This is a genomic window from Aeribacillus sp. FSL M8-0254 (assembly GCF_038008845.1).
In the GTDB taxonomy this organism is placed as follows: domain Bacteria; phylum Bacillota; class Bacilli; order Bacillales; family Aeribacillaceae; genus Aeribacillus; species Aeribacillus composti.
The window spans coordinates 2,547,304-2,662,646 of sequence record NZ_JBBOZY010000001.1 but is presented as its reverse complement, the minus strand read 5'-3'; the positions used below and the strand labels follow the sequence as shown (position 1 = coordinate 2,662,646).

General features: G+C 39.2%; 116 protein-coding genes, 1 tRNA gene, 1 pseudogene, 2 riboswitches and 1 other annotated feature (1 of these 121 running past the window's edge). Of the genes and pseudogenes, 99 read left to right on the top strand and 19 right to left on the bottom strand.

Annotated elements, in window-relative coordinates; genetic code table 11:
• Nucleotides 1–1,046, top strand: partial view of an MGDG synthase family glycosyltransferase gene (locus NSQ44_RS12935; RefSeq protein ID WP_340857226.1) — the 3' portion only. Its footprint begins 64 nt before the window's first position; 1,046 of the gene's 1,110 nt are visible here — the last part of the coding sequence; its start codon lies off the left edge, out of view; its stop codon occupies nt 1,044–1,046.
• Nucleotides 1,047–1,183: 137 nt separating this feature from the next.
• Here NSQ44_RS12935 and thiC read toward each other — a convergent pair whose 3' ends face one another.
• Nucleotides 1,184–2,926, bottom strand: a complete 1,743-nt coding sequence (gene thiC / locus NSQ44_RS12930; protein ID WP_063388035.1) for a phosphomethylpyrimidine synthase ThiC — start codon at nt 2,924–2,926, stop codon at nt 1,184–1,186.
• A gap of 135 nt (nt 2,927–3,061) precedes the next feature.
• Nucleotides 3,062–3,177, bottom strand: a riboswitch (TPP riboswitch).
• A 192-nt stretch (nt 3,178–3,369) separates the two neighbouring features.
• On the opposite strand from thiC, the gene NSQ44_RS12925 reads away from it, so the two are divergent.
• The 7 genes from NSQ44_RS12925 to NSQ44_RS12895 all read left to right on the top strand — a co-directional run bounded on the left by NSQ44_RS12925 (nt 3,370) and on the right by NSQ44_RS12895 (nt 10,775).
• On the top strand, nt 3,370–4,653 hold the full coding sequence (locus tag NSQ44_RS12925; protein ID WP_327863369.1) for an NfeD family protein: 1,284 nt from the start codon (nt 3,370–3,372) through the stop codon (nt 4,651–4,653).
• 16 nt (nt 4,654–4,669) lie between these two features.
• Nucleotides 4,670–5,662 carry a flotillin-like protein FloA gene (gene floA, locus NSQ44_RS12920; protein ID WP_340857225.1) on the top strand — a complete coding sequence of 331 codons (993 nt, stop codon included), beginning with the start codon at nt 4,670–4,672 and terminating at the stop codon, nt 5,660–5,662.
• Nucleotides 5,663–5,690: 28 nt separating this feature from the next.
• The gene (locus tag NSQ44_RS12915) at nt 5,691–6,068 is read left to right on the top strand and encodes a hypothetical protein (protein ID WP_340857224.1); all 378 of its coding nucleotides are present in this window, start codon (nt 5,691–5,693) and stop codon (nt 6,066–6,068) included.
• Nucleotides 6,069–6,131: 63 nt separating this feature from the next.
• Nucleotides 6,132–6,416: a sporulation protein YqfC gene (gene yqfC / locus NSQ44_RS12910; RefSeq protein ID WP_340857223.1), complete on the top strand. Its 285-nt coding sequence runs from the start codon at nt 6,132–6,134 to the stop codon at nt 6,414–6,416.
• A 10-nt stretch (nt 6,417–6,426) separates the two neighbouring features.
• Nucleotides 6,427–7,620, top strand: a complete 1,194-nt coding sequence (gene yqfD, locus NSQ44_RS12905; protein ID WP_340857222.1) for a sporulation protein YqfD — start codon at nt 6,427–6,429, stop codon at nt 7,618–7,620.
• Nucleotides 7,621–7,623: 3 nt separating this feature from the next.
• Nucleotides 7,624–8,586 (top strand): PhoH family protein, encoded by a 963-nt coding sequence (locus NSQ44_RS12900; RefSeq protein ID WP_063388041.1) that lies wholly within the window; start codon nt 7,624–7,626, stop codon nt 8,584–8,586.
• 59 nt (nt 8,587–8,645) lie between these two features.
• Nucleotides 8,646–10,775, top strand: a complete 2,130-nt coding sequence (locus NSQ44_RS12895) for an HD family phosphohydrolase (RefSeq protein ID WP_340857221.1) — start codon at nt 8,646–8,648, stop codon at nt 10,773–10,775.
• A gap of 93 nt (nt 10,776–10,868) precedes the next feature.
• Here NSQ44_RS12895 and NSQ44_RS12890 read toward each other — a convergent pair whose 3' ends face one another.
• On the bottom strand, nt 10,869–12,113 hold the full coding sequence (locus NSQ44_RS12890) for an IS110 family transposase (protein ID WP_044899849.1): 1,245 nt from the start codon (nt 12,111–12,113) through the stop codon (nt 10,869–10,871).
• Between the two features lie 304 nt (nt 12,114–12,417).
• On the opposite strand from NSQ44_RS12890, the gene ybeY reads away from it, so the two are divergent.
• The 17 genes from ybeY (at nt 12,418) to NSQ44_RS12805 (ending at nt 29,009) form a co-directional block, all read left to right on the top strand.
• Nucleotides 12,418–12,894: an rRNA maturation RNase YbeY gene (gene ybeY, locus NSQ44_RS12885; protein ID WP_063388043.1), complete on the top strand. Its 477-nt coding sequence runs from the start codon at nt 12,418–12,420 to the stop codon at nt 12,892–12,894.
• A gap of 2 nt (nt 12,895–12,896) precedes the next feature.
• Entirely contained in the window at nt 12,897–13,256 is a 360-nt protein-coding gene (locus tag NSQ44_RS12880) for a diacylglycerol kinase family protein (protein ID WP_063388044.1), read from the top strand.
• 98 nt (nt 13,257–13,354) lie between these two features.
• Nucleotides 13,355–13,753: a cytidine deaminase gene (locus tag NSQ44_RS12875; protein WP_445659506.1), complete on the top strand. Its 399-nt coding sequence runs from the start codon at nt 13,355–13,357 to the stop codon at nt 13,751–13,753.
• Nucleotides 13,746–14,651, top strand: coding sequence for a GTPase Era (gene era / locus NSQ44_RS12870; protein ID WP_063388046.1), 906 nt, complete (start codon nt 13,746–13,748; stop codon nt 14,649–14,651). The genes NSQ44_RS12875 and era overlap by 8 nt, the downstream gene beginning before the upstream one ends.
• A gap of 112 nt (nt 14,652–14,763) precedes the next feature.
• Nucleotides 14,764–14,904, top strand: a complete 141-nt coding sequence (locus NSQ44_RS12865) for a YqzL family protein (RefSeq protein WP_065095532.1) — start codon at nt 14,764–14,766, stop codon at nt 14,902–14,904.
• A gap of 30 nt (nt 14,905–14,934) precedes the next feature.
• Nucleotides 14,935–15,687, top strand: coding sequence for a DNA repair protein RecO (recO, locus tag NSQ44_RS12860; protein ID WP_094246234.1), 753 nt, complete (start codon nt 14,935–14,937; stop codon nt 15,685–15,687).
• Between the two features lie 116 nt (nt 15,688–15,803).
• Nucleotides 15,804–15,977, top strand: a binding site (T-box leader).
• Between the two features lie 69 nt (nt 15,978–16,046).
• On the top strand, nt 16,047–16,937 hold the full coding sequence (glyQ, locus tag NSQ44_RS12855) for a glycine--tRNA ligase subunit alpha (protein ID WP_063388048.1): 891 nt from the start codon (nt 16,047–16,049) through the stop codon (nt 16,935–16,937).
• Nucleotides 16,930–18,993 (top strand): glycine--tRNA ligase subunit beta, encoded by a 2,064-nt coding sequence (glyS, locus tag NSQ44_RS12850; RefSeq protein WP_340857219.1) that lies wholly within the window; start codon nt 16,930–16,932, stop codon nt 18,991–18,993. The genes glyQ and glyS overlap by 8 nt, the downstream gene beginning before the upstream one ends.
• A gap of 767 nt (nt 18,994–19,760) precedes the next feature.
• On the top strand, nt 19,761–20,399 hold the full coding sequence (locus NSQ44_RS12845) for a helix-turn-helix transcriptional regulator (RefSeq protein ID WP_094246231.1): 639 nt from the start codon (nt 19,761–19,763) through the stop codon (nt 20,397–20,399).
• 15 nt (nt 20,400–20,414) lie between these two features.
• Nucleotides 20,415–21,224, top strand: coding sequence for a pyruvate, water dikinase regulatory protein (locus NSQ44_RS12840; protein WP_063388051.1), 810 nt, complete (start codon nt 20,415–20,417; stop codon nt 21,222–21,224).
• A 260-nt stretch (nt 21,225–21,484) separates the two neighbouring features.
• Complete coding sequence (locus tag NSQ44_RS12835) at nt 21,485–21,973, top strand: YaiI/YqxD family protein (protein ID WP_063388052.1); 489 nt, start codon at nt 21,485–21,487, stop codon at nt 21,971–21,973.
• Between the two features lie 24 nt (nt 21,974–21,997).
• Nucleotides 21,998–23,794, top strand: a complete 1,797-nt coding sequence (dnaG, locus tag NSQ44_RS12830) for a DNA primase (protein ID WP_063388053.1) — start codon at nt 21,998–22,000, stop codon at nt 23,792–23,794.
• Nucleotides 23,795–23,826: 32 nt separating this feature from the next.
• Complete coding sequence (rpoD, locus tag NSQ44_RS12825) at nt 23,827–24,954, top strand: RNA polymerase sigma factor RpoD (protein WP_063388054.1); 1,128 nt, start codon at nt 23,827–23,829, stop codon at nt 24,952–24,954.
• Nucleotides 24,955–25,276: 322 nt separating this feature from the next.
• Nucleotides 25,277–25,642: a cytochrome c550 gene (gene cccA, locus NSQ44_RS12820; RefSeq protein ID WP_340857218.1), complete on the top strand. Its 366-nt coding sequence runs from the start codon at nt 25,277–25,279 to the stop codon at nt 25,640–25,642.
• Nucleotides 25,643–25,731: 89 nt separating this feature from the next.
• Nucleotides 25,732–26,442, top strand: a complete 711-nt coding sequence (locus tag NSQ44_RS12815) for a tRNA (adenine(22)-N(1))-methyltransferase (RefSeq protein WP_130156321.1) — start codon at nt 25,732–25,734, stop codon at nt 26,440–26,442.
• Nucleotides 26,443–27,564, top strand: a complete 1,122-nt coding sequence (locus NSQ44_RS12810; protein WP_340857217.1) for a Nif3-like dinuclear metal center hexameric protein — start codon at nt 26,443–26,445, stop codon at nt 27,562–27,564.
• 113 nt (nt 27,565–27,677) lie between these two features.
• Nucleotides 27,678–29,009 (top strand): IS4 family transposase, encoded by a 1,332-nt coding sequence (locus NSQ44_RS12805; protein ID WP_094245035.1) that lies wholly within the window; start codon nt 27,678–27,680, stop codon nt 29,007–29,009.
• 202 nt (nt 29,010–29,211) lie between these two features.
• On the opposite strand, the gene NSQ44_RS12800 is transcribed toward NSQ44_RS12805, so the two are convergent.
• Nucleotides 29,212–30,159 (bottom strand): 4-hydroxy-3-methylbut-2-enyl diphosphate reductase, encoded by a 948-nt coding sequence (locus NSQ44_RS12800; protein ID WP_130156326.1) that lies wholly within the window; start codon nt 30,157–30,159, stop codon nt 29,212–29,214.
• A gap of 104 nt (nt 30,160–30,263) precedes the next feature.
• Nucleotides 30,264–30,635: pseudogene (gene vrrA / locus NSQ44_RS12795) on the bottom strand (VrrA/YqfQ family protein); the annotation flags it as partial.
• Between the two features lie 267 nt (nt 30,636–30,902).
• On the opposite strand from vrrA, the gene NSQ44_RS12790 reads away from it, so the two are divergent.
• Entirely contained in the window at nt 30,903–32,204 is a 1,302-nt protein-coding gene (locus NSQ44_RS12790) for a DEAD/DEAH box helicase (protein WP_340857216.1), read from the top strand.
• A 23-nt stretch (nt 32,205–32,227) separates the two neighbouring features.
• On the top strand, nt 32,228–33,121 hold the full coding sequence (locus NSQ44_RS12785; protein ID WP_340857215.1) for a deoxyribonuclease IV: 894 nt from the start codon (nt 32,228–32,230) through the stop codon (nt 33,119–33,121).
• 39 nt (nt 33,122–33,160) lie between these two features.
• Here the strand turns inward: NSQ44_RS12785 and NSQ44_RS12780 are convergent, their stop codons facing one another.
• The gene (locus NSQ44_RS12780) at nt 33,161–33,427 is read right to left on the bottom strand and encodes a DUF2624 domain-containing protein (RefSeq protein ID WP_340857214.1); all 267 of its coding nucleotides are present in this window, start codon (nt 33,425–33,427) and stop codon (nt 33,161–33,163) included.
• A gap of 144 nt (nt 33,428–33,571) precedes the next feature.
• On the opposite strand from NSQ44_RS12780, the gene NSQ44_RS12775 reads away from it, so the two are divergent.
• The 5 genes from NSQ44_RS12775 (at nt 33,572) to NSQ44_RS12755 (ending at nt 37,228) form a co-directional block, all read left to right on the top strand.
• The gene (locus tag NSQ44_RS12775; RefSeq protein WP_094246224.1) at nt 33,572–34,453 is read left to right on the top strand and encodes a YitT family protein; all 882 of its coding nucleotides are present in this window, start codon (nt 33,572–33,574) and stop codon (nt 34,451–34,453) included.
• Between the two features lie 114 nt (nt 34,454–34,567).
• Nucleotides 34,568–35,326, top strand: coding sequence for a metal ABC transporter ATP-binding protein (locus NSQ44_RS12770; RefSeq protein ID WP_066247563.1), 759 nt, complete (start codon nt 34,568–34,570; stop codon nt 35,324–35,326).
• 15 nt (nt 35,327–35,341) lie between these two features.
• Nucleotides 35,342–36,181, top strand: a complete 840-nt coding sequence (locus tag NSQ44_RS12765) for a metal ABC transporter permease (RefSeq protein ID WP_063388065.1) — start codon at nt 35,342–35,344, stop codon at nt 36,179–36,181.
• Nucleotides 36,178–36,600 (top strand): Fur family transcriptional regulator, encoded by a 423-nt coding sequence (locus NSQ44_RS12760; RefSeq protein ID WP_063388066.1) that lies wholly within the window; start codon nt 36,178–36,180, stop codon nt 36,598–36,600. Before NSQ44_RS12765 ends, NSQ44_RS12760 begins: the two co-directional genes overlap by 4 nt.
• Before the next feature lie 241 nt (nt 36,601–36,841).
• A complete protein-coding gene (locus NSQ44_RS12755; protein ID WP_063388067.1) occupies nt 36,842–37,228 on the top strand; it encodes a hypothetical protein in 387 nt (128 codons plus the stop codon).
• Between the two features lie 35 nt (nt 37,229–37,263).
• On the opposite strand, the gene ispG is transcribed toward NSQ44_RS12755, so the two are convergent.
• Complete coding sequence (gene ispG, locus NSQ44_RS12750) at nt 37,264–38,370, bottom strand: flavodoxin-dependent (E)-4-hydroxy-3-methylbut-2-enyl-diphosphate synthase (protein WP_340858270.1); 1,107 nt, start codon at nt 38,368–38,370, stop codon at nt 37,264–37,266.
• 95 nt (nt 38,371–38,465) lie between these two features.
• A complete protein-coding gene (locus tag NSQ44_RS12745; RefSeq protein ID WP_327856465.1) occupies nt 38,466–38,768 on the bottom strand; it encodes a hypothetical protein in 303 nt (100 codons plus the stop codon).
• A 491-nt stretch (nt 38,769–39,259) separates the two neighbouring features.
• On the opposite strand from NSQ44_RS12745, the gene NSQ44_RS12740 reads away from it, so the two are divergent.
• The gene (locus tag NSQ44_RS12740) at nt 39,260–40,474 is read left to right on the top strand and encodes an MFS transporter (RefSeq protein ID WP_340857213.1); all 1,215 of its coding nucleotides are present in this window, start codon (nt 39,260–39,262) and stop codon (nt 40,472–40,474) included.
• A 77-nt stretch (nt 40,475–40,551) separates the two neighbouring features.
• Entirely contained in the window at nt 40,552–42,249 is a 1,698-nt protein-coding gene (locus tag NSQ44_RS12735; RefSeq protein WP_340857212.1) for a methyl-accepting chemotaxis protein, read from the top strand.
• Nucleotides 42,250–42,299: 50 nt separating this feature from the next.
• On the opposite strand, the gene NSQ44_RS12730 is transcribed toward NSQ44_RS12735, so the two are convergent.
• The gene (locus NSQ44_RS12730; RefSeq protein ID WP_340857211.1) at nt 42,300–43,082 is read right to left on the bottom strand and encodes a DUF1189 domain-containing protein; all 783 of its coding nucleotides are present in this window, start codon (nt 43,080–43,082) and stop codon (nt 42,300–42,302) included.
• Between the two features lie 362 nt (nt 43,083–43,444).
• Here NSQ44_RS12730 and NSQ44_RS12725 point away from each other — a divergent pair, with 362 nt between their 5' ends.
• The 11 genes from NSQ44_RS12725 (at nt 43,445) to NSQ44_RS12675 (ending at nt 53,891) form a co-directional block, all read left to right on the top strand.
• A complete protein-coding gene (locus NSQ44_RS12725) occupies nt 43,445–45,076 on the top strand; it encodes a Na/Pi cotransporter family protein (RefSeq protein ID WP_340857210.1) in 1,632 nt (543 codons plus the stop codon).
• Between the two features lie 56 nt (nt 45,077–45,132).
• Complete coding sequence (locus tag NSQ44_RS12720; RefSeq protein ID WP_094246217.1) at nt 45,133–45,615, top strand: DUF456 domain-containing protein; 483 nt, start codon at nt 45,133–45,135, stop codon at nt 45,613–45,615.
• A gap of 56 nt (nt 45,616–45,671) precedes the next feature.
• Nucleotides 45,672–45,745, top strand: a tRNA-Ile gene (locus NSQ44_RS12715).
• Nucleotides 45,746–45,883: 138 nt separating this feature from the next.
• Nucleotides 45,884–46,492 carry a superoxide dismutase SodA gene (sodA, locus tag NSQ44_RS12710; protein WP_063388074.1) on the top strand — a complete coding sequence of 203 codons (609 nt, stop codon included), beginning with the start codon at nt 45,884–45,886 and terminating at the stop codon, nt 46,490–46,492.
• A gap of 211 nt (nt 46,493–46,703) precedes the next feature.
• Nucleotides 46,704–47,984: an MFS transporter gene (locus NSQ44_RS12705; protein WP_340787900.1), complete on the top strand. Its 1,281-nt coding sequence runs from the start codon at nt 46,704–46,706 to the stop codon at nt 47,982–47,984.
• A 161-nt stretch (nt 47,985–48,145) separates the two neighbouring features.
• Nucleotides 48,146–49,132 (top strand): PstS family phosphate ABC transporter substrate-binding protein, encoded by a 987-nt coding sequence (locus NSQ44_RS12700; protein ID WP_094246215.1) that lies wholly within the window; start codon nt 48,146–48,148, stop codon nt 49,130–49,132.
• Nucleotides 49,133–49,205: 73 nt separating this feature from the next.
• On the top strand, nt 49,206–50,147 hold the full coding sequence (gene pstC / locus NSQ44_RS12695) for a phosphate ABC transporter permease subunit PstC (RefSeq protein WP_340857209.1): 942 nt from the start codon (nt 49,206–49,208) through the stop codon (nt 50,145–50,147).
• Between the two features lies 1 nt (nt 50,148).
• Complete coding sequence (gene pstA / locus NSQ44_RS12690; protein ID WP_340857208.1) at nt 50,149–51,027, top strand: phosphate ABC transporter permease PstA; 879 nt, start codon at nt 50,149–50,151, stop codon at nt 51,025–51,027.
• An 84-nt stretch (nt 51,028–51,111) separates the two neighbouring features.
• Complete coding sequence (gene pstB, locus NSQ44_RS12685) at nt 51,112–51,903, top strand: phosphate ABC transporter ATP-binding protein PstB (protein ID WP_445659534.1); 792 nt, start codon at nt 51,112–51,114, stop codon at nt 51,901–51,903.
• 41 nt (nt 51,904–51,944) lie between these two features.
• A complete protein-coding gene (gene phoU, locus NSQ44_RS12680) occupies nt 51,945–52,598 on the top strand; it encodes a phosphate signaling complex protein PhoU (protein ID WP_063388079.1) in 654 nt (217 codons plus the stop codon).
• A 247-nt stretch (nt 52,599–52,845) separates the two neighbouring features.
• Nucleotides 52,846–53,891, top strand: a protein-coding gene (locus NSQ44_RS12675; RefSeq protein ID WP_015374552.1) for an IS630-like element ISBs2 family transposase whose coding sequence is annotated in 2 segments (ribosomal slippage) — nt 52,846–53,349 and nt 53,352–53,891 — 1,044 coding nt in all. Because the reading frame shifts where the segments join, the coding sequence is not laid out codon by codon here.
• Between the two features lie 387 nt (nt 53,892–54,278).
• Here the strand turns inward: NSQ44_RS12675 and NSQ44_RS12670 are convergent.
• The gene (locus NSQ44_RS12670; protein WP_340857207.1) at nt 54,279–54,824 is read right to left on the bottom strand and encodes an endolytic transglycosylase MltG; all 546 of its coding nucleotides are present in this window, start codon (nt 54,822–54,824) and stop codon (nt 54,279–54,281) included.
• Nucleotides 54,821–55,186: a DUF6115 domain-containing protein gene (locus NSQ44_RS12665; protein WP_063388081.1), complete on the bottom strand. Its 366-nt coding sequence runs from the start codon at nt 55,184–55,186 to the stop codon at nt 54,821–54,823. Before NSQ44_RS12665 ends, NSQ44_RS12670 begins: the two co-directional genes overlap by 4 nt.
• A gap of 219 nt (nt 55,187–55,405) precedes the next feature.
• Between NSQ44_RS12665 and rpmG the strand changes: the two genes are divergently transcribed.
• The 9 genes from rpmG to NSQ44_RS12620 all read left to right on the top strand — a co-directional run bounded on the left by rpmG (nt 55,406) and on the right by NSQ44_RS12620 (nt 65,371).
• Nucleotides 55,406–55,555, top strand: coding sequence for a 50S ribosomal protein L33 (gene rpmG, locus NSQ44_RS12660; RefSeq protein ID WP_063388082.1), 150 nt, complete (start codon nt 55,406–55,408; stop codon nt 55,553–55,555).
• A gap of 67 nt (nt 55,556–55,622) precedes the next feature.
• A complete protein-coding gene (locus tag NSQ44_RS12655) occupies nt 55,623–56,192 on the top strand; it encodes a 5-formyltetrahydrofolate cyclo-ligase (protein ID WP_340857206.1) in 570 nt (189 codons plus the stop codon).
• Nucleotides 56,189–56,980 (top strand): DUF92 domain-containing protein, encoded by a 792-nt coding sequence (locus tag NSQ44_RS12650; protein ID WP_340857205.1) that lies wholly within the window; start codon nt 56,189–56,191, stop codon nt 56,978–56,980. The genes NSQ44_RS12655 and NSQ44_RS12650 overlap by 4 nt, the downstream gene beginning before the upstream one ends.
• Nucleotides 56,981–57,290: 310 nt before the next feature.
• Nucleotides 57,291–58,820: a rhomboid family intramembrane serine protease gene (locus NSQ44_RS12645; RefSeq protein WP_340857204.1), complete on the top strand. Its 1,530-nt coding sequence runs from the start codon at nt 57,291–57,293 to the stop codon at nt 58,818–58,820.
• Nucleotides 58,821–58,906: 86 nt separating this feature from the next.
• The gene (locus NSQ44_RS12640) at nt 58,907–59,137 is read left to right on the top strand and encodes a YqgQ family protein (RefSeq protein ID WP_340857203.1); all 231 of its coding nucleotides are present in this window, start codon (nt 58,907–58,909) and stop codon (nt 59,135–59,137) included.
• On the top strand, nt 59,127–60,095 hold the full coding sequence (locus NSQ44_RS12635; RefSeq protein ID WP_340857202.1) for an ROK family glucokinase: 969 nt from the start codon (nt 59,127–59,129) through the stop codon (nt 60,093–60,095). The genes NSQ44_RS12640 and NSQ44_RS12635 overlap by 11 nt, the downstream gene beginning before the upstream one ends.
• 946 nt (nt 60,096–61,041) lie before the next feature.
• On the top strand, nt 61,042–62,952 hold the full coding sequence (locus NSQ44_RS12630; RefSeq protein ID WP_340857201.1) for an LTA synthase family protein: 1,911 nt from the start codon (nt 61,042–61,044) through the stop codon (nt 62,950–62,952).
• 109 nt (nt 62,953–63,061) lie between these two features.
• A complete protein-coding gene (locus NSQ44_RS12625) occupies nt 63,062–64,183 on the top strand; it encodes a M14 family metallopeptidase (RefSeq protein ID WP_340857200.1) in 1,122 nt (373 codons plus the stop codon).
• 69 nt (nt 64,184–64,252) lie between these two features.
• Complete coding sequence (locus NSQ44_RS12620; protein WP_340857199.1) at nt 64,253–65,371, top strand: YqgU-like beta propeller domain-containing protein; 1,119 nt, start codon at nt 64,253–64,255, stop codon at nt 65,369–65,371.
• Nucleotides 65,372–65,487: 116 nt separating this feature from the next.
• Here NSQ44_RS12620 and NSQ44_RS12615 read toward each other — a convergent pair whose 3' ends face one another.
• Nucleotides 65,488–65,661, bottom strand: coding sequence for a DUF2759 domain-containing protein (locus NSQ44_RS12615; RefSeq protein WP_065095533.1), 174 nt, complete (start codon nt 65,659–65,661; stop codon nt 65,488–65,490).
• A gap of 246 nt (nt 65,662–65,907) precedes the next feature.
• On the opposite strand from NSQ44_RS12615, the gene NSQ44_RS12610 reads away from it, so the two are divergent.
• Nucleotides 65,908–66,552: an MBL fold metallo-hydrolase gene (locus tag NSQ44_RS12610; RefSeq protein ID WP_094246208.1), complete on the top strand. Its 645-nt coding sequence runs from the start codon at nt 65,908–65,910 to the stop codon at nt 66,550–66,552.
• Nucleotides 66,553–66,606: 54 nt separating this feature from the next.
• Here NSQ44_RS12610 and NSQ44_RS12605 read toward each other — a convergent pair whose 3' ends face one another.
• Nucleotides 66,607–66,852 (bottom strand): DUF2626 domain-containing protein, encoded by a 246-nt coding sequence (locus NSQ44_RS12605; RefSeq protein ID WP_063388092.1) that lies wholly within the window; start codon nt 66,850–66,852, stop codon nt 66,607–66,609.
• Nucleotides 66,853–67,168: 316 nt separating this feature from the next.
• On the opposite strand from NSQ44_RS12605, the gene comGA reads away from it, so the two are divergent.
• The 8 genes from comGA to NSQ44_RS12565 all read left to right on the top strand — a co-directional run bounded on the left by comGA (nt 67,169) and on the right by NSQ44_RS12565 (nt 71,404).
• Nucleotides 67,169–68,236, top strand: a complete 1,068-nt coding sequence (gene comGA, locus NSQ44_RS12600; RefSeq protein ID WP_340857198.1) for a competence type IV pilus ATPase ComGA — start codon at nt 67,169–67,171, stop codon at nt 68,234–68,236.
• Nucleotides 68,229–69,260, top strand: coding sequence for a competence type IV pilus assembly protein ComGB (gene comGB, locus NSQ44_RS12595; RefSeq protein ID WP_340857197.1), 1,032 nt, complete (start codon nt 68,229–68,231; stop codon nt 69,258–69,260). The genes comGA and comGB overlap by 8 nt, the downstream gene beginning before the upstream one ends.
• Nucleotides 69,261–69,264: 4 nt before the next feature.
• Nucleotides 69,265–69,576, top strand: a complete 312-nt coding sequence (gene comGC, locus NSQ44_RS12590; protein WP_063388095.1) for a competence type IV pilus major pilin ComGC — start codon at nt 69,265–69,267, stop codon at nt 69,574–69,576.
• Nucleotides 69,545–70,006, top strand: a complete 462-nt coding sequence (gene comGD / locus NSQ44_RS12585) for a competence type IV pilus minor pilin ComGD (RefSeq protein ID WP_158640149.1) — start codon at nt 69,545–69,547, stop codon at nt 70,004–70,006. The genes comGC and comGD overlap by 32 nt, the downstream gene beginning before the upstream one ends.
• Nucleotides 69,990–70,313, top strand: coding sequence for a type II secretion system protein (locus NSQ44_RS12580; RefSeq protein ID WP_340857196.1), 324 nt, complete (start codon nt 69,990–69,992; stop codon nt 70,311–70,313). Before comGD ends, NSQ44_RS12580 begins: the two co-directional genes overlap by 17 nt.
• The gene (comGF, locus tag NSQ44_RS12575; protein WP_340857195.1) at nt 70,246–70,737 is read left to right on the top strand and encodes a competence type IV pilus minor pilin ComGF; all 492 of its coding nucleotides are present in this window, start codon (nt 70,246–70,248) and stop codon (nt 70,735–70,737) included. The genes NSQ44_RS12580 and comGF overlap by 68 nt, the downstream gene beginning before the upstream one ends.
• Entirely contained in the window at nt 70,734–71,105 is a 372-nt protein-coding gene (gene comGG / locus NSQ44_RS12570) for a competence type IV pilus minor pilin ComGG (protein ID WP_340857194.1), read from the top strand. Before comGF ends, comGG begins: the two co-directional genes overlap by 4 nt.
• A 119-nt stretch (nt 71,106–71,224) precedes the next feature.
• Entirely contained in the window at nt 71,225–71,404 is a 180-nt protein-coding gene (locus NSQ44_RS12565; RefSeq protein ID WP_130156369.1) for a YqzE family protein, read from the top strand.
• A 90-nt stretch (nt 71,405–71,494) separates the two neighbouring features.
• Here NSQ44_RS12565 and NSQ44_RS12560 read toward each other — a convergent pair whose 3' ends face one another.
• Both NSQ44_RS12560 and NSQ44_RS12555 read right to left on the bottom strand, forming a co-directional pair.
• Nucleotides 71,495–72,292 carry a YqhG family protein gene (locus NSQ44_RS12560; protein WP_340857193.1) on the bottom strand — a complete coding sequence of 266 codons (798 nt, stop codon included), beginning with the start codon at nt 72,290–72,292 and terminating at the stop codon, nt 71,495–71,497.
• A gap of 51 nt (nt 72,293–72,343) precedes the next feature.
• Nucleotides 72,344–74,011 carry a DEAD/DEAH box helicase gene (locus NSQ44_RS12555; protein WP_340857192.1) on the bottom strand — a complete coding sequence of 556 codons (1,668 nt, stop codon included), beginning with the start codon at nt 74,009–74,011 and terminating at the stop codon, nt 72,344–72,346.
• A 283-nt stretch (nt 74,012–74,294) separates the two neighbouring features.
• Nucleotides 74,295–74,382, top strand: a riboswitch (glycine riboswitch).
• A 213-nt stretch (nt 74,383–74,595) separates the two neighbouring features.
• Between NSQ44_RS12555 and gcvT the strand changes: the two genes are divergently transcribed.
• The 3 genes from gcvT to gcvPB are packed head-to-tail and all read left to right on the top strand — an operon-like array spanning nt 74,596 to nt 78,524.
• Entirely contained in the window at nt 74,596–75,711 is a 1,116-nt protein-coding gene (gene gcvT, locus NSQ44_RS12550) for a glycine cleavage system aminomethyltransferase GcvT (RefSeq protein ID WP_340857191.1), read from the top strand.
• 18 nt (nt 75,712–75,729) lie between these two features.
• Entirely contained in the window at nt 75,730–77,073 is a 1,344-nt protein-coding gene (gcvPA, locus tag NSQ44_RS12545) for an aminomethyl-transferring glycine dehydrogenase subunit GcvPA (RefSeq protein ID WP_340857190.1), read from the top strand.
• Complete coding sequence (gcvPB, locus tag NSQ44_RS12540) at nt 77,064–78,524, top strand: aminomethyl-transferring glycine dehydrogenase subunit GcvPB (protein WP_340857189.1); 1,461 nt, start codon at nt 77,064–77,066, stop codon at nt 78,522–78,524. Before gcvPA ends, gcvPB begins: the two co-directional genes overlap by 10 nt.
• Before the next feature lie 40 nt (nt 78,525–78,564).
• Here gcvPB and NSQ44_RS12535 read toward each other — a convergent pair whose 3' ends face one another.
• The gene (locus NSQ44_RS12535) at nt 78,565–78,939 is read right to left on the bottom strand and encodes a rhodanese-like domain-containing protein (protein ID WP_063388106.1); all 375 of its coding nucleotides are present in this window, start codon (nt 78,937–78,939) and stop codon (nt 78,565–78,567) included.
• Between the two features lie 193 nt (nt 78,940–79,132).
• Here NSQ44_RS12535 and NSQ44_RS12530 point away from each other — a divergent pair, with 193 nt between their 5' ends.
• Together NSQ44_RS12530 and NSQ44_RS12525 are read left to right on the top strand one after the other, a co-directional pair.
• Complete coding sequence (locus NSQ44_RS12530; protein WP_340857188.1) at nt 79,133–79,969, top strand: lipoate--protein ligase family protein; 837 nt, start codon at nt 79,133–79,135, stop codon at nt 79,967–79,969.
• A 323-nt stretch (nt 79,970–80,292) separates the two neighbouring features.
• The gene (locus NSQ44_RS12525) at nt 80,293–82,854 is read left to right on the top strand and encodes a vitamin B12-dependent ribonucleotide reductase (RefSeq protein ID WP_063388108.1); all 2,562 of its coding nucleotides are present in this window, start codon (nt 80,293–80,295) and stop codon (nt 82,852–82,854) included.
• An 809-nt stretch (nt 82,855–83,663) separates the two neighbouring features.
• Here NSQ44_RS12525 and NSQ44_RS12520 read toward each other — a convergent pair.
• The gene (locus tag NSQ44_RS12520; RefSeq protein ID WP_044899035.1) at nt 83,664–84,995 is read right to left on the bottom strand and encodes an IS4 family transposase; all 1,332 of its coding nucleotides are present in this window, start codon (nt 84,993–84,995) and stop codon (nt 83,664–83,666) included.
• 190 nt (nt 84,996–85,185) lie between these two features.
• On the opposite strand from NSQ44_RS12520, the gene NSQ44_RS12515 reads away from it, so the two are divergent.
• On the top strand, nt 85,186–86,064 hold the full coding sequence (locus NSQ44_RS12515; RefSeq protein ID WP_094246197.1) for a patatin-like phospholipase family protein: 879 nt from the start codon (nt 85,186–85,188) through the stop codon (nt 86,062–86,064).
• Here the strand turns inward: NSQ44_RS12515 and NSQ44_RS12510 are convergent.
• On the bottom strand, nt 86,061–86,432 hold the full coding sequence (locus NSQ44_RS12510) for an SA1362 family protein (RefSeq protein ID WP_340857187.1): 372 nt from the start codon (nt 86,430–86,432) through the stop codon (nt 86,061–86,063). The genes NSQ44_RS12515 and NSQ44_RS12510 overlap by 4 nt on opposite strands.
• Nucleotides 86,433–86,489: 57 nt before the next feature.
• A complete protein-coding gene (locus tag NSQ44_RS12505; RefSeq protein ID WP_066247604.1) occupies nt 86,490–87,428 on the bottom strand; it encodes a DUF1385 domain-containing protein in 939 nt (312 codons plus the stop codon).
• Between the two features lie 243 nt (nt 87,429–87,671).
• On the opposite strand from NSQ44_RS12505, the gene NSQ44_RS12500 reads away from it, so the two are divergent.
• The 27 genes from NSQ44_RS12500 to spo0A all read left to right on the top strand — a co-directional run bounded on the left by NSQ44_RS12500 (nt 87,672) and on the right by spo0A (nt 111,427).
• A complete protein-coding gene (locus NSQ44_RS12500) occupies nt 87,672–88,166 on the top strand; it encodes a YqhR family membrane protein (RefSeq protein ID WP_094246195.1) in 495 nt (164 codons plus the stop codon).
• 140 nt (nt 88,167–88,306) lie between these two features.
• The gene (gene aroQ, locus NSQ44_RS12495) at nt 88,307–88,759 is read left to right on the top strand and encodes a type II 3-dehydroquinate dehydratase (RefSeq protein ID WP_063388113.1); all 453 of its coding nucleotides are present in this window, start codon (nt 88,307–88,309) and stop codon (nt 88,757–88,759) included.
• Nucleotides 88,749–89,810, top strand: a complete 1,062-nt coding sequence (locus NSQ44_RS12490) for a M24 family metallopeptidase (protein ID WP_340857186.1) — start codon at nt 88,749–88,751, stop codon at nt 89,808–89,810. The genes aroQ and NSQ44_RS12490 overlap by 11 nt, the downstream gene beginning before the upstream one ends.
• A 50-nt stretch (nt 89,811–89,860) precedes the next feature.
• Complete coding sequence (gene efp, locus NSQ44_RS12485) at nt 89,861–90,418, top strand: elongation factor P (RefSeq protein WP_063388115.1); 558 nt, start codon at nt 89,861–89,863, stop codon at nt 90,416–90,418.
• 481 nt (nt 90,419–90,899) lie between these two features.
• Nucleotides 90,900–91,817: a stage III sporulation protein AA gene (gene spoIIIAA, locus NSQ44_RS12480; RefSeq protein ID WP_063388116.1), complete on the top strand. Its 918-nt coding sequence runs from the start codon at nt 90,900–90,902 to the stop codon at nt 91,815–91,817.
• Between the two features lie 2 nt (nt 91,818–91,819).
• The gene (gene spoIIIAB, locus NSQ44_RS12475) at nt 91,820–92,332 is read left to right on the top strand and encodes a stage III sporulation protein SpoIIIAB (RefSeq protein ID WP_066247606.1); all 513 of its coding nucleotides are present in this window, start codon (nt 91,820–91,822) and stop codon (nt 92,330–92,332) included.
• 27 nt (nt 92,333–92,359) lie between these two features.
• On the top strand, nt 92,360–92,566 hold the full coding sequence (spoIIIAC, locus tag NSQ44_RS12470) for a stage III sporulation protein AC (RefSeq protein ID WP_063388118.1): 207 nt from the start codon (nt 92,360–92,362) through the stop codon (nt 92,564–92,566).
• A gap of 6 nt (nt 92,567–92,572) precedes the next feature.
• Nucleotides 92,573–92,971, top strand: a complete 399-nt coding sequence (spoIIIAD, locus tag NSQ44_RS12465; protein ID WP_094246193.1) for a stage III sporulation protein AD — start codon at nt 92,573–92,575, stop codon at nt 92,969–92,971.
• Nucleotides 92,972–92,984: 13 nt separating this feature from the next.
• The gene (gene spoIIIAE / locus NSQ44_RS12460) at nt 92,985–94,202 is read left to right on the top strand and encodes a stage III sporulation protein AE (protein WP_094246192.1); all 1,218 of its coding nucleotides are present in this window, start codon (nt 92,985–92,987) and stop codon (nt 94,200–94,202) included.
• Nucleotides 94,203–94,214: 12 nt separating this feature from the next.
• Nucleotides 94,215–94,832, top strand: a complete 618-nt coding sequence (gene spoIIIAF / locus NSQ44_RS12455; protein ID WP_063388120.1) for a stage III sporulation protein AF — start codon at nt 94,215–94,217, stop codon at nt 94,830–94,832.
• Nucleotides 94,825–95,460: a stage III sporulation protein AG gene (gene spoIIIAG / locus NSQ44_RS12450; protein WP_232515569.1), complete on the top strand. Its 636-nt coding sequence runs from the start codon at nt 94,825–94,827 to the stop codon at nt 95,458–95,460. Before spoIIIAF ends, spoIIIAG begins: the two co-directional genes overlap by 8 nt.
• 15 nt (nt 95,461–95,475) lie before the next feature.
• Nucleotides 95,476–96,096 (top strand): SpoIIIAH-like family protein, encoded by a 621-nt coding sequence (locus NSQ44_RS12445; RefSeq protein WP_340857185.1) that lies wholly within the window; start codon nt 95,476–95,478, stop codon nt 96,094–96,096.
• A gap of 185 nt (nt 96,097–96,281) precedes the next feature.
• Nucleotides 96,282–96,773 carry an acetyl-CoA carboxylase biotin carboxyl carrier protein gene (gene accB / locus NSQ44_RS12440; RefSeq protein WP_094246189.1) on the top strand — a complete coding sequence of 164 codons (492 nt, stop codon included), beginning with the start codon at nt 96,282–96,284 and terminating at the stop codon, nt 96,771–96,773.
• 10 nt (nt 96,774–96,783) lie between these two features.
• The gene (accC, locus tag NSQ44_RS12435; RefSeq protein WP_340857184.1) at nt 96,784–98,133 is read left to right on the top strand and encodes an acetyl-CoA carboxylase biotin carboxylase subunit; all 1,350 of its coding nucleotides are present in this window, start codon (nt 96,784–96,786) and stop codon (nt 98,131–98,133) included.
• A gap of 17 nt (nt 98,134–98,150) precedes the next feature.
• On the top strand, nt 98,151–98,552 hold the full coding sequence (locus NSQ44_RS12430) for an Asp23/Gls24 family envelope stress response protein (protein WP_063388124.1): 402 nt from the start codon (nt 98,151–98,153) through the stop codon (nt 98,550–98,552).
• Between the two features lie 158 nt (nt 98,553–98,710).
• Nucleotides 98,711–99,109 carry a transcription antitermination factor NusB gene (gene nusB / locus NSQ44_RS12425; RefSeq protein ID WP_063388125.1) on the top strand — a complete coding sequence of 133 codons (399 nt, stop codon included), beginning with the start codon at nt 98,711–98,713 and terminating at the stop codon, nt 99,107–99,109.
• A 10-nt stretch (nt 99,110–99,119) separates the two neighbouring features.
• Nucleotides 99,120–99,974 (top strand): bifunctional methylenetetrahydrofolate dehydrogenase/methenyltetrahydrofolate cyclohydrolase FolD, encoded by an 855-nt coding sequence (gene folD, locus NSQ44_RS12420; protein ID WP_063388126.1) that lies wholly within the window; start codon nt 99,120–99,122, stop codon nt 99,972–99,974.
• A gap of 22 nt (nt 99,975–99,996) precedes the next feature.
• Nucleotides 99,997–101,343, top strand: coding sequence for an exodeoxyribonuclease VII large subunit (xseA, locus tag NSQ44_RS12415; RefSeq protein ID WP_340857183.1), 1,347 nt, complete (start codon nt 99,997–99,999; stop codon nt 101,341–101,343).
• Nucleotides 101,340–101,579 carry an exodeoxyribonuclease VII small subunit gene (locus NSQ44_RS12410; protein ID WP_063388128.1) on the top strand — a complete coding sequence of 80 codons (240 nt, stop codon included), beginning with the start codon at nt 101,340–101,342 and terminating at the stop codon, nt 101,577–101,579. The genes xseA and NSQ44_RS12410 overlap by 4 nt, the downstream gene beginning before the upstream one ends.
• Nucleotides 101,579–102,457, top strand: a complete 879-nt coding sequence (locus NSQ44_RS12405; protein WP_340858264.1) for a polyprenyl synthetase family protein — start codon at nt 101,579–101,581, stop codon at nt 102,455–102,457. The genes NSQ44_RS12410 and NSQ44_RS12405 overlap by 1 nt, the downstream gene beginning before the upstream one ends.
• 761 nt (nt 102,458–103,218) lie before the next feature.
• Entirely contained in the window at nt 103,219–103,839 is a 621-nt protein-coding gene (locus NSQ44_RS12400) for a hypothetical protein (RefSeq protein WP_066247695.1), read from the top strand.
• Nucleotides 103,840–103,849: 10 nt separating this feature from the next.
• Nucleotides 103,850–105,751, top strand: a complete 1,902-nt coding sequence (gene dxs / locus NSQ44_RS12395; protein WP_340857182.1) for a 1-deoxy-D-xylulose-5-phosphate synthase — start codon at nt 103,850–103,852, stop codon at nt 105,749–105,751.
• Nucleotides 105,744–106,577, top strand: a complete 834-nt coding sequence (locus NSQ44_RS12390) for a TlyA family RNA methyltransferase (protein ID WP_066247615.1) — start codon at nt 105,744–105,746, stop codon at nt 106,575–106,577. The genes dxs and NSQ44_RS12390 overlap by 8 nt, the downstream gene beginning before the upstream one ends.
• A 67-nt stretch (nt 106,578–106,644) precedes the next feature.
• Nucleotides 106,645–107,094: a transcriptional regulator AhrC/ArgR gene (gene ahrC / locus NSQ44_RS12385; protein ID WP_063388132.1), complete on the top strand. Its 450-nt coding sequence runs from the start codon at nt 106,645–106,647 to the stop codon at nt 107,092–107,094.
• Nucleotides 107,095–107,115: 21 nt separating this feature from the next.
• Entirely contained in the window at nt 107,116–108,840 is a 1,725-nt protein-coding gene (recN, locus tag NSQ44_RS12380) for a DNA repair protein RecN (RefSeq protein WP_063388133.1), read from the top strand.
• A gap of 115 nt (nt 108,841–108,955) precedes the next feature.
• A complete protein-coding gene (gene spoIVB, locus NSQ44_RS12375) occupies nt 108,956–110,245 on the top strand; it encodes a SpoIVB peptidase (protein ID WP_340857181.1) in 1,290 nt (429 codons plus the stop codon).
• Between the two features lie 387 nt (nt 110,246–110,632).
• Nucleotides 110,633–111,427: a sporulation transcription factor Spo0A gene (gene spo0A, locus NSQ44_RS12370; protein ID WP_063388135.1), complete on the top strand. Its 795-nt coding sequence runs from the start codon at nt 110,633–110,635 to the stop codon at nt 111,425–111,427.
• A gap of 20 nt (nt 111,428–111,447) precedes the next feature.
• Here the strand turns inward: spo0A and NSQ44_RS12365 are convergent, their stop codons facing one another.
• Nucleotides 111,448–111,696: a DUF2627 domain-containing protein gene (locus tag NSQ44_RS12365; protein WP_340787823.1), complete on the bottom strand. Its 249-nt coding sequence runs from the start codon at nt 111,694–111,696 to the stop codon at nt 111,448–111,450.
• 212 nt (nt 111,697–111,908) lie between these two features.
• On the opposite strand from NSQ44_RS12365, the gene lpdA reads away from it, so the two are divergent.
• From lpdA to NSQ44_RS12350, 3 genes are read left to right on the top strand one after another with little or no spacing between them, the layout of a single operon-like run.
• On the top strand, nt 111,909–113,330 hold the full coding sequence (gene lpdA / locus NSQ44_RS12360) for a dihydrolipoyl dehydrogenase (RefSeq protein WP_340806002.1): 1,422 nt from the start codon (nt 111,909–111,911) through the stop codon (nt 113,328–113,330).
• Between the two features lie 17 nt (nt 113,331–113,347).
• A complete protein-coding gene (locus tag NSQ44_RS12355; protein ID WP_311066311.1) occupies nt 113,348–114,340 on the top strand; it encodes a thiamine pyrophosphate-dependent dehydrogenase E1 component subunit alpha in 993 nt (330 codons plus the stop codon).
• Nucleotides 114,341–114,353: 13 nt separating this feature from the next.
• Nucleotides 114,354–115,337, top strand: a complete 984-nt coding sequence (locus tag NSQ44_RS12350; protein ID WP_063388139.1) for an alpha-ketoacid dehydrogenase subunit beta — start codon at nt 114,354–114,356, stop codon at nt 115,335–115,337.
• The last annotated feature ends 6 nt before the right edge of the window (nt 115,338–115,343 follow it).

Here is a 115,343-nt window from a genome sequence, read left to right as displayed (position 1 = left end):
CCCTAATGGAAGGGTTGTTACGGCTTGATCCTGACATTCATTGCGAAAAAATGGACCTTTTGTCATCGAAATTTGGAAAAATAGAAAGGCTGATATCTTCTTTTTATTTGCAATGGATTGGCCGTTTTCCTAAATCATACAGCCATATGTACCACAGGTCAGTGCTTGCGGAACAAAAGAGCGGCAAAAGGTTTGTCCATTATGAAGCGCTTTTTCTCCGGCATTTAAAAAAGATCATTGATGAATTGAATCCGAAAATGATTGTTTGTACCCATGCTCTTCCTTCCTACTTGCTTGCCAGGCTGAAAGCCTCTTCTCAAATCAACATCCCTGTTATCAATGTATACACAGATTTTTTTATTCATCATCTTTGGGGAAAAAGAGAAATTGACTATCATTTTGTCGGTCACTCATATATGAAAGATTATTTGCTCCAAAAAGGTATAAAAAAAGAACAGATTTTTGTTACAGGGATTCCTATTCACCCAACTATTACAAAAAGGAAAGATGAACATGTACATAGCATGCGTTTTTATCGAGGATTAATTTCGGGAGGAAGTTCAGGCGTCGGTTCAATAGAGAAGATAACGGAAAAAATCAGCCGCGATGATGATATCCATTATATGGTGTTATGTGGAAAAAACAGAAAGCTTTATGATCGATTAATAAAACAAAACCATCCACGAATTACTCCTTTACCTTACATCTCTTCAAGAGAACAAATGAACGATCTGTACAATCGCGTCGATTTTATCATGACAAAGCCCGGTGGTGTGACAATCAGCGAATGTTTATACAAAAAAATCCCTATATTTGTGTACCACACTCTTCCAGGACAGGAAGAAATAAATTTGGAGAAATTAACAAAATTCGGGATGGTGTTTGATTTTCGAAATTGGCAAGAGGAAACAAATATTTCGGCCTCCATTATTCGAACGCTGCAATCTAAGCAGCTATCAAAATTTTTATCGAAAGTGGATGAATATCATAAAAGTTTAGCTCCGATTGAACCAGCGGGATTGATCAAACGTTTAATGAATGAATAGGGGCTGTCTAATAAGTCGATTTTCCGGCTTATAGACGCCCCTTTAATGTTTTAGAAACGTTGATATATCAATGTTTATGATGTTTCGTTTTCAATGGATTTTGACTTTCTGGATAGCCCCATTAGTTTGAAAATTATTTATCGATAAAGGGATGACCCGCCCTCTATAAATTCTTTTGCTTTTTGCCTCAAACCTTCCTGAACGAAATCAGAATCACTTGAACCGGCCATTTTTCTTAAATTGTGGGAAATTTTCATCGAGCAAAATTTTGGACCGCACATAGAACAAAAATGGGCAATTTTCGCTCCTTCTGCCGGCAAAGTTTCGTCATGATATTCGCGTGCCCGTTCAGGATCGAGAGAAAGATTAAATTGGTCGTTCCAGCGGAATTCAAAACGGGCTTTTGATAAAGCATCATCCCTTATTTGGGCGCCTGGATGCCCTTTTGCCAAATCTGCGGCATGGGCTGCAATTTTATAAGCAACAACACCTTGGCGCACATCCTCTTTATTGGGAAGGCCTAAATGCTCTTTCGGAGTTACATAACATAGCATGGCCGTTCCGTACCAGCCGATCATGGCTGCCCCAATGGCTGACGTAATATGATCATAGCCGGGAGCAATATCGGTTGTTAATGGACCGAGGGTATAAAAAGGAGCCCCTTTGCAAATTTCATTTTCTAAATCAACATTTTCTTTAATTTTATGCATCGGAATGTGCCCAGGGCCTTCGATCATGACTTGGACATCATGTTTCCAGGCGATTTCCGTCAATTCACCGAGCGTTTTCAATTCGGCAAATTGCGCTTCATCATTGGCATCTCGAATAGATCCGGGACGCAAGCCGTCACCTAATGAAACGGCAATATCATATGTTTTTAAAATTTCGCAAATCTCTTCAAAATGAGTGTATAAAAAGTTTTCTTGATGATGCGCCATACACCACTGCGCCATGATCGAACCGCCGCGGGATACGATTCCGGTCGTCCGTTTGACGGTCAAAGGGATATAGCGAAGCAGCACGCCGGCATGTATAGTAAAATAATCGACCCCTTGTTCTGCTTGCTCAATTAATGTATCACGGTAAATTTCCCATGTTAACTCTTCAGCAACGCCATTTACTTTTTCGAGCGCTTGGTAAATCGGGACGGTTCCAACCGGCACGGGCGAGTTGCGGATGATAAATTCTCTTGTTGCATGAATATTTTTTCCTGTTGACAGGTCCATAATTGTGTCAGCGCCCCAGCGGATGGCCCAAAGCATCTTCTCAACTTCTTCTTCGATTGACGATGTTACAGCTGAATTGCCAATGTTGGCATTAATTTTTACATGAAAGTTCCGGCCGATGATCATCGGTTCACTTTCCGGGTGATTAATGTTGGACGGAATAATGGCCCTGCCGGCAGCGACTTCTTGACGAACGAATTCAGGATCCATGTTTTCACGAATCGCCACAAACTCCATCTCTGGGGTGATGATCCCCTTTTTTGCATAGTGCATTTGTGTAACGACAGCACCTTTTTTTGCTTTGAAAGGCTTTCGATGAAAAGGTGTGGCAATATTGTGATCTTCCCAATTGCGAAATCCATTATCTTCAGGCTTTACCTGGCGCCCATCATATTCTACAACATCATGACGGTCTAAAATCCACTGTTTGCGCACAGCCGGCAAACCTTTATGAATATCTGCCTGAAAATCAGGATCTGTATAGGGACCGCTCGTGTCATAAACCTTTACAGGTTCATTTTCAAACGTTCCCGCTTCCGTTTTCGTGGGAGTTAATTGAATTTCCCTCATCGGAACCCGAATATCGGGTCTTGACCCAGTCACATAAATTTTTTTGCTTGCTGGAAACTGCATGTTTTCGAAATAATGTTTCATTTTTCTCCTCCTCCATTTTTTTATCTGAAGATGTGCATAGAAAAATAGGAGGGGAGATGGGATGTGAAAAATAAAAACGGGTTCGCTTTAGCACGAACCCGATCAATTCAATATAGAAAAAGAAGGCAATACAAATACTCCCGCTACCTACTTCCCTACGCTGGCATCATCCAGATCAGGTTCAAAGGGTTGAAGAACTTCAGGCGCGTTCTTCTCTCAGTCCAGCTAATTGGACACCCCTAGTAGATGGTTATATATTTTTTTTAATAGTAACATAATATGAAAAATAATGAAAATATTTTTTCGTTTCATGATGTTTGTAGAATTGTTGATTTTTGAAACTTTCTGCACAATTGTCCGTAATAATATTAGGCAAAAAATAAGGGGGGAGAGGCCTGAAATCAAACAATAAGTTTTTCGCTATTTGCGCTCTGCTGCTCATCTTGTCGATTATTTGTGCGTCTTTTGATGCCAAATCAGCTGAAGGGAAAACCGTTTATTTTATTCCGATTGAAAATACAATTGAAAAAGGATTGGTGCATTTTATTAAACGATCCATCCAGGAGGCGGAAAAAGAAAAGGCGGATGTCATTGTTTTTGAATTGAACACTCCTGGAGGTGCTTTAGAGGCAGCGATAGAAATAGGCAAAATGATTATGGATACAGATATCAAAACAATCGCTTATGTCAATAAACATGCGATTTCCGCAGGGGCTTATATAGCATTAAGGGCTGATCAAATATATTACCATCCTGGCGGTACCATTGGGTCAGCGGCTGTCATTGACTCCAATGGCAATGCTGCAGAAGTAAAAGTGCAATCGTTTTGGAAAGCAGAGATGAGAAATGCTGCTGAGCTTCATGGCAGAGACCCTATGTTCGCTGAGGCGATGGTTGACAGCAGCTTGGATATGCCCGAATATGGTGCAGAAAAAGGAGAATTACTAACATTAACAGCAAAACAAGCGATGGAAGTCGGGTATGGTGAAGGCATCGCCAAAAGCCGGGCAGAGCTTTTGAAATCGATCGGAATGGAAGGTGCAAAAATCCAAGAGACTGAGGAGACGTTTGCTGAAAAAATAGCCCGTTTTGTAACAAACATGTATACCATTCCGATATTATTAACGATTAGCGGTTTAGGGTTTGTGTTAGAATTGTACACTCCTGGGTTTGGCATTCCTGGTTTTATTGGACTATTGGCACTGTTTTTGTTTTTCTTCGGTCATTTTATTGCAGGGCTTGCGGGATTGGAAACGGTTGTTTTGTTCGTGCTTGGGGTTCTGCTTATAATTGCAGAGTTGTTTGTTCCAGGAGGAATTATTGGAGCAATCGGTTTTCTTTCAGTCCTTTTAAGTTTATTTTTAGCAGCTGATCATATAGGACATATGGCGGTTTCTCTTTTTATTGCCGGTTCCATTTCGATATTCACAATATTCATTTTGTCAAAGGTGATTGGTAAGCGTATGAAATGGTTTAAAAAAATTATTTTAAATGATTCAATCAGCACGGAGAAAGGTTATGTATCCAATCAAAATCGTACAGATTTAATTGGGAAAACGGGTGTAACTGTGACTGCTTTACGGCCGGCAGGAACAGTAATGACCGATGGAGAGGAAAGATTGGATGTTGTGACAGAAGGGACGTATATTGAGAAAGGAAAAAAAGTGAAAATTGTTAAAGTAGAAGGCTCACGAATTGTTGTGAGAGCTATTAATGAAAATGAATAGGAGGTAGGTATATCACATGGATGTATCATTTTTTCTTTTACTAGGTCTTATCGTATTAGGTCTTATTTTGCTTGGCATCTTGTTCTCTTTTGTGCCGATTATGCTTTGGATTTCCGCTCTGGCAGCTGGCGTTCGCATCAGTATTTTGACTCTTATTGGAATGAGGCTGCGCAGAGTCATTCCAAGTCGAGTGATCAATCCGTTAATTAAAGCGCATAAAGCCGGCATTGATGTCACAACGAATCAATTGGAAAGCCATTATTTGGCAGGAGGGAATGTCGATCGAGTTGTCAACGCATTAATTGCAGCTGAAAGAGCTAATATTGAATTGAGCTTTGAACGTTGTGCTGCGATTGATTTAGCGGGAAGAGACGTGCTTGAAGCCGTTCAAATGAGCGTAAATCCGAAAGTAATCGAAACCCCGTTTATTGCAGGGGTTGCCATGGACGGAATTGAAGTGAAAGCAAAAGCCCGCATCACGGTGCGAGCCAATATCGACCGGCTTGTTGGCGGTGCCGGGGAAGAAACGATTATCGCACGTGTAGGTGAAGGAATTGTCAGCACCATTGGTTCTTCTAATGATCATAAAAAAGTGCTGGAAAACCCTGATATGATTTCGCAAACAGTTTTAAACAAAGGACTCGATTCAGGAACAGCCTTTGAAATTTTATCCATCGACATCGCGGACGTTGACATCGGCAAAAACATCGGTGCGATCCTGCAGACAGATCAAGCGGAAGCAGACAAAAACATCGCGCAAGCTAAAGCGGAGGAACGCAGGGCGATGGCGGTGGCAAGAGAGCAGGAAATGCGCGCTAAAGTTGAAGAAATGCGGGCAAAAGTTGTTGAGGCGGAAGCGCAAGTTCCGCTGGCAATGGCGGAAGCTTTAAAATCAGGAAATATTGGAGTTATGGATTATATGAACATCAAAAACATTACCGCTGATACAAATATGCGTGATTCTATCGGAAAAATGACAAAAAATTCTGCTGGTGATGAAGAAGAATGATCTTTCTGTCCATCAAAGGAGGTGTCATATGGAAATATTTGAAAATCCGCTGTTCATTGTTATTTTAATCGGGATTATTTCTTCTTTGTTTGGAAGAAATAAAAAAGATCAAGAGCAGCAGAAAAAAAGGAAACAAGCTGCAAAGCAAATAAAACAAAGGGTTAAAAATGTTTCGACAAGCCCTCCAAATGAATGGAATCAAATTCAAAATGTACACACAGGCCTATCCAGCCAAATAAAAAAAGCTGAAAAAGACAAATCGAATATGAAATCTTTTCATAATAAAAATAAAAAACAGAAACCATTAGCTTTACACATGCATTCAGCTGCAAAAGGAGTCATTTGGAGCGTCATTTTAGATGAACCCCGATCCAAAAAGCCCCATCGGTCGAATTTCATAAAATAAATGAATTAATGGTGTTAATCCCCTTTTGTCTCTCATAAATATGAGGATGAAGGGGGTTCTTTTATGGACAAAAAATGGCATCAGCGAATAAAAAGCATATTGACAGAAGGATTGCAAATACCAGCTGACGTCATGATGGATCTTCCCCGTGTTACGATGATCGGTACATTGCATATATATATAGAAAATCATAAAGGACTGCTTTCCTTTACAGATAAAGAGATTCGAGTTTTGCTGCAGCAAGGCCAGATGCTCATTAAAGGAAGCGATTTTGTGATGAAAGCGATATTGCCAGAAGAGCTCCTTGTAGAAGGGAAAATTGAACAAGTATTATATATTGATCAGTAGGGGGATCGGGATGCGGAACAATTGGTTGTTATATTTTACAGGCTTCGTTCAGGTAATAGCGGAAGGAACCGGCTCAGAAAGAATGTTGAACGATTGCACGCGGCTTGGCATTGTCACAATAAATGTAAAGCGGCTGGAAAACGGTGCAATTTCTTTTTTTATACGCCTTAAAGATGTACAGGCTTTACGAAAAGTAGTTCGTAAACATGAATGTAAGTGCACCTTTCACCAAAGGATAGGATTTCCATTTTTATTAAAAAAATCATGGAGAAATTTTGGTTTTGTTATTGGAATTGTTCTGTTCATTGCCATTACATTTCTTTTATCCAACATGATTTGGCATATTGAAATAAAAGGGGCTAGTCCGAAAACAGAGCATTTAATACAAAAAGAATTGGACAAAATAGGAATTAAAAGAGGGACGTTTCAGTTTTTGACATCGAGCAATCAAACGGTTCAAAATCGTTTGATGAGCCAAATAGATGATATAACATGGATCGGTGTCAAATTAAAAGGAACGACATATTCTCTAGAAGTAGCCGAAAAGAAAAAAGAGCAAAAAAGCAAAGTGGAGGGGCCGAGGCATTTAGTGGCCGCGAAGGAAGCTGTTATAGCAAAAATGTATGTTGAAAAAGGACAACCTTTAGTAGACGTTCATGATTTTGTGAAAAAAGGACAAATATTAGTTTCCGGTGTAGTTGGAGAAGGTGATAAAATACGAAAAGTGGCAGCAGACGGAGAAATATTAGGCGAAACTTGGTATATTTCAACAGTGGAGGTGCCGCTTCAAACAACTTTCCAGTTATTTTCAGGAAAGTCAGTCACGAAGCATTTTCTCTCCTTTCGTTCTTTTTCCCTTCCTATTTGGGGGATGTTTCGCAATGATGAATCGGAATATCCGCAATATGCGGTGGAGCGAGACGAGCGTCCATTAAAATTTTTAAAATGGGATCTTCCAGTTAACTATAAGAAAGAAACGATTCGTGAGACGGAAACCTTTCACAGAAAATATTCTGTGGATGAAGCGAAACGGCAAGCGATTGCTGCCGGGAAAAATGACTTATTTCGAAAACTTGGAAAAGATGTCAAAATTGTTGGCGAAAAAGTTTTGCACGAAGACGTCGAGAATGGTAAAGTAAGATTGAAAATACACTTCCAAGTTATTGAAAACATTGTAAAAATAAAACGGGTTCAGGGAGATTAGAGAATGACAGAAGATTTAGTCACAATCAGCCAGAGTTTAGAAAATCCGAATGAAGCCATTAATTTATTTGGGATTCATGATGTTCATTTAAAAAGAATTGAAGAAGAGTTAAACGTATCGATCATTTCGCGCGGTGAAGCGGTATATGTTTCAGGAGATAAAGAAAAAGCTGAACTGGTTGAAGACATCTTGAAATCCCTTCTTTCGGTTATTCGAAAAGGAATTTCGATTAACGAACAAGACGTGCTTTATGCAACAAAAATGGCGAAAAGTGGGAAGATCGATGAATTTGAATCCCTTTACGATGAAGAAGTTGCGAAAAATGCAAAAGGAAAAACCATTCGTGTAAAAACGCTAGGTCAACGAAAGTATTTTCAAGCAATTAAAACGCATGATTTAGTATTTGGAATCGGTCCGGCAGGAACAGGAAAAACGTTTCTCGCTGTTGTCATGGCCGTCCATTGCTTGAAAAATGGGCTTGTAAATAAAATCATATTAACGCGGCCGGCCGTTGAAGCTGGTGAAAATTTAGGTTTTTTGCCCGGCGATTTAAAAGAAAAGGTAGATCCTTATTTAAGACCTTTATATGATGCTCTACACGATATTTTAGGCGTGGACCATACGGAGCGCTTGTTAGAAAGAGGAGTTATTGAAATTGCTCCATTGGCGTATATGCGCGGAAGAACACTTGAGGATGCGTTCGTTATTTTAGATGAAGCGCAAAATACAACAACTCAGCAAATGAAAATGTTTCTAACCCGTTTAGGCTTTGGATCCAAAATGGTCATTACAGGCGACCTGACACAAGTGGATTTGCCCAAAGGAGTAAAATCAGGACTGCTTGAAGCGAATGAAAAATTATCAGGCATTCGAGGCATTTCATTCGTATATTTAAAGGAAACTGATGTCGTGCGGCACCCGCTCGTTTCAAAAATTATTGAGGCTTATGAAAAAGATGATCAGTAAGACCCGCTCATCATGACCGGGTCATTTTTGCATAGAATTGATCGGAGGTGCTGTGACAAATGAAAAGAAAAATGGATCGCAAAGACAGGAAACAGCCGATATTCCATTTTTTGAAAAAAATGCAATCCCTTCATCTTTTCTTATATCCCGTTATTGGAGTAATTTTGTTTACCGTTTTATACAGCAATGTAGAACCGGACACGTTTGATGCCAAATTATTTTCAGTATCCGACCAAACGATTTACGCACCTGTTACCGTTGTCGATAAGGAAATGACCGAAAAGAGAAGAGAAGAAGCTGCTGAAAGCGTGGAAGATCAATATGTGCTAAAAAAAGAATATGCGGACAACAGTGTGGATTTGGTCGAATCTTTATTTGATGCCATCATGGAGGCTTCATCTAATGCCGAAATGAGCAGCAAAGAGAAGCTTGACAGGCTTAAAAGCAGTTTAGGAGATATGTATGATAAATATCCTGAAAGCGTATATACATCATTGTTAAGTGCAAATGAAGGACAGCTTACACTGGCAAAAGATGCGGTTGTTACGGCTGTCAATGAAACGATGAGCGAGCCGATTCCGGCTGAAAAATTAGAAGAAGCGAGAAACAAAGTGAAAGAACGGCTTCAAAACGTGAATTTGCCGGATAAGATACGCTCAGCAGCTGAAGAGATTGGACGCAGCGCAATTATTTCCAATTATGTATTTGACCCAAAATCAACAGATGAAAAGCGGGAAGAAGCAAAAGAAAAAGTGCAGGAGGTTCAAATTAAGCAAGGTCAAATTATAGTCGAAGAGGGCCAATTAATTGACAGGGAAGTATATAGAAAGCTGGAATTGTTGGGCCTTTTAGATAATAAGTACACATTTCAGCCGATCATTGGTCTTTTCATTTTAGTCTTATTAGTGATGATCTATCTTGCATATTTTTTTGAAAAAGAAAAGAACTCGTTCTTTACGAGTAAAAACCAGTCATTGCTTCTCTTTACCATCATCCTAGCGATAACGTTAACGGTCATGAAGATTATCAGCTTATTTCAAAAAATGGACTATTCTCATATCGGCTTTATTGTCCCGGTGCTGATGGGAGTTATGTTGACAAAGCTTTTGATTAATGACCGCCTTGCGTTCGTGACAAGCATTATATATGCTTTTTGCGGAAGCTTGATTTTTAATGATGGAGTCACTGGCACATTTAATTTTACAATTGGTCTTTACTACTTATGCGGGTGCATCGCAGCCATTCTGTTTCTAGGGGAACATAACGTCCGTTCGAAAATTTTACAAGCTGGTCTTTTCGTTTCGGCTGTTAATATTGTTGTGATCACCGCTATTTTATTCATTCAAAATGGAATTTATTCGAATCTAGAGATCGGTTCTTATTTTCTTATGGCGATTGTATCAGGTGTTATCTCTTCCGTCTTGACAATCGGTTTAATGCCTTTTTTTGAATCAGGTTTTGGCATTTTATCGACGATGAAGCTGATTGAACTGTCGAATCCGAATCATCCTTTATTAAGGAAAATATTAACGGAGGCGCCTGGTACTTATCATCACAGTGTAATGGTGGCCAATTTAGCCGAGGCTGCTTGTGAAGCGATCGGTGCGAATGGGCTGTTGGCAAGAGTTGGAAGCTACTATCACGATATCGGAAAGACGAAACGGCCGCGCTATTTTATTGAAAACCAAATGAACATGGAAAATCCGCATGATAAATTGTCCCCTCAGCTAAGCAAAAACATTATTATTGCTCATGCTGAAGAGGGAGCAGAAATGTTGAGGAAGCATAAAATGCCGAAAGAATTTATCGATATTGCTCTGCAGCATCATGGAACATCGCTTTTAAAATTTTTCTACCATAAAGCCCAAGAAAATAGTGATCAGCCTATTTTGGAAAGTGAGTTTAGATATCCGGGTCCGAAGCCGCAAACGCGGGAGATTGCCGTTATTTGTATCGCTGACAGTGTAGAAGCAGCTGTTCGTTCAATGAAAAATCCGATGCCCGAAAAAATTGAAAAGCTTGTTCGTTCCATCATAAAAGATAAACTTCAAGACGGGCAATTCGACGAATGTGATATAACGTTTAAAGAGCTTGAAACGGTGGCAAAAATATTGTGTGAAACATTGAAGGGGATTTTTCATTCAAGAATTGAATATCCGGAATTTCATGAAAAGAAGGTGAAAGTCTGAAATAAATACTTTGGGTTCCAAGTAATAAAAATAGGCATAGCAAAACAAGCCATCCATCGATGACTTTATTGGAAATATTTGGTTGATTGATCATCAAGTTGTAACTGCCGTCACTCGAAAACCTTGACTTTTAGCTAATAAAATCGCTTGTTCTACCGTGATCTCACGGTTTACTGGAAGAACGTCTGATTTTTTATATAATTCTGGATTATACGGCTCTTTCTTTTTGAGAATGTTGTATATAGCTGTTAACAGCATTCGGGCAATTGCAATAATTGCTCGTTTGTGACCACGACGTTTTTTAAGTTTTAAGTAGCGGTTTCGAATTTCGGGATGCTTTTCACTTTTGACCACAGCAGTTGCACACTGTACCAAAAGAGGCTTGATGTAGCAGCCAGCTCTCGAAATTCTTACTGACTTTTTCTTGCCGGCACTCTCGTTATTCGTGGGTGTTAGTCCTGCCCAGGAACATAAATGCTTAGCTGTCGGAAACACGTCCATATTAACACCTATTTCCGAAACCACGGCAATGGCGGAAAAAATGTTCTTAAAGGACGGAACAGTTAAGATTAAGTTGATTTCTTCTGTGTAGGACTCGGCAAGAGAAAGGATAATTTTTTCAAGATCTGCTTTACGAGATTGAAGATCTTCATAGTGCTGTTTAATGACCTTTAATTTATCAGCCTGTTCCGGTGTAATATATCCGTCTATGGCGAGTTCCAAATCAGAAAGTTTCTTCTTCATGGAACCGTGAATTAAAGGTTCTATGTCAAAAGTGGTATCCAAGGGATTCCCTAAAATCTTGTCAATAATGTTCATGGAGCTTTTACCGAAGGTATCCGAAACAACATTTCCAAGTTGAATATTAGATACAGTTAAACAGTTCTGAAGACGATTCTTCTCACTCGACATAAAATTAGTCAATTTAAAACGATAACGCATAAGGTCACGAAGCTGTCTGATAGCCAGCGGTGGCATAAAGCTTCCAGCTACTAGATCATGCTTAAATAAATCGGCAATCCATTTGGCATCTTTTTTATCAGTTTTTTTACCACGGATAGCCTTAACATATTTTGGATGTGCAAGAGTAATGTTACAGGAATCCTCTAGAACATTAAACACGGGAATCCAGTATTTCCCGGTAGATTCCATACAAACATCCTTACAGTTATTTTCACAAAGCCATTGTGACAGCTCTTTCAATCCTTTTGTATAGGTAGAAAAGCGATGGCGTTTGTAAGTAGTGACACCTTTGTTGGTAGAAGCAATACAGGCAACAACAAAGGTTTTGTGGACATCAATCCCACAGCATATTGGATAAACAATCTTTAATCCCATAGGGATAACTCCTTTCACGTTATTAAAGGGATAGACAGCATTGACTGATTGCCCAGCAATAAACGAGTAGTTGTTTATACAAAGATAAGTCTGCGTGCTCGAAGTCACACTTATTTGTGCTTGGAAAGGCAATCTACACATATAAACATGCGGTCACCCTGCAACCAGAGTGGCCCACTCACCTCCGCGTGATTTGTAGTTGACTGTTATCCCTATGACTTTAGAATAATAAAAATAACGCCGGTGGCACAATTGTTTCATTACGTTTTGTGCCTTGAGCGAAGCGAAAGGAATGGGTATAAACATGACATTATCCATTGACATTTTCGACCAGACGGAAACACTCTCTTCTGAGGAAATAGAAACGATCGAAAATTTGCTGCAATTTGCTGCTTTAGAAGAACGTGTTCCCAAAGATTCGGAAGTATCTATAACCTTTGTTACTAATAAAGACATTCAAGAGATCAATCGGGATTACCGGGGAAAAGATCAGCCGACAGATGTGATTTCATTTGCGCTTGAAGAAACAGGAGAAGATGAAGTGGAGATCCAAGGTGCTGATCTCCCCCCTCATTTAGGGGATATCATTATCTCAATAGAAAAAGCGAAAGAGCAAGCAGAAGAATACGGCCACTCATTTATGAGAGAGCTCGGATTTTTATCTGTTCATGGCTTTTTGCATTTATTAGGTTATGATCATATGACAAAAGAAGAAGAAGAAAAAATGTTTTCAAGGCAAAAGGAAATTTTAGAGAAATTTGGATTGAAAAGAACAGGATAAACATGAAGACTTTGTTGAAAAGCTTTTATTTTGCCGTACAAGGAATAGCTGCAGCCTTCCAATCCGAGCGGAACTTTAGAATTCATGTGACAGCTGCGATCATCGTGATCGCAGCCGGATTATTTTTCAACATTAGCTTAATTGAATGGATTGTCATTCTCCTATTAATTGGCGGAATGTTAGCTTTAGAGCTGGTCAATACTGCCATTGAGCGAATCGCTGATGCTGTGTCGAAAGAATTTCATCCTCTGCTTAAAACTGCAAAAGATGCAGCTGCAGGAGCAGTATTGGTTTATGCAGCCGTTTCGGTTGTCATCGGATTCATCATTTTTGCCCCCAAAATAATTGAAGTTTTTTCGTGAAAAATGTAGAATTTTCTGAAAAAATAAACGTGAAATTAAATGAAAAATGATGTAAAATAATGAGTATAAGCTGCAACGTAAACGAAAGGAAGGAAGCTATGGACTCCCATCAACTGATTGAAGAAGCAAAAAGAGCAAGAGAATTTGCTTATGCACCTTACTCTCGATTTAAAGTAGGTGCAGCACTTCTGACAAAGGATGGAAAAGTATACAAAGGATGCAATATTGAAAACGCAGCTTATTCCATGTGCAATTGTGCCGAGCGCACTGCTGTATATAAAGCGGTTTCAGAAGGTGAAAATGAATTCGCAGCTATTGCCATAGTTGCGGATACAAAGCGCCCTGTATCGCCATGCGGCGCTTGCAGGCAAGTCATAGCAGAGCTCTGTCCTAAAAATATGAAGGTGATTTTGGCGAATCTTAACGGAGACTATAACGAGCTAACAGTTGAACAACTATTACCAGAAGCATTTACATCGGAGGATTTACATGAATAAGACAAAATTTAAATCAGGATTTGTATCAATCATCGGCCGTCCGAATGTCGGCAAATCGACTTTTATTAACCGTGTAATCGGTCAAAAAATTGCGATTATGAGCGATAAACCTCAAACAACGAGAAACAAAATACAAGGGGTTTATACGACGGAAAACTCACAAATTATTTTTATCGACACTCCCGGTATTCATAAACCAAAGCATAAATTGGGCGATTTTATGATGAAAGTCGCTCAAAATACGCTCAAAGAAGTGGATCTAATTCTGTTTATGATTAATGCTGAAGAAGGATTAGGCCGCGGTGATGAATATATCATGGAACGATTGAAGGAAACCGATACTCCTGTATTTTTAGTTGTCAATAAAATCGATCGGGTTCATCCTGATGATTTATTGCCGCTTATTGACCAATACAGGGAAAAGTTCGAGTTTCAGGAAATTGTTCCAATTTCTGCCCTGCAAGGAAACAACATTGAAACGTTGCTAGGGCAAATTGAAGCGTATTTGCCGGAAGGTCCGCAATATTATCCTAGTGATCAGGTGACAGATCACCCGGAACGTTTTATCATTTCTGAACTAGTTCGCGAAAAAGTATTGCATTTGACAAGAGAAGAGATCCCGCATTCTGTTGCAGTTGTTGTTGATTCAATTGAAAAAAGAGAAAACCATGCAGTATATATAGCTGCAACAATTGTTGTGGAACGCAACTCTCAAAAAGGTATTATCATTGGGAAGCAAGGAAGAATGTTGAAAGAAATTGGGAAAAGGGCAAGGGTTGACATTGAAAACTTGCTCGGGTCAAAAGTCTTTTTAGAGCTGTGGGTCAAAGTGCAAAAAGATTGGAGAAATCGCCTGTCGCAATTGCGAGATTTTGGATTTAGGGAAGACGAATATTAATTGACTTGAAGGAAGTTAGAAATATTTTCAAAACATGAAAATGAGTCAAAAAGGCTATGATAACAATGAATTGGATATAGCTTAGGAACAACGACAGAAAGGTGGGGACAATATGTTAGATTTTACCTGGAAAGTATTCACGTTTACAGGTAATATTGACACATATCTCCTTTTTAAAGAGCTTGAAAAGGAGCGGACGAAAGATTGTCAAATGAAGGAAGAAGAGCGGACTGAGGTTGATCTCCCTGTTTAGAAGTGCTGTATCCAATAGGATGGTGGAGAAATGCTTGTAAAAACGGAAGGAATTGTCATTCGTACAACGGAATATGGTGAGACCAATAAAGTTGTTACAATATATACAAGGGAGTTGGGGAAAGTTGGTGTAATGGCACGGGGCGCAAATAAACCGAACAGCCGCCTCGCAGCTGTTACCCAACTTTTTACGTATGGAAATTTTTTGTATCATCAATCTTCTGGATTGGGCAATTTAAGCCAAGGAGAAATCATTTCCGCTTTTAGAGAGATTAAGGAAAATATTTTTTTGACTGCATATGCTTCATATATTGTAGAGCTCCTTGATAAAGGAACAGATGAAAAAGACAGAAACCCTTTTTTGTTTGAGCTCTTATTTCAAACACTTCATCTGCTGAATGAAGAAAAGGATGCGGAAATTTTGACCAATATATTTGAAATAAAGATGCTCAACGTTCTCGGTTTATATCCCGAATTAAACAAATGTGCAGTAAGCGGCGAAACAAACGGACCGTTTCATTTTTCATTAAAAGAAAACGGATTGATTTGCAGCCGCTGTTTTGAAAAAGATCCTTACAGGCTCAATATTTCTCAGAAGACAGTGAAGCTGTTGCGGCTGTTTTATTCTATTGACTTAAACCGCATTGGTCAAATATCCGTCTCCGCTGAGACAAAAAAAGAACTGAGATTTGTTCTTGATCAATATTATCAGGAATATGCAGGTTTATCGCTGAAATCGAAAAAATTTTTAAATCAGCTTGACAGTTTAAAAGAAATGTTGTAAACCATATACATGGATGTGAAACCTTTCAAATGAAGGATTTATCCCCCCTCATGCTGTTAGAAAAAGCGATTTAACGTCATGTAATGAGCGGAAATGATACATGTCAAATTGAATAATAAAATGCGATGAAGGAAAAGAGTACCTGCAATCTTCATAGAAAGCGACCTTAGGATGGTGCGAGCTAAGGTATGAGGATGCAGGGAACGGCGTTCCAGAGCAATAACGGTTTACGAGAGGCTGAAACGTTTTTCAGCAAATAGGGTGGAACCGCGGGTCATCCCGTCCCTATGCAACTTTGTTGCATTAGGGACGGTTTTTATTTTGTTCGAACATAACTTAATTGTGGAGGTGCATGATGAATGAACATTCAAGAAATGATTTTGACGCTGCAAAAGCATTGGGCCGATCATGGATGTATTTTGATGCAGGCATATGATGTAGAAAAAGGTGCCGGAACCATGAGCCCATACACATTTCTTCGCTCCATCGGGCCAGAACCATGGAATGTTGCTTATGTGGAGCCGTCAAGAAGACCTGCTGACGGAAGGTATGGGGAAAATCCGAACCGCCTTTATCAACACCATCAATTCCAAGTCATTATGAAGCCGTCTCCGAAAAACATACAAGAAATTTATTTAGATTCATTAAAGGCTCTTGGAATTGATCCGCTTGAACATGACATCCGCTTTGTGGAAGATAACTGGGAAAATCCTTCTCTCGGCTGCGCAGGGCTTGGCTGGGAAGTTTGGCTTGACGGAATGGAAATTACTCAATTCACGTATTTTCAGCAGGTCGGAGGACTGGAATGCAAACCGATTTCTGTTGAAATAACTTATGGAATAGAGCGTTTGGCGTCTTATATTCAAGAAAAAGAAAATGTATTTGACCTTGAATGGACAAACGGATTTACATATCGGGACATTTTTTATCAGCCTGAATATGAGCATTCCAAGTATACGTTCGAAACATCCGATACAAACATGCTATTTGAACTGTTTAATACGTATGAAAAAGAAGCGCACAGACAGATGGAATTAGGTCTCGTTCATCCAGCGTACGACTACGTTTTAAAATGCTCGCACACATTTAATTTGCTTGACGCAAAAGGAGCTATTTCTGTTACAGAACGAACCGGATATATTGGCAGAGTGAGAAAGCTGGCAAGAAAAGTTGCCAAAACGTTTTATGAAGAACGGGAAAAACTCGGTTTTCCAATGCTGAAAAACAAGGGGGCCGAAAATCATGAATAAACGGGATTTACTTATCGAAATCGGGCTTGAAGAAATGCCTGCCGGCGTCATCCTGTCTTCGATTGATCAGCTGGCTGACAAAGTAGGAGCTTGGCTGGATGAACATCGCATTTCTTACGCCAAAATAAAAAAATATTCAACTCCTAGACGTCTTGCCGTCCTTGTAGAGGATGTAAATGAAAAACAGGAAGATTTGCTTGGCGAAGCAAAAGGACCGGCAAAAAAGATTGCGGTTGATGAGAATGGAAATTGGACAAAAGCAGCGTTAGGCTTTGCACGGAGCCAAGGAGCTTCCACAAACGACATATCCTTTAAAGAAGTAAACGGTGTTGAGTACGCTTTTGTTCAAACATTTCAAAAAGGGAAAGAAACGAAAGAACTGCTCCCTGGGTTAGAAGAGATTATTCAAACCATCCATTTTCCGAAAAATATGCGTTGGGGAAATTGGAATCTTCGCTATATCCGTCCGATCCAATGGTTAGTTGTCTTATTTGGACAAGACATCATTCCGTTTTCCATTACCGATGTTCCGACAGGAAATGTTACGTATGGCCATCGCTTTTTAGGAACGAAAGCGGAAATTTCCACTCCACGCGATTATGAAAATACTTTGTTGAACCAGTTTGTTGTCGCCGATTATGAAAAACGAAAACAAATGATCATTCAACAGCTGGAGGAACTGGAAAGAAAGGAAAACTGGATCATCCCTGTTGATGAAGATTTGCTCGAGGAAGTTACAAACTTGGTGGAATATCCGACCGCCCTGTACGGTTCATTCGAAGACCAGTTTTTAACATTGCCTGAAGAAGTGTTAGTGACGACGATGAAGGAGCATCAGCGATATTTTCCTGTCAAAAATAAAGATGGAAAGCTGCTTCCGTTTTTTGTTACCGTAAAAAACGGGAATGATCAAAACATTGAAACGATTGCCAAGGGGAATGAAAAGGTCCTTCGGGCAAGACTTTCCGATGCAAATTTCTTCTACGAAGAAGACAAAAAGCTTGCCATCGATACCGCACTGGAGAAGCTTGAAAAAATTGTTTTTCATGAAGAACTGGGCTCCATCGGTGACAAGGTTCGCCGAATTGTAAAATTATCAGAAAAGCTTAGCGAAAAGCTTGAATGCTCCAATGAGGAGAAAGCTTATATTAAACGGACTGCTTCCATTTGCAAATTTGACATTGTTACGCAAATGGTTTATGAATTTCCTGAGCTTCAAGGAATTATGGGAGAAAAATACGCTCTTTTAAAGGGTGAACAGGAAGAGGTTGCAAAAGGAATAAATGAGCATTATATGCCGCGGCATGCTTCCGACAAGACGCCTGAAACGTTGAGCGGAGCCATTGTAGGGCTTGCGGACAAGCTGGATACAATTGCAGGATTTTTTTCGATCGGTTTGATTCCAACTGGCTCACAAGATCCGTATGCATTAAGAAGACAGGCAAGCGGCATTGTTCAAATTCTTCGAGCCAAACAATGGCGGCTTGAATTGGAGGAATTGTTCGACCTTGCTATAAATGTATATGGTTTAGAAAATAAAGACAATTTGAGAAAAGAATTGCTGTCGTTCTTCCAAATGAGAGTCAAATTTGCGCTTCATGAAGAAAATGTCCGCCATGATATAATTGAATCGGTATTACAATCCAATTACCATGAAGTTAATGCATATTTTGAGCGGGCTGCCGTTCTGTCAGAAGAAAGCCAAAAGGGTGACTTTAAAGAAGTAATTGAATCGCTGTCTCGTGTTGTCAACATCTCGTCTAAGGGCCAAGAGGGCAATATTAAAGAAGACCTGTTCGAGAAGGAAGAAGAAAAAACATTGTATCAAGCGTATTTACGGCTTGAAGAAAATTTTGTAAAATTGCAAAAAGAGGGTAATTTTAAAGAAGCATTTTTGGAAATGAAAGCTTTAAAGCCGGTGATTGATCGTTATTTTGATAATATTATGGTAATGGCAGAGGATGAATCGGTTAAACAAAACAGGCTGTCCCAAATGGTACAATTAACAAAGATAATCACATCTTTTGCCAAAGTGAATGAAATTATCGTAAAATAAATGCAAATGGACGATTATCCCGAGGATAATCGTCTTTCCTTGTGCGCCCGGCATGGGTGTAATCTATAGGGTGAAAGTCCCGAGCTGCGAAGGCAGAAGTAGCAGTTAGCTTAACGCAAGGGTGTCCGTGGTGACGCGGAATCTGAAGGAAGCGAGCGGCAAACTTTAAGGTCTCTCGGAACACGAACTTCATATGAGGCTAGGTATCACTGGGTGAGTTTGCAAGACAAAACAAAGCCCTTTCTGCCGAAGGTGATACAGAGTAAATGAAGCAGATGGATGGAAGGAAAGATTACACTCTTACCCGGGGAGGTCTGGCTGGCACGCCAAGTAACCTTGGTAACCTATCTAGTGATAGATAGCTGAACAGTCAGAAGTCAGCAGAGGTCATAGTATTAGTTGGTCTAGAACAACTAAGAAGGACCGAACAATTAAGAGAGAATAGCCCTTGGCATTCAGTGAGTCATGATGAACACAGAAAACGTAGTACCTCACTTGAGGGAGGAAGCGGTGAATCCCGTGGGAGATCTCTTGGAGGGTGGAGTGACCACTGGCATAAAGAGAACAGCTATTCACGGAAGTTATAAAGACTTGCGTCAATTATCTTAATTGAACCGCCGTATACGGAACCGTACGTACGGTGGTGTGAGAGGACGGGAGTTAATCGCTCCCTCCTACTCGATTCGCCGTAATGAGCAATAGAAAACCTTTTCAAAATATTGAAATCATATATAATATTTTTATAATGCAGCCTCTTTTTCAAGGTGGTGAGGACAATAGAGCTTAATAAACGGCAAGAACAAATATTGCAAATCGTTAAGGAGCATGGGCCAATTACAGGTGAGCATATTGCAGATCGTTTAAACTTGACAAGAGCTACGCTAAGACCTGATTTAGCAATTTTAACAATGGCTGGATACCTTGACGCAAGGCCGCGAGTCGGCTATTTTTATACAGGAAAATCAGGCGCCAATTTGCTTGCAGAGAAATTAAAAAAGCTCCAAGTAAAAGATTTTCAGTCGATCCCAGTCGTTGTCAACGATAATGTTTCTGTTTATGATGCAATTTGTACAATGTTTTTGGAAGATGTCGGGACATTATTTGTGGTAGATAATCAATCGTTGCTAGTGGGAGTGCTGTCGAGAAAAGATCTCCTCCGGGCAAGCATCGGCAAACAGGAATTAACCCAAATCCCCGTCAATATTATTATGACTAGAATGCCAAATATAACCGTATGCAAAAAGGAAGATCTTATTATTGATGTAGCAAGGATTTTAATTGAAAAGCAAATCGATGCACTGCCCGTAGTAAAAGAAGTGGACGGCGGTTTTGAAGTGATTGGAAGAATTACGAAAACAAACATTACAAAAATATTGGTAAGATTAGTTGATGACGATATTATGTAAGAATGGGGGATCCGAATGAATAATCGTACGATCTATATTGTTTCAGACTCAGTCGGGGAAACGGCAGATCTCGTTGTAAAAGCAGCCATCAGTCAATTTAACGGCTCTCAATATGAAACGAATGTGAAAAGGGTGCCTTATGTGGAGGATGCAAATACAATCAAAGAAGTTGTCGCATTGGCGAAAATGGATAATGCGATCATTTGCTTCACAATCGTTGTCCCCGAACTCAGGAATCTTCTTATTCAAGAAGCGGAAAAAGAAGGTGTGATCTACCACGATATCATTGGTCCTTTAATTGATAAAATGGAAACGTCATATGGAATAAAAGCGAAGTATGAGCCCGGAAGAGTTCGGAAGCTTGATGAAGACTATTTCAAAAAAGTAGAAGCAATTGAGTTTGCTGTTAAATATGATGACGGCCGCGATCCGAGAGGAATTTTGAAAGCCGATATTGTTTTGATCGGTGTATCGCGGACTTCCAAAACGCCTTTGTCGCAATATTTGGCGCTAAAACGATTAAAAGTAGCTAATGTTCCTATTGTTCCAGAAGTAGAACCCCCTGAAGAACTTTTTAAAGTTTCCAAAGAGAAATGTGTCGGTCTAAAAATCAGTCCGGAAAAGCTGAATTATATCCGAAAGGAAAGATTAAAGCAGCTCGGGCTTAATGATCAGGCTATATATGCCAATATAGACAGAATTAAAGAAGAATTAGCTTATTTTGAAAAAATTGTTCAAAAAATCGGCTGTCCAGTTATAGATGTATCGAACAAAGCAGTTGAAGAAACAGCCAATCATATCCAAAATTTATTCTTAAAAAAATAACATGTGATAAAACCTGCTTATTCCGATCTTAAGAATATAGTAGGTTTTTTTCATGGTGAAAGATAAAATGATGGAATAACGCAGTGTATTGTATTATAATAAAAAATTGTGATAAAATTGTGCTTTTTAGGTTTAGACTAAAAAAAATACGAATAAACTATTTACAGGAAGATGTCAAGGGGGTTGGAGAAAGAAAATTCGACAAATCGCTTTTTGTAAAAAGTTTAAATTGCTGGCAGGATTCTTTGAGGTGATGAAGAATAGAGAAATATGATGGGAAAAATATCACTATTTTTGTCGATGCTGATGCATGCCCCGTCAAAGAAGAAATTGCATCAGTCGCAAAAAAATATAAAGTCCCGGTTTGTTTCATTGCATCATATGCTCATGTAGGTAAAAAGGATGACGGGAATAGCTGGGTATTTGTCGATCAAGAAAAGGAATCTGTCGACTTATACATTTTTAACAACTCAAAAAAACATGACATCATCATTACACAAGATATCGGACTAGCCGGTATGCTGCTTAAGAAATGCACACATGTTCTCTCTCCAAGAGGAATGCTGTTTACAGAAGATACAATCGACTCTGTTCTCCATCTCCGGTATATTTCGGCAAGGGAAAGAAGAAACGGCAATTATATCAAAGGGCCAAAAAAATTCCAAGATAAAGATCGTCATCATTTTATCACAGCACTTGAAAAAATATTGTCGAATTATGCAGGAAATTTTAAAATTCATATTGAATAAATTTTAAGGCACGGAGTTGTTCATATGGGGAAAATGCTTCCCGAGGAATTTATAGAAAAAGTGCAACATGCTGTTGATATAGTAGATGTTGTGAGTGAATATGTTCAATTAAAGAAGCAGGGTCGAAACTTTTTTGGACTATGTCCTTTTCACGGCGAAAATACACCTTCATTTTCTGTTTCACCTGAAAAACAAATTTTCCACTGCTTTGGCTGCGGTTCTGGCGGAAATGTTTTTACCTTTCTCATGCAAATTGAAGGATGCAGCTTTACAGAAGCTGTACAAATGACAGCAAAAAAAGCTGGTTTGGACATTCCAGGGGGCTCGGCGCTTTCTCAAGAATCGACATACCCAAACAACAGCGAAGCAGAGAAAATGATAAAAGTGCATGAACTGCTGAAAAAAATGTACCATCATTTATTACTAAATACAAAAGAAGGGCAAAACGCGTTAAATTATTTGCTTCATCGGGGTTTTACGAAAGAATTAATCGATCAATTTGAGATTGGCTACGCTTTAGATTCTTGGGACTTTTCTTTAAAATATTTGCTGAAAAAAGGTTTTGAACTTCCGTTGTTAGAAAAAACAGGATTAATTATCCGAAGCGAATCTAACGGTTCTTTTTTTGATCGGTTTCGCAATCGGATCATGTTTCCGGTTAAAGATGCACAAGGCCGTACAGTCGCTTTTTCCGGAAGGTCGCTAGGAAACAAACAGCCAAAATATTTAAACAGTCCTGAGACAAAAATATTTAACAAAGGACGGATTCTTTATAATTTCCACCAAGCAAGACCTTTCATTAGACGAAAACAGGAAGCGGTGTTGTTTGAAGGGTTTGCGGATGTTATATCGTCCGTTCACGCAGGAATCGAGCATAGTGTAGCAACAATGGGAACAGCGCTGACGGAAGAACAGGTCAAGCTCTTAGCCAGAAGCGGAGGAACAGTTGTCATTTGCTACGATTCCGATTCCGCTGGAATTGAAGCTGCCTTCAGAGCTTCTAAATTGCTTGTTGAAGCAGGATGTAATGTAAGGATTGCTAAAATGCCTGAAGGGTTAGACCCTGATGACTACATTCGGACATACGGAAAGGAAAAATTCAAAAACGATGTAATAGGGGCAAGTCTCTCATTAATGGCATTTAAGATGGAATATTTTCGAAAGGGGAAAAATCTCCAGGATGAAGGGGACCGAGCGAGATACATTCAAGAAGTGCTTAACGAATTAAGCAGCCTTCCGAGCGGGATCGAACAAGAGCTGTATATCACGCAGCTTTCTGAAGAATTTTCCGTATTAAAAGAAACGTTAATGGCAGAGCTTCGGAATATAAATAAGCGGAAAAGAAGAAGACCAGAAAAAACGAGTCTCAAGACTGATGCACTACAACGGAATGCACTGATGCCTGCTTATCAAAAGGCAGAACGCCTTCTAATTGCTCATATGTTGAAAAGCAGGGAAGTGGCAGAAAAGGTTCTTCATGCGATTGGTGGAAATTTTAACGTGGAGGAGCATCGGGCTATTTCATCCTATTTATACGCTTATTATGAGGAAGGGAACGATCCGGACATAAGCCACTTTTTGACGAAGCTCAAAGATCCTTCATTAAGCCGAATTGTATCGGAAATTGCCATGATGACAATTGGCGAACAATTGACTGAGCAAGAGCTTCAAGACTATGTAAAACATATCTTGAACCATCAAAAAATGCTCATCCTAAAGGAAAAGGAAGCTGAGAAGAAAGAGGCTGAAAAACGAAAAGATTATGTAAAAGCTGCCGAAATTGCAATGGAAGTAATTCAGCTGAAAAAAGGATTAATGTGAAAGCTTGTATAACTCTGGAAGGAGGGGATCCAATGGCTGAAAAACAAGCCCATTCAAAAGATTTAGAAGCTGATGGAACTGTTGAGGAAGTGAAAAATCAGCTTATTCAATTAGGAAAGAAACGCGGAGTATTAACATATGAAGAAATTGCTGAGAAAATGGCAAATTTCGATATTGATTCAGATCAAATGGATGAGTTTTATGAATACGTTAATGAGCAAGGAATCGAATTAATTAGCGAAAACGAAGATGTTGATTCCAATTTGCCGGATTTAGACAAAGAAGATGAAGAAGAATTTGATCTAAATGATCTTAGTGTACCGCCGGGTGTGAAAATAAATGATCCGGTTCGAATGTATTTAAAAGAAATCGGCCGGGTTGATCTCTTATCGGCTGATGAAGAAATCGAACTTGCCAAGCGTATTGAACAAGGGGACGAAGAAGCGAAAAGAAGGCTTGCAGAAGCCAACCTGCGCCTAGTCGTCAGCATTGCAAAACGCTACGTCGGCCGCGGAATGCTCTTCCTCGATCTCATACAGGAAGGCAACATGGGGCTGATGAAAGCTGTTGAAAAATTTGATTATCGAAAAGGATACAAATTCAGCACATATGCAACATGGTGGATTCGCCAGGCAATTACACGGGCAATTGCAGATCAGGCGAGAACGATCCGCATCCCTGTCCATATGGTTGAGACAATCAATAAGTTAATTCGAGTCCAACGCCAATTGCTTCAAGATTTGGGTCGTGAACCGACACCAGAAGAGATCGCTGAAGATATGGATTTGACTCCTGAAAAAGTTAGAGAAATCTTAAAAATTGCCCAAGAACCTGTATCATTAGAAACGCCGATTGGCGAAGAAGACGATTCGCACTTAGGTGATTTTATTGAAGACCAAGAGGCTACTTCTCCATCAGAGCATGCTGCATATGAATTATTAAAGGAGCAGCTTGAAGATGTTCTCGATACCCTTACAGACAGGGAAGAAAACGTTCTGCGCCTTCGTTTTGGACTGGACGATGGAAGAACTCGGACTCTGGAAGAAGTAGGAAAAGTTTTCGGTGTCACTCGAGAACGCATTCGGCAAATTGAAGCGAAGGCTCTGCGAAAATTGCGCCATCCAAGCCGAAGCAAGCGGCTGAAAGACTTTTTGGAATAAAAATAAAAATGTCTTTTTCTTTCCTTGGGCAGACTTATTCGTCTGCCTTCCCTTCAATATATGTAAACGCTAACAACAATAACTATTTGTACTATATTTTACTGAATCTTCTTTCATTTTGCAAATGACATTTGTTGAAAAAACATAAGATCTTTTTAAATTGTTTTTTTGTCTAATTCGTGAACATCACAAGGAACTTATATAGAAAGACTTTTCCTTCAAAGAAAATTAAAGTACAATAGAGATTGTTTAGGTTAGTTTCAGCTCGTCCATGTTGAGCGAAAAAAGCAAATGTACGGTTATACATAAGGGAGGTTACAAAATGAATCGTAATCCGCTTATTCCATTTGCATTAATCATTGTGTTTGGAATTGGACTAATGGTTGCATTTTCTTTCATCGGACTGGATAATATGAAAGAGATGGCTGAAGAAAAAGAGGGGGGCGGACAAAAAACGGAAGACGTCGCTAATGCAAAGCCGGAGGATATATTCAAGCAAAGCTGTGTAAGCTGCCACGGTCAAAACTTTGAAGGCGGAGCAGGTCCTTCATTAAAAGGTGTTGGCGACAAATTGTCTGTTGATGAAATTAAAGAAACAATTAAAAACGGCCGCGGTGCGATGCCTGGCGGGCTAGTACCTGAAGAAAAGCTTGATGAAATGGCCGAATGGGTTTCTAAAATTAAATAATAAAAAACATATTGGTTGAAAAGTCTTCCTTTTGGGGGACTTTTTTCGTATTTTCATGTTTACCAAATTGGAATAAAGGGTGAAATAAATTGAACAGTGTCCAACTTTCAAAAAGACTGTCGGCTGTGGCAGAATTTGTTCCGAATAATCAGGTGACAGCAGATATTGGATCAGATCATGCATATTTGCCATGTTATTTAGTGCTTGCCAAAAAAACAGTGAAAGCGATTGCCGGTGAAATCAATGAAGGCCCTTATCAAGCGGCAAAAAAGCAAGTGGAAAAAAACGGGCTCCAGCATGTAATTTCCGTTCGGAAAGGGGACGGATTGTCCGTATTACAAAAGGATGAGGCAACATGCATCACGATCGCTGGCATGGGCGGCTCGCTTATTAAAACGATTTTGGAGGAAGGAAAAGAGAAGCTCGGGAAGGTTGAACGGCTTGTACTTCAGCCGAATATTCATGCAATTGAAGTTCGAAAATGGCTGATTGACAATGGTTGGGAGCTCGAAGGAGAAACAATTCTAGAAGAGAGCGGAAAAATATATGAGGTGCTGTCCGCTAAGCGTGGAAATGCAATGAAACCGTACGAAGCTTTGCCATTTGAAGCAGCTTTGTTAATGGGTCCATTTTTGTTAAAAGAAAAGAACAACGTTTTTTTAAAAAAATGGAGACACGAGCTTTCTCATCGGAAGGACATTCTACGGCAGCTGGAGCAATCCAATGGAAATGAACAGCTTATGCAAAAAAAAGAAGAAATAAAAAAGGTGATCGAGATCATTGAGGAGGTCATAAAATAAATGAAAAAAATCGCTAACGGCCAACATATTATTCAATTATTTGAACGGTTTTCTCCAAAGCATTATGCATTGGAAGGAGACAAGATCGGGCTGCAAATCGGCACATTAAACAAGCCTGTCCGAAAAATTATGGTCGCTCTGGATGTTTTGGAGGAAGTCGTTGATGAAGCAATCAATCAAAAGGTTGATTTAATTATCGCTCATCATCCTCCCATTTTTCATCCTTTAAAGCATATTAGAACAGATGATCCGGCAGGACGTATTATAGAAAAATGCATCAAGCATGAAATTGCCGTTTATGCGGCCCATACAAATTTGGATGTGGCTCCAGGCGGAGTGAATGATCTTTTGGCCGACCGCTTACAACTGGTGAATCAAAAAATACTTGTCCCAACTTATCAAGACCCATTAAAAAAGCTTGCTGTATTTGTACCAAAAGACTATGAGGGGGACGTTCGGGAGGCGCTTGGCAAAGCGGGTGCTGGATTTATCGGCAACTACAGTTATTGCACTTTTTCCTCGGCTGGAACAGGAACATTTTTACCTTTGGAAAATGCAAATCCCTTTATCGGAGATACTGGAAAGCTTGAAATGGTTGAAGAAGTCAAAATTGAAACGATCTTCCCGCAGTCAATCCAAAAGAAAGTCATTCAAGCGATGTTGAAGGCGCATCCTTATGAAGAAGTTGCTTATGACATCTATCCATTAGAAAACGAAGGGAAACAGCTTGGATTAGGGAAAATTGGAGAGCTTGAAAAAGAAATGACATTGAAGGAATTTGCAGAGCATGTTAAGAAAGCTTTAGAAGTGGAAAAAGTAAGAGTAGTCGGGGATTTACAGGCAACTATAAAAAAAGTAGCCGTTTTAGGCGGAGATGGAAATAAATACATTTATCAGGCAAAAATGAGAGGTGCAGATGTTTATGTAACTGGTGATGTATATTACCACACAGCTCACGATGCTATGATGCTCGGCTTACATGTAGTTGATCCAGGCCACAACATTGAAAAGGTGATGAAAGCGGGAGTGGCGGAAAAACTAACAAAGCTGTGTGCTGAAGAAAATCTGGAAGTAGAAATTATTCCTTCCCGCGTCCATACAGATCCGTTCAAGTTTCTATAATTAAATGGGGGATCAGTCCCATAGCCATCAAGTTAAGAATTTGATCTTTTTTCAGCGCCAAAAACATGGTATCCTTTCTAACGAAAATCATCGTTGGAAAGGATTATTTTTTGATGGCAAAAAAGATGAAGGCATGGATAAAAACGATTCGTCAACTCTTCTCCTCTGAAGAACTGACCCGTCTGGCACGGAAAGTCGGATTCATTCAGCGGCAGCGTTCATTAACAGCGGAAGCCTTTCTGACGCTATGTGCTTGGGGAGACGGATCGCTCGCCTGTCAGTCGCTTCAGCGGTTGTGTGCCGATTTGGCGCTCTGGCATGATTGCTCTCTCTCGAATGAAGGACTGAATCAGCGGTTTACGCCTCGTGCCGTGGCGTTTTTAAAAGAGGTCTTTTTTACTCTCCTGATGCATCAACGTCCGGCACTCTCTTCCATCACCGAGACGTATCGCGCTTGTTTCACCCGTCTGCGGATCTTAGACTCTACCAGTTTTTTACTTCCGGCCGACTATGGTGAGGACTATCAAGGTTCGGTTTCATCTGGCGCCAAAATCCAATTTGAGTATGAGCTGTTATCGGGAACCTGTCTTCAGCTGTGCGTCCAACAGGCCAATGATTCCGATGCCCGTTTTGCTTATCATACCCAGCACACGATTTTACCGAATGACCTTTGCATTCGGGATCTGGGGTTTTTTTCACTCGCCACGCTGGCGGAGATCGATGCTCGAGGTGCTTATTATATTACCCGGTTGCGTTCCGATATCAAAGTCTATATCAAACAGGACGGGGAGTGGCACGAATGGGATTGGGAATCGATAGGAAATCGATTGGGCGAGGGGGAAGCCGTGGAAGTGGAACACGTGTATATCGGACACCAACGCCTGTATGTTCCGCGTCTGATTTTTCGCCGTCTCACGGCGGAAGAATGGGAAAAACGGCTGGCGTACGTGCGGAAAAAGGAAAAAAAGAAAGGGAAGGCGCTGTCACGCCAAACCCTTGAACAAAAGAAATATCACATCTTACTGACCAATTTACCACAAGAATCGTTTGATGCGCAACAAGTTTATGAGCTGTATTCGCTGCGCTGGCAAGTGGAGCTGTTATTTAAGGGCTGGAAATCCTTATTTGATCTTGACCGTGTCAAAAAGATGAAGAAGGAACGATTCGAATGCCACTTATATGGGACATTGATTGCCATTTTAGTCACGCAGACTCTTCTGTTCCAAGCCCGAAGGTATTGGCATCAACGGGAGGGAATCGAGATCAGTGAATGGAAAGCGCTTAATATCCTCCAATCGTATTGGCATCGGTTTCTTTTGCATCCCCAAGCGATGGAAACCGCCCTTCCATCTCTCCTATCTCTGTTAAGGAAACACGCGAGGAAAGACCGAAGGAAAGGAGAGGAAACGGTATCGGATCTTTTAAAGAAATTGGGGATATGGTAGTGTGGGTCATGGATATAAATGCCAAATAACCCTCTTCTTGAGGGTTATTTGGCATGCCCAGCATTTGGTTTTCTCTTCATCCTTTGATTGATTTTTCGAACATGCGTATCATCCTAAAAAATTTTATACCGCTAACTTGACGGGTATGGGGATCAGTCCTTTTTAGCGGACCGATCCCCTTTAAGCATTAAAAAGGTTTTGTCTATGATTTTTTGACTTTTACTTTTGGTAATATTTTTTCAAGAGGGACATTTGAAGTTAAATCCCATGTTTCTGGATTTTCTGGATCATAATTCTCCAAAAATCGAATGACCTCTTTGACAATCGGCGTTGGGGTTGATGCACCGGCTGTAACGGCAACTTTTTTAACGTCTTTAAGCCATTCCAGTTTGATTTCACTTACATTCGCCACGCGATAAGCTTTCGTGCCCGCAATCTCTTCAGATACTTGCGCAAGCCGGTTTGAATTGTTGCTGCGCGGATCGCCGACGACAATGGTTAAATCAGCTTCTTTTGCCTGTTCGGCCACAGCTTCCTGGCGAACTTGTGTTGCGAGGCAAATTTCTTTATGAAACTCGACATGCGGATATTTTTCCTTCACTTTTTCCATTATATCAGCTACGTCCCATTGGCTCATTGTTGTTTGGTTCGTAACAATGATTTTGTCGTTGGAAATATCGAGCTCTTCAACATCGTTGACAGTCTCGACTAAATGAACGATATCCGGGGCTACACCTACTGCTCCTTCCGGTTCCGGATGCCCTTTTTTTCCAATATAAATGACGTCATACCCTTCTTCTTTTTTTTGTTTAATAAGTTCATGAGTTTTTGTGACGTCAGGGCATGTAGCATCGATCGTGACAAGCCCTTTTTCCTTCGCTATTTTGCGCACTTCTGGCGAAACGCCGTGAGCAGTAAAAATAACGGTTCCTTTATCGACTTTTTTCAAAATCTCAAGTCGATTTTTTCCGTCTAACGTAATAATCCCTTCTTTTTCAAAGGCATCTGTTACATGTTTATTATGAACGATCATTCCTAAAATATAGATCGGTCTAGGCAGTGATTTATCCATTGCTGCATTTTTGGCTATCACCATTGCATCAACAACACCATAGCAGTATCCTCGAGGGGAAATTTTAATAACCTCCATGTTTTTTCCTCCTAATATTTAGTAAAGGAAAATAAAAAAGCCGTCAAGCGGCTTGACTATCTAACATCATTATACCTAACATGGAGGAAGAAAACAAAACACAATTAAATATAAAGCTTAGGTTTTGATTCGCCCGACGTATTTTCATCTGAAGGGCTGTCATCAGCTGTCTGTTCCTTCAATCTTTTAGAAGACGAATTTTCTTTTATATCATCTTCTTCGCTACTGTCTGTATCAGCATTTTTTAATTCTCTATAAATTTTGAACATTGCCGGGAGATTACGGATCAGAGGACCGTATTGCTGAACCATCGGTGTGACTTGCTGAGCGACACCGAGAACTTTTTGGACATTCGTCAACATGTTTGAAAGATTGGCAGGGTTTGCTAAACTTTGAACAGCGCCGCTTGACGGTATACTTCCTGCATGCATTGTGCTCGATGGAAGAAAACGTGAAAAAAGCGATTGTAATCCTCCCCTAGGCGGAACAGGCCATTGCTGAACAGGTGGCTGCCCCCAAAAAGGATGGTAGCCCCCGCCAAAAAAAGGGCGGATCAATGGCTGCTGCCGGAAGGGAGGAAAAGCACGATAAGGATGCATAAACTTTTCCCCTTTCTTTTGCTGTTTTACCTACATTAAACTATGCGGCGTTTTAGGAAAATGTTTTATTAAAATTGGAGTTTTTCCATTATATTGTTTATAATCAAAAAATGGGTTGATTGATTATGAAGGAGTTGTTTTGCAATGGCAGCTGACTTTAAAGATTTTCCATTTCAAGATTTTATTATAGATGCCGTTCAGTCGTTAGGTTTTAAAGAACCGACTGAAATTCAAGCACAAATGATCCCAATCATATTAAGAGGAGCAAGTGCCATCGGCCAATCACAAACAGGTACAGGCAAAACACATGCTTATTTGCTACCGTTAATCAACAGTATTTGCGGAGAGGAAAAGCGTGTTCAAGTTGTTGTTTTAGCACCGACGAGAGAGCTCGCGACTCAAATTTACGAAGAAGCGTTAAAAATCATAAAATTCGCCCCGCCGGAAAAAGAATTACATGCAAAACTTTTTATTGGCGGTACAGATAAAATGCGGGCGATCGAAAAGCTAAAAACTCAGCCCCATCTTGTGATCGGAACACCTGGCAGAATTCTTGATCTTGTCAAGGAAGGAGCGCTAGATTTATATTCGACCAAAAGCATAGTTGTGGATGAAGCCGATTTAATGCTTGATTTAGGCTTTATTTATGAGGTCGACCAAATTGCTAGCCGCATGAAAAAAGAACTGCAAATGCTTGTGTTTTCTGCCACCATTCCTGAAAAATTAAAGCCTTTTTTAAAAAAATATATGGAAAATCCTGAGTATGTTCATGTATCTCCAAAACAAGTACATGCCAAAAACATCACGCATGTCCTTGTTCCGCTGAGGCATCGAAACAAAATAGATCTTTTATACAATATGGTAGTTTCCTTAAACCCTTATTTAGCGTTAATTTTTGTGAATACAAAAGCGAATGCCCAAGATGTGGCATACGGTCTTGCCGAAAAGGGATTAAAGGTTGGGCAAATCCACGGCGGTCTTACCCCGCGTGAACGGAAAAAAGAAATGCGTCAAATTAAGGATCTTGCCTATCAAGTTGTAGTAGCAACTGATTTGGCTGCAAGAGGAATTGATATTGAAGGTGTTTCCCATGTAATCAATGCCGAGCTGCCGACTGATTTAGATTTTTATATTCACCGAACCGGAAGAACGGCTCGGGCTGGCTTTTCAGGATTTGCCTATACAATCTATGAAGACGATGATGAACAAATGCTGCAAAAGCTTGAAAAAATGGGGATAATCTTTGAAAATCGAGATATTGAAAACGGAATATGGAAAACGCTCGATGACCGAAATTGCAGACAAAAAAGAAAAAAACAACCAATGGAAACAAACGCGTTTATCGGAATCATCAAAAAGCCAAAATCGGTAAAACCAGGATACAAAAAAAAGATGAAAAAACAAATCGAAAAGCTAAAGAAAAAGCAAGCAAGAAAAAATAAATAAAAGGTTGTAAGGAGAGGAAAAACATGTTAAAAATTGGCTCGCATGTATCGATGAGCGGCAAGAAAATGTTGATTGCGGCAAGTGAAGAGGCAGTTTCATACGGCGCTAATACGTTTATGATTTATACAGGAGCCCCGCAAAACACGAGAAGAAAAAAAATTGAAGATTTAAATATCGAAGCAGGTTTGGCGCATATGAGAGAGCATGGCATCGAAGAAATTGTCGTTCACGCACCATACATTATTAACATTGGCAATACAACAAATTTAGCGACCTTCCAGCTTGGTGTTGATTTTTTAAAATCGGAAATTGAACGCACGGAAGCAATCGGTGCAAAACAAATCGTGCTCCATCCGGGAGCTCACGTTGGAGCCGGTGCAGAAGCCGGAATTAAAAAAATTATTGAAGGTTTAAATGAAGTGCTGGAGAGGGGGCAAAAAGTGCAAATCGCCCTAGAAACGATGGCCGGCAAAGGTTCAGAATGCGGAAGAACGTTTGAGGAGCTTGCGATGATCATTGATGGTGTTACCTACAATGAACATTTGTCCGTTTGTTTCGACACTTGCCATACTCATGATGCCGGTTATGATATTGTCAATGATTTTGATGGGGTTTTAAATCAATTTGATAAAATCATCGGCATCGACCGTTTGAAAGTTGTTCATATAAACGACAGCAAAAATCCGCGCGGGGCACAAAAAGACCGTCATGAAAATATCGGATTCGGCCACATAGGATTTAAAGCAATCAATTATATCGTCCACCATCCGCAATTAAAAGACTTGCCAAAAATTTTAGAAACTCCGTATGTCGGTGACGACAAAAAAAATAAAAAGCCGCCTTATAAATTTGAAATTGACATGCTGAAGAACAAGACGTTTGATGAAAATGTTTTGGAAAAAATAGCAAATCAATAAAAAAGGACAAGCTCCCTTTTTTAGGGAACTTGCCCTTTTTTATTTCCAATTGCCATTGACGAATTGCAAAAATAATTGATTTGCTTTTTTGGCTGTTTCCGGCGAAGTGATTTTGGCAATTTGTTTTAACAAAGCAATTCTTTCTTCTTCATGAAACACGTTGATTTTTTTTCCCTGTACGAGTTGAAGCAGCTGTTTTGCTTCGTTAATCGAAATGGATATATCATATTGCTTTGCATACGACACAAGTTCTTCAGGTTTTAAACTGTTAATTTTTTGTTGAATAATTTTTTCAAATAAAATCAAAGATCTCGCCTCCCCTCTTATTCGTATGAACAGAGGGGGAGATAGTTGCCTTTTTTTAAAAAAAATGGGTGGAGAAAATGACATAAATATCGTCTCAGCAAAATTTTTATAATACAATATGATTAAAAAAACTAGGAGGAGAAGATGAGTAAAAAACATCATAAAAAAGAAAGCTTAAGACACATCATTTATCGATTGTTAATGATTATGATCGGAGCTGTTCTGGCAGCCGTAAGCATCGAGCTGTTTTTAGTCCCCAATCATATGATTGATGGCGGCATCATCGGCATTTCGCTTATTTTAGACCACATATTTTCGAATCATATTAAAATCATCAATTTCGCTACATTAGTTATTGTGTTAAACCTTCCTTTTATGTATTCCGGTTATAAGCAGATTGGGAAGACATTTATGTTTTCGTCCATATTTGGCATCATTTGTTTAGCCATTGCGGAAAGGCTGGCCCATGATTTTGAAGCCTTTACTACAGAGCCTTTACTAGCCACTGTATTTGGTGGTTTTTTGCTCGGTGCAGGAGTGGGACTTGTCATCCGACACGGAGGATCTCTGGACGGGACAGAAATTTTAGGAATTCTTTTAACGAAAAAAATTCCCTTTTCCGTTGGCGAAATCGTGATGTTTTTGAATATTTTCATTTTTGGAAGCGCAGCGTTTGTCTTCGGGATAGAGCAAGCCATGTATTCCATCTTTACATATTATATTGCCTTTAAAACAATTGATGCGGTTGTTCAAGGTCTTGATGAAACAAAGGCCGCCATCATTATATCTGATCATTACGATGAAGTGTCTGATGCTATATTGTCACGCTTAGGACGCGGAACGACAAAATTAAAGGGAAAAGGCGGATACACGGATACGGAAAAAGACGTCATTTATGCAGTTGTTACAAGGCTTGAAGTGGCAAAATTAAAATCGATTGTACATGAGATTGACCCGAACGCGTTTATTACCATTATGAATACACAAGAAACGAAAGGCGGAAAATTTAAATCTGCCATCCATTAATCAACACATTGAAGTAGAGGGAGAACACATTTTTCTTTACAAATGTGCTCTTCTCCTGTATAATTTAATGATAAAAATAAATCGTAATGATTCCTAATTAAATAGGTGAGAAGCATGGGGGAAAAAATAGTAGAAGTAAAGAACCTTTTTTTTCAATATGAGAGAAAATATGTGCTCGAAAATATCAATATTTCCATTGAAAAAGGAGCATTTTTAGGTTTAGTTGGGCCGAACGGCTCCGGAAAATCGACATTATTGAAATGTCTGCTCGGGCTTTTAAAGCCTCAGAAAGGGACGATTCATTTATTTGGTGAAGATATTCATCAATTTAACGATTGGCATAAAATTGGCTACGTTTCTCAAAAGGCAAACAGCTTTAACTCTTCGTTCCCAGCTACTGTTTTTGAAGTAGTAGCGAGCGGCTTGACTCCCAAACTCGGTTTGTTTAAAAAAATGAAAAAAGCTGATCGGGAAAAGGTAATGGAAGCGATCCGGGCAGTTGGAATGGAAAAGGCAGTTCACCAAAATATTGGTGAGCTTTCAGGAGGACAGCAGCAAAGGGTATTTATTGCTCGCGCACTTGTCAGTGAACCTAAATTATTGATTTTAGATGAACCAACTGTAGGTGTAGATAGTCAGACAGTCAATCATTTTTATCAGCTTTTGCATCATTTGAATAAAGAATTGGAAATCACACTAATACTTGTTACCCATGATATTGGAGCTATTACAGATAAAGTTACGCATGTTGCTTGCTTGAACAAACAACTTTATTTCCATGGAAATAAAGACGAATTTGAACGCCTGAAAGAAACGGAATTGACCTCATTGTACGGGCATCCAGTTCAGTTAATAACGCATGATCATGAGTAGATGGAGGAAATGAAGATGTTTAGCAGTATTTTACAATTTGAGTTTTTGCAAAATGCATTTCTTTCAGGTATTTTAATCGGTTTTATCGCACCTCTTTTAGGTGTTTTTGTGGTGGTCAGACGATTATCACTAATTGCAGATGCACTGAGTCATGTGACCTTGGCTGGAATTGCGGGCGGTCTTTTTTTATCTTCAAAAATATCCTTCTTTTCTTCATTGAATCCAATTTATGTCGGAATGGGTTTTTCTGTTTTAGGCTCACTTGTGATTGAAAAGCTGCGAGCTTTTTATAAATTTTATGCGGAATTGGCCATTCCGATAATTATGTCGGCTGGGATCGGTTTTAGCGTTGTATTTATCTCTTTAGCAGATGGGTTTAATACAGATCTTTTTAATTACTTATTTGGAAGTGTTAGTGCGGTTTCCAGGACGGATTTATATATTATTACTGGTGTTGCAGCATTGGTTATTTTATTGATCGTATTGTTTTATAAAGAATTGTTTTTACTGTCGTTTGATGAAGAATATGCATCTGCTTTAGGGCTGCCGGCAAAAGGCTTGCATCTTTTGTTTATTTTAACAGTTGCCCTAGTGATAAGCGTTTCCATGAGAGTTGTTGGAATTTTGTTAGTTTCCTCGCTTATGACCCTTCCTGTTGCTGCAAGTATTAGAATAGCAACCGGTTTTAAAAAGACAATTTTTCTTTCCGTTATAATAGGAGAAGCTTCCGTTTTAATCGGTTTAGTATTATCTTATTATTTAGATATTGCTCCGGGAGGAACAATTGTCATTTTAGAGGTATTGGCTTTGATTTTTTCCATTATTTTGTCAAAAGCTAGGAGGGGCAAAATATGAATGTCGAACAAGCTTTACAATATTTAAAAGAAAAGGGATATAAATATACATCCAAAAGGAAAGAAATGCTTCAACTAATTGCCGATTCTGATAAATATTTGACAGCTAAAGATGTTTTGGAAAAAATGAATAAGCGCTATCCCGGTTTAAGTTTTGATACGATTTACCGGAATTTATCATTGTTTGCAGAGTTGGGTATATTGGAAACGACAGAGCTTTCAGGTGAAAAGCACTTTCGCTTTCATTGTGACTTAGGACATCATCACCACCATTTTATTTGCATGGAATGCGGAAAAACGAAAGAGATCGAATCATGCCCAATGAATACGATAGAGGAGTATTTGGACGGATATAAAATTAATGGACATAAATTTGAAATTTATGGGTTATGCCCGAATTGCCATGAACAAACCTTGTGAAATTTGATCACAAGGTTTGTTTTTTTATGGGAATTCGTGATAAGAAGGGATGAACTCGAGTTTTGTCATTGCTTAAAAAAAGAATAAAATTTCACAAATAGTAAAAAAATAAAGGATCAACATATTGCTTCCCGTTCTCTGATCCAACATTAGAGCCTATTTGAAAACATTTCCATAATAATGGGAATTGATTTGCTTATACTATAAATGCTCCTATCTTTTGAAAGCGAGGGATATGGCAATGGCAAACAAAAATTTCCCACATGCCGGCAAATCAACTGAAATAAATGCCATTCAGGAAAACCGAAATTTTGAAAACCGGAATAATGAAAACCGAGATTATCTAGAAGAAACCGCAGCAGAAGCTGGAGCAGTTGAATCTAGAAATACAAATGAAACATATAATTATAATAATGACGCCGATGAAGCTGGCGGCCGCAATTTAGGATGGCTGGCGCTGGCACTATCGATTATTTCTTTATTTGTTTTGCCCGTTTTATTAGGAGCATCGGGTATCATTATTGGGTTTATCGCCCGTCGGCGCGGTGCGGAAAATCTGGGAGCATGGGCGATCGGAATAGGTATCGTTTCCTTGCTGCTTGGAATTTTCGTATTACCGTTTTTTTAACAAAAACAAAAAGCTTGGGGCATCCGCTCCAAGCTTTAAACTTTTTCCTTTTCTTGTTTTTTGAAATATTCTTCAGCGATTAAATCCACTTCTTTTTTTAATTCTTCGACCATTGTTTCTTCCGGAACTTTCCGAACAATTTTTCCTTTTCTAAAAAGCAAACCTTCGCCTCGTGCACCAGCAATTCCAATATCGGCTTCTCTCGCTTCGCCTGGACCGTTTACTGCGCATCCTAAAACAGCTACTTTGATTGGCGCACGAATTTTTGAAATATATTCTTCGACTTCATTCGCGATTTTAATGAGATCTATTTCAATTCTTCCGCATGTAGGGCATGAAATAAGTGTTGCTGCATTGGCAGCCAGGCCGAATGATTTCAGCAATTCTCGGGCAACCTTCACCTCTTCGACGGGATCAGCGCTTAATGATATACGCAAAGTATTGCCGATGCCTTTGCTTAAAATGGCTCCAAGGCCGGCAGCGCTTTTGATTGTCCCCGCAAACAAAGTGCCAGATTCGGTAATCCCTAAATGGAGAGGATAATCAAACGCCTTTGCAGCTTTTTCATATGCTTCGATTGAAAGCCGTACATCAGACGCTTTTAAAGAAACGATAATATCGTGAAAATCAAGATCCTCTAAAATTTTTATGTGATGCAATGCACTTTCAACCATTCCGTCAGCAGTAGGATAGCCGTACTTTTCTAAAATCCTTTTTTCAAGTGAACCGGCGTTTACTCCAATTCTGATTGGAATGTTTCTTTCTTTCGCAGCCTTCACAACGGCTTCTACTTTTTCCCTTCGCCCGATGTTCCCCGGGTTAATCCGTATTTTATCTGCTCCGCCTTCAATCGCTTTTAAAGCGAGCCGGTAATCAAAATGTATATCGACAACTAGAGGAATGTTAATGCGTTTTTTGATTTCTGGAATTGCATTTGCAGCCCGTTCATCAGGACAAGCAACACGAACGATTTGACAACCTGCTTCTTCCAGTCTGTGAATTTCTTTTACTGTGGCTTCAACATCATGCGTTTTCGTTGTGGTCATGCTTTGAATGACTACTTCATTATTTCCGCCAATTTGAATGTTGCCTACTTTGACTGGACGTGTTTTCGTACGATGTGTGATTTCGCTCACGTTTATCGCTCCTTAAATATAAATACGTTTGATGGAACATTTGCCATCCTATGATATTGTACCAATCATAGCCAAGCAATGACAAGAATTAAAAACTTTAACTAATTGTTATATAAGGGGAATTTGTATGTTTTTCCTGCTTGTATACTGTACACATCTTCATTTGAATTTAATTCCCCAAAATCTTTAATAATCTCTTCAATGCTTGCTGGAACAGGCTTATCGTGTATTTTTTCAACAATGGAAAGAACCGTATCTCCTTCCTTCACTTTTACCTCCATAAATTGTTCTTCAGCATGTTGTTCATTTTGTATGGAAGATACAGGTAATGTACCGTTTTTTAAATCATAATAAATAACAAAACTGAAAAAGATAACTAGTAAAGCGGAAAATAAACGTTTCATCTCTATGTTCCCCCGTTTTGTTCTTTATTAACATATATGTTTTTTTATGTACAAACATACCAATTATGTCTTTGCTGGCATACACAAGTGAAAAGTTAGCAAGTTCGGAGGACCTGGGGAGAAATCAACATCTCTTTTCTCGCTTGAGACAAGCTGCTGAAGCTGTTGCAAAGCGAGTTCGATGCTTTTTTCGATCTTTCTTCCTTCTCAAATGGAAAATTTATACAGATTAAAGCTTTCAGGCAATGCGGGCTCAAATTTATGAATTCAGATCCTTTCCAGCTATTCTTTCCGAAAATATGTTCAAGCTGAAGCCAGTGCCTGAATTAATGCGAGAGGGAAGCTCAGTTAAACCTAAAGGGTAGAAGCTGCTTTACGATCGAAGAGCATTTTGAAAACGTCCAAGATATTCTTCGGTTTAGCGCATTCCATGCTGTCAACAATGAATTCATGCATCAATTCGAAATTCGAGTAAACGAAGGGAGATAAATATGAGAGAGCATATCATCATTATGTTATTAGGGATGCTTCCGTTTATGATGGTGCTAGGAAATTCGATGCTGATCCCGATATTGCCGGAATTTGGACAAGCGCTTGAAATTACAGCTGCACAGACGAGCTTTATTTTAAGCATATTTAATATACCTGCAGCGATCATCATCCCAATCGTAGGTTTCCTTTCCGACCGTTACGACCGAAAAACATTTATTTTATGGTCGCTTTTATTGCTGATCATAGGGGGGGCTATCTGTTTTTTCAGCGGTTTTGTCAACAAATCTATTGCTTTTTGGACATTGTTAGCTGGACGTTTGGTGCAAGGGCTTGGCACAGGAGGAATATCGTCTCTAGCCATGTCATTAGCAGGAGACATGTTTACGGGCGAAAAACGGGATCGAGCTCTTGCCGTTTTAGAAGTGTTCAACGGAACTGCAAAAGTAGCCGCTCCCATTTTAGGGGCTTTGTTAGCCCTTGTAGCATGGTATTTTCCATTCATTCTTTTCCCTATTATTGGAACTCTCTTGCTTTTTTTCATTCTTTTTTTTATAAAGACTTCTCCATCAGGCGAGGAAAAAATATCGCTTCACGAATATGTGCAAAGAATAGCTGATGTGTTAAAGGTGCAAAAAGCGCGATTGTTATCTCTTTACCTGTATGGCGGTACAAGTATGTTTTTGCTTTTTGGGCTACTGTATTATTTAGCCTATTTAATTGAAGAGTTATATCATATCGATGGATTCTTTAAAGGATTTGTATACTCTTTTCCGTTAGGCGCATTATCTATATCGTCTTATTGGACAGGAAAGCGATTAGACTATGAAAAAAACCGTTTTCTTTTTTTATTGGTAGGGATGTTCATGACGTTTTTATCATTTTTCAGTTTTTTGATTTTTCAACAGTTTTCGCTATTTTTGTTTTTTATCACTATTTCATTTGGCGGCTTAGGTTTTGTGCTGCCGGTTATTAATTCGTTGATCATATCAAGTGTTGATGATGCAGAAAGAGGGATTGTAGTTAGCTTATACGGGATGGCGCGCTTTTTAGGGGTTGCGCTCGGACCGGTTGTTTTTAGCTTGTGGATTGGCAATGAACAGTTGTTGTTTAAGCTTTTATTTTTTATGTTGTCGCTCGTTCAATGTTTACTCCTATACGTATTTAAAAATAATTGGAAAATAGTATGTAGCAAAATGTGGAGGAATTTACAATAAAAATAAAAAAACTTTAAATTCCCTTAATAATCTTTTGTCATAATGCTGTTAAGCTTATAAAGGGGGAAATCATAATAGTGAAAAATAAGAGAAAGAACATGTCGATAGGAGAGCGAATACCTCTATCTGTAAGATTGATTTTGTTTGCGCTCATACTTCTTATTAGTTCGATAACTGTTGTCGGTTATACTGCTTACCAAAAAGCAAGTGAAACAACTTTTAATTTGATAGAGGATCGATTAAAAAGGGAAGTATATATGACAGAGATTGCTGCCAGCAATCTTCTGTATGCTTATGTAAATAGCTCTGATGATTTTTTCGAAAGATTTGATAAAGAAGTCGTTCAAAGGCAATCCTCCCAGCTGATTCAGGACGGTTTAAATGCTGACTTTTTTTTCGTTCGAAATGAAAAGGCCACACCATTTTCAGTTAGCGTTAAAACAAAAACTCAAATCCCAGCTGAAATTGTAAAGGAAATAACGAAAAAAAATAGCGGAATTATTCATAAATCTTTCAATGGACAAGATTATACGTTGGCTTTTAAAGAAATGCAGGAATTGAAAGGAATTTTTTTGCTTGCCGTTCCGACAGAAAGTTTTATAAAGCCTGTGCATGAACTAGCTTACAGTACAATCTGGATTGGAATAATCAGCGTCCTTTTTATGATGGGAATTTTGTTTTTAGCTGTCAGAAGTATGACAAAACCGTTGACGATTTTGAGGGAAAAAATGAGGAAAATGCGTGAAGGAGATATTCAGCTTGATTTAAACATAAATACAAATCTTCCAGAAATCCTTTCGCTCATCAAAAGCTTTAAGCAATTGGCAGGCTATTTGGGGATGATGATTCAAAGGATTAATACCACGACAGAAAATTTGTTTTCGACAGGCCGGAAGCTTAAACACTCTTCTGATGACGTATTAACATTACATACAAATCTTGTTGAAGCGATTGAAATGGTAAAAAACGGTGCGCAGCAAACAGCTTCAAGCTCTGAAGAAAGCGCAAAAGTATTTCATTCCATGAAAAATACAGTTCAAACTGTGCTGGAGAGAATAGAGCGCCTTTTCTCAAGCGCACAAGGCATGAACCGATCAGCCAACACGGGAGAACAAAATATGAGACAGATGATCGAATCGTTAAATCGCTTTGAAAAAGAGTGCAAAACTATGTCTAAAACGATCCAAAGTGTTCGAGATCATTCGACGGCGATTGAAAAGGTTGTGGAAATGATATATGCAATATCTGAGAAAACAAAGCTATTGTCATTAAATGCAACAATTGAAGCAGCAAGAGCTGGAGAAGAAGGCAAAGGATTTGCCATCGTTGCTGAGGAAGTCCGAAAATTGGCTGAACAGTCATCCAAAGCGACGGAAGACATAGCACAGTCTGTAAAAATGATGGATGATATTTCTCAGAGCGCTTATCGGCAGTTTAAGCTAATTTTGGAGCTTGTGCAAAACCATTTAGAAGTTGCAGATAAATCGCGGCTTTCATTTGATCAACTAGTAGATGAGATTGGAAAAGTGAATGAAATATTGTCTGAAACAAGACACAGCTTACATACTTTAGATGATTGGCTCCCTAAAATGGAGCAATCTGCTGAAAATTTTTTATCAGTCTCTCAAGAAACGTTCGCCAGTGCAGAGCAAATGCAATCTGTCGCAAAAGTACAGATGGAACAAATTCGCGAAACCCATGCTATTGGACTAACTTTAATGGAACTGTCCGAATCTCTAAAGTCCACTACAAACAAATTTCAGTTTAAATCATAGTGTTAATAACCCCTTAAGGCAGAGTTGGAAATTCTGCCTTAAGGGGTTTTTTATGCAGCTTTTATTGGTTGTTTCGGGCTCGGGATTTCTTTTAATACAAGATATAAAACAGTTATATGTACAAACCAGTTTATATAAAGAGCAAAGGATATATCGATGAGAAAAAAGTTCATAATGGCAAAAAACACGGTTGCAAGCGTGACACTGTAGGCTGAAATAGTCCAAAGCTGTTTAAAATTTAATCTTTTTCCCATCCTCTTTTTAAACAACAGCCCGACAATAGCTAAAAACGTAATTTCCACAAATTTAGAAGTGGCTGACATCGCAAATAGTGTGACAGATATCACGGGAATGATAATCGGAGCAACTTCAGACAGCTGTTTGATGGCAGATTGCAAATCCTCTTTTGTTATCTCTGTTTCCTGAAAAAAGTTATACTCGAGCTGCTGCATTGTGCCATTGGAAACGAAAACAAATTCATTCGATAAGATGCCGATGACGTTTTCCTGCCATTTCAAGTCATCCCTTGTGAAAGTTCCTTTTGGGTCAAAAATAATTGTATATTGACCATGCTTTGCTTCCACAACCGCATTTTCCTCGGATTTTAAAGTTCCGTTATGAATGGTGAATTCAGGGATTTTTTCATTTATCGTTTGGTCAAGCCCGTTTATAGCATTTACAATAGCTAAGTTTAAATATATGCAATTGGGCAGGGCGGCAAGAAAGGCCAATAAAAATCCATAAAGAATGGGTTTGCCGATTTTTTGAAATCTAGTAAGAGCGATTGTTTTTGGAGAGTATATGCTTTTAAAAAGGAGGACAAATAAATTCATTGAACGAAACACTTCCTTTTATAACATTTCTATTTGATTGTACCAATGAAACAAAAATAATGAAAATAAGTTATATAGGCGATTCGGCAATAAGAATAACAATTGTGAACAAAATGTAAAATTTTTTTGTTAAATTTAAAATATAAAAGTAACATGTGTGGGAGGAACATGTTAAAAATTAATTTTATTTGCGGGGCATATCGACTTCATCCATTATTATTGATAGAAGCTGCAGGAGCCTGCACCGATTGCAAAATAAAAAAATTGGATTTGAAGGAATTTGGTAATGGGAAATATAAACGTTTCTTTTTCAAAAATGATTCAACTGTTAATACATTTGGAAAAATAAGGAGGTGAAACGAGTGGATGTAGATGTTCAAAAAATATTATTTGAATTTCTTGGCGGGATTGGAATTTTTTTATTTGCGATTAAAAGTATGGGAGAAGGTATGCAAAAATTCTCCGGAGATAAATTACGAGATATTTTGGATAAGTTTACGACAAACCCTATTATGGGTATTTTTGCTGGAATGTTTGTGACAATGTTAATTCAATCGAGCAGCGGTACAACTGTTTTAACGGTTGGTCTCGTTTCTGCCGGCTTCATGAGCTTAAAGCAAGCAATAGGCGTGATCATGGGAGCAAATATCGGAACGACTGTTACGGCATTTATTATCGGATTCGATATCGAAGCTTATGCCTTGCCAATTTTATTTATAGGTTCTGTTCTTTTATTTTTTTCTAAAAACAAAAAAATAAACAGCATCGGGCAGGTGATCTTTGGATTTGGCGCTTTGTTTTTTGGGCTTGAATTGATGGGAGACGGCATGAAGCCGTTAAGATCATTAGAAATTTTTCATGACTTGACTGTCAGCATAAGTGCAAATCCGCTGCTTGGCGTTGTAATTGGAACCGTTTTTACAATCATCGTTCAAAGTTCAAGTGCGACGATTGGGATTTTGCAAATGATGTTTTCACAAGGGTTAATTGATCTCAACGCTGCGCTGCCTTTATTATTCGGTGATAATATCGGAACAACCATCACAGCAGTTTTGGCATCAATTGGAGCATCGATTGCTGCCAAACGGGCTGCTTTGACGCATGTAATGTTTAATTTAATCGGAACGGCAATTTTTCTAATTATTTTACCAATTTTCAAATATTTTATCGAATCATTGCAAGCTCATTTGTATTTAAATCCTGAAATGACCATTGCCTTTGCTCATGGAATATTTAATGTTGTCAATACGATCGTTCAAGCGCCGTTCATCGGTGCATTTGCACTGCTTGTCACAAAAGTTATACCTGGTGAAGATTTAGCGATAGAGTATAAAGCGAAGCATTTGGATCCAATTTTTATTGAACAGTCACCAACCATTGCTTTAGGGCAAGCGAAGGAAGAACTGCTTCGGATGGGTCAATATGCATCATTAGGGCTAGAGGAAACAAGACAATTTTTGATGACAAATCAGCAGAAGCACGCACAAATGGCGATGCAGCTTGAAGAGGCGATCAATAATTTAGATAGGAAAATAACAGATTATCTCGTATTGATTTCTGGAAAAGATATGTCGCAAAATGATTCACGCCGACATTCCATTTTAATGGATACTGTTCGAGATATTGAACGAATCGGCGACCATTTTGAAAATATAGTGGAGCTTATTGATTATAAAAATAATAATAAAGTCACCATTACTGAGCAAGCATTGGAAGATTTATTGGAAATGTTTGAAATTACCTTGCAAAATGTGAAGGATGCGATCGACGCTTTAGATGATAACGATGTTGTATTAGCAAAAAAAGTATTGAAATCTGAAGAAAAAATCGATAGAATGGAACGCACTTTACGCAAAAAACATATTATCCGCATTAATGAAGGGATTTGTACCGGACAAGGCGGAATAGTATATGTAGATATTATCAGCAACTTAGAACGAATTGGCGACCACTCGGTGAATATTGCGGAAGCTGTTTTAGGATACCGTCAATAATCGTTTCAAGTGGATTAAATTGTTCATTGATTTACAATTTATAGGAGGATAAGCAAATGGATGTAATCATTTGGATTTTGATCATTGCTCTTTTTATCTTATCTTTTGTCGGGCTGCTTTTCCCCATTTTACCGTCAGCGTTATTGATTGTAGCAGCCTTTTTTATCTATGGAATTAGTTTTAGCTTCAGCCAGTTAACCATTTCATTTTGGGTTGTTGAAAGTATGTTCATCATTCTTTTATTCCTATCGGATTATTTGGCAAATATGGTAGGAGTTAAACGGTTTGGTGGAAGTAAAGCAGCCGGATGGGGAAGTACGATTGGTTTAATTGCCGGGCCATTTATCATCCCGTTTGTTGGCATTATTTTAGGACCTTTTTTAGGGGCTGTTGCGGCAGAGCTTCTCGTACACCGCAAAACATTTAGCGAGGCTGTAAAGGTTGGAGTCGGTTCTTTATTGGGGTTGTTGGCGAGCACAGTAGCAAAAGGGCTGATTCAGCTATTGATGATCATTCATTTTCTTTATACAATATTCTAAATTAGCCATTGACTTCAATAGCTATTTAGTGATAATTTACTTATGTGTTTGAAAAAGGACCCTTAGCTCAGCTGGTTAGAGCAGACGGCTCATAACCGTCCGGTCGCAGGTTCGAATCCTGCAGGGTCCATAAAATTAGTCGAATAATGTAACCGTTTTTTTAATTGCACATTAATTGCATCATTTTAATAAGTTTGGTAATCTGAATATGAAAGCTTCAAGGCAGAAAGCATTTAGTACATATTAATCATTAAGGAGGAGATTCATTATGGCTTATGAATTACCTAAATTGCCATACGACTATGATGCATTGGAACCTCATATTGACAAAGAAACAATGACGATTCACCACACAAAACATCATAACACATATGTGACGAACTTGAACGCTGCTTTGGAAGGTCAAACTGAACTTTTATCTAAAAGTGTAGAAGACTTAATCTCTAATTTAGACGCTGTTCCTGAATCTGTTCGTACAGCTGTTCGAAATAATGGTGGAGGGCATGCAAATCACAGCTTGTTCTGGACCATCCTCTCACCGAATGGAGGCGGCGAGCCAACTGGAGAATTAGCAGAAGCAATTAACAAAAAATTTGGAAGTTTTGAAGCTTTTAAAGAAGAATTTGCTAAAGCTGCTGCTGGTCGTTTTGGCTCCGGCTGGGCATGGTTGGTTGTAAACAACGGCGAGCTTGAAATTACAAGCACTCCAAACCAAGACAATCCTCTTATGGAAGGGAAAACTCCAATTTTAGGCCTTGATGTTTGGGAGCATGCTTATTACTTAAAATACCAAAACCGTCGTCCTGAATATATTGCAGCGTTTTGGAATGTTGTGAATTGGGACGAAGTAGCAAAACGCTACAGCGCTGCAAAATAAACTGTTACAAGAGGCTGAGATATTCGAATCTCAGCCTTTTTTATGTATTTTTAAAAAATTTATTGAATGAAGCTGACATTCATTAGAGTTTCAGCAGTTTCTATGACTTTTCTCGAGTTTAATCACTGAAAGGTAACGAAAACACCTTTCTTTATACATAACTCCCCTTTAGCTAGGAAAAATAGTAGTAGCAAGTAAAGGGGAGTTTTATATGATAAATGTCAAAAAATGGATTGGATCAAGAAAAACAGACCATGATTTCATGCTGCTGTTGATGATCGGCGGTTTTTATTCATTAAGCATTGCACTTTCGAATACGTTCGTAAATGTTTATTTATGGAAACAGTCAGGGGAATTGATTGATTTAGGATTATACAATTTATTTATTGTCATTTTTCAGCCGCTTGCTTTCATTATTGCTGGGAAAGTATCCAAAAAAATTGATCGAGTCGTTGTACTTCGCCTAGGAGTGTCGTTTTTAGCCGCATTTTTTCTAACCGTTTTAGTTTTAAAAGATCAAGCTGTCAACTACATGTATTTGTTAGGTGCAATCATTGGCATCGGCTACGGTTTTTATTGGCTGGCCTTTAATGTGTTGACATTTGAAATTACTGAACCGGAAACACGGGACTTTTTTAATGGCTTTCTTGGGATATTAACTTCCCTTTCAGGGATGATTGGACCGATGTTAGCCGGTCTGATTATTTCAAGACTTACAAATACTATTGGGTATAAAGTGATTTTTGCAGTTTCGTTAATGTTATTTACTGTTGCTGTCATGTTGAGCTTCTTTTTTACGTCTAGAAAAGCTCATGGAGATTACATTTTATTGAAAATCATTCAAGAAAGAAAAAGAAATAAAAATTGGCGATTAATTACAAACGCTCATGTGTTTCAAGGATTGCGTGAAGGAACATTTACATTTTTCATTAATGTGTTTGTATACATCGTGACCAAAAGTGAGATGGCTTTAGGTACATTTAGTTTTCTAAATTCTTTCGTAGCCTTTTTCACTTATATTGTGGCTTCTCGGTGGATTACGAAAAAAATGAGGAAAAAAGCTATTCTAGCCGGCGGGCTTATGCTATACTTTTCCTTGTTTCTCATTTTATTTCAAATTTCCTATGAAAGATTGTTAATATATGCTATTGCAATCGGAATTGCCTATCCAATTTTGCTTGTTCCGTACTCTTCGATCACGTATGATGTGATTGGAAAAGGGTGGAATATTGCGCAAGCAAGGATCGAATATATTGTTGTTCGAGAAATTTTTTTAAATGCAGGAAGAATCCTATCGATCCTCTTTTTTATTTTTACAGTTGCTTTGACAAATGAAACAAAAACCATTCCTTTTTTATTGCTCTTAATAGGTTCAGGCCATGCGTTCATATATCTGTTTGTTAAACAAATTAGGCTGAAAGAAAGCAACCGCCTGTTAAAACAAGAAAAGCGCATACACAGGCCAAATCTAGCGGATGGAGAGAAGGGATAAAATAAATGAGGAATGCCGTTTACGCAGCATCATCTGTTTTTTATACACACAAAAAACAAGCTTTACAAAAGCTTTACATTCTATTAAAACTTGTTTAATACTTGAAAGTTAATCTTATATACGTAAGATGAGATCACGAAATAATAGGGGGAAGTAACCGAATGAAAAATTTTAAATTTTTGGCGTCATCCATTATGATCAGTTCTGTATTAGCTTTTACAGCAGCCTGCGGTAATTCGGATGATGCAAACACAAATAGTTCAAACTCCGGACAGCAATCATCTTCAGAAAGCGGATCAAGCGAGCAAAAATTAGAAGGTGAAATCGCTATTGATGGATCATCAACTGTTGGTCCGATAATGGAAGCTGTTTCTGAAGAATTTTCTGCAGAACATCCTGATGTAAAAGCTCCAATTGGAATTTCAGGAACAGGCGGAGGCTTTGAAAAATTTACAGCTGGTGAAACTGATATTTCTAACGCATCTCGCCCAATTAAAGACGAAGAGAAAAAAGTTGCTGAAGAAAATGGAATTGAATATACAGAATTCAAAATTGCTTTTGACGGCTTATCCGTCGTTGTAAACAAAGAAAATGACTGGGTTGACAAACTTACGATTGAAGATTTAGCAAAAATTTGGAAAGGCGAGCCGAAAAAATGGTCTGACATTAACCCTGAGTGGCCGGATGAACAAATTAAATATTTCTCGCCTGGTACAGATTCCGGTACGTATGATTATTTTGATGAAGTTGTTTTAGGCGGCGAACCGATCGTAAAAGATGCGACATTGTCCGAAGACGATAACGTACTTGTAAAAGGAGTCGCTAACGATAAAAATGCAATAGGTTATTTCGGCTATGCATACTATTTAGAAAATAAAGACCAGTTGAAAGTTGTACCGATTGTAAACTCTAAAGGGGAAGCAGTCGAGCCGACAAATGAAACAATAGAAAAAGGAACTTATGAACCGCTTTCCCGTCCACTGTTCATTTATGTAAACAACAAATCATTAAAAGAGAAGCCGCAAGTGTATGAATACGTGAAATATGCTTTAGAAAACGCAGGGGAATTATCAGAGGAAGTTGGCTATGTTAAACTTCCGCAAGAGCAATATGATGAGCAGTTAAAAACGCTTGAAGGTTTAAAATAAAAATAAATAGACTGGTTGGATGAGAAGCATCCTTGCTTCTCATCTTCCTATGGGCATGAAAGGGGTTTTCATGATGGCTTTATCTGCAGGAAAATCGGTTCGGGAATTGATCAAAGAGAAAAAATCAAAAAAATCGATGCACGATTTTATAGAAAAATTGGTCCCAGCCGCTTTATTTGTTGCAGCAGCTATTTCCATCTTAACAACAATCGGAATTATTGTTACTCTTGCTACAGAAACAATAATATTTTTTTCGCGGGTTTCTTTTTTTGAATTTATCACTGAAAAAGAATGGTATCCGTTTTTAAAAGATGATGCCTCATATGGAATCATGGCTCTCGTTTCTGGCACGCTGTTAGTAACGGTTATAGCCATGATTGTTGCACTTCCAGTCGGTCTTGCATCTGCTATTTTTTTGAGTGAGTATGCGTCAGATCGGACAAGAAGGATTATCAAACCGATTTTAGAAGTTTTAGCAGGAATTCCAACTATTGTATACGGTTTTTTTGCTCTGACGTTTGTTACTCCTCTCTTGCAAAAGATAATCCCTGATATTGGCTTTTTCAACGCATTAAGCCCGGGCATTGTTGTTGGAATTATGATTATTCCGATGATTGCATCCCTTTCAGAAGATGCGATGAGCTCTGTCCCGAATTCCATTCGAGAAGGCGCACTTGCTTTAGGTGCGACAAAATTTGAGGTGGCTTTAAAAGTAGTGCTTCCTGCTGCCACATCGGGAGTCGTTGCCTCGTTCGTACTAGGGATTTCCCGTGCGATTGGCGAAACAATGATTGTCACGTTAGCTGGAGGAGCTACTCCAAAATTAACGTTTGATCCAACTGAATCTATTCAAACGATGACGGCTTATATTGTTCAAGTGAGCACGGGCGATGCGGGATACGGAACAACAATCTATTACAGCATTTATGCTGTTGGTGCCACGCTTTTTGTCTTTACAATGCTGATGAATTTATTAGCTCAATTTATCTCGCGCCGATTCAGGGAGGAATATTAACATGAAGTACATTGATCAAACGGTTGTCCAAAAAATGATGGGCAAAAGGACTTTAAAAAATCGTTTTTTTCAAACGCTGTTTTTTGTATCTACCATCTTCGCTTTAGTAGTTCTTGCCATCCTGTTATATCGGATATTCACTCAAGGAATTAGTTATGTAACACCGGAGTTTTTCCAAAATTTTGCCTCAAGGAGAGCTTCTGCTTCAGGAATAAAAGCGGCTTTGATCGGCTCGATCTGGGTTATGGGAGTGGTCATTCCAATTTCCCTCCTGCTTGGTGTAGGAACAGCTATTTATTTGGAGGAATATGCGAAAAAAAATAAACTTACAAATTTTATTCAGGCGAATATTTCGAATTTGGCGGGTGTCCCATCTATCGTCTTTGGTTTGTTGGGGCTTACAGTATTTGTTCGGGCGATGGATTTAGGTAGAAGTATTTTGGCAGGCGGCTTAACGATGAGTTTATTAATATTGCCAGTTATTGTCGTGGCGGCTCAAGAAGCGATCCGTTCGGTTCCGAAAGAGTTACGTGAAGCTTCTTATGGAATGGGAGCAACGAAATGGCAAACAATTTATCGAATTGTTTTACCTGCTGCAATTCCTGGAATTCTTACCGGAAGCATTTTAGCTTTTTCACGAGCTATTGGAGAAACAGCCCCTCTTCTTGTGGCGGGTGCATTTGTATTTGTTAACTATTTACCAGAGAATTTATTAAGCTCCTATACGGTTATGCCGATTCAAATTTACAATTGGGCGTCGCGACCTCAAGCAGAATTTCAAAATGTAGCAGCTGCCGGAATCATTGTGTTGTTTATTTTCTTAATAGTAATGAATTCGGTTGCGGTGTTGATTCGAAACAAATTTCAAAAGCGTTATTAAATGGGTTTTCCTAAAAGGATGAAGGAGGTTTTTATTTTGGCAATTACTGAATTGAAAAAAACTGAACTGAAAAAAGAACAAGAAATTGTTTATAAACAAAATAGCGAAGACAAGAATGAAAAGAAAATTGTCTATAAAACGAACGGCTTAAATTTATGGTACGGTGATGATCAAGCTTTAAAAAATATTGATTTGGACATTTATGAAAATGAAGTGACGGCAATCATTGGACCTTCTGGATGCGGAAAGTCGACTTATATCAAAACATTGAATCGAATGGTGGAGCTGATTCCATCCGTTCGGATCAACGGAGAAATATTGTATCGCGGAAGAAATATATTTGATAAATCTTATCGTGTTGAAGAGCTGCGCACTCAAGTCGGCATGGTTTTCCAAAAGCCGAACCCGTTCCCGAAATCCATTTATGACAATATTGCGTACGGACCGAGAATACACGGTATCCGAGATAAAAAAATATTGGATGAAATTGTCGAAAAAAGTTTAAGAGGCGCAGCTATATGGGATGAAGTTAAGGATCGATTGAAGGAAAACGCGTATGGCCTGTCAGGCGGTCAGCAGCAGCGTTTATGCATTGCACGTTGTTTAGCAATTGAACCTGATGTGATTTTGATGGACGAACCAACGTCAGCGCTTGATCCGATTTCTACGTTGAAAATTGAGGAATTGGTTCAAGAATTAAAGAAAGATTACAGCATTATTATTGTAACGCATAACATGCAGCAAGCTGCACGTATATCTGATAAAACTGCCTTTTTCTTAAACGGAGAAGTTATCGAATTTGGCGAAACCGACCAAATCTTTTCTAATCCGTCAGATAAGCGGACGGAAGATTATATTACAGGACGCTTCGGATAATAATTGTTTTGAATAACACGGTTCATGTTGGAGGAAAAAAAATGAGAGAAAAATTCGAACTTGACTTGAACACGTTACACACCAAGTTAATTGAAATCGGCAGTTTGACGGAAGTTGCATTAGGCAAATCAATCCGCGCATTAGAAAAGCAGGATATCGATTTGGCTATTGAAGTATTAGAGCAAGATGTGAATGTCGATCAGCTCGAAGAGGAAATTAATGACTTTGCAATTCTTTTAATTGCAAAGCAGCAGCCCGTTGCGATTGATCTAAGAAGAATCATTGTTTCCATTAAAATAGCTGCTGATATCGAACGAATGGCAGATAACGCAGTCAACATCGCAAAATCAGCAATTCGAATTGGAAATGAACCGCTTATAAAACCGCTTGAACAAATCACAAAAATGCACAAGCTGGCATCAGAAATGCTGTCTTTATCGCTGAAAGCTTACCATGAGGAAGATGTTGCATTAGCAAGAAAAATAGCCGAAATAGACGATGAAGTAGATGATTTATATGGTGAAGCAATTAAGGAGCTTTTGCAAATTATTCCTGAGAACTTAGAGTATATGAATCAAATTACCCAGCTCTCTCTTGTAGCAAGATTTATTGAACGTACTGCTGACCATGCGACGAATATCGCGGAAAATGTTTTATATTTAGTTAAAGGCCGCCATTATGCTTTAAATGATTAAAGGTTTGCCGTTTTCAGGCAAACCTTTTTTATATAAATAAAATCGCTATGTTATTCGTAAATGGTTTCGCGATACTAAAAAGCCCCTCCTAGTGCTAAAATAAATTTTGGTTCGCCACCCAAATTTATCTAGATAGGAAGGGAACTTTTTATGTCTTTTGATTTAAATATATAAATTGAAATAAAGGTTTTCTCCCGTTCCACGGCGAATAAATACAAAGAGAAAATAGGGGAACGGAGAGAAAACTATGATGCCAAATCACAAAGACGAGATCGAAAAGTTGTCCACTGCCATGAAAGAAGCAAAAAGTAAACGAGCATATGAACGCTACCAAGCGATTTATCTTCATTTGCAGGGATATACCAAAGGAGAAATCGCAACGATTATTGGTCGATCCAAGAAAACTATTTATAACTATATTCATGCCTACGCCCAGCGCGGTCTTGATGGACTGGAGATGAAATACTCACCTGGCGCCCCACGTCGATTGACCCCTGAGCAGGAAAAAGAGCTGGCTTTGATCATTGAACATCAGCTCCCCGTAGATGTGGGATTCGAAGCAAAATATAATTGGACGCTTGCGATAATCGCTGAACTCATTCAACAAAAGTGGGGGCCAACATACACGCTTCGCGGAACAAGTGACATTCTGCATCGGTTAGGGCTAAGCTATACGAAACCGACCTATACACTAGCCAATGCCGATGAAGAGAAACAAAAAGAATTCGTCGAAATCACCTTCCCTGAAGTAAAAAAAAACTGGTAGATGGGAACATCGCCCATGTCCTCTTTCAAGATGAGTCGATGATTCGTGATTACCAAGCGATTCAAAAAACATGGTTTGTCAAAGGAAAACAACGAATCATTCCGACGTTTGGAAAACATCAAGGGCTGAAGCTGATTGGCACGTTGAACTACGAAACAGGGGAAGTGTTTTGCATCGAAGAAGAACGCTATGACGCGGAAACATTTCTTCGATTTCTTCAACTTGTGTTAGAACGCTATCCCACAGGCAAAATAGTGATGATTTTAGATAACGCTCGAATTCACCATGCCAAACTCATTCAGCCATTTTTAAAAGAACACGAAGATCGGTTAGAGCTCGTCTTTTTGCCACCATACAGTCCGCAATTGAACTTGATTGAAGGGCTATGGAAATGGCTGAAATCAGACGTGATTTACAACGTGTTCTATTCGAGTGTGCAAGAAATTAGAAAGAATGTCCAAGCCTTTATTCAGCGAATCAACCAGAAACCAGAACAAACGATCGATCGTTTGTGTGTTCAGTTGTAAATCTTTAATTCAACTTATATAGTTTATCGAATATAAAATGGAATTGTAAGTATTATATCGTGTCTATGTCTGAAATATAAGAGACAAGTGTTATGGAAAAATTTCGGGCAGAGCATAGGGCAATTTTGTGAAAGAAAAGGCATGGAATTTTGGTGGGCTTATTGATTAAAAAAAAAGACAATTTAAAAGCCGAGAAAAGCACAAAATTGAGGCTGGGACAATGATCTTGGAATGACAATAATCAACACGGTCGGGAATGGGAGAAAAATGATAAGGGCAATCTTTTTGTGGTTCTGAACTTCACCATTTTGAGTTTTGAAAAACTTCCTTTTTTTACAAACGGCTGGTTTCAAACCTTATTTATAAAAAAACGGATCGCAGCCCCTTTTATCTTGTAAGGGCTTCTGCGATCTCGTAGTAGCTCATCCCTTTTTTTACTTCAAAAGTTCCAATTTGTACACGCTTATGATAATCGTGTTTAATTAAGTATTGATTAAATTTGGAGGCGGAATCAATAATGCCCGATTGTTCAAGTATTTTTGATACGTCGCTTGTCGTCATGCCTTCTTTAATATTTACTTTTACAGGTTTTACCTCAGTTTGTTGGTTATTGTTCTTTTGTTCTTGGTTTTGATTTTGTGTATTTTGGTTTTGTGCATTTTGATTTTGCTGCTTCTGCTGCTGTTCATTTTGTTGAGGTGTTTTATTCAGATTTTTTACTTTTGTATCTTTGTAAGAAAGAAATTCTTCATATTCTTTATTGGATACAGCAATTTTATTATTTTGAGCTAAATACTCGTTAACTGATTTGTCCGTCAACTCTTTTTCAGCCACAACCTTTTGATCATAGTTCCCTAAATAAAAAGTGAGGGTCAAAATTGAGGTGGAAACGATCATCCCTGCTGAGAATGCTTGTAAAATTCGTTTATTCATGATAGTTCCCTCTTATTTTGTTCGATTATTAGCTTTACTTCATCGGTTGTGGCATTTTCCGATTTTGCAATTTCAGCAATTGACATGCCTTGCTGATATTTTGATAGAATTTTGTTTTTCGTGTAATAATCAAAGTGTATAACGGACTGTGTGTCTTGCGAAACAGGCTTTGTGTTTGTTCCTTGCAGCAATTCTTCTTCCAATACCCTCATTTTCTTTTTCATTTTGTATATTTCTTGCATCGCAGAAACGGATAAATGCTCAACTTCTTGTTCCAACTCTTTTATATCGTCACGCTGAGTATAAGCAATTCCTAATAAAGCAATGCTGACAAGGAAAAGAATAATAATCACAATTTCCATGCATCTCACCTTCCATTAGTTGTCCCTTTATTGTTATATCATATATTTTAATAGAACAAAACGGCTTTTAACGAAATTTCATGTTAACTTAAAAAAAATGTAATTTGAAACGACTTGAAACTTTGTGTTCAAAAATAAACATAATGTAGATTTTACAATGCAAAAATGATATTATATAAAAGTCTGAATTTGAACATGAAATAGTTTGGAGGGAAAGATATGCGTGTAAATATTACTCTTGCTTGCACAGAATGCGGCGATAGAAATTATATCTCTACAAAAAATAAACGTACAAACACAGAACGTATCGAATTGAAAAAATATTGTCCAAGATGCAAAAGTCATGCTTTGCATCGTGAAACGAAGTAAAAGCAGTGGGAAGATATTTCCTGCTGTTTTTTTATTATAAAAAAGGTAAATGGGAGGAATTTTTAAGTTGGAAAAAAAATTTGAAATCAGAAATGAAGTGAAACGGATGTTAAAAAACATGGGGCATGAATTTCATGCGGAATGGTCAAACAAAATTGCTGAAACTCTTTTTGAAACAGACTATTGGCAGGAGGCGAATACCATTGGCCTTACAGTATCCAAAGACTTCGAGGTCGATACAAAAAGTTTATTTTTTCGCTGCTGGCAGGAAAAGAAAAAAACAGCTGTGCCTAAATGCGACCCAAATATAAAAGAAATGGAGTTCAGGGAAATAAAATCGTTTGATCAATTAGAGAATGTTTATTTAGATTTACAGGAGCCGATCTTTGAGCAAACAACACTCATAACGCCAAAAGAAATTGACTTGCTCATCGTCCCTGGCATCTGCTTCGACCGGCGTGGGCACAGGATCGGATATGGCGGGGGTTATTTTGATCGTTATTTACATAAATACGCTAATGTAACTATTGCGCTTGCTTTTTCCTTTCAAATAGTTGAGGAAGTGCCGATTGAATCCCATGATATTCCGGTTGATATCATCATTACTGAAAAAGAATTGGTGGAGTGCAGGAAATGATCATTCCTTTATTGTTCATTATTTTTATTGCGACTATCGCTTATATTTCCTATAAGTCAAAAGCTTTGTCGATTTCTGGAGCAATAAGCTCCGTATTTGTCGGCGCCAGCATCTATTTTAGTTTTGGTTTTCCAGGGCTGGTCCCCCTTGGATTATTTTTTGCGTCATCAAGCATGATCAGTAAATGGAAGAAGGAACGAAAAGCGCAAATGGCATCAATTCTTGAAAAAGGGGAAAGACGCGACTATGTTCAAGTGCTGGCAAATGGCGGGATTCCAGTATTGATCAGCATTTTCAATATAGTGGATCATGATGACCGCAATTTTTGGTTCATTCTTTTAACCATTTCATTCGCTTGCGCCAACGCGGACACATGGGCTTCCGAAATTGGCAGCTTAAGCCGAATAAAACCGATTCTTTTATTTCCTCCAAAATTTGTCGAAAAAGGAACATCAGGTGCTGTTACCGTTCTCGGAACTTTTGCTTCCATCCTCGGTTCTTCGTTTGTTGCGCTGGGGAGTTCTTTTTTTATAAAAAATGATGCTCAAAGTTTGCCTTTCATTATATTATTTGGATTTATTGGAGCTTTGATTGACACCCTGTTCGGATGCTTTTTTCAACGAAAAAATAAATGTCTCGTCTGCCATGCTGAAACGGAAAAAAGAATACATTGCGGGGAATATACGGTAAAGACGAAAGGTTTTGTCTGGATGAATAATGACGCAGTCAATTTTTTATCAATTTTCATTGCAACAGTAATTGCGTATTTTATTTTGGATAAAAATTGAGCAAAAAGTTTATTTTAATTAATGGAGGGATTAAATTATGAAGCGATTAAAAAGAATTCTTCTAGTATTCGGCATTTTCTTCATATATTCAAATCGATACAAAATTATGAACGTATGCCTAAAAAGCAAATGGATGCGTGAGAAATTTATTCAACTGACAATGCAGATACCGCTAATTGGCAGGAAATTTCTCCAAGGTGCTTTTAAATAGGTGGAAATGGAAAGCTGAATCGTTTTTGATTCAGCTTTTTTCTTCAAACTGCCCTTCCACATTGGTATAATAAAGGAAAAACATGCGGAGAGATTTTAAATGGGGACTCAGCTAGATTTTATTTTTTGGAAAATTTTGCAAAGTCTTGTGGTGGAGCATAATTACAGGCTAATCAATATATCCGGCGATCATTCGGAGGTTTGGCTTGAGCCGTTTCGCAACAAATATTTTCAGCTTGTACGATTTGTCAGAAAAGATATTGACTGGGGAAATTGGATCTCTCAAGACATTGAACATACGGCGCATATTTTTGAAACGATCCGAAAACAATCTATGAGAAGGGACTTAAATATTCTTAACATTTATGTGACCACATTTCCTCCTGTTGATGATTGGGAATTTCGGATTAAAGAACCTTTTGCGCATGGGAAAACAGTCGTCAAAACAATGCTGCTGGATCAAGAGCATATAATGGAAAAAACAGGTGATTTGGAAGATGCTCTTTCGGCTTCGTTGAAAAAACTTGATTATGCAGCAGAAGAATCAAATTTTGAATCAGTTGAACGAATAAAAGAAGAAATATTTTCTTATATAAAAAGGCAAGAAAGGCTGGAACGCTCCTTTTTTGAAAATGGCAGGCCTTTCTTTACATATGTTTTTTTAGCAGCACAAATTGTGATGTTTTTTCTTCTTGAATTGTACGGGGGAAGCACAAATTCTGATACTCTTATAAAATTTGGAGCGAAATACAATCCTGCCATTTACGATGGCGAATGGTGGAGATTTTTTTCACCAATTTTATTGCATATCGGTTTTTTGCATTTGATTATGAACTCTTTAGCCCTTTATTATATTGGAATGACTGTTGAAAAAATGTATGGTTCGATTCGATTTTTGCTTATATACTTGTTTGCCGGATTTACTGGTTCGCTTGCAAGCTTTGCTTTCAGCCCCTTTTTGTCCGCAGGTGCATCAGGTGCGATATTCGGCTTGTTCGGTGCGCTCTTGTTTTTAGGAGTGTTAAACCCTAAATTGTTTTTCCGTACAATAGGACCCAACATCTTGATTGTAGTTTTAATTAACTTAATGCTTGGCTGGGCGATTCCGAATGTGGACAACGCTGGTCATATAGGCGGTTTAATTGGCGGATTTCTGGCAGCTTTTGTTCTGCAGATTCCAAGGATGTCCAAATTTTTCACGAGAGCAGTGGGGCTTATTTTATCGATCATCTTCGTTTTCGGTCTTGGGTATTATGGATATGAAATAGCCCCTAAGCGCAATTCGGAAATGGCTTTAGCAAGGGCGCAGGCACTAATTGAGAACAAGGAGTTCCAAAAGGCTTCCGAAGTGCTTTCGGAAGCGAAGGAGCTTGATGATGCAAAAGTTGAAATCATCTATTTACTTGCTTATACGGAATATCGTTTGAACAATGTGGCAAGCTCAATTGAATATTTAAACAATGTATTGGAAAAAGATCCGACATTTCATCAAGCTTATTATGTACTTAGCCTAATATATGCGGAACAGAATGATGTTGTGAAAGCACAAGAAGCGATTGATAAGGCATTGAAGCTTGATCCGGGAAAAGCGGAATATCAGCAGCTAAAACAACAGCTTGACAATCTATAGCTCGATGACTTGTTCGGAAGTTTTCAAAAAAAGAACTTTAGCAATATGTGCAGCTTATCCACATTTTTATTTAGAAGGTGATGTTTTTGAAAACGATTTACGACATACAACAGCTTTTAAAACGTTTCGGTACTATCATATACATCGGGGATCGTGTGGCTGATCTTGAATTAATGGAGGAGGAGGTGAAGCAGCTGTTTGAGTCGCAGCTGATTGACGCAAAAGAATTTGAAATGGCCATGCTATTGTTAAGACGAGAAATAATGATAGAAAAAGATAAGAGAAAAAGAGTAAAGGATGATAAATATGATCGATAATTGGCTAGTTGGTGTGGACTTAGGGGGAACTACGATAAAAATTGCATTTATCAATATAAATGGAGATATTATTGAAAAATGGGAAATCCCTACCGATAAATCAGGAAAAAATATTGTTAGTGATATTTCTCAATCTATATACGAAAAGTTGAAAGAACTTGGTGAATCGAAGCAAAAGCTGATTGGAATCGGCATGGGGGCGCCTGGACCTGTCGATTTAACAGAGGGAATCATTTCTAGAACTGTCAATATTGGATGGGAAAATAATTATCCGCTTAAGAAAAATCTTGAAAAAGAAACTGGTTTGCAAGTAAGAGTTGATAATGATGCCAACCTTGCAGCTCTTGGTGAAATGTGGAAAGGAGCGGGGAATGGAGAAAGAGATTTAATATGCGTCACACTCGGAACGGGAGTCGGCGGAGGAATCATTGCAAATGGAGAAATAATCCATGGGAAAAATAGCGCAGGCGGAGAAATCGGCCATATAACTTCCGTTTTGCATGGAGGTTTTCCGTGTAACTGCGGAAAAACCGGCTGCCTGGAAACGGTCGCCTCTGCAACTGGAATAGTTCGAATGGCTATAGCCAAAATGGAAGAGTTTAATGGGAGATCAACGCTGAATCGAGAATTGGAAAGAAAAGGATCGATCACTGCAAAAGATGTGTTTGATGCTGCGAAAAACGGCGATGAGATGGCATTGCAGGTTGTCGACGACATGACGATGCATCTTGGTCTTGCTCTTGCCAACTTGGCTACTGCTTTAAATCCTTCCAAAATTATCATTGGCGGTGGAGTATCAAAGGCTGGGGAATTTTTAATAAAAAGAGTTAAAAATGTTTTTCAACAGTTCGTTTTTCATGAAGCTTCCGCAGCAGATATTACTCTTGCAACGCTTGGCAATGATGCAGGTGTAATTGGCGGCGCATGGCTGGTTAAAACGTACATACTTGAAAATTGAGGAAGACTAAAAAATAGCGCTTTTAAAAAAGGCGCTATTTTTTTGGGTGCGCCCGGCATGGGTGTAATCTATAGGGTGAAAGTCCCGAGCTGCGAAGGCAGAAGTAGCAGTTAGCTTAACGCAAGGGTGTCCGTGGCGACGCGGAATCTGAAGGAAGCGAGCGGCAAACTTTAAGGTCTCTCGGAACACGAACTTCATATGAGGCTAGGTATCACTGGGTGAGTTTGCACAACAAAACAAAGCCCTTTCTGCCGAAGGTGATACAGAGTAAATGAAGCAGATGGATGGAAGGAAAGATTACACTCTTACCCGGGGAGGTCTGGCGGATAGGTGAAATACGCTTCATAACCTACTTAGTGATAAGTAGCTGAACCGTCAGAAGTCAGCAGAGGTCATAGTATTAGTTGGTTTAGAACTACTAAGAAGGACCGAACAATTAAGAGAGAATAGCCCTTGGCATTCAGTGAGTCATGATGAACACAGAAAACGTAGTACCTCACTTGAGGAAGGAAGCGGTGAATCCCGTGGGAGACCTCTTGGAGGGTGGAGTGACCACTGGCATAAAGAGAACAGCTATTCACGGAAGTTATAAAGACTTGCGTCAATCATCTTAATTGAACCGCCGTATACGGAACCGTACGTACGGTGGTGTGAGAGGACGGGAGTTAATCGCTCCCTCCTACTCGATGCAGCCAAATTTGGATTATAACAAATTCTGTTTATATGAAACTTTTTTAAATTTTGTCCGTCTAAACATAATAGGTACTGAGATAAAATAATATATAAAAAGCTAGCATCTTATTGTAAATATATTGTAAAAAAACATTGATTTTTTTTGGAAGAAGTATTAAGATAATCTTTAGTTATTCACTAAGATGCCTAAAAAATGGAAAAAAACACTTAAGTATAGAAATGCGCAGGTCCACCGTTTGAGGAGGTAAAAAAAATGCGTAAAAGCACATTTTCAAAAATTTCTTTTTTGTTATTAGCGACATTTTTTATGTGGATTAAAACGTACATTGTCTACAAAACTAGTTTTGATATAAAAATAGAAAATTTCAAGCAAGAGATTATTTTATTCATCAATCCGCTGAGCTTTTTGCTGTTTGTTTTTGGTATTGGATTATTTATGAAAGACAAAAACCGGAATCGCTGGGTGATCGGTGCCAGCATTGTGATGACCTTTCTCTTATTAGCTAATGTTGTTTTTTATCGGTTTTATAACGACTTTTTGACTATTCCCGTGCTCTTCCAAGCTAGCAATATGGGAGATTTGGGAAGCAGCATAACCGAGCTGATTCAACCTGTCGATATATTAATGTTTGTTGATATAGCCATTTTAATTTGGCTTTCACGGAGACCTGTTTTCCGCAAACAGGAAAAATTAATGCGCAAAGAAAAAACAGCATATTATTTAATGGCTGCAGCTGTGTTTTTCTTTAATCTTGGATTGGCTGAAACAGAGCGTCCGCAGCTTTTAACAAGAACGTTTGATAGGGAGATGCTCGTCAAAAATATCGGTGTATACAATTTTCATATTTACGATTCTTTGCTGCAGTCCAAAACGTCTGCACAACGTGCCTTAGCTGACAGCAATAACTTGGTCGAAATTCAAAATTATTTAAATGCGAACAAAAAAGAGCCTAGTAAAGAAATGAATGGAATTGCAAAAGGTAGAAATGTCATTATCGTCTCTATGGAGTCGTTCCAAAACTTTGTTATCAATCAGAAATTGAACGGACAAGAAATTACCCCGTTTTTAAATGATTTTATTAAACAAAGCTACTATTTTGATAATTTTTACCATCAAACAGGACAAGGCAAAACGTCAGATTCAGAATTTTTATTGGAAAATTCTTTGTATCCGTTGGGAAGAGGCTCAGTCTTCTTTACAAATGCGAACAATGAGTACAATGCAACTCCGGAAATTTTAAAGGATTACGGTTATTACACAGCTGTATTTCATGCAAATAACCGCACATTCTGGAATCGCGATGTGATGTATAATTCTCTCGGATACGACCGTTTCTTTGATGTCAGAGATTATAATGTGACGGAAGAAAATTCGGTAGGATGGGGATTGAAGGATATTGACTTCTTTAAGCAGTCGGTACAATTATTGAAAAATGTTCCTCAGCCTTTTTATACGAAATATATTACATTAACGAACCATTTTCCGTTTGAGTTGGGTGAAGAAGATAAATTGATTGATGAATTTGATTCTGAAGATGGAGTCGTGAATCGCTATTTTACGACGGTTCGTTATACAGATGAAGCCTTGAAAGTGTTCATCGAAGATCTAAAAAAAGCTGGACTATATGAAAATTCAATTATTATATTGTACGGCGACCATTACGGTATTTCCGAAAACCATAACAAAGCGATGGCACAATTTTTAGGAAAAGAGGAAATTACGCCGCTTGATACGATTCAGCTGCAAAAAGTTCCGTTAATTATCCATATTCCAGGGGTTACCGATAAAAATCCGAAAGTGTTCCATCAAGTCGCCGGGCAAATTGACTTGAAGCCAACTATTTTAAACCTGCTAGGCATTGATACGAAAAACGATATCGAATTTGGTACAGATATTTTTTCAAAAGACCGTATTCCGTTTGCTGTGTTAAGGGACGGCAGCTTTATTACGGATCAATATGTGTATACAAGAGGAATATGCTATGACAAATCAACAGGCGAAGCTGTTGAGGATAAAAATGCATGTGAACCATATATGGAAAAAGCGAAAAATGAGCTTGATTATTCGGATGAAATTATTTATGGTGACCTGCTGCGGTTTTTTGACAATGAGGATGAACCATCTCCGAATTCAACCGAGCAGCAAGCTGCAAAAAAACAGTAAAAGGCTCTGGCCATTAGGTCAGAGCTTTTTTATACGTTTTATTAATGAAACATGATGTCGTTCATATAATATGTTATGTACTGAATAAAAAGGGGAGAGGGGTTTTTTTATGGAAATCTGTATGAATGAAACAGCGGATTTGGAGTACTTGAAAAAAAAATATCAACTTTCGAAACGATTGTTGTTGGATTCAAATCCCTTCTTCGAAAACGAAAAAATCTTTAAAGGGGAAAAAATCGTCATTCCCGGATGGGGTTTCGTACAAAATAATCCGTTTCATCCTTCACCAAGCTTGACTAAAAATACATACAATGCCGTCCCAATTTCATGGCCTGTAATTGATCCCAAACGGCCCTATCATTTTTTGGCTTTGACAAGCGATATTAAGGTGTTAAAAAAAAATTACCCATTTATTAAAGAGAGGATTATCGGCCGCAGTGTTCTAGGGAATCCTTTAGTTGAACTTCTTATCGGTTCCGGAACGAAAAAAGTTCATATGAACGGTTCGTTTCATGCAAATGAGTGGATTACGACAGCCATTATGATGAAATGGCTCAATGAGTATGTTCGGAAGCTTATTTTAAACGAATCGATTAATGGAATTTCTGTAAGACAGCTTTATGAGCAGATTACTTTATCGTTTGTTCCGATGGTGAATCCGGATGGAGTGAATCTTGTTTTAGCAGCTGAATCGTTCGATCCTCAAGTGAAAGAACAGGCCGTCAAGTTAAATAATAACTGTGAAGATTTTTCCGATTGGAAAGCAAATATTCGCGGCGTTGATCTGAACAATCAATTTCCTGCCTTTTGGGAAATTGAAAAAGAAAGAAAAAGCCCAAAATCCCCGGCACCTCGTGATTATCCAGGTGATTATCCTCTCTCAGAGCCGGAAGCAATTGCTATGAGTGAACTAGTAAAGCAGTCTCAATTTGAACTCATCGTAGCCTTTCACACACAAGGAGAAGAAATATATTGGGGGTATTTAAACTATGAACCAGAGATGTCGGAAGAAATCGTAAAAGAGTATGAGTTGTTAAGCGGATATAAAGGAATCCGAATGATTGATAGTCATGCCGGTTTTCGCGATTGGTTTATTAAAGAATACAGAAAGCCGGGATTTACCGTTGAATTAGGCAGAGGAAGGAACCCTTTGCCGCTTGACCAATTTGATGAAATTTATCGGAAAGCAAAGGGAATATTTTGGGCGTCGCTTTATTTGCTGTGCAAATAAATTATTTGAAACATTTTTTTGAAAAATTCGTAAATTATAAGTGAAAATTGGATGAGAAGGATGAGGGTGATGAGGGCAGCTTTTTTTTTCGCCATGTGCTTTCCGATTCTCCTTTTGTCGTCTTGTGAATTTCATCAGCTTACGAATGAAAAGAAACAAGTGACAAAAGAGAAAAAAACGGAAAATGAGTTTGATAACTTTAAAGCAGAACAGAATCTTTTAGAGAATATTCAACCGATTGAAGCAGAGGAAAATACCTTTCAAAATATTACTGGATGGTTTCATGAAACGGCTGTGCTTTACATTAAAAATCTTGAAGACCGTTCGGAAGTTATTTGTCACGATCTTCAAAGCGGAAAAGATGAACTATTTTTCCAGACAAAGCATCCGATTATTCAAACAGTGCCCAATGATCGCCGAACAATTTTTCTCATTCATTCAAGTCCTGAAACCAATCAAGCCATCCTGACATTTGTAAACACCGAAGGAGAGGAATTATTTCATTGGGAAATCAATGCGTTTGAACTTCAATATACATGGAATCCCTATAATGAAAACGAGCTGATGGTTACAGCATTTGCTGAAGATTGGTCATATAAGACTTATTTGCTTGATTTGAAAGAGAAAAAAGTTGTGGATAGTCCCTATCAAATACCTTTTTTTCAATGGACAGATGAAGATCGCATTACGTATGTAAAATGGAATAACGATGAGCCTGAGTTAAGCGCTCCGCTTTATGAAGCGAACTTAATGAAACATCACGAAAAAAAAATCGCTGATCATGTCATCGGAAATGGAAATTTTTCATCGATTGTCATGTATTTGCAGGAAAATCAACAGGAAAAAGGATTCGGTCAATATGTTTTTATAAATTCTTCATCAAAAAAAGTGTTGTCTACATTTCGTGTCCCTTTGGCTTCCGATTACTCTCAATGGATTTTTCCCTACTATGACTTCAATGCTCAAAATCAGCAGCTTTATACATTTGTGCCCGTTGCCAAATCCCAGGACGGTTCCTTTGAACTGCAGAGATTTAACCTTATCACTAAGAAAAAAGAAACCATCTTCAAAAACGTGACAAACGATCCTATCCTCATTTCGCCATCTGGTCATTATGCTTTGTATGGGCCGAGATTGGAAAAAATCATGGATTTAAGGAAGGAAAAGATTCAGGAGATTGTAAAATAAACAGGAGTGAAAGCATCTTTTTTGGCAATATGAAGCGGAGGTTAAAAGACGGGTGTGTGACAACTGAATGTTTATTTATTCATAAAAAAAAGAATGGCCCCGCCATTCTTTCTTTTTTAGTGTGGCACTGGTATACCGTGGTGAACAATCGTTTTATAGGTAAACCATCCAAAAACAGCGACTGTTCCAAGCGCAAACAAAATTCCCAATATGTTTTTTTGTTTTAAAGAACGGAAAATAGCATAGATACCAAGCAAAGTTACTAAAGTAAAGATAATGACAGTACCCATTGTATAGCCCCCAATCTTTTATACGTTGAAGTGCGGCAAATATCTTCCCCTTCATATTTTAATCTCTTTTACTAGATTTGTCGAGGTAGGAACGGTACGTTTGCATAAAATGACTATGTCAATTTTATGAACAGTATGTCCTGCACATTTTAGGTTTGGCCAAAAATTTTCTAACTATTCCTTTTGCGCCAAAAAAGAATGTTTTGTATGATGGAAATGGAAAAGAAAATGACCTGAGGTGAGAGCATGAAATGGATGAGAATCCCGCTCGGATTGCTGCAAACAAATGCGTATATTTTAACAAATGACAAAAATGAGTGTATTTTATTTGATCCAGGCGATGAAGGAGAAAAGCTAATTGAAGTATTGCGCAAACATCAGTTGACTCCCCTTGCCATTTTGTTGACACATGCACATTTTGATCACATCGGAGCGATTGATGATGTTCGAAAAGTTTGGAATATTCCAGTATATGTCCACGAAAAAGAACAAAAATGGCTTGGCGATCCTTCTTTAAATGGATCTGGTCATTTTATGAATGGAAAAAATGTAATGGTAGAGGAAGCGGACGTAATCATTCGGGAAGAAGGAAGCTTGACAATTGGTTCTTTCCAGTTCTCTTTATTTGAAACACCGGGGCATTCTCCTGGAAGCATCTCCTACTATTTAGAAGAAGCAAATGCTGTTTTTTCAGGCGACGTATTATTTAAAGGAAGCATTGGCCGTACGGATTTGCTTGGAGGGAATCATGAAGAACTGCTGAAAAGCATTCATGAAAAACTGCTAGTGCTGCCGGAAGAAACCATTGTGTTGCCTGGCCACGGTTCAGAAACAACCATTATAGAAGAAATGGAAACAAATCCTTTTTTAAATGGATTTTCGCTTTCGTAAAAATTGAAGAAGGTCAAAAAACAGGCAATTCCATTGCGGAATTGCCTGTTTTTATTAATGGCCGCCTTGTCCAGGGACCATCATAAACGTCGTCCAATATGTAAACCCGACGAAGAAAATGGTCAAATATGCTCCGAAAATATAAATATACATACGTTCAGTTAATTTTAAATAAGATAGTAAAACAAAAAATCCAGTTTGACCAAAGAAAAGTAAAGACGTCGTCTTCATATCGCCTAAATAAAACATAATAGCAAAAATACCTGTCCAAAAACCGAGTACACGGAACATGCGATCCATTGTGTTTCCCTCCTTTTCCCTCAATCGGTCGCTTTTTATATTATAATGTACAGCTTGATACATTGTAAATATACCGTTTCCAATTGTTATTGTATCCACTTTGTTTTCAAACATGTTGTAAAAAAATGTTCAAAAATTATGAGTTTATAGCAAAAAATTGTTTTCTAAACAGTCTTTGCAAACAATTGTTATTTTTTTGCTATGTTCAATTAAATTTTGCAAAAGGAAAGGGAAAAGAAAAATCCATTATCGACGTTCGCATTTTTCTCTTCAATTCGTTAAGATGAATCCTAAGAAAAGAAAGGGGGGATATGGAATGATTGAAATTGAAAAGCTTAGCGAAAAACTGATTGAACTGGCGTGTTCATTTAGTGCCTCAGACATCCATATTGTTCCGAAAAAGAAAAAAGCAGTTATTCAATTTCGAATTGACGATGACATCAAAGAAATATTTCATCTGCCAAAAGCTATTTGTGAACGCTTAATTTCTCATTTTAAATTTATGGCCCAAATGGATATTGGCGAAAAAAGGCGTCCGCAAAACGGTGCTTACTCCTTCCATACGATTTACGGAGAGGTGCATCTTCGTTTATCGACATTGCCTACAGTATTCGATGAAAGTCTAGTCATCCGAATATTGCTAGAGCAATCGATTCAATCGCCTGAAAAACTTTCATTGTTCCCGTCAGAATCCAAAAAAATGCTTTCATTTTTAAACCATTCTCACGGTCTCTTGATCCTTACCGGTCCGACCGGTTCGGGAAAAACGACCACTCTTTATTCGCTTCTCCATTATGCAAAAAAACATTTTAAAAGAAACATCATCACACTTGAAGATCCTGTGGAAACGAAAAGCGATGAAATGCTTCAAGTGCAGATCAATGAAAAAGCTGGAATTACGTATGCAAATGGGTTAAAAGCAATATTAAGACATGATCCTGATGTCATTATGGTCGGTGAAATTCGGGATCATGAGACAGCAAGGATTGCGGTCCGGGCTGGGCTTAGCGGACATTTAGTACTGACCACCATGCATACGCGGGATGCAAAGGGGGCTATTTATCGATTATTAGAATTTGGTGTAACATTTTCCGAAATTGAGCAAACTTTGATCGCTGTTGCTGCGCAGCGTCTCGTTCATTTAATATGTCCGTTTTGCAAAGGGAATTGCCCGCCTTATTGCAAAAAATTAAAGGAAATTAGGAGAATTGGGGTCTATGAACTTCTTTACGGCAAAAATTTAACCGCCGCTATTCGGGAAGCAAAAGGAGAGGAGCAGAGTGAGTTAGATTATATGAAGTTAAAAGATGTAATTAAAAAAGGAATCGCTCTTGGATATTTATATCCGGACATATATGATCGTTGGGTGTTTGAATATGAATAGGCATCGATGGAACAAAAAGATGCAGGCACAATTTTTGAAGAAAGTGAGTGAACTGCTTTCAGAGGGGTATGCATTAAATGAAGCTATTCGCTTTATGAGTTTTCATGTAAAAGAAAAATACCGACAAGATATTGAGACTTGCATACAGATGTTGACAAAAGGAAATTCACTATACACGGCTTTTGAGAAGCTTGGATTTCATCGAGATGTACTAAGCTATCTTTTCTTTGCTGAAAAGCATGGTGATATACATTTTGCTTTAAAAGAAAGCTCAGTAATGCTGGAAAAACAACTCCTCCATTTGGAAAAATTTATTCAAGTTCTCCGCTATCCGCTCTTTTTAATTTCTCTTCTTTTAATTATTTTATTTGTCATCCAAGCAGTTGTTACCCCGCAATTTTCGTATATGTATGAAGCAGTTGATTTGAACGCCTCCTTCTTTCTGACATTTGTCATGTTTACCATTCAAGGGATCAAATGGTTTTTTCTTATTTTGTTTGTCTCCTTCTTTCTCCTTTTTTTCTACTATTGGGTCTTTTTCCGAAAAAAGCCTCCGCTTGAAAAACAGAAGCTGCTTATGAAAATTCCGATCGTGTCAAAAGGTTTGCGGTTATTTCACAGCTACTATTTTTCTTTGCAAATGAGCAATTTGTTGAAGGGAGGATTGTCCGTTTTTGAATGCTTTACTCTGTTTCAAGAACAACATTTTCTCCATTTTTATAGGGAAGAGGCCAATCTCTTTATCGAGAAATTAAAGAAAGGAGAATCGCTAGAGATCATATTTGCTGAAAGTCCATTTTTTGAACAGGAACTTTCCTCTGTTGTTCAACATGGACAAGCCGTCGGTCAATTGTCTAAAGAGTTGTATATGTACAGCCGGTTCGTATTGGAGCGGATGGAACAAAAAATAATGAGAATCATTAGTTATATTCAGCCGGTCGTTTTTTTGATGATCGGGGTCTTCGTATTGATCATTTATTTATCGATTTTGCTTCCAATGTACCAAATGATGGGTCAAGTATAGGAGGATGAAAATAGTGAAAAATGAGCATGGATTTACATTGGTGGAAATGCTGGTTGTACTGTTAGTGATCTCGATTTTGCTTATTATAACGATTCCGAATGTTATGGCACATAATAAAAATATTCAAAATAAAGGGTGCGAAGGTTTAATTGATATGGTGCAGGGGCAAGTCGTCGCATATGAAATGGAGTTTCATCAAACACCAACAATTAATGATTTAATCACGAAAGGGTACTTGCCGAATAATTCTGGAAAATGTCCAAATGGTGATGAGATTGAAATTGATGCAAATGGAAACGTCATTAAGAGCAACTAGGCAAAGTGGTTTTACTGTTCTGGAGATGCTTCTTGTTCTTTCGATCTTTTTATTGATCAGCTCTTTTATATGGATTGGAGCAGTAAATATTTACAGAGAAAAAGTCATCGATCAATTTTTCGTTCAACTGGAAAAAGATTTGCTATATGTACAACAGCACGCATTCGTTAATAAAGAAAAAATTTATTTGTTTTGGTATCCTGACAAACATTACTACGAAGCTGAACGATCCGGCTTTAAAGGGGAACTGTTTGAAAGAGCATACGATCAAAACATAAAAGTCGAATCAGGAAACATAAAATTTCCAATCGAGTACTCTCCTTCCGGCTATTTTTATCAAGCTGGAACAATCTTCATTTCTTATGATAAAAAAACGTACAAAATCATTTTTAATTTAGGGAGAGGAAGGTTCCGTGTGGAAAAATTATAGCGGATATACGATCACAGAAATATTAATAGCATTTTCCATATGGTGTTTGCTTTCGCTGACGCTGGTCCCTGTGTCAACAGCCTTATTGAAACAGCAAAAAGAAGCAACAGCATCTGTGCTGGCTTATCAACTGCTCAAAGAAGAACTTGAACGTTTTGTATTTGAAAAGAAAAAAACAAATGGCCAAGTTGAGCGGCAAGGGATGATGTTTGAACTGGTGTGGGGAAAGGAGGGGCAATTTGCTGAATTATGTGTTCTTTCGGATGAAAATGCAGAACAAAAGGTTTGCGGCTACATTTATGAATAATAAAGGATATACGGCTGCAAACATGCTGATAGCCTTTCTAGCGACAACCATTATCATCTCTTCCTTTGCACCCATGCTCTCATTTTTTCTCAAATTGAATACGAGACAGCAAGATTTACATCCAAGCGAGTGGAATTTATTTCTAATTGAGCTTCATCGTGAAATCAAAACGTCTCAACAAATAATGGTGAAGCAAAATGTTTTACAATATAAAAATCAAAAAGGAGAAGTAGTCACACTCAGTCAATATAATGATTTGCTGCGCTATCAAGTTGACGGAAAAGGACATGTTATTGTGCTGCGCGGTGTTCAAGCCGCTCATTTTATTCCAATAATACATGGTGTGAAAATTGAAATCACAAGCTTAGAAGGTAAGCGGTTTGAAGGAACCATTCGCGATGTGAAAGGAGTGATTCCTGATTGAAAAATGAAGATGGTCATATTTTCCCAATGACGATCGGCATATTTCTGCTTTGCATAATGATTCTTACCGCATATGCTTCCTCATATATACAAGAGCAAAGATTTCGGCATGATGCGAAAGAGTTTTATTTGCAGGAAACGTTAATGCTTGCCGGTGTTCAATATTCGCTGAAAAAAGCTGACTATTCTGATACCCAGGAAATACTTGAACTCCCAAATGGAACCATTTCGTATAAACGAACGAAAAAAGAAAACGGAATCGTCAATATTTCCATTACATGCAAGACGTTAAAAGGAACGGAGTATACGGCAAACTTTCATTATGATTTGAACAATCAACAGATTATGAGCTGGAATGAATATTCATAGCTTTCATCGTTCAGCGCCTTATCAAAGCTTCAACCAATCGTTTATTTGCCAGAATGTCTGTTTAAATGAACAGAGTTTAGGAAATAATATAAAAAAATTTTATTTCGAGGTGCCCGCTTATGTCTGGTAATGATTATGTGAAATATGTAACCGAACAGTTTGTAAAGTTTATCGACACCCCAAAAGAAACAAGGAAACAAAGGCGTGAGGAACGGAAAAAAGATCGTCTTCCATTATCAATGAGATGGTTTGGATTTTTGCCGATGGCGTTTTTAATTTTGATCAAGAAAAAGAAATAAAGGAAAAGGAGCCGTTCATCAGCTCCTTTTTTATTGAAAAGTGATGAGATCATTCAATTTCGAGCGTATTTTCTGCGTCTTGATTTTATTTTAATGAATCAAAGAATCCGATGATAAATAAAAAATTCCTCCATTGTGGACTTCTATTTCAATGCGCGGTTCATACAGCTCTTGAATCGCCTTCTTTTCTGTCCAATAAACAGAAGGTTTTTCATCTAGATCTTCATAAAAATGCTCCAACAATGCTAAATCGGCATTCATTCGTTCTCTCGCTTCTTCCGCCCACCGATGGTCATCTTCTTCAATTTTTTTTGTCACGTAATGCTTCAATCGAGTTAATCCGCTTTTCGGTGTAATTAATGGCGTAATGGTAAAACAAAAATCAGGAATTTTCGGTGTCAAATGAATTTTTTCTAGCTGCTCCTGAAAATTTTCAACAATCCTTCCGTTGATTAAATGCAGTCCTAATGAATAAGTTTGATCCTTCTTTTTGTCACAAATATACGAAATCGTTACATTCATCCCAATCCAAGGGTGCAGCGGCACGTTTGCTTTGGAAGCTGCTGTCTGTTCATATAACCGAATATAAGAAGACATTTTCTTCGTTGCCGCAAAAATTTGGTGCAGTCTCGGCGATCCGAAATGAATCCATTCACCTTTTACATCTTCCGGAGCCTCCTTTGAATCCGTGATGAAAGTAAGTTTCATCGGATTTGGAGTTCCGCCGGTTTTTTCTAAATAATGCCAGTAAAAAGGCCGGTTCATTAATTCTTTATCCATTTCAACAGTTAATTGAACGGTAAAATATCCGTTTTTTTCTTCAATAATTGGACAATTGGTCGCCTGAAAAAAGCGTTTTAAAAATGTGGAAATTTGAGCCTGCTGCATCATTCCGCCTCCTATTTAAAAATTTTGCAAGCAGCTATGAAAATAAAGAAATCAGTTATTCTCGGCCTGTTGTAATTGTTCACCAAAGTTGAGAATAGCCGCTAAATTTTCCATTTTAATTTTCATTTCTCCTTCCGAACTCGACTGAATCATAATATCTTCTATATGTTCATGAATATTGCGGAGGTCAAGTTTTGCTAAAATACTGTCCAATTCCCCAATAACACGTTCAAACAGATTTATTTTTTCATATAATAGCTTTAAGATATGCTCCTCTACTGTATTTTTTGTCGCCATGTTATAAATGAACACATCCCGTTCTTGTCCGAGACGGTGGATGCGCCCGATTCGCTGCTCCAAACGCATCGGGTTCCAAGGCAGATCATAATTAATAATATGATTGCAAAACTGCAAATTTATCCCTTCCCCTCCTGCCTCTGTCGCGATCAGTACTTGCGCTCTATTTTTAAATAAATCCTTCATCCAATCCTTTTTGCCGCGTTTAAATCCGCCGCGGAACGGAACAGATGTTATGCCGTGCTGTTTTAAAAACCATTGTAAATATAATTGTGTTGCCCGGTATTCGGTAAAAATAATCACTTTATCGTTAATGTTTTGAATGAGTTCGACCGTTTTTTCTGCTTTCGAATTTTTTGTTACTTGATCGATATAGCCCATTAGATTGCGAATGATCTTTTCAGGCAATTGTGGAGCTTCATCCTTTTTATCAAGCATTTTTTTTAATGTTATGTACACTGCTTCTCTGCTCGAACATGCTTCACGCTGAAGCGTTAAAATGGAGAAACTGCTTGTCGGAATAGAGAATGACGACCGAATTTGGCTGATGGCATCATATAAAGCCTTTTCAGCTTTCGAAAATTGAATCCAAATCGTTTCCACATGTCTTTTTGACCATTCAATTCCTGTATCAATGCGGCGGTTTCGTATCATAACTTTATTGACAAGTTCTCGTAAATGCTCATCGTCACGAATATTCCGTCCTTTTTTCTTAAACATATCGTGAAAGAGCTGTTCATTGCCGAGATGTCCAGGTTTTAAAAGAGAAACAAGGTTGAAAATTTCTTCAATGCGATTTTGAATAGGCGTTGCCGTCAATAATAAACAAAATTTTTTCTTTAAATTTTGAACAAACTCATAGTTTTTTGTTTTGTTATTTTTTAATTTATGCGCTTCATCAATGATGACCATGTCATAATCCAATCCGTGAATAATTTCTTTATGGGGGCTTTTTTTTGCTGTATCAAGGGAAGATACGACAACATCGCATTGCTCCCAAACATAGCTTTTCTTTTGCTCAACGGCAGGAATGTAAAATTTTTCATTTAATTCCCTCACCCATTGGGAGACGAGTGAAGCTGGAACTAAGATGAGCACTTTTTTGACAAGTCCGCGAATCATATATTCTTTTAATATTAATCCGGCTTCAATTGTTTTGCCGAGACCGACTTCATCAGCTAATATTGCTTTTCCGTTTAATTTTTCTACTACTGTTTGTGCGACCTCCAATTGGTGGGGAAGAGGGGTTACATGATCAAGATGCAAAGGAGCTACTAAACCTTCAAATGATGGAATGGTCAAATAATTCGTAACTTCATAAGCTAATTTGTATAATTCCCAGTTTGCCCACGGACCGTCTTCCTTTAATCTTTGCAAAAATTCTTCTTCCCATGTTGTTTTATAGCGGATGTTTATATTCATTGCCCACACCCTATCCTTTATTTTTATATTCAAAGTGAAATGTTCATTTTTTTTATCGCTAATTCAAAAACCGTCCCGTTTTTTGATTATAAATTTTTATAAACACGAACAATTAACAATGATTTTTTAAAATTATTTGGGAAAGGTATTGCTGAAACCGTTTAAAGATGATACCATTAAAATACGTTTGAAGTCTTTTTCTTTTGTTTTCTACTCATCTTTTTCCTTTTTGTCGAATATGTCATTTGTTATTTTTTCACAATTTACAAGAAAATATGTGCGGATGAGAGCAAGGGGAGAGACCTCCTTTGTGAGGCGCCGAAGGAGCAAGCATATGTGAATCTCTCAGGCAAAAAGACTCTTGTTTGACGCAGCTCTGGAGAGTGTTTGCATATTGTGCAAACCACCAAAGGGGAAAGCCTTTTTAAGGTAAACTTTCAGGTGCAAGGACAGAGACGGTGTAGCAAAATCTTGTCGATCGGAATAGACAAGACGATACTAGGCCGTTTTCTGTCCTTTTTTCTGCTTTTTAAGCTGAAAAATTTTGAGAGAAACTAAATGCAAAAAATAGATCAGGAGGGGAAATGATGAATGAATTAAAACGCACTCCTCTTTTTGAAGTGTATAAACAATATCGAGCAAAGATGATCAATTTTGGAGGATGGGAATTGCCTGTGCAATTTACTTCCATTAAAGAGGAGCATTACGCTGTCCGCACCAATGCAGGTCTATTTGATGTTTCTCATATGGGAGAAATCATTGTAAAAGGGAAAGACAGTCTTCAGTTTTTGCAAAAGGTATTAACTAATGATGTTTCAAAGCTTCGGGATGGAAAGGCTCAATACACAATTATGTGTTATGAAGATGGAGGCTGTGTAGACGATTTAATCGTTTATCGGCTAAACGAGGAAAAATATCTTTTAGTAGTCAATGCAGCGAATATTCAAAAAGATTTTCAATGGCTCATGTCTCAAAAACACGGAGATGTTGAATTGCAAAATATTTCTGAAAGCTGTGCTCTCCTTGCATTGCAAGGCCAGAAAGCGGAAAAGGTGCTGCAAACTTTAACAGACGTATACTTATCTGAGTTGAAATTTTTTGAATTTATTGAAAGTGCTGAGATCGCAGGTAAAAAAGCGCTCATTGCCCGAACTGGTTATACCGGGGAAGACGGCTTTGAAATCTATTGCCAAAGTGAGGACGCCGTTTATTTATGGGAGAAGATTTTGCAAGCAGGAGATAAAGAAAAAGTTGTTCCATGCGGATTGGGCGCTCGTGATACGTTGCGGCTGGAAGCAGCTTTGCCGTTGTACGGTCAAGATCTTTCGGAAGACATTACTCCGATAGAAGCAGGAGTCGGATTTGCAGTGAAGCTTACGAAAAAAGAGAATTTTATCGGAAAAGATGTATTGCAAATACAAAAAGAACAAGGGGTATCGAGGCTGGCGGTCGGCTTGGAAATGATCGAAAAAGGCATTCCCCGTTCAGGTTATAAATTGTTTTCTGGAAATCAACAAATTGGAGTTGTTACATCAGGGACGCACTCTCCTACTTTGAATAAAAGCATCGGGATCGCTCTCGTCAAGAAAGAATTTTCGGAGATCGGGAATGAAATCGAGGTGGAAGTTCGGTCAAAACGATTAAAAGCAAGAGTAGTACCAACTCCATTTTATAAACGACCAACAAAAAATGGAAAATAAAGAAAGGAGAAGCTTTCGATGAAGCATCGCTATTTACCGATGACAGAAACTGATCGAAAAGAGATGTTGGAGGCGATCGGAGTCGAATCGATCGATGACCTGTTTGCCGACATTCCAGAAAGTGTACGGTTTAAAGGAAAATACAATATAAAGGCTCAGAAACCGGAAACCGAGCTGTTTCGCGAGCTATCTCAACTTGCTGCCAAAAATAAGGATGTAAAAACAAACGTTTCCTTTTTGGGAGCTGGAGTGTATGACCATTATATTCCGGCAATTGTCGATCATGTCATTTCTCGATCAGAGTTTTATACGGCTTATACGCCATACCAGCCAGAAATTTCTCAAGGCGAGCTCCAAGCAATATTCGAATTTCAAACAATGATTTGTGAATTGACAGGAATGGATGTCGCCAACTCGTCGATGTACGACGGAGGGACAGCTTTAGCAGAAGCTGCATTATTAGCTGCAGGTCAAACAAAAAAGAAAAAGGTGCTCGTTTCGCAAACGGTGCATCCTGAAACGAGAGATGTGCTAAAAACTTATGCAAAAGGACAAAACGTTGAGGTAGTGGAAATCCCTTACCGAAACGGAGTGACCGATGTAGAGGCATTAAAAGAAATGATGAACGCCGAAGTAGCATCAGTCATTGTACAGCATCCAAATTTTTTCGGTCAACTTGAACCGCTTCACCAAATCGAAGAGATCTCCCATTCCGAGAAAAGCTTATTGATCGTTTCAAGCAATCCTCTTGCTTTAGGTGTGCTTTCACCGCCTGGTTCATTTGGTGCGGATATCGTAGTAGGCGATGTTCAACCGTTTGGAATTCCAATGTCTTTTGGCGGTCCAACTTGTGGATATTTCGCCGTAAAAAAAGAGCTGATGAGAAAAATTCCTGGGCGACTCGTCGGTCAAACAGTAGATGAAGAGGGGAAACGAGGCTTTGTTCTCACTCTGCAGGCAAGGGAGCAGCATATCAGAAGGGATAAAGCTACATCAAACATTTGCTCCAACCAAGCGTTAAATGCTCTTGCCTCTTCTGTTGCCATGACTGCTCTTGGAAAAACAGGTGTAAAAGAAATGGCTTATCAAAATATCCAAAAAGCAAACTATGCGAAAAAGATGTTTGAGAAGAAAGGTTTTTCCATTCCGTTTCAAGGTCCAATGTTTAATGAGTTTGTCGTGAAGCTGTCCAAACCAGTTTCTTTGGCCAATAAAAAGCTGCTCGAAAAGGGAATCATCGGCGGCTACGACCTTGGCAGAACGTATCCGGAACTTGAAAAACATATGCTTGTAGCGGTAACAGAGCTTCGTTCGAAAGAAGAAATCGATTTATTTGTGAACGAGTTGGAGGGATGGCAATGAAGGATCAACCGTTAATTTTTGAAATATCCAAACCGGGACGGATCGGATACAGCTTGCCTGATTTAGACATACCGGAGGAAAATATTGATCAGCTGATTCCTAGTGACTATTTGCGGACAGAAGATGCCGAGCTGCCGGAAGTATCAGAACTTGACATTATGCGCCATTATACTGCTTTGTCGAAGCGGAACCACGGTGTGGATTCCGGTTTTTATCCGCTTGGTTCCTGTACAATGAAATATAATCCGAAAATAAATGAAAATGTGGCAAGATTAACTGGCTTTTCTTATATTCATCCATTACAGGATGAAGCGACGGTTCAAGGAGCAATGGAATTAATGTATGATTTATCAGAACATTTAAAAGAAATTACAGGTATGGATGCTGTTACATTGCAGCCGTCTGCAGGGGCGCACGGAGAGTGGACGGGGCTCATGATGATTCGCGCCTACCATGAGGCAAATGGAGAAAAACATCGAACACAAGTGATTGTACCTGATTCAGCCCATGGAACAAATCCTGCTTCAGCGACCGTTGCCGGTTTTGAAACTGTCACGGTGCGATCTGATCAAAACGGACTTGTCGACTTAGACGACTTAAAGAGAGTGGTTGGAGAAAATACAGCTGCTCTTATGTTAACAAACCCCAATACGCTCGGTTTGTTTGAAGAGCATATTGTAGAGATGGCGGAGATTGTTCATTCAGTTGGAGGAAAATTGTATTATGACGGAGCGAATTTAAATGCAATTTTAGGCAAAGCGAGACCAGGGGATATGGGCTTTGATGTCGTTCATTTAAATCTTCATAAAACGTTTACAGGCCCCCACGGGGGAGGGGGTCCCGGTTCAGGACCTGTCGGTGTGAAAAAAGAGTTAATTCCTTTTTTGCCGAAGCCTGTGCTCGTCAAGGATGAAAATGGATTTCGTTTCGACGAAGACAGGCCGCAATCGATCGGACGAGTAAAATCGTTTTATGGAAATTTTGGAATCAATGTGCGGGCATACACATACATCCGCTCCATGGGTCCGGACGGTTTAAAGGCGGTCTCTGAAAATGCGGTATTAAATGCGAATTATATGCTGAAAAAATTAGCGCCTTATTACGAAATGCCGTATGACCGCATTTGTAAACACGAATTTGTCTTATCTGCGAAACGGCAAAAGAAGCTCGGTGTCCGTGCGCTTGATATTGCAAAAAGGCTTCTCGATTTCGGGTATCATCCGCCGACAATTTATTTTCCGCTCAATGTTGAAGAATGCATGATGATTGAACCGACTGAAACGGAATCAAAGGAAACATTGGATGCTTTTATCGAAGCGATGATTCAAATTGCTAAAGAAGCGGAGGAAGAACCGGAAATCGTTCAAGAAGCTCCTCATACAACAGTCGTCAAAAGACTCGATGAAACACTCGCAGCAAGAAATCCGATATTAAAATATGAAAAAAAGTAAGGATTCGCGTTTTGCGAATCCTTATCTTTTATACTTGATTTTATTTCCCTTTTTTAATTTTTCCAGTCCACTTTTTAAAGCCGCCCTTTAAATAATAGAGCTCCTGATAGCCTTTTTTCTTCAGCATTTGTGCGGCTCGCCCGCTTCTTGCACTTGACTGGCAATATAAATAAACCGGTTTGTCTGGGCGGATTTCTTTATAGCGCTGTCTCAATTGGGAAAGGGGAATATTTCTTGCTCCTAAAATGTGGCCACCTTCAAATTCATTCGGCTCCCGCACATCGATGAGCTGCGCTTTCCGATAGCCGGCTTTAAATTCTTCCTCCGTTAATCCTTTCATAATCTTTTTTTGATATAAAAATGTGGCCAAAAAATAAATGATAATAGCTGCAAGAATGAGCAATGACCATTCCACGCTTGTTCGACTCCTTTTTATTTGTTTGAATTTATTTGTTTGAAGTTCATGTGAACATACATACGAATGTTGGACAACATTTATTATATAAAACAAGAATGGAAATGTCATTTCTTTTCGGGCGTTTTATTTAACAATATCCTCTTCATTTGATAGACTAAAAAAGCAAATATAAAATAAAGAGGGTTGCGATATGGGAAAAGAAATATGGAATTATATTGATTCTGGCTTTTCATCTCCTTTTTACAATATGGCTCTTGATGAAGCTTTATTGGACTGGCACAGTGAAGGAAAAATCGCTCCGACGATTCGTTTTTACGGATGGAATCCGCCGACATTATCCATCGGCTATTTTCAAAAGGTTGAAAAAGAAATTGATATGGATGCTGTAAGACGGCACGGCCTTGGCTTTGTACGAAGACCAACAGGCGGAAGGGGCGTGCTGCATGACAAGGAGATTACATATAGTGTCATCGTATCCGAAGATCATCCGCGAATGCCCAAAACCGTGACAGAGGCTTATCGTGTAATTTCGGAAGGAATTTTACATGGATTTCGCTTGTTAGGCTTAGACGCTCATTTTGCAATTCCAAGAACGGATGAAGAAAAACAGCATTTGAAAAATCCGCGGTCATCTGTATGCTTTGATGCTCCGTCTTGGTATGAGCTGGTAGTTGAAGGAAGAAAAGTTGCCGGGAGTGCCCAAACTCGCCAGAAAGGCGTTATCCTGCAGCACGGCTCGATATTGCTAGATTTAGATGAAAAGCTGCTGTTCGACTTGTTTAAATATCCTAATGAGCGGGTCAGGGAAAGATTAGAGAAAAACTTTAAAAATAAAGCGGTGGCGATCAACGACCTTAGAGAAACTCCAGTCACAATGGAAGAGGCATGGAGCGCCTTTAAAAAAGGGTTTGAATACGGGCTTGATATTGAGTTGAGACCGTACCAATTGTCTAGCGAACAAGAAGAGTATGTGAAAAAACTGGCTAAAGAGAAATATGAAACAGAAGAATGGAATTTTAGAAGATGAAGCGGCGAACATGCCGTTTTTTGTATGATCAAAATGAAATGGATCGTTGCTTGTAAATCAAGGTGCCGATGTGTTTTCAAAAACTGCAACTGACAAATTTCTTCAAATACCGCCGGAATGATTCTAAGATCATTAATTTTCTTTTCCTTGCTTCTTTTTTTGGTTAGTTTTACATTTGACATTTTCATAATGCAGCGTATATCATACAATATATAGAGCAAACAAATGTTCTTTAGCACAATATATTGTTATTTTTTCGTTGATAATATCATCTAAATGTGGTAACGTATATCAAGTACGATATTTTTAAGGGAGTTGTGAATATGACAGTGGCGCTGAATGAGAAAATGAAAATTGATGTGGAGAAGCTGAATAAAGATATCAGCCTTTTCCCGCAGGTGCATCCGATTACGGAAGATATGAAAATCACGCACAAAGGTGTTTCGCGCCTTGTAATGCTGGACAGGTATTCATTTAAAGACACTGAAAAAATTACGCTATCTGAAGGCGATTTTGTAGTGCTGACGATCAAGGAAGATCCAAAATTTCCTGCAAGAGGGCTAGGCTACATTAAAGAAATTGATTGGGAAAATAAAAAGGCAAAGGTTCAGGTCGAAGAAGAGTTTCGTCATACTCTTGAAAAGCCTGAAGAACGGGAGACGGGAATCATCGTTCGTTCTTTAGATGTCATCGAAAAACCGCTTGAAATTTTTTATGAACAAATTGCCAAAAGAAATGCAACAGGTCTTGCTGCTGTTGAAAAAACAGAAGAAAAAAGAAAAGAATGGTTTGAAAAATTTTATCAAGAGCTCGTCAATCTGCATTTTATTCCGGCTGGCCGGGTTCTTTACGGCGCTGGAGCAGGGACCGAAGTGACGTATTTTAACTGCTATGTCATGCCCTTTGTAAAAGATTCCCGTGAAGGGATCTCTGAACACCGCAAACAAGTAATGGAAATTATGAGCCGCGGAGGCGGTGTCGGCACGAACGGTTCAACATTGAGACCAAGAAACACATTAGCCCGAGGTGTAAACGGCAAATCATCAGGATCTGTGTCGTGGCTGGATGACATTGCAAAATTAACCCATCTTGTGGAACAAGGTGGCTCACGGCGAGGAGCCCAAATGATTATGCTGGCCGACTGGCATCCTGACATCATTGAATTTATCGTTTCCAAAATGCAAAACCCGCGCATTTTGCGCTACTTAATTGAAAATACAAATGATGAAGGAATTAAGAAGGCGGCTGAAGACAAGCTCAAATTTGTTCCTCTTACACAGCAAGAGCGCGACATGTATCAAGGAATTGTCAACTTTAAAAATGTTCCGGGCAAAGGAGGCTTTTCAGACGCTGTTATTAGAGAGGCGGAATTAAAGCTTCGAGTTGGAGGAACATATACTGTTCATAATCCGGAATTTTTAACAGGCGCTAACATTTCTGTCTGCTTGACGAAAGAGTTTATGGAAGCAGTGGAAGAAGATCGGGAGTATGAGCTTCGCTTTCCAGATGTGGAAAGCTACAATGATGAAGAAATGAAGATTTACAATGAAGAATGGCATAAAGTTGGCGATGTGCGCGAGTGGGAGAAAATGGGGCATCGCGTGCGCGTGTACCGCAAAATTCGCGCAAGAGAGCTTTGGAAGCTGATTAACATTTGTGCAACCTATTCAGCGGAGCCAGGTATTTTCTTCATTGACAATGCCAATGATATGACGAACGCAAGAGCATATGGACAAAAGGTTGTTGCAACAAATCCGTGCGGTGAACAGCCGCTTGCACCATATTCCGTCTGCAACTTAGCAGCAGTAAACTTGGCGAAGATGGTCGACAAGGAAAAGAAAGCTGTTGACTATGAAAAGCTCAAACGAACTGTGGAAATCGGCGTCAGAATGCAAGATAATGTCATTGATGCTACGCCTTATTTTCTCGAAGAAAACAAAAAGCAAGCGCTGGGTGAACGGCGCATCGGCTTAGGCGTTATGGGTTTGGCGGACTTGCTTATCTACTGCGAAAAAGAATATGGAGCAGAGGACGGCAACAAGCTTGTTGATGAAGTGTTTAAGGTAATTGCAACGACCGCATACCGGGCATCAATAGAACTGGCAAAAGAAAAAGGCAGCTTCCCGTTCCTAGTCGGCGAAACGGAAGAAGAGACGCAAAAATTAAGACAAGCCTTCATTAATACAGGATATATGAAAAAAATGCCGGAAGATATTCGCGAAAACATTTTAAAATATGGTATTCGCAACTCGCATTTGCTGACGGTAGCACCGACAGGATCAACTGGCACTATGGTTGGCGTTTCTACAGGTCTTGAGCCATATTTCTCCTTCTCATACTACCGAAGTGGGCGTCTTGGCAAATTTATTGAAGTAAAAGCGGATATCGTTCAAGAATATTTAAATGAACATCCGGAAGCTGACCCGAATCATTTACCGCATTGGTTTGTGTCAGCGATGGACTTGTCGCCTGAAGCTCATGCTGATGTGCAATGCATCATTCAACGATGGGTCGATTCAAGCCTTTCCAAAACAGTAAATGCGCCGAAAGGCTATACAGTTGATCAAGTGCAAAAAGTATATGAGCGCCTATGGAAGGGCGGAGCAAAAGGCGGAACTGTTTATGTAGACGGAAGCCGTGATACCCAAGTCCTGACATTAAAAGCGGAAGAAAATGTATTGAATGACGACATTCCGGAATCGACGAAAGAAAATGAAGGCAAAGTTGTGTTAATGAACACTGTTCAAGATTTGCGCTCAACTGATGTCACATATGGCAACGAAGTCGGCAATACATGTCCTGTTTGCCGGGAAGGAAAGGTTCAAGAAATCGGTGGCTGCAATACTTGTACAAAATGCGGTGCCCAATTGAAATGTGGATTATAATAAAGCGGCAGACTTGTTCTGCTGCTTTATTCTTGTGCGCCCGGCATGGGTGTAATCTATAGGGTGAAAGTCCCGAGCTGCGAAGGCAGAAGTAGCAGTTAGCTTAACGCAAGGGTGTCCGTGGTGACGCGGAATCTGAAGGAAGCGAGCGGCAAACTTTAAGGTCTCTCGGAACACGAACTTCATATGAGGCTAGGTATCACTGGGTGAGTTTGCAAGACAAAACAAAGCCCTTTCTGCCGAAGGTGATACAGAGTAAATGAAGCAGATGGATGGAAGGAAAGATTACACTCTTACCCGGGGAGGTCTGGCTGGCACGCCAAGTAACCTTGGTAACCTATCTAGTGATAGATAGCTGAACAGTCAGAAGTCAGCAGAGGTCATAGTATTAGTTGGTCTAGAACAACTAAGAAGGACCGAACAATTAAGAGAGAATAGCCCTTGGCATTCAGTGAGTCATGATGAACACAGAAAACGTAGTACCTCACTTGAGGGAGGAAGCGGTGAATCCCGTGGGAGATCTCTTGGAGGGTGGAGTGACCACTGGCATAAAGAGAACAGCTATTCACGGAAGTTATAAAGACTTGCGTCAATTATCTTAATTGAACCGCCGTATACGGAACCGTACGTACGGTGGTGTGAGAGGACGGGGGTTAATCTCCATACCCGTCAAGTTAGCGGTATAAAATTTTTTAGGATGATACGCATGTTCGAAAAATCAATCAAAGGATGAAGAGAAAACCAAATGCTGGGCATGCCAAATAACCCTCAAGAAGAGGGTTATTTGGCATTTATATCCATGACCCACACTACCATATCCCCAATTTCTTTAAAAGATCCGATACCGTTTCCTCTCCTTTCCTTCGGTCTTTCCTCGCGTGTTTCCTTAACAGAGATAGGAGAGATGGAAGGGCGGTTTCCATCGCTTGGGGATGCAAAAGAAACCGATGCCAATACGATTGGAGGATATTAAGCGCTTTCCATTCACTGATCTCGATTCCCTCCCGTTGATGCCAATACCTTCGGGCTTGGAACAGAAGAGTCTGCGTGACTAAAATGGCAATCAATGTCCCATATAAGTGGCATTCGAATCGTTCCTTCTTCATCTTTTTGACACGGTCAAGATCAAATAAGGATTTCCAGCCCTTAAATAACAGCTCCACTTGCCAGCGCAGCGAATACAGCTCATAAACTTGTTGCGCATCAAACGATTCTTGTGGTAAATTGGTCAGTAAGATGTGATATTTCTTTTGTTCAAGGGTTTGGCGTGACAGCGCCTTCCCTTTCTTTTTTTCCTTTTTCCGCACATACGTCAGCCGTTTTTCCCATTCTTCCGCCGTGAGACGGCGAAAAATCAGACGCGGAACATACAGGCGTTGGTGTCCGATATACACGTGTTCCACTTCCACGGCTTCCCCCTCGCCCAATCGATTTCCTATCGATTCCCAATCCCATTCGTGCCACTCCCCGTCCTGTTTGATATAGACTTTGATATCGGAACGCAACCGGGTAATATAATAAGCACCTCGAGCATCGATCTCCGCCAGCGTGGCGAGTGAAAAAAACCCCAGATCCCGAATGCAAAGGTCATTCGGTAAAATCGTGTGCTGGGTATGATAAGCAAAACGGGCATCGGAATCATTGGCCTGTTGGACGCACAGCTGAAGACAGGTTCCCGATAACAGCTCATACTCAAATTGGATTTTGGCGCCAGATGAAACCGAACCTTGATAGTCCTCACCATAGTCGGCCGGAAGTAAAAAACTGGTAGAGTCTAAGATCCGCAGACGGGTGAAACAAGCGCGATACGTCTCGGTGATGGAAGAGAGTGCCGGACGTTGATGCATCAGGAGAGTAAAAAAGACCTCTTTTAAAAACGCCACGGCACGAGGCGTAAACCGCTGATTCAGTCCTTCATTCGAGAGAGAGCAATCATGCCAGAGCGCCAAATCGGCACACAACCGCTGAAGCGACTGACAGGCGAGCGATCCGTCTCCCCAAGCACATAGCGTCAGAAAGGCTTCCGCTGTTAATGAACGCTGCCGCTGAATGAATCCGACTTTCCGTGCCAGACGGGTCAGTTCTTCAGAGGAGAAGAGTTGACGAATCGTTTTTATCCATGCCTTCATCTTTTTTGCCATCAAAAAATAATCCTTTCCAACGATGATTTTCGTTAGAAAGGATACCATGTTTTTGGCGCTGAAAAAAGATCAAATTCTTAACTTGATGGCTATGGGGTTAATCTCCCCCTCCTACTCGATTGAAAACAAACTTCTAAACATCGTTTTCCCTTCTTAAAATGTAGTAACGGAATAGTAAGGAGGGAATGCTTTGAAAATTGACGGTGTTTTTTCTGGTGGAGGGATCAAAGGCTTCGCTTTTATTGGAGCATACAAGGCCTTGGAGGAAAAAGGATTTGAATTTGTTAGGGTTGCTGGCACGAGCGCCGGTTCGATCATTGCCGCTCTCATTGCAGCCGGCTACAAAAGTGATGAAATCCTTTCTTTGATGGACAGCTTAGAGCTGCGAAAATTTTTAGATAAAAGAAAAGGAATTATGTCATTTATGCTCATGAAATGGATCAGTGTTTATTGGCGGATGGGACTATACAAAGGACAATTTTTAGAAGAATGGATGGAAGAAAAATTAAAAGCAAAAGGAGTTTCAACATTTGCAGATTTGCCGAAAGGAAAGCTTCGTGTGATTGCCTCCGACCTTACGAACGGAAAAATTGTTGTATTGCCAGACGATTTAAGCAAATATGGAATCAATCCTAATAGATTTTCTGTTGCAAAGGCAGTCAGAATGAGCTCATGCCTCCCGTATTTTTTTGAACCTGTCAAACTATGGACGAAGGATGGCGTCAGTATTGTTGTCGATGGAGGAGTGCTCAGCAATTTCCCGATTTGGCTTTTTGATGGAAAAATAAAAAAAAGACCGATCCTCGGTTTTCAGCTTAGCGCGCATATAGAGGAAAGGCCAAAAAATGAAATTAAAAACGCTTTATCAATGTTTCACGCGTTATTTGAAACGATGAAGGAAGCGCACGATGCAAGGCATATTGCCACAAGGCATGAACGCAGCATCGTTTTTATTCCGGTTGAAAATATTTTAACGACGGAATTTAAAATTACGAATGAGAAGAAACAGGAATTAATTCAGCTCGGCAAAGAAAAAACGGAAACCTTTTTAAAAAAATGGTCCTATTAGAAAAGAGCTCTATTTTTCTTTTTTCCTTTTTTACCTTCGATGACTGTCAAATGATTGTTTTCTCTCCGCCTTTTAGCAGAGATAGCCGTTTTGTTTTTTTTGTGGAGTACGTGCTTTTGAGCATAATGTATCTTTTTATCTTTAAATCTTTTTTTCGATCTTTTCGCAGCTTTTAAAAACTGTGAATACTCATTATTTGTACGTTTTTTCATCACTAAGCGATAAATGAGGATGATGATCCCGATGACAACCGCCCAAATAAACAATTTGAAAAAAGTCATTGGATTGAAAAAGAGCATATAAATAAACCCTAAACCTCCTAAAGTAGCGATAACGGCAAATACGGGATGGACGGGAAAACGGTTCATCTAAAGGCCACCTCCATCAGTCGTTTTCAAGAAAAAGAAAAGCTCTCGTTTATCAAATCAACCAATACGCTCCATTTTTTCCGTCTCTTCTTCCAATAAAAGCAGCTTTTGAAAGCTTGCAATCGCTACTTCCACTTGATCGTCTGTAGGTTCTTTTGTCGTCAGCAGCTGAAGCCATAGTCCTGGATAACCAAGATATTTTAAAACAGGCTTATGCCGCAGCTTATTTGTAAACTGCAATACTTCAAATGAAATGCCGAGAACAACCGGTATAAGAGCGATTCGGTCAACAACGCGAAGCCAAAGCGGGTCTGTCGGAACGAGCAGATACACAAATACTCCAACAATAACCGTAAACAAAATGAAACTGGAACCGCATCGATAATGAAGTCTTGATTGTTTTTGTACATTTTCAACAGTTAAAGCGAGCCCGTTTTCATAGGCGTTAATCACTTTATGCTCAGCCCCATGGTATTGAAAAACACGCTTTACTAAAGGAGTCATCGAGATGAAATAAATATAAGCAAGCAACAGCAAAAGCTTAAAAAAGCCTTCGAGCAAAATTTGCCCCACATCCGATGAGATGATCGGCCTGAACCATTCTGCGATAAACACTGGAATTAAAGTAAAGATAAATTTGCCAAGCAAAAATGACAGCACTCCGACAGCAGCAGCTCCTAAAATGAGTGAAAGCTTCGACTCTTTTTTTTCTTCTGACAATAATTTTTCATCATCGGCTGGATCAACATCGTATCGATCTGAAGAATAGCTTAAATGCTTGGAGCCGTTTGCGCTTGCTTCAATAATGGCGGCAATTCCGCGAATAAAAGGAATTTTTTTGAAGCGGGATAATATAGGATGTTTTTTTCGCGGCAATTGAAAAAAATCAATTGAATTGTCTTTTCTCCTGATCGCTGTGACGAAATGATGCTTCCCTCCAAACATAACTCCTTCAATTACCGCTTGCCCGCCATACATAGTCTTTTCGTTTTTCATGACGCACCAACCTGCCTATCTATATAATAAAAAAGCTATTGAAAAGTTTTATTTATTACTATTCTACAAAAAATTAGATGAAACCTCTAGGTTGGATGTGTCTTTTTTCCAATAGGGCGGCGTGAAAAACTTTATCATTATTTAGTATGAATGAAATAAATTTTTTTATACAAAAAATAAACTTTTCATGAAAAATTCATCAAGAAAAGAAAAGTGGACATATTAAAAAAGGGAGGTGGACGGATGCTTAACAGCGAAAAAAAGAATTCTACTGGTAAGGAAAAGAAAAAAGAACCATTCCGATCCTTTTTTCTGAAAATTGTTGTCATTGGTTTTACTGGCGGAGTATTATGGAGTTTGATAGGATATTTAGCGTATGTGTTGAACTTTACGAAAATCGGGCCAAATCGAGCTCTCATGTTATTTGCCTTTGATAAATGGAAGAACGGAGTCGCTGGGCATTTTGCGGGAGCTGCCTTCATAGGCATCATTTCTATACTTACTGCATTTTTATATTATGTTCTGTTCAAAAAAGTTCGGTCAATATGGGGAGGTATTGTTTTCGGAGTCGCGCTGTGGGCGGTTGTTTTTTGCTGGCTGGGACCGGCTTTTCTAAAAATCGATCCGCTCGGTCGGCTTGGTACAAATACCATTGTCACCTCCATCTGCTTGTATGTGCTGTTTGGCGTTTTTGTCGGGTATTCCATTTCCTACGAATATGGGGAGCGTCAATCATAAACTAAATGATGAGATTATAGAACTGTGTCAGGGTCACAAGATCCAATCATAAACTAAATGATGAGAGATCAAGAATCTTATGGTAGAATGTTCATAATACTGGACATTCTTTTTTAATACATGATAGAAAGGTGTAATCGATGGAGAGAATACTTGTGATCAATGGCCCGAATTTAAATTATTTAGGCGTGAGGGAGCCGCATATTTACGGAAAAAAAACATTGGCAGATTTGGAAAATGAATTGAAATCTCTCGGTGAAAAAAAACAAGTTCAATTTTCTTTTTTTCAATCGAATCATGAAGGAGAGATTATCGATAAGCTTTATGAAGCCGATCAACAATTTGATGGAGTGATTTTAAATCCAGGAGCTTTTACTCATTACAGCTATGCGATACGGGATGCAATTGCCAGCATTTCAAAACCGGTAATTGAAGTCCATATCTCCAATACAAATCAACGGGAACCGTTCCGGCATCATTCTGTCACAGCGCCGGTGACACAAGGGCAAATAATTGGCTTAGGGTTTTACGGCTATCAATTGGCAGCTTTATCTTTACTACATTTGATCAGGGAGGAAACACATGAAGCTTGAAAAAGTTCGTTCACAAATGGAACAGTTAAATATTGACGGCATGCTCATTACAAACGAATATAACCGCCGCTATTTGACGGGATTTACAGGTACGGCCGGGGTCGCACTGGTGGCAAAAGAGGATGCATGCTTTATTACCGATTTCCGGTATGTAGAACAGTCAAAAAAACAAGTAAAGCATTTTAGAATCGTGCAGCATTCAGGGTCGATTTTTGAAGAAGTCGCTGCGCAGGCGAAGAAAATGGGGATCAAAACGCTCGGGTTTGAGCAGGATCATCTTTCTTATTCAACATACACATCGTACAAGGATGTTTTAAAAGGGATTGAATTCGTTCCTGTCTCAAATATTGTGGAAAAGTTGCGCTTGATAAAGACTGATGAAGAGATTAAGATATTAAAGGAAGCCGCTGAAATCGTTGATGCTGCCTTTACACACATTTTACATATGATCCGTCCAGGTGTGAGAGAGATTGAACTAGCGAATGAGCTCGAATTTTTTATGCGAAAAAAAGGAGCAGTTTCCTCATCTTTCGATACGATTGTCGCGTCAGGCTATCGGTCAGCCCTTCCCCATGGTGTAGCAAGTGAAAAACCAATTGAAAAGGGAGAGCTTGTAACGTTTGACTTTGGTGCCTATTATAAAGGATACTGTTCAGATATGACGCGGACAATTGCTGTTGGAGATCCTGGAGATGAAATGAAAGAAATTTACAACATTGTGCTTGAAGCGCAAAAGAAAGGCGTGCGCGAAATCAAGTCTGGAATGACTGGAAGGGAAGCGGATGCTGTCACACGTACCTACATTGAGGATAAAGGGTACGGGGAATATTTCGGTCATTCAACTGGACATGGAATCGGACTTGAAATCCATGAAGGACCGACACTATCCGCTCGCTCTGATACCGTTCTTCAGCCAGGCATGGTGGTCACGGTTGAACCTGGTATATACCTTCCAGGAAAAGGCGGGGTAAGAATTGAGGATGATATTTTGATCACTGAGCACGGAAATGAAGTGTTGACTCATTCGAAGAAAGAGCTCATCATTCTCTAGCGAGTGCCCCAAACAATGTTGTTAAAGAAAATGTAATAGGAGGACCAAATATGATTTCTGTAAATGATTTTCGTACAGGTTTAACGATTGAAGTCGATGGGGGGATTTGGCGCGTTCTTGAATTCCAGCATGTAAAGCCTGGTAAAGGGGCGGCGTTCGTTCGTTCAAAATTGCGCAACCTTCGGACAGGTGCCATCCAAGAAAAAACGTTTCGGGCTGGCGAAAAAGTAGCACGTGCTCAAATTGACACCCGGAAAATGCAATATTTGTATGCAAATGGCGATCAGCACGTTTTCATGGACACAGAATCGTATGAACAAATTGAGCTTACTTCAAAACAAATTGAATATGAGTTGAAGTTTTTGAAAGAAAATATGGAAGTATACATCATGATGTATCAAGGCGAAACAATCGGTATTGAGCTTCCGAACACGGTTGAATTAACTGTTACGGAAACAGAACCTGGCATTAAAGGGGACACTGCATCAGGCGGCTCTAAACCGGCTACGCTTGAAACAGGGCTTGTCGTGCAAGTGCCGTTTTTCGTTAATGAAGGGGACGTTATTATCGTCAATACTTCTGACGGTTCTTATGTTTCCCGTGCGTAATTATTCTTAAAAAAATAATGAAAAAAGTCAAAGAAAACGAAAAGACCCGCAGAATTCATAACTGATTTCTGTGGGTTATTTTTTTGAAAAGAAAGATTTTATAGCTATTTTCGCAATCGTTTATAAAAGATCAGAATACACAAGCTTTCCAACCTGGCCTTTTTTTGAACAGGATTCAATTACAGCTTGTCCACCTTTAATGATCCATCCACGCTTTTTTCTTTTTCCTCAATTCATTGAAAACGGCAAAAGGTATAACAATATAAATAAAAGCCGCAAGAAGCCATACAAGTCCATCATAAATTTGAACCAACATTCACTCACCACCCCCTAACTCCATTATAACTGTTAAAATCAGAAAATTCTATCAAATTCTATTGAAATGATAAATGCAAAAAAAAGAATAAGAGAAACGGTAGTCATAAAGTGGCCAAGCTTGCATACATTGAAAATAAATAAGGTATTAAAGGGGGAAGGAAGATTGAAAGAAATCATCTCAATTTTTCCCGAAACAATTGCAAATGAATTAAAGCAGCTTCCTTCTTCTTTTTTTGAACAGATGGAAGAAATTCGCATACGTTTGTACAAGCCGATTGAAATCATCGCATTCGGCAAACCGCACTTTCTTCACTACGAGGCGACAAAAGAAGACGGGATGATGATTTTAAACAAGATCAGCCAATATTCGATTTACACACTGGAGGAAGAATTAAAGAGAGGTTTTATTACGATTGGAGGAGGGCACCGGATCGGCCTTGCTGGAAAAGTGATTACAGAAAACGGCAATGTCAAAGCCATACGGCACGTTACATCTTTTAATATTCGGATAGCAAGGGAGAAAATAGGCCTAGCTGAGCAATATATTCCTTATGTATATGAAAAAAAATGGTTAAATACGCTTATTTTTGGACCTCCCCAATCAGGAAAAACGACTCTGCTGCGCGATTTTGCCCGGATCATAAGTACTGGGGTTAAAACGATCCCGCCTCAAAAGGTCGGCATTGTGGATGAAAGATCAGAAATAGCCGGCAGTGTAAAAGGAATTCCGCAATTTACTTTTGGTCTTCGCATTGATGTATTGGACGGATGCCCGAAAGCAGAAGGGATGATGATGTTGATCCGTTCGATGAGCCCTGACATCATTATTGCTGATGAAATAGGGCGTAAGGAAGATACCGATGCATTAATGGAAGCTGTGAACAGCGGTGTTCAGCTGTTTGTGAGCGCTCATGGCGAATGCTTTGAAGATTTGCTGCACCGTCCGACCTTAAGAGAACTTATTCAATTAGGCATTTTTGACCGATACATGGAATTGGAGAAAAAAGGTACTCCAGGGACGGTTTCCCGTATATTTGGAAAAAAAGAAAAAGAGATTGTGTATAAAGCAGGTGTGAAATAGCGATGAAATTGCTAGGGTCTTTATTCATCTTATTAGCAACAACATGGATTGGGTTTGATTCGGCTAAACGATTGACAGAGCGGACAAGACAATTGCGGCAATTAAAGGTTTCTTTGCAAAGCTTGGAAGCTGAGATCATGTACGGCCACACACCATTGCAGGATGCATCGCTTCATATTGCCAAACAGGCAGCCCCTCCGCTTTCTAATCTATTTACATTATTTTCTGAGAAATTATCGCAAGGCGACATGGATGTGAAAAGCGCATGGGAAAGCAGTCTGCTTGAAATATGGCCTTATACATCGCTGAAAGAAGGGGAATTGGAAGTTTTAAAGCAATTTGGAGAAACATTGGGGCAACATGATTTAATCAGCCAGCAAAAGCATATTAAATTGACAATGGCTCATTTGGAAAAAGAAGAAAAAGAAGCGCTGTTTAATCAAGAGCATTACGGAAAAATGACGAAAAGCTTAGGATTTTTAGCGGGATTGCTCATTATCATTCTTTTGATGTAGCGATATAAGCTGGGAGGAGAAAGGGACATGGGTGTTGACGTCAACACAATTTTCCAAATCGCTGGAATCGGAATTATCGTTGCGTTTCTTCATACCATTTTAGATCAAATGGGGAAGAAAGAGTACGCCCAATGGGTTACATTGTTGGGATTTATTTACATACTTTTTATGGTTGCTTCCATTGTCAACGATTTGTTCCAAAAAATTAAAGCGGTTTTTCTTTTTCAAGGATAGGAGGTTTTGGAGATTGAAATTTTTCAAATTGTCGGGCTAGGATTGATTGCAACTTTGCTCGCTCTTGTCATAAAAGAACAAAAGCCGACCTTTGCCTTTCTATTAATCGTCTTTACCGGTGTCTCCATTTTTCTTTTTTTAGTGGATCAAATTTATGAATTGATTCGAATGGTCGAAAGAATTGCGAATGAAGCAAGCATTGATTTGATTTATGTCGAAACCATTTTAAAAATCATCGGAATTGCCTATATTGCTGAATTTGGTGCGCAAATTACGAAAGATGCCGGACAAGGCTCCATTGCATCCAAAATTGAATTGGCAGGGAAAATTTTAATCTTATCTATGGCAATTCCGATCATGACGGTGATTATACAAACGATGATTAAGCTTCTCCCAAATATATAAGTTTAAGGGGGTGATGGGGATTCAGTCATCATTTTTTCGCGGCATCCTTTTTTTGGCGTTTTTTGCTTTCGCTGTGCCAAACATGGTACAAGCCTCTCAAGAGCAAAATTCCTCGGCAGATCCTCCAAAAGAAGAAGCGATTCAACAAGAATATATGGCAGAACAAATGGACGAGCTTGGGATTGAGGAAATTAAAAATTTTTGGAATGACATTATGACGACATACGGAGGACTTCTTCCGGAAAGCCAGAAGGGAAGCTTGATGGATTTTATTAAAGGTGAAAAACAATTTTCTATAAAAGAGTGGGCCGTTGGCATTTTGAAATTTCTTTTACATGAAATCTTGGCAAACGGAAAGCTTCTTGGAACCATTATCATTTTAACGATATTTAGCGTTCTTCTCCAGCATTTACAAAACGCTTTTGAAGAAAAAAATGTAAGCAAAGTTGCTTACTCCATTGTTTATATGGTGCTTGTCATTTTAGCTTTAAACAGTTTTCACGTAGCCATTTCCTATGCAACGAATGCGATTAACGGGATGACAAGCTTTCTTCTAGCCTTAATTCCGATGTTAATAGCTTTAATGGCGTCATCTGGAGGAGTTGCTTCGGCTGCATTTTTTCACCCCATTACCATTTTCTTGATGAACGGAAGCGGTTTGTTGATTGAAAAAATTGTTCTCCCTCTGCTGTTTTTGTCTTCTTTGTTATTTTTAATCAGCACGATGACGGATCAATATAAAGTTACTCAGCTTGCTCAGCTGTTCAGAAGCATTAGCATCTGGCTTTTAGGCATTTTCTTAACCATTTTTTTAGGAGTGATTTCTGTCCAGGGGGCGACGGCAGCTGTGACAGACGGGATCGCCTTGCGGACGACAAAGTTTATAACGGGAAACTTTATACCTGTGCTTGGAAAAATGTTTACGGAAGCGGCTGATACGCTCTTCAGCGCATCGATGCTGTTAAAAAACACAATTGGCGTCATTGGTGTTGCCATTCTCTTTTTGATCACCATTTTTCCGGCAATGAAAGTACTGGCGATTGCCTTCATCTATAAATTTGCCGCTGCCGTTTTGCAGCCTTTAGGGCCGGGAGAGATTATCTCCTGTTTAGACATCATCTCCAAGAGCATCATCTATATACTAGCGGCACTGATCCTTGTATCGTTCATGTTTTTTTTAAGCATTACAGTTATTATCGCAGCGAGCAATGTCACCATGATGGTTCGATAGGAGTGGTGGTATATGTCATTCATCACCGAATGGGTCACTAATATCATATTATTTATTTTTATTGCCATTATTTTAGATATGCTGCTGCCGAGATCCGCAATGCAAAAATATGTAAAAGTCGTTGTTAGTTTATTATTAGTGTCTGTCATTCTTACGCCGATTTTAAAAATATTTTCCTATGATTTTCCGAACTTGTTATCCGAGGAGCTGCTGAACTCGGAAGCAAAAGAAGATTCAATAAAAAAATCAATAGAATTTAAGAAAAATGAAATACAAGCTAACAACCGTGCATATATTTTAGAACAAATGGCTGTCCAAATGAAAAATTTAGCGGAAGAGGAGCTGGTAGAAAACTATGGTTTAAAGGTTCAAAAAATTCATCTTTCGGTTGATGAAACAAAAGAGAAGATTGAATCAGAAAACGATTTAAAGCAAGTTACAGTTTTCGTGGAAGAAAAAGATCTTCCCCACACGGTTGAAACGGTTAAACCGGTTGAAATCAACATGAACGAAGAAGACAAAAAAATGCTCGCAAATGAAAACGAAATAATTGCCCAGCTTGCTGAAACATGGGGAGTATCGAAAGAAAAAATTTCGATTGAAATGGAAGGAGGCGGCCTAAGTGAATGATAGGAAAAATTTTTTGCAGCGACTAGCCTCTCTTCTTCCCGGACGAGATATGCTCAAAAAATCAGCCACCTATCCATTCATGCTTATACTTTTGACGCTTGGAATCGCTTTTATGCTGATCGGCAGTTTTTTATCCGGCGAAAGCAAAACAGTAGAAACGATAAACACCGCTGCAGAAGAAGAGGATGTTGAGCCCGCATTTAAACAAACAACAAGTGAAAAAGGAACAATTGAACGTTATGAACAGCAGTATGCAAATGAGCTAAAAGGAGCGCTTCAGTCCATTTCAGGCGTAGGTGAGGTAGAAGTTATTGTCAATGTTGACTCTTCATCTGAAAGTGTGTTGGAAAAAAATCGCTCGATTCAAAACCAAACGACAGATGAGACGGACCGTGAAGGCGGAAAGCGGCAGGTGGAAGATAAATCTGTTGACGAACAAGTGGTAATCATTCGAAAAGGGGATCAAGAATCGCCCATCGTTGTAAAAACCGAAAAGCCGAAAATACGCGGAGTGTTAGTAGTAGCAAAAGGTGCTGAAAACGTTCAAATAAAAAAAATGATCACCGATGCAGTTACAAGGGTGCTTGATGTCGATAGTCATAGAGTAGCCGTATTGCCAAAAAAGTAAAGGAGGATGCTTGACATGTTAAAAAAACAAACTGTTTGGTTATTAACCATGTTAAGTTTAGTTGTTGTGCTGTCCGTTTATTACATTACATCTCCTGAAGGAGGATCTTCCCCTGATGTGGTGTTGACGGACACAGAGATGAATTCGAATGAAAAAGAAAGCGGAAATGACAATAATAAAGAACAAACAGAGCAACAAAAAACTGATGCGAAGCAGCAAGAAAAAGAACAATCGAGCAAGCAGTCCAGCGCAGAAGATGGATCGGTAGTCTCCACAATAACGGACGATGATTTATTTACTGCGCTGAGAATGGAAGTGGAAGATGAAAGAAGTGAACGCAAGCAGGAGCTGGAGACAATTATTGGGTCCAATGATGTCTCATCTGAGGAAAAAAACAATGCATATGAGGAAATGCGCGAATTATCCAAGCTGTCAGAGAAAGAGAAGGTATTAGAAACACTTATCAAAACAAAAGGATACGAGGATGCATTAGTTCGCGCTGATGGAGACAAGGTGAGAATTACCGTAAAAGCGAAAGAACACTCCCCGCAGCAAGCAAACGAACTGATTCAATTGGTGAAGGATGAAATTCAGTCCATGCAGGATGTTGCCGTAACATTTGAAATAGCAAAGTAACATGACTCCCCGAGAAAAATCGGGGATTTTTTCATGTAAAGAAAAAGCTGCTTTGAATTGTTTGCTCATATTTTTAATAGTTATTGAATTTTAGCAAAAAGTTATCGTATCATAAATGATAGTTACTTTTAATACTTGATGATAATATCTAGCAAATTGGAATTCATTTTAAGGAGTGTTTTTTCATGTTAAATTTTAAAGAAATAAAGGAAATCATCAAATTGATCGATGATTCATCCATTGATGAATTTACATATGAAAGCGAAGGGGCAAAGGTCCAATTAAAAAAAACTGCGGCTCGCGCTAATCAGCATGTTGTCTATAACAATGCTTCTGAAATTCAAGCTTTGCCAAAGCAGCCAGCTGCTGAATCTTTAGAACAGCCGAAAAAAGAGGTGCATTTGCCGAAAGAAGAAAGCGAGCAGGAAACAGAAAATTTACATAAAATTACTTCGCCGATGGTCGGCACATTTTATGCTGCTCCAAACCCAGATGCAGATCCTTATGTTACAATAGGATCAAAAGTAAAAGAGAATACCGTTGTTTGCATTGTAGAGGCAATGAAATTATTTAATGAGATTGAAGCGGAAGTAAAAGGCGAAATTGTCGACATTTTAGTTGAGAACGGTCAGCTTGTTGAATACGGACAACCATTATTCCTTGTAAAACCAGAGTGAGGGAAAGAAAATGTTTAAAAAATTGCTGATAGCAAACAGAGGAGAAATTGCAGTAAGAATCATACGCGCTTGCAAGGAATTAGGGATCGAAACAGTCGCCGTATATTCTGAGGCGGATAAAGACTCCTTGCATATTCAGCTTGCAGATGAAGCGTATTGCATAGGACCGACTGCATCTAAAGACAGCTATTTAAACTTTACGAACATCGTGAGTGTAGCGACGCTGACTGGATCAGAAGCCATTCATCCAGGTTACGGATTTTTGGCAGAAAACGCTGATTTCGCCGAGCTTTGCAATGATTGCAACATTGTTTTTGTAGGCCCTAGTCCAGAAGCAATCACAAAAATGGGAAAAAAAGATGTTGCTAGGGAAACAATGCGGCAGGCGGGTGTTCCGATTGTGCCTGGGTCAAAAGGGATCATTAAAAGCGAAGAGGAAGCAGTTGAGATTGCAAATCAAATCGGTTATCCAGTCATTATTAAAGCAGCCACCGGAGGCGGAGGAAAAGGAATACGCGTTGCGAATGACGAAGAAAGCTTGCGGAAAGGGATCCAAATTACTCAGCAGGAAGCGCAAACAGCATTTGGAAACCCAGGCGTTTACATTGAAAAATGTATTGAAGATTTCCGCCATGTTGAAATCCAAATTCTTGCCGATCATCATGGCAACGTCGTTCATTTAGGTGAAAGGGACTGCAGCATTCAAAGGCGCTTACAAAAGCTGGTGGAAGAAACTCCTTCTCCTGCACTAACAGATAAAATGCGTCATAAAATGGGGGAAGCGGCTGTAAAAGCAGCCAAAGCGGTGCGTTATTCCGGTGCAGGTACAGTGGAATTCATTTTTGATTATAAAAATGAGCAATTTTATTTCATGGAAATGAATACCCGCATTCAAGTTGAGCATCCTGTTACTGAAATGGTCACAGGCATTGACCTGATCAAAGAGCAGATCAAGATTGCAGCAAACGAACCACTAAGCTTTGAACAGAAAGACATTACATTTAACGGCTGGGCGATCGAATGTAGAATTAACGCAGAAAACCCAGAAAAGAATTTTATGCCTTCAGCTGGTAAAATCGAAATGTACCTGCCTCCGGGCGGACCGGGTGTCCGCATTGATTCTGCCTGCTACCCTGGCTATTCCATTCCGCCATATTATGATTCAATGGTCGCAAAGCTGATTACACACGGAGCGACAAGGGAAGAAGCGATAGCCAAAATGAAAAGAGCTTTAAGTGAATTTGTTATAGAAGGAGTGCATACAACCATACCTTTCCACCTGAAATTAATGGATCATGAAAAATTTATCAGCGGGGAGTTCAACACTAGATTTCTTGAAAATTATAAAATCATGTCATAATTTTGGAGGTGTACTATTTGAAAGATACAGGATTGGAAATGAATCATGAAGCAAGCTTTGGAAAAGTGGAAATCGCTCCGGAAGTCATTGAAGTCATCGCCGGAATTGCCGCATCTGAAATAGAAGGGGTAGCCCAAATGCGCGGCAATTTCGCTTCAGGAGTCGCTGAACGCTTTGGCAAAAAAAATCATGGTAAAGGTGTAAAAGTAGACTTAGGTGAAGAAGGCATTGTCATTGATGTATATTGTGTCATGAATTTCGGGGTTTCCATTCCGGCTGTTGCACAGAAAGTACAAGAAAACATTCGTCAAACGCTTTTAACGATGACGGCGCTTGAAATCAACGAAATCAACATTCATGTAGTGGGCATTCAGTTTGAAACGAAGACGGAAGAGCCTGAAATTCAAGAGGAAATGTAAAGGCGGAGGATATCCTCCCCTTTTTTGTTTAAAATAAAGAATAATAAGAAAGATTCTGAAATTTCTTTTCGGATGAACTTTCATATGTGATACAAGAGACAGTTATGATATGATTCATATATGACATTTCGACATAGTTTGAAAAAAGGAGCAAAAAGATGAAACGGAGAACAGCTAGGAAAAAGGCATTGCAGGCACTGTTTCAAATTGACTTGGCTGAAGCGCTTCCTGAGGAAGCCATCAATCATGTTTTGGACGGTAATGAACATGATCCATTTTTAAATAAGCTTGTACTCGGAACGGTTGAACATCAAAACGAAATTGACGAATTGATAAAAAGGAATTTAACCAATTGGAAATTGGAAAGATTGGCTAACATTGACCGTGCCATTTTGCGTTTAGCTGTATATGAGATGAAATATGAACCGGATATTCCGTTCAATGTAACAATTGATGAAGCGATTGAACTTGCTAAAATGTTCGGAGATGTTCAGTCGAGCAAATTTGTAAATGGTGTCCTCTCAAGTATAAAAGAAGAGTTAGAAAAAAAAGCTTAGGAGGAAAAAGATGGTGGCGACGATTATTGACGGAAAAGAATTGGCAAAAGAAATGCGTAGCGAGTTAAAAAAAGAAGTGGAACAATTAAAGGAAAAAGGGGTAACTCCCGGCCTTGCCATTATTTTAGTTGGGAATAATCCTGCTTCTCTTTCTTACATTAAGGGGAAGCAAAAAGCTTCGGAGGAAATCGGCGTTTCTTTTAAGCTGGAACATTTGGAGGAGTCGATTTCACAAGAAGAACTGCTTGAAGTGATAGAAAAATATAATCAGGACGATCGTTATGACGGAATTCTTGTTCAGCTTCCGTTACCTGACCATATTGATGAAACAGCAGTCATTGAAAAAATTTCTCCAGAAAAAGATGTGGATGGCTTTCATCCGATTAATGTTGGACGCATGATGACGGGACAGGATGCGTTTTTGCCGTGCACACCGGCCGGAATTGTTGAAATGATCAAATCTGCAAATATCGAAATTGCCGGAAAGCATGTTGTCGTTGTTGGCAGAAGCAATATTGTCGGAAAGCCGGTCGGACAATTGCTTTTAAACGAAAATGCAACGGTTACATATTGCCATTCGAAAACGAAAAATTTGCGGGAGCATACGATCCAAGGAGATATTTTAATCGTTGCTGTCGGGCGTCCTCATTTCATAGGTGCTGATCATATTAAAGAAGGTGCAGTCGTAATAGATGTTGGCGTCAATAGACTTGAGAACGGAAAACTTGTAGGCGATGTAAAATTTGATGAGGCAAAAGAAAAAGCAAGCGCCATTACTCCTGTTCCCGGCGGAGTAGGTCCAATGACGATTACGATGCTGGTTTATAATACGGTTAAATCCGCAAAGAAGCGGGTACGTCCATAAACTTGCTTTAAAGGAGTTGTTCATGAGTAACAAAAAATTTGTAACCGTTTCGGCGTTAACAAAATACCTTAAGCGAAAATTTGATGTTGATCCACATTTGCGCGATATTTGGGTAAAAGGCGAATTATCAAACGTAAAAATTCATGACAGCGGACATATTTATTTTACGTTAAAGGACGAGCATGCCAGAATACAGGCGGTTATGTTTTCAAGTTTTAACCGTTCTCTTCCATTTCGGCCAGAGGACGGGATGAACGTATTGGTACGCGGTGAAATTACCATTTACCAGCCCGGAGGAATATACCAAATTTATGCAAAGGCAATGGAGCCTGATGGAGTAGGAGGGCTTTATCTTGCATTCGAGCAGCTGAAAAAAAAATTGGAGCAAGAAGGGCTGTTCGATGTCAAGCATAAAAAAACGATTCCTGCCTTTCCAAAGACGATCGGTGTGATCACATCGCCGACAGGTGCAGCCGTCAGGGATATCATCACAACGATCAAACGAAGATACCCTGTGGCAAAAGTGGTGGTTATTCCCGCAATTGTTCAAGGTGTACAAGCGGGAAAATCGATTGTGAATAAAATACAGCTTGCCAACTCCCTCGGTTATTTCGATGTCCTCATTGTTGGAAGAGGAGGCGGATCGATTGAAGAGTTGTGGGCTTTCAATGAAGAGATGGTGGCAAGGGAAATTTTTAAATCAAAAATACCCGTTATATCTGCTGTAGGCCATGAAACAGATTATACAATCGCAGATTTTGTCGCCGATCTTCGGGCGCCGACTCCAACCGGAGCAGCAGAGCTGGCTGTTCCTAATATAGCGGATTTAATCGAAAAGATCCGGGAACGGAACATTAGAATGACGAACGCTTTAAAGGAACGGATCAAAAAGGAAAAGCTCAAGCTTTTCCGCTTAACCAACTCATATGCATTCAAATATCCGAAAAAGCTTTATATGCAAAAGGAACAGGAGCTGGACATTTTATTCGAAAGGTTTAAAAAAGCAGGAAAACGTTACTTAAGCGATCAAACGAACCGATACTTGTTATTGACGAATCGTCTTAAAAACGAACTTCCATATGACCAAATTGAGCGGGCGAAGACAAGAATGAAGGATCTGGACAAAAAAATGCTGCGCGAGATGACAGCTTTATATCAACAGAAGCTGAATCGCTTTCAAGCATTGGCTTCTAAACTTGATGCGCTCAGCCCATTAAAGATTATGGAACGTGGATACAGCCTTGTGTATAAACAAGATAAGCTGGTAAAGAGCGTAAAACAAACGGCTGAAGGGGATTTTATTCAAATTAAATTGCAGGACGGGACCATCCATTGTGAAGTATCTGAAATTGAGGAGAGAAGATCATGAATGATCAAAAAGAATTAACGTTTGAAGAAGCGATGAAAGAGCTGGAAGCAATTGTTTTAAAATTAGAAGACGGGGATGTTCCATTAGAACAGGCGATCCAATATTTTCAAGAAGGAATGAAGCTTTCAAAGCTTTGCCATGAAAAATTAACGCAAGCTGAAAAGCAATTGGATTTTATTCTTGATGAAGATGGAACGATCAAACCTTTCCAAGCACAGGAGGAAGAACAAAAGTGATGTCTTTTCCGGAATACTTAAAAACGCGCAAAGCTGCCATTGATTCCGTTCTTCCCACATATATTGAAAGATTAAATGCCCCGAAAATTATTAAAGAATCGATGCTTTATTCCTTAAATGCCGGCGGGAAACGTCTGCGCCCTATGCTCTTGCTTGCCGTTCTCCATTCGTATGGAAAAGAAGAGAAAATTGGTTACCCGGTCGCATGTGCGGTGGAATTGATTCATACGTATTCGCTCATTCATGATGACCTTCCGTGCATGGACAATGATGATTTTAGAAGAGGAAAGCCGACCAATCATAAAGTATATGGAGAAGCCATAGCCGTGCTGGCAGGTGACGGATTACTGACTGAAAGCTTTCGGCTGATTGCTGATGCTGAAGAGCTTTCAGATCGCGTAAAATTGACGCTCATTTCAGAGCTTTCAAAGGCGGCTGGTGCAGAAGGAATGGTTGGCGGACAAGTTGCCGACATGGAAGGAGAAAACAAACAATTAACTTTAAAACAGCTTGAATATATTCATGAGCATAAAACAGCAAAGCTTCTGGCTTTCAGTATTATTGCAGGTGCCATCATTGCTGAGGCGTCGATTGAAGAAATAAATAAATTAAAGGAGTTCGCATACCATATAGGCATTGCCTTTCAAATTAAAGATGACATATTAGATGTTGAAGGAGACGAAGAAAAGATCGGAAAGCCTGTTGGTTCCGATGAAGAGAATAAAAAAACAACGTATTTGTCCGTACTGTCTTTGGAAGGTGCAAAGAAAAAATTGTCGGAGCATATTGAAACATCAAAGGCTATTTTGCAAACATGCTCCATAAACAATGAGCTTCTATTATCGTTTTGTAATTTAATTGGAGAGCGCGAACATTAAACGGTGAAAATTCGGTGCACCTCCAATGGGTCGACAAAATGAGGAACGGGATTCGCATTTGAATGTGTGCATTCTCCAACAAGTTGAGGAAAACACTCTTATATGATATAATTCTGTCAGAAAACATGATGGAGTGGTGCAGTATTCTAGTCAGCCCTCCGGTTCTGAAGGCGGGCCTAAAAATCCGCTAAAGGGCACATCGATGAAGTTCCTGGTGTTGGCTTGAGGCGCCCAGCCTTGGGTTGATGCTGGGGGTTAAGGTTAGAGGGCGATCCACAATGGCATGTGGGCGTTGACCCTCTTTCCGCGGAGGCCCATTTTATGTGCAAAATGGGTATGAACCTGTCTACGCGCTTCATAGTGCAATGAGGCGCGGACAGCGTAGCCTGCCTTGAGTGGAGGCCGAGGGGATTATGGAAACAAGGAACTTTTTCATATGGCCAATGAAAGAGTTTCTTATGTGACATATGAAATCGGCTCTGCAAAAGAGGCTAGGAACCGGCTAAAGGCTGTTTGAGGAAAACTCCTAGACTGTTCACATGACATATATAGAGGATTGTAGTACGGACTAAGTGGCAATCCAGTCTAGCGTTTGGCGACAGCGCTAAGTCAGGTTTAAAGGGAAACCGCCGGGGCGGCAACGCCTGGTACTTGACTGGGAAAACCTACTGGACCTAAGCCGTAATGTTTACTCTATATATGACCACTCCATTTCGTTATATATAGTTTTTACATAGAAATCAGGTGTTATGCATTTCATGATGAAAGAGCTAATTCGATATTCAATACGATGGAGTTTAGGAATTGCCGTTATCACATTCGTGTTAGCGGCTCTTTTTTCAATTGTATCAACTGTTCTTCTGGAAGGCGTCGGATGGGCTGCCGGTATGATGATCGTTTTTGTGATCGTTTTAATCGGCATTTTTTTTGATATGCTCGGCATTGCTGCCACATCAGCAGATGAGGTACCGTTTCATGCGATGGCGTCAAAGCGTGTGAGCGGTGCCAAGCATGCCATTCAAATTATCCGAAATGCCGATCGCTTTTCGAACTTTTGCAACGATGTTATTGGCGATATTTCCGGCATAATCAGCGGAACAGCCTCGGCTGTTGTCGTAGTGCAGCTGGCGGTGACGTTTGCCGACCGTCAAACTTCGGCGCTTGAGTTTACGATTTCAATCGTATTCACAAGCATTGTAGCCGCTCTTACTGTCGGAGGAAAAGCGTTTGGAAAGGCGTTTGCAATCCGTTTTTCAACTCCGATTATTTTTTATGTCGGAAAGATATTTTATTTTTTTGAAAAAAGATTTAATATTGTTTTGATGAAAGAGAAAAAAGGAAAGAATCATAAAAAAGCAAGCATATCTAAAAAGCGAAAGTGAGTGATCCGTTTTGGATCTATTGTCCATCGAAAATCCAAAATTTCTGAAAAAGTTTTCAATAAAAGAACTGGAGCAATTGAGCGCGGAAATTCGCCAATTTTTAATTGAAAAGCTGTCAGTGACCGGCGGACATATTGGACCAAATTTAGGAGTAGTTGAGCTGACAATATCTTTACATAAAATGTTTGACAGCCCGAAAGATAAATTTATTTGGGATGTAGGTCACCAGGCGTACGTTCATAAAATTTTGACAGGCAGGGCGAAAGAGTTTGATACGTTGAGGCAGTATAAAGGATTGTCCGGTTTTCCGAAGCGTTCAGAAAGCGAGCACGATGTTTGGGAAACGGGGCACAGTTCAACTTCACTTTCTGCGGCAATGGGAATGGTTATTGCCCGCGATTTAAAAGGAACGGATGAATATATTGTGCCGATTATCGGCGACGGTGCTTTAACAGGAGGCATGGCGCTTGAAGCATTGAATCACATCGGCCATGAACAAAAGGATATTATTGTTGTGTTAAATGATAATGAAATGTCTATTGCTCCAAACGTCGGTGCTCTTCATCATATACTTGGAAGATTAAGAACAACAGGCAAATATCACTGGGTAAAAGAAGAGTTGGAATATTTGTTAAAAAAAATTCCAGCTGTCGGAGGAAAGCTTGCCTCAACAGCAGAACGGCTTAAAGACAGTCTGAAATATTTATTCGTTTCGGGCATGTTTTTTGAGGAGCTTGGCTTTACCTATCTTGGACCGATTGACGGACATGATTTTCAGGCATTGATGGAAAACATTAGTTATGCCAAAAAAACAAAAGGCCCTGTTTTGCTGCATGTTATCACGAAAAAAGGAAAGGGCTATTTGCCTGCCGAAAAAGATAAGGTTGGAACATGGCATGGAACAGGCCCATATAAAATTGAAACAGGCGATTTTGTTAAACCGAAAATATCGGCTCCGTCTTGGAGTGAATTAGTAAGTGAAACAGTTCGAAAATTAGCGAGAAACGATGAAAGAATTGTTGCAATTACACCAGCCATGCCGGTTGGTTCGAAACTTGAAAAATTCCGAGAAGAATTTCCGGACAGAATGTTTGATGTCGGTATTGCAGAGCAGCATGCGGTGACGCTTGCAGGAGGACTTGCTGCTGCCAATATGAAGCCGTTTTTGGCAATCTATTCAACCTTTTTGCAACGCGGTTATGACCAAATGGTTCATGACATTTGCCGACAAAACTTAAATGTGTTTTTCGGAATTGACCGCGCAGGACTCGTCGGAGCTGACGGAGAAACCCATCAGGGAGTATTTGACATCGCTTTTTTGCGGCATATACCAAACATTGTATTAATGATGGCGAAAGACGAAAATGAAGGACAGCATATGGTTTATACGGCTCTGAAGTACGATGAAGGGCCGATCGCTCTTCGCTATCCGAGAGGAACAGGATTGGGTGTGCCTCTTGATCCTGAGCTGAAAGAAATTCCGATCGGTACGTGGGAAGTTCTTTTACAAGGTAAAGATGCTGTCATTTTAACATTTGGAACGACGATTAAAATGGCATTGGATGCAGCGAAAGCACTTGCCAAAAATAATGTTTCCGTTCGAGTCGTCAATGCCCGCTTTTTAAAGCCGCTTGATGAGAAAATGCTTCTTGAGATTTTCAACGAAGGAATACCGATTTTAACAGTAGAGGAAGCAGTTCTTGAAGGCGGTTTTGGCAGCTCGGTATTAGAATTTGCTGAAAAGCATGGCTTTACAAATCTTACAATGAAAAGAATGGGAATTCCAGATCGCTTTATCGAGCATGGAAGCGTGGAAAAACTATTAGAAGAGATTGGATTAACAAAAGAAGGAATAATAAAAAATGTGCTCGAAGTAATACCAAAAAAAGAAAAAGGAATCAAATATGGGTAAAAAGGAACGTTTAGATGTATTGCTTGTAGAAAGAGGACTTGCAGAAACGAGAGAAAAAGCAAAAAGGGCCGTTATGGCCGGGCTTGTTTATTCAAATGAAAAACGATTGGATAAGCCTGGCGAAAAAATTGATCGCGACATCCCGTTAACTGTAAAGGGAGATGCGATCCCTTATGTTTCAAGAGGCGGTTTAAAGCTGGAAAAGGCATTGAAACAATTTGAAATCAGTGTGGCAGGAAAAATTATGGTAGATGTCGGCTCTTCTACGGGAGGATTTACCGACTGCGCCTTGCAGAACGGCGCAAAATTATGTTATGCGGTGGATGTCGGGTATAATCAATTGGATTGGAAGCTGCGTCAAGATGAACGTGTCATCGTGATGGAACGGACAAACTTCCGTTATGTAAAGCCGGAGGATTTTCAAAAGGGGCTTCCGGAATTTGCTACCATTGATGTATCGTTTATCTCTTTAAAATTGATCCTCCCTGTTTTAAAAACCATTTTGGTGCCCACTGGTGAATGCGTCGCGCTAATTAAGCCGCAATTTGAAGCAGGAAAAGAAAAAGTCGGGAAAAAAGGAATTGTGAAGGATGCTCGGGTTCATGAGGAAGTTTTGCATGACATAACGGCCTTTGCAATCAATGAAGGATTTGATTGCTTACATTTATCGTACTCTCCGATCACTGGCAGCAACGGAAATATAGAGTTTTTGCTCCATTTGTATTGGGGAGGGGCAAAAGAAAAAGGTGACATAAAATTTACGGAAACAATTGAAGAAATTGTGAAAAACGCTCATTCCACGTTAAAAATAAAGAGACAGGGATAACGAATACAAGTTATTCCTGTTTTTCTATGAGATATCATAACAGGAAAGAGAATAGGGGTGGTCGCTAATGACAAAAGGACAGCGTCTTATTAAAATTAGAGAGCTTGTCACAAATTACGAAATCGAAACGCAGGATGAACTAGTTGAAATGCTGAAAAATTTAGGTTTTAATGTCACCCAAGCAACCGTATCCCGCGACATCAAAGAGCTCCATTTAGTGAAGGTTCCGACATCTGATGGACGTTATAAATACAGCCTGCCCGCAGATCAGCGCTTCAATCCCCATCAAAAGCTGAAAAGAGCATTGATGGATGCGTTTGTTAAAATCGATTCTGCCGGACATTTGCTTGTGATGAAAACAATGCCGGGAAATGCTCATGCAATTGGTGCATTAATTGATAATTTGGACTGGGAAGAAATATTAGGGACAATTTGCGGCGATGACACGATTTTAATTATATGCAGGAAGAATGAAGACACCAAAACGTTGACGGAAAAATTTTTGGACATGCTTTAACAAGTTTGGGGTGAAAATGCGATGTTAGCGGAATTGTCGATTAAAAATTTTGCCATTATTGAATCCCTATCTCTTTCTTTTGAAAAAGGGCTGACAGTGCTGACGGGAGAAACAGGTGCTGGGAAATCGATCATTATTGATGCTATATCTCTTCTTGTAGGAGGACGCGGTTCTTCTGAATTTGTACGAGCCGGTGAAAAGCGCGCTGAATTGGAAGGGTTGTTTATATTGGAGGAAGAGGACCATCCGTGCTTGAAAAAGTGCCATGAATTAGGAATAGATGCTAGTGAAGGCATGATTGTTTTAAACCGGAATATCTCCGCTAACGGAAAAAGCATTTGCAGAATTAATGGAAAGCTTGTCACAATCGGAATTCTCCGGGATATTGGGAGCACATTAGTCGATATACACGGACAGCACGATCATCAAGAGCTGATGGACGAGCAAAAGCATCTTCATCTTCTCGACGAATATGGCGGCGAAGAAGTGAAAAAAGCAAAGGATGCATACGTAAAGCTTTATAAAAAATACGCGGACTTAACAAAGCGGTTAAAAGCCCTTTCAGAAAATGAGCAGCAGATGGCGCATCGATTGGATTTATTGAAGTTTCAATTAAAGGAAATTGACGATGCCGATTTAAAAATGGATGAAGATATAAAGCTTCAGGAAGAACGGCAGGAAATGTTAAATTTTGAAAAAATTTATGAAGCCTTGAAAAATAGCTATGAATCGCTGCAGGGAGAGCAGCGCGGGCTTGATTTTTTACGACTTGCCATGAATCATTTAGAAGAAGCAGCAGAATTTAATAAACAGTTAAAAGAAATGTCCGAAACGCTGTCGAACAGTTTTTACGTTGTAGAGGATTTAACGTTTCAGCTTAGAAATGAATTAGAACGCATGGAATTTAATCCTGATCGGTTAAATATGATAGAGGACCGCCTCCATGTCATTCATCGGTTAAAACGAAAGTACGGGCAAACAATCAAAGACATTTTGCAATATAGAGATGAAATTGAAAAAGAGATCGATACGATTGAAAACCGTGATAGCCATATTCAAACGCTTAGAAATGAGCTTAAATCTGTCGTCGAAGAACTGCTGACAAAATCCCAACATTTAACGGCAATAAGAAAAAAATATGCAAACAAGCTAACTGCTCAAATCACATCTGAATTAAAACAGCTGTACATGGATAAAACTACATTTAAGGTTCAATTTTCGCAGAAAGAGGCCCAAGATTCCGCTTTGATCGATGGAATTCCAGCGAAATTTGGAAGTGACGGCATGGATTTTGTGGAATTTTACATTTCCACCAATCCAGGCGAACCTCTTAAGCCTCTTGCGAAAATTGCTTCCGGCGGGGAATTATCAAGAATCATGCTTGCCTTAAAAACGATTTTTTCCAAGCATCAAGGAATTACTTCCATCATATTTGACGAGGTGGATACTGGTGTAAGCGGCCGTGTCGCCCAAGCGATCGGAGAAAAAATTTATCAGGTGTCGATTAACTCTCAAGTGCTATGCATCACGCATCTTCCTCAAGTTGCAGCGATGGCTGACAACCATCTATTAATTGCTAAGGAAGTAAGCAAAGAGGGAAGAACGAAAACAAAGGTTATTCCGCTTTCTGAAAAAGAAAAAATTGCAGAAATCGGCCGGATGATTGCTGGAGCAGAAGTGACGGAATTGTCGAAGCAGCATGCAAAAGAGCTGTTGGATCTGGCTATATCGGTGAAATCCTCCTAGCGGAAATAATTTCTTTAAGAAAAAGTTATAAATGACCTCGCTCAAGGAAAAATTATTAGATGTAGCCATGTGAAATAGTCATATGGTGTGGGTTAGGAGCGAGGAGAGTGAAGAAATGACTTTAGAATACATCAGAAAAATAATTGGTACGATTCTCCTTGTTTCTTTAATCAGTTTAGGCTTTTCAAAAGAGGTGCGACAATATTTACACATTCCGAAAACAATCACCATTTTTGAACATGACGTTTATACAATAGAAAAAAATGTTATTCCAGCTCAAGCTCAAGTTCAGGATGTTCAAAACGCTTTCAAAGTGTCGGAAAGCGGGGACGAATTGCAGCTAAAAGGCACGAAATCTGGAGATGGACAAATTCTCTATGAAATAAAAGGCATGCCGGTTAAAAACGTGAATGTCAAAGTTCTCCCGGAATTAAAGGTAATTCCTGGAGGCCAATCGATCGGTGTTAAGTTAAATACACTTGGTGTTTTAGTAGTCGGCTTTCACCAAATTGAAACTGAAGCCGGAAAAAAATCACCGGGTGAATCGGCAGGTGTAGAAGTCGGCGATATGATAACAAAAATTAATGGGACAAAAATAGAAAAAATGAGTGATATTATTCCATTTATACAAGAAGCAGGAAGAACAGGCCGCCCTTTAGCGATCGAAGTAAAACGCAACAACAAAGTTCTCAACACGAAATTGACACCAGTTAAAGACAAAAGCGACAAAACGTATCGTATCGGTCTCTATATACGGGATTCTGCAGCAGGCATTGGAACGATGACGTTTTATGATCCGAAATCAAAAAAATACGGTGCTCTTGGGCACGTTATATCAGATATGGATACAAAAAAACCGATTGTGGTTGAAAACGGAAAAATTGTCCGGTCTACGGTAACGTCGATTGAAAAAGGAAGAGGCGGAAGTCCAGGTGAAAAATTAGCAAGATTTTCAGAAAAACATGAAGTGATCGGCTCTATTTCAAAAAACAGTCCATTCGGCATATTTGGCAGGCTGAATCAAGAAGTGAAAAACGGAATTATGGACAAACCGATACCAGTTGCTTTTTCACATCAAGTGAAAGAAGGTCCTGCACAAATTTTAACAGTGGTAGATCAAAATAAAGTGGAAGCATTTGATGTAGAAATTGTCAGTACCGTTAATCAAAAGTTTCCTGCAACAAAAGGTATGGTCATAAAAGTGACAGATAAGGAATTGCTTAAGAAAACAGGAGGCATTGTTCAAGGAATGAGCGGCAGTCCAATCATTCAAGATGGAAAGCTGGTTGGCGCTGTGACTCATGTATTTGTCAATGATCCGACATCTGGTTACGGTGTTCACATTGAATGGATGCTGCAAGACGCAGGGATTAGTATTGACGAAAAGCAGCAAAAAGCGAGTTAACGCACTCGCTTTTTCTTATTACATGATGCAGCGTTCTTAAATAAATCCTTTTGCGAAAAACGTCACGTTCACATAAAGGAATTTTGTGAAGTGGGCTGTTTGCTTTAAAAGCAAGGGAAGTGTACTGGTTGAATCAAAGCGAAAATTTATGTATAAATTTATTTAATTCGACATACATATTTATTACAAAAACGCTGTTTATGTTTGTTAGAGGAGAAATTTGGTTGAAATCTAAGACTTTATTCATAATAAAAAGAAGAACTTTGAAAAAACACATAATTTTTCATTTTTTTTTAAAAAAGGAAAAGGATTCTCTGTAAAGTTGTCGAAAATATCTTGTAGATCAAGCAATGTATAATTTTGTAAAGAGGATTGGGAGGAGTGCGTGTGGAAAAAATTAAAGTATGTATCGTTGATGATAATCGAGAGCTTGTTGCCCTTTTGGATGAATATTTATCCAGCCAAGAAGATATGGAAGTGATCGGTGTTGCTTACAATGGTCAGGAATGTTTAAATATTTTGAATGAAAAAAGCCCGGACGTTCTTGTATTGGATATTATAATGCCCCATTTAGATGGATTAGCAGTACTGCAAAAGCTCAAGGAGCTAAACAAAGCGAAAAAGCCGAACGTGATCATGTTAACTGCTTTTGGCCAGGAGGATGTAACGAAAAAAGCGGTCGACCTAGGGGCTGCTTATTTTATTTTAAAACCGTTCGACATGGAACAGCTGGCTGGAAATATTCGTCAAGTGAGTGGAAAGCCTTCGCCTTTAATGAAAAATATATCTTTACATAAATCTGGCTCTGCTGTTTCTGAAAATAAAAATGACAATCTAGACGCTAGTATTACGAGCATTATTCATGAAATCGGGGTTCCTGCGCACATCAAAGGATATTTATATTTAAGAGAAGCGATTTCCATGGTTTATAATGATATCGAGCTGTTAGGATCGATTACAAAAGTGCTTTATCCAGATATTGCGAAAAAATTTAACACAACGGCAAGCCGTGTGGAACGTGCTATCCGCCATGCTATTGAAGTAGCATGGAGCCGCGGCAACATTGAATCTATCTCATCGCTGTTTGGCTACACAGTCAGCATGTCAAAAGCCAAACCGACGAACTCAGAATTCATCGCCATGGTGGCAGATAAATTGAGATTGGAGCATAAGGCCTCCTGAAAAAAAAGTAACCGCTGAGCCTAACGGCGGTTACTTTTTTTCTGAAAACGCGGCTGAACTCGATTGCGTTTTCTATCTCTATGCAAAATAAATCCTCCTATAAAGAACAATCCTGCTAGGAAAAATAATAAACCCATTAAAAATTGCAGCCATAAGTAAGGAAACGGGGGCTGTAAAATGCCAAAAAGCATATCACGCATTAATTTAATTCCGTAAACCGCCAGAATCCCTGGAATCACCATAATCATCAATGCAATAAGCCTTATCATTTGACTTTATATCCCTTTCTGTTAAAATAGTACGGATCAATTTCATTTTTACGGTCATCTAACAATTTGTCAATACAAATAAACATGTTATGATGAAGGTATGCCATTTTATTAATGGTGAATGGACAAATAGCAGACGTCTTTTCTATTTAAATATTTATAAAAATCGGATTTTTAGCATACATAGAAGAGATTAAAGGAAGGAGAGTTTCATGGCCAAGGAATATGATGTAGTGATTTTAGGAGGAGGAACAGCAGGATATGTCGCAGCGATCCGGGCATCCCAGCTCGGTATGAAAACAGCTATTGTAGAAAAATCAAAGCTTGGGGGGACCTGTTTGCATTCGGGCTGCATCCCGAGCAAAGTTTTATTGCGAAGCGCTGAAATATTTGCTCAATCAAAAAAAAGCAGCGACTTTGGAATCGAGCTGTCCAATGTTCAAGTCAATTTTGATAAAGTGCAGGAGCGGAAGGAAAAGATAGTTTCTCAACTTTATCAAGGGGTCAGGCAATTAGTCAAAAAGGGAAAGATCGATGTGTTTCATGGCATCGGACGAATTTTAGGTGCGTCCATCTTTTCTCCACAGCCGGGAACAGTTTCTGTAGAGATGGAAAACGGGGAGGAAAACCAAATTTTACTTCCGAAATACGTTATTATTGCAACTGGATCGCGCCCTCGTGAATTGCCTGGATTAACGATTGACGGCGAGACTATTTTGACGTCAGATGAAGCATTGCAATTACAACGCCTTCCTTCATCTATGATCATTGTGGGCGGCGGAGTGATTGGAATGGAATGGGCATCTATGCTCTCTGATTTCGGAGTTGAAGTCACGATCCTTGAAATGGCGGATCGAATTTTGCCGTCAGAAGATATTGAAATAAGTAAAGAAATGGAACGGCTAATGAGGAAAAAAGGGGTCCGCATTTTTACGAATATATCGATTTTGCCTGAAAAAACAGAAATACAAAACGGAATCACAGTGTTCATCGAACAGGATGGACAAGAAATCAGTTTGCACAGTGAAAAACTGCTGTTGTCAATAGGGAGAAAAGGGAACACAGAAGGAATTGGATTGGAAAATACCGAAATTGAAATCCATAATGGCTATATTGTGACAAACGAGTTTTATCAAACAAAGGAATCAAACATCTATGCAGTCGGTGATGTCATCGGCGGTCTTCAGCTTGCCCATGTCGCATCGCAAGAAGGAATACGCGCCGTAGAACATATTGCAGGAGAGAATGTTTTGCCAATTGACTACAAAAAAGTCCCTAAATGTATTTATTCGAATCCTGCAGCTGCAAGTATCGGTTTAACAGAACAAGAAGCGAGGGAAAAAGGCTATACCGTCAAAATCGGAAAATTTCCTTTTCAAGGAGTTGGAAAAGCGCTCATTTATGGAGAACCGCAAGGGTTTGTCAAAATTGTCGCAGATGAAAAGACCGATGATCTTTTAGGAATTCATATTATCGGACCAAATGCAACAGAGCTGATTTCTGAAGGAAGTTTAGCAAGCTTTCTCGATGCAAGCTCTTGGGAACTCTCCCGTACGATTCATGCCCATCCAACATTGTCAGAAGGAATAATGGAAGCGGCTCTTGCGGTAAATGGCAAAGCAATACATATATAAGCTAGGGAGGTCTTGTCATGCCCAAAAATCGTCATCAGTCTTTAGGTTTAACGGATCAGGACGTATTAAACATGTATGAAACGATGCTTCTTGCAAGAAAAGTGGACGAACGGATGTGGCTTTTAAACCGAGCAGGAAAAATCCCATTTGTCATCTCATGTCAAGGGCATGAAGGCGCTCAAGTTGGTGCAGCCTTTGCCTTGGACAAAACAAAGGATTATATTTTGCCTTACTACCGTGATGTAGGCGTTGTCCTGCACTTTGGAATGACCGTGAAAGAATTAATGCTGTCAGCATTTGCAAAAGCGGAAGACCCGAATTCCGGGGGCAGGCAAATGCCGGGACATTTCGGCCAAAAGAAAAATCGGATTGTAACTGGTTCATCCCCTGTTACAACTCAAGTTCCTCATGCAGCTGGAATCGCCTTAGCAGGAAAAATCGATAAAAAGGATTTTGTCACATTTGTTTCCTTTGGGGAAGGATCTTCGAACCAAGGAGATTTTCATGAAGGGGCGAATTTTGCTGGAGTACATAAATTACCTGTCATTTTGATGTGTGAAAATAACCAATACGCCATCAGCGTTCCGATTCAAAAGCAATTAGCTTGCGAAAAAGTGTCAGATAGAGCAGCAGGGTACGGCATGCACGGGGTGACTGTAGATGGAAACGATCCTCTTGAAGTGTATAAAGTTGTGAAGGAAGCGAGAGAAAGAGCTGTCCGAGGAGAGGGACCGACATTGGTTGAAACGCTTGTGCACCGCCTTACACCCCATTCGAGCGATGATGATGATCGGAGCTACCGGACAAAAGAAGAAATCGAAGAAGCTAAGAAAAAAGATCCGATTTATACGTTTGCATCCTATTTAAAAGAAATTGGATTGTTAACAGAGGAATTGGAACAAAATATGCAGACGAAAATTGCAAGCGTAATCGATGAAGCAACTGATTATGCAGAAAATGCGCCTTATGCGGCTCCGGAACATGCACTGAAACATGTGTATGGAAACTGAAGGAGGAAAAAAGATGCCAATTATGTCATATATCGAAGCAGTTACAGCTGCACTTCGTGAGGAAATGGAGCGAGATGAAAAAGTATTTCTACTAGGAGAAGATGTCGGGAAAAAAGGAGGAGTTTTTAAAGCGACTCAAGGGTTATATGAACAGTTTGGAGAAGAGAGGGTAATCGATGCTCCCCTTGCTGAATCTGCTATCGCTGGCGTTGGAATAGGAGCGGCCATGTACGGAATGCGCCCTGTTTGTGAAATACAATTTGCTGATTTTATTATGCCGGCTGTCAATCAAATTATTTCAGAAGCAGCGAAAATACGGTATCGCTCCAACAATGACTGGAACTGTCCGATTACGATTCGGGCGCCGTTTGGCGGAGGAGTGCACGGTGCTTTATACCATTCTCAGTCTGTTGAGGCGGTATTTGCCAACCAGCCTGGTTTGAAAATTGTCATACCTTCTACGCCGTATGACGTAAAAGGATTATTAAAAGCAGCGATACGCGATGATGATCCTGTCTTATTTTTTGAACATAAGCGGGCATACAGGCTCATTAAAGGGGAAGTTCCGGCAGATGATTATGTTTTGCCGATTGGAAAGGCGGATGTCAAGCTGGAAGGGGATGACATTACCGTTATTACATATGGATTGTGCGTTCATTTTGCTCTGCAGGCAGCTGAACGATTAGAAAAAGATGGAATTTCTGTCCACCTTTTAGATTTAAGAACGGTATATCCGCTTGATCAGGAGGCTATTATTGAGGCCGCTTCAAAAACCGGCAAGGTGCTTCTCGTGACTGAGGATAATAAAGAAGGCAGTGTAATGAGCGAGGTATCCGCCATTATTGCAGAGCATTGTTTGTTTGATCTTGATGCACCAATTAAACGGCTTGCAGGCCCGGATGTACCTGCGATGCCATTTGCACCGACAATGGAAAAATTTTTTATGATGAATGCAGAAAAAATTGAAAAAGCGATGAGAGAATTGGCAGAGTTTTAAAGTTGA

Coding starts and splice junctions, on each gene's coding strand:
- NSQ44_RS12520 (WP_044899035.1), bottom strand. CDS start 84,995: ATGGCAAAAAAGATGAAGGCATGGATAAAAACGATTCGTCAACTCTTC.
- spoIIIAE (WP_094246192.1), top strand. CDS start 92,985: ATGGGGATTCAGTCATCATTTTTTCGCGGCATCCTTTTTTTGGCGTTT.
- NSQ44_RS12745 (WP_327856465.1), bottom strand. CDS start 38,768: ATGAAACGTTTATTTTCCGCTTTACTAGTTATCTTTTTCAGTTTTGTT.
- NSQ44_RS12790 (WP_340857216.1), top strand. CDS start 30,903: ATGGCAGCTGACTTTAAAGATTTTCCATTTCAAGATTTTATTATAGAT.
- gcvPB (WP_340857189.1), top strand. CDS start 77,064: ATGGCAATGAAGGATCAACCGTTAATTTTTGAAATATCCAAACCGGGA.
- NSQ44_RS12400 (WP_066247695.1), top strand. CDS start 103,219: ATGAAAGAGCTAATTCGATATTCAATACGATGGAGTTTAGGAATTGCC.
- NSQ44_RS12705 (WP_340787900.1), top strand. CDS start 46,704: ATGATAAATGTCAAAAAATGGATTGGATCAAGAAAAACAGACCATGAT.
- NSQ44_RS12610 (WP_094246208.1), top strand. CDS start 65,908: ATGAAATGGATGAGAATCCCGCTCGGATTGCTGCAAACAAATGCGTAT.
- dnaG (WP_063388053.1), top strand. CDS start 21,998: ATGGGGAAAATGCTTCCCGAGGAATTTATAGAAAAAGTGCAACATGCT.
- glyQ (WP_063388048.1), top strand. CDS start 16,047: ATGAACATTCAAGAAATGATTTTGACGCTGCAAAAGCATTGGGCCGAT.
- recO (WP_094246234.1), top strand. CDS start 14,935: ATGCTTGTAAAAACGGAAGGAATTGTCATTCGTACAACGGAATATGGT.
- NSQ44_RS12875 (WP_445659506.1), top strand. CDS start 13,355: ATGGACTCCCATCAACTGATTGAAGAAGCAAAAAGAGCAAGAGAATTT.
- NSQ44_RS12895 (WP_340857221.1), top strand. CDS start 8,646: ATGAAAAGAAAAATGGATCGCAAAGACAGGAAACAGCCGATATTCCAT.
- NSQ44_RS12625 (WP_340857200.1), top strand. CDS start 63,062: ATGGAAATCTGTATGAATGAAACAGCGGATTTGGAGTACTTGAAAAAA.
- recN (WP_063388133.1), top strand. CDS start 107,116: ATGTTAGCGGAATTGTCGATTAAAAATTTTGCCATTATTGAATCCCTA.
- NSQ44_RS12525 (WP_063388108.1), top strand. CDS start 80,293: ATGACAGTGGCGCTGAATGAGAAAATGAAAATTGATGTGGAGAAGCTG.
- lpdA (WP_340806002.1), top strand. CDS start 111,909: ATGGCCAAGGAATATGATGTAGTGATTTTAGGAGGAGGAACAGCAGGA.
- NSQ44_RS12840 (WP_063388051.1), top strand. CDS start 20,415: ATGAATAATCGTACGATCTATATTGTTTCAGACTCAGTCGGGGAAACG.
- phoU (WP_063388079.1), top strand. CDS start 51,945: ATGAGAGAAAAATTCGAACTTGACTTGAACACGTTACACACCAAGTTA.
- cccA (WP_340857218.1), top strand. CDS start 25,277: ATGAATCGTAATCCGCTTATTCCATTTGCATTAATCATTGTGTTTGGA.
- NSQ44_RS12900 (WP_063388041.1), top strand. CDS start 7,624: ATGACAGAAGATTTAGTCACAATCAGCCAGAGTTTAGAAAATCCGAAT.
- NSQ44_RS12405 (WP_340858264.1), top strand. CDS start 101,579: ATGTCTTTTCCGGAATACTTAAAAACGCGCAAAGCTGCCATTGATTCC.
- spoIIIAB (WP_066247606.1), top strand. CDS start 91,820: ATGAAATTGCTAGGGTCTTTATTCATCTTATTAGCAACAACATGGATT.
- NSQ44_RS12755 (WP_063388067.1), top strand. CDS start 36,842: ATGGCAAACAAAAATTTCCCACATGCCGGCAAATCAACTGAAATAAAT.
- NSQ44_RS12670 (WP_340857207.1), bottom strand. CDS start 54,824: ATGAATAAACGAATTTTACAAGCATTCTCAGCAGGGATGATCGTTTCC.
- NSQ44_RS12760 (WP_063388066.1), top strand. CDS start 36,178: ATGAATGTCGAACAAGCTTTACAATATTTAAAAGAAAAGGGATATAAA.
- comGB (WP_340857197.1), top strand. CDS start 68,229: ATGAATAGGCATCGATGGAACAAAAAGATGCAGGCACAATTTTTGAAG.
- floA (WP_340857225.1), top strand. CDS start 4,670: ATGGATGTATCATTTTTTCTTTTACTAGGTCTTATCGTATTAGGTCTT.
- NSQ44_RS12645 (WP_340857204.1), top strand. CDS start 57,291: ATGGGGACTCAGCTAGATTTTATTTTTTGGAAAATTTTGCAAAGTCTT.
- pstC (WP_340857209.1), top strand. CDS start 49,206: ATGGCTTTATCTGCAGGAAAATCGGTTCGGGAATTGATCAAAGAGAAA.
- NSQ44_RS12445 (WP_340857185.1), top strand. CDS start 95,476: ATGTTAAAAAAACAAACTGTTTGGTTATTAACCATGTTAAGTTTAGTT.
- spoIVB (WP_340857181.1), top strand. CDS start 108,956: ATGACTTTAGAATACATCAGAAAAATAATTGGTACGATTCTCCTTGTT.
- comGC (WP_063388095.1), top strand. CDS start 69,265: ATGAAAATAGTGAAAAATGAGCATGGATTTACATTGGTGGAAATGCTG.
- NSQ44_RS12785 (WP_340857215.1), top strand. CDS start 32,228: ATGTTAAAAATTGGCTCGCATGTATCGATGAGCGGCAAGAAAATGTTG.
- efp (WP_063388115.1), top strand. CDS start 89,861: ATGATTTCTGTAAATGATTTTCGTACAGGTTTAACGATTGAAGTCGAT.
- NSQ44_RS12805 (WP_094245035.1), top strand. CDS start 27,678: ATGGCAAAAAAGATGAAGGCATGGATAAAAACGATTCGTCAACTCTTC.
- nusB (WP_063388125.1), top strand. CDS start 98,711: ATGAAACGGAGAACAGCTAGGAAAAAGGCATTGCAGGCACTGTTTCAA.
- NSQ44_RS12365 (WP_340787823.1), bottom strand. CDS start 111,696: ATGATAAGGCTTATTGCATTGATGATTATGGTGATTCCAGGGATTCTG.
- rpmG (WP_063388082.1), top strand. CDS start 55,406: ATGCGTGTAAATATTACTCTTGCTTGCACAGAATGCGGCGATAGAAAT.
- NSQ44_RS12915 (WP_340857224.1), top strand. CDS start 5,691: ATGGAAATATTTGAAAATCCGCTGTTCATTGTTATTTTAATCGGGATT.
- spoIIIAC (WP_063388118.1), top strand. CDS start 92,360: ATGGGTGTTGACGTCAACACAATTTTCCAAATCGCTGGAATCGGAATT.
- NSQ44_RS12605 (WP_063388092.1), bottom strand. CDS start 66,852: ATGGATCGCATGTTCCGTGTACTCGGTTTTTGGACAGGTATTTTTGCT.
- NSQ44_RS12865 (WP_065095532.1), top strand. CDS start 14,764: ATGTTAGATTTTACCTGGAAAGTATTCACGTTTACAGGTAATATTGAC.
- NSQ44_RS12500 (WP_094246195.1), top strand. CDS start 87,672: ATGCTTAACAGCGAAAAAAAGAATTCTACTGGTAAGGAAAAGAAAAAA.
- accB (WP_094246189.1), top strand. CDS start 96,282: ATGTTAAATTTTAAAGAAATAAAGGAAATCATCAAATTGATCGATGAT.
- yqfC (WP_340857223.1), top strand. CDS start 6,132: ATGGACAAAAAATGGCATCAGCGAATAAAAAGCATATTGACAGAAGGA.
- xseA (WP_340857183.1), top strand. CDS start 99,997: ATGAGTAACAAAAAATTTGTAACCGTTTCGGCGTTAACAAAATACCTT.
- NSQ44_RS12800 (WP_130156326.1), bottom strand. CDS start 30,159: ATGGAGGTTATTAAAATTTCCCCTCGAGGATACTGCTATGGTGTTGTT.
- comGA (WP_340857198.1), top strand. CDS start 67,169: ATGATTGAAATTGAAAAGCTTAGCGAAAAACTGATTGAACTGGCGTGT.
- sodA (WP_063388074.1), top strand. CDS start 45,884: ATGGCTTATGAATTACCTAAATTGCCATACGACTATGATGCATTGGAA.
- NSQ44_RS12350 (WP_063388139.1), top strand. CDS start 114,354: ATGCCAATTATGTCATATATCGAAGCAGTTACAGCTGCACTTCGTGAG.
- NSQ44_RS12765 (WP_063388065.1), top strand. CDS start 35,342: ATGTTTAGCAGTATTTTACAATTTGAGTTTTTGCAAAATGCATTTCTT.
- era (WP_063388046.1), top strand. CDS start 13,746: ATGAATAAGACAAAATTTAAATCAGGATTTGTATCAATCATCGGCCGT.
- glyS (WP_340857219.1), top strand. CDS start 16,930: ATGAATAAACGGGATTTACTTATCGAAATCGGGCTTGAAGAAATGCCT.
- ybeY (WP_063388043.1), top strand. CDS start 12,418: ATGACATTATCCATTGACATTTTCGACCAGACGGAAACACTCTCTTCT.
- gcvT (WP_340857191.1), top strand. CDS start 74,596: ATGATGAATGAATTAAAACGCACTCCTCTTTTTGAAGTGTATAAACAA.
- NSQ44_RS12390 (WP_066247615.1), top strand. CDS start 105,744: ATGGGTAAAAAGGAACGTTTAGATGTATTGCTTGTAGAAAGAGGACTT.
- NSQ44_RS12665 (WP_063388081.1), bottom strand. CDS start 55,186: ATGGAAATTGTGATTATTATTCTTTTCCTTGTCAGCATTGCTTTATTA.
- NSQ44_RS12740 (WP_340857213.1), top strand. CDS start 39,260: ATGAGAGAGCATATCATCATTATGTTATTAGGGATGCTTCCGTTTATG.
- NSQ44_RS12530 (WP_340857188.1), top strand. CDS start 79,133: ATGGGAAAAGAAATATGGAATTATATTGATTCTGGCTTTTCATCTCCT.
- NSQ44_RS12730 (WP_340857211.1), bottom strand. CDS start 43,082: ATGAATTTATTTGTCCTCCTTTTTAAAAGCATATACTCTCCAAAAACA.
- comGD (WP_158640149.1), top strand. CDS start 69,545: ATGCAAATGGAAACGTCATTAAGAGCAACTAGGCAAAGTGGTTTTACT.
- NSQ44_RS12615 (WP_065095533.1), bottom strand. CDS start 65,661: ATGGGTACTGTCATTATCTTTACTTTAGTAACTTTGCTTGGTATCTAT.
- NSQ44_RS12630 (WP_340857201.1), top strand. CDS start 61,042: ATGCGTAAAAGCACATTTTCAAAAATTTCTTTTTTGTTATTAGCGACA.
- yqfD (WP_340857222.1), top strand. CDS start 6,427: ATGCGGAACAATTGGTTGTTATATTTTACAGGCTTCGTTCAGGTAATA.
- NSQ44_RS12505 (WP_066247604.1), bottom strand. CDS start 87,428: ATGAAAAACGAAAAGACTATGTATGGCGGGCAAGCGGTAATTGAAGGA.
- NSQ44_RS12565 (WP_130156369.1), top strand. CDS start 71,225: ATGTCTGGTAATGATTATGTGAAATATGTAACCGAACAGTTTGTAAAG.
- NSQ44_RS12890 (WP_044899849.1), bottom strand. CDS start 12,113: ATGGGATTAAAGATTGTTTATCCAATATGCTGTGGGATTGATGTCCAC.
- NSQ44_RS12555 (WP_340857192.1), bottom strand. CDS start 74,011: ATGAATATAAACATCCGCTATAAAACAACATGGGAAGAAGAATTTTTG.
- NSQ44_RS12720 (WP_094246217.1), top strand. CDS start 45,133: ATGGATGTAATCATTTGGATTTTGATCATTGCTCTTTTTATCTTATCT.
- ahrC (WP_063388132.1), top strand. CDS start 106,645: ATGACAAAAGGACAGCGTCTTATTAAAATTAGAGAGCTTGTCACAAAT.
- thiC (WP_063388035.1), bottom strand. CDS start 2,926: ATGAAACATTATTTCGAAAACATGCAGTTTCCAGCAAGCAAAAAAATT.
- NSQ44_RS12355 (WP_311066311.1), top strand. CDS start 113,348: ATGCCCAAAAATCGTCATCAGTCTTTAGGTTTAACGGATCAGGACGTA.
- NSQ44_RS12775 (WP_094246224.1), top strand. CDS start 33,572: ATGAGTAAAAAACATCATAAAAAAGAAAGCTTAAGACACATCATTTAT.
- NSQ44_RS12490 (WP_340857186.1), top strand. CDS start 88,749: ATGAAGCTTGAAAAAGTTCGTTCACAAATGGAACAGTTAAATATTGAC.
- NSQ44_RS12635 (WP_340857202.1), top strand. CDS start 59,127: ATGATCGATAATTGGCTAGTTGGTGTGGACTTAGGGGGAACTACGATA.
- folD (WP_063388126.1), top strand. CDS start 99,120: ATGGTGGCGACGATTATTGACGGAAAAGAATTGGCAAAAGAAATGCGT.
- NSQ44_RS12880 (WP_063388044.1), top strand. CDS start 12,897: ATGAAGACTTTGTTGAAAAGCTTTTATTTTGCCGTACAAGGAATAGCT.
- NSQ44_RS12700 (WP_094246215.1), top strand. CDS start 48,146: ATGAAAAATTTTAAATTTTTGGCGTCATCCATTATGATCAGTTCTGTA.
- NSQ44_RS12410 (WP_063388128.1), top strand. CDS start 101,340: ATGAATGATCAAAAAGAATTAACGTTTGAAGAAGCGATGAAAGAGCTG.
- NSQ44_RS12510 (WP_340857187.1), bottom strand. CDS start 86,432: ATGAACCGTTTTCCCGTCCATCCCGTATTTGCCGTTATCGCTACTTTA.
- NSQ44_RS12770 (WP_066247563.1), top strand. CDS start 34,568: ATGGGGGAAAAAATAGTAGAAGTAAAGAACCTTTTTTTTCAATATGAG.
- accC (WP_340857184.1), top strand. CDS start 96,784: ATGTTTAAAAAATTGCTGATAGCAAACAGAGGAGAAATTGCAGTAAGA.
- NSQ44_RS12620 (WP_340857199.1), top strand. CDS start 64,253: ATGAGGGCAGCTTTTTTTTTCGCCATGTGCTTTCCGATTCTCCTTTTG.
- NSQ44_RS12810 (WP_340857217.1), top strand. CDS start 26,443: ATGAAAAAAATCGCTAACGGCCAACATATTATTCAATTATTTGAACGG.
- NSQ44_RS12560 (WP_340857193.1), bottom strand. CDS start 72,292: ATGCAGCAGGCTCAAATTTCCACATTTTTAAAACGCTTTTTTCAGGCG.
- spoIIIAF (WP_063388120.1), top strand. CDS start 94,215: ATGTCATTCATCACCGAATGGGTCACTAATATCATATTATTTATTTTT.
- rpoD (WP_063388054.1), top strand. CDS start 23,827: ATGGCTGAAAAACAAGCCCATTCAAAAGATTTAGAAGCTGATGGAACT.
- NSQ44_RS12650 (WP_340857205.1), top strand. CDS start 56,189: ATGATCATTCCTTTATTGTTCATTATTTTTATTGCGACTATCGCTTAT.
- pstA (WP_340857208.1), top strand. CDS start 50,149: ATGAAGTACATTGATCAAACGGTTGTCCAAAAAATGATGGGCAAAAGG.
- gcvPA (WP_340857190.1), top strand. CDS start 75,730: ATGAAGCATCGCTATTTACCGATGACAGAAACTGATCGAAAAGAGATG.
- aroQ (WP_063388113.1), top strand. CDS start 88,307: ATGGAGAGAATACTTGTGATCAATGGCCCGAATTTAAATTATTTAGGC.